The organism is Streptomyces sp. NRRL S-646, assembly GCF_000720765.1.
Taxonomy (GTDB): domain Bacteria; phylum Actinomycetota; class Actinomycetes; order Streptomycetales; family Streptomycetaceae; genus Streptomyces.
In genome coordinates this window covers 112,596-225,976 of the sequence record NZ_JODC01000013.1, presented here as the reverse complement: position 1 = coordinate 225,976, position 113,381 = coordinate 112,596, and the positions used below count along the sequence as shown (strand labels likewise).

Here is a 113,381-nt window from a genome sequence, read left to right as displayed (position 1 = left end):
CGTCCGGCGTCATAGCCTTTCTGCCCAACTCGCTGCCCCCATGCCGTCCGGATTGCTCGCTGTGCCAGAGAGGGGGACGGAATGCTTCTCCTTGATCTTCGAACCCCGCGCGCTGGCCGGGTGGACCCCGAGACATGTCCCGTGTGTTTCTCGCTGCGAACAGACCTGAGCGAGTCAGTTAGTACCGGCAATGCGAAAGCGGCTCGGGCCGTCGTACTCGGCATGCACGCGCACATGATCTACGGCCACCCGGACGACCCTCGCAACAAGACTCCGGCGCGCTGAGGACGGCAATCAAGGCTCAGCGTGTCGGCTGCCCCGTCCGTGCATCGTTCCCCCGTGGCGCATGGGCGGGGCTTTGTCCTGTGCGCCAACTAGCCCTGAACGGTGGGCAGTTGACCCCGTGTTGCGTGTCCTCGCTGAGCCGTTCCCCTGCATGTACGCTTAGACCAGGCACCCGCCCTCGTGGCCGGTGTTCAACGCGGCCAGCAGATGCACCACTTCGGGCCCGCGCACCTCGCCCACCACCAGCCGGTCCGGCCGCATCCGCAGTGCCTGCCGCACCAGGTCCTGGAGCGTGACGAGGCCCGCACCCTCCTGGTTGGCGGGTCTGGTCTCCAGCCGTACGACGTGCGGATGGTCCGGCCGCAGCTCCGCGGAGTCCTCGGCGAGCACGATCCGCTCGCCGCGTCCGACCAGTCCCAGCAGCGCGCTCAGCAGAGTCGTCTTGCCGCTGCCCGTCCCGCCGCTGACGAGGAAGGACAGCCGTGCCTCGAGCAGCGCCCGCAGCACGCGGTCACCGCCCGGCGGCACCGTGCCCGCCGCGACCAGTTCGTCGAGCGTGAACGCCCGGGGCCGTACGACGCGCAGCGACAGACAGGTGCAGCCCACCGCCACCGGTGGCAGCACCGCATGCAGCCGCGTCCCGTCGGGCAACCGGGCATCGGCCCATGGCCGCGCGTCGTCGAGCCGCCGTCCGGCCGCCGCGGCCAGGCGCTGCGCGAGACGTCGTACCGCGGCCGCGTCCGGGAAGGAGACCGAGGTCAGCTCCAGTCCGCCGCCCCGGTCGACCCAGACCCGGTCCGGGGCGGACACCAGCACGTCGGTCACCGCCGGATCGGCGAGCAGCGGTTCGAGCGGCCCGCTGCCGATCAGCTCGGACCGCAACTGCTCGGCCGCGCCGAGGACTTCGGCGTCCCCCAGGACCCGGCCCTGCTCCCGCAGGGCCTGCGCCACGCGCGCGGGTGTCGGCTCGGCCCCGCTCTCGACCAGCCACTGCCGTACGCCGTCCAGCAGCCCGGAGGGCATCTCCGGAGCTACGGCCGCGGAGGCCGAATCGCCGCGCGGCCGCCATGGCCCCGCCGAGCCGGAGCGCGGCACATCACCCGGGCCCGGCACCTCGGCCGGCCGCCCAGCCCTCTCCGAGGACACACGCGACCCGGCACACGACCGCACGCGCGGCCTGTCGCCCGGCCGCCATGGCCCCGCCGAGCCGGAGCGCGGCACATCACCCGGACCCGGCACATCACCCAGCCACTCAGCCGACTCCGAGGACACACCCGGCCCGGCCCACGACGGCACGCGCGGCCCGTCGCCCGGCCGCCGCACCGCTCCGGAGGCTCCCCGCGCCGAAGCGACCACCGAGCCGCCCGTCCCTTCGCCGCCCGCATACCTGCTCATGCGCTCCCCGCCTCCGACAGCGCCCGCTCCCAGAACTCCTTGCAGAAGCGCGCCAGGGGCCCGCGGCCGTCCGCGGCGGGCGGCGTCCGGCCCTCTCCCGGGCGCAGCAGCCCCGACTCGACGGGGACCTCGCCGGCCAGGGGCAGTCCGAGCAGCCGGGCCACCTCGCGGTCGTCCAGTCCGGGCGCGTACGGCCCTCGTACCGCGACCCGCAGATCGCGCAGGACCATGCCGACGGCGGACGCCACCCGCCCGGCCGCGGCGACGGCGCGCAGTTCGCCGGGGGCGACCAGGAGGCCGAGGTCGAGCTGGGCGAGCGCCTCGGCCACCCCGTCGTCGATGCGGCGCGGCAGGTCGACGACGACGGTGCCGCCCCGCCGTCTGGCCGCGGCCAGCACCGCCCGGACGGCCTGGGCCGGGACGGCGATACGGTCGCCGCGGTCCCAGCTGAGCACCCGCAGGGAGTGGAGCTGCGGCAGCGACTCCTCCAGGGCACCGCCGCCGACCCGGCCACGGGAGGCGGCGAAGGCGGGCCAGCGCAGTCCCTCGGCGCTCTCGCCGCCGAGCAGTACGTCGAGTCCGCCGCCCAGTGGATCGGCGTCCACGAGCAGGGTGCGCAGCCCCTCGCGTGCGGAGGTGACGGCGAGGGCGCACGCGAGCGTGGACGCCCCGGCCCCGCCGCGGCCCCCGATGACACCGACCGTCAGGGCGGGCCGGCCCACGCCTTCGGCCACGTCGGCGATGCGGTCGACCAGCCACTGTTCGCCGTCCGGAAGCACCAGGACGTGGTCGGCGCCGATCTCGACGGCCCGGCGCCAGACCCCGGAGTCGTCCTGGTCGCGGCCGACCAGCACCACTCCTCGTCTGCGGGCGGCCCCGCGCAGCCGCCGCGCGGCGTCGTCGCCGACCAGGACGAGCGGTGCTGCTTCCCAGCCGCCCGCCCGCTCCGGCACCGAGTGGTGGACCTCGGGTGTCGCTCCGGCCGCGGCGCACAGGCGCAGCAGGTCGTCGAGCAGTTCGACGTCCTCCGTGACGATCAGTGGTCCGGCCTGCCGCCCCGAGGCGGCGGGCGGCGGTTCATGTGTGACGGCTCCGGCCACGGTCTCCGTCCCCCTTCGCTGCATCTCTCGCGCAGCCCCTGCGGCCCCGCGATTCCCAAACGTGTGAAGAACCGGCAACCGGTCTCCATATGAGCGGCCGATACGAACCGGCCAAACCCGCCCGACAAACCGGAACCGGTCTTGAACTCGGCGCGAGCGGGACGCGTTTGAATCACGGTGCAGCGATCCCGGAAATCCTGCGGATCATGGTCGATAACTGTGGACAAGTCGGTGGTTGTGAATAACCTCGTCACCCATACCGGTGACCCCTGTACCAACCCGTGCACGACTTCCACAGAGCAGCCTGACGGCTACACACTGTGACGGATCATGAGCATGCAGAAGAGGCGGCCGCAGCCGCCTCAGGACGGCCGTACTGCCGCGCCAGGAAGTGAAGGAAGCGGAAAAACCCGTCCGGACATGCGACGACCCCCACCGGGGGGGAGAGTGGGGGTCGTCTCCACGGCCGACTCGGGGGGGGGAGGAGCCGGACCGGGTTAGCACGGTCGCGAACGATCCGTGACTTCCATGGTGTACCCGAGACCCTTCTCAGGCAAACCCACACGCCTCACCTTACGCCGAATGGGCTGCCCCTATGCTCGGGGCGTGGAAAACCACTCCTTGCCCCGCACAGCGGCCTTCTTCGACCTGGACAAGACGGTCATTGCGAAGTCGAGCACACTCACGTTCAGCAAGTCGTTCTACCAAGGCGGGCTGATCAACCGCAGGGCCGCCTTGCGCACCGCATATGCCCAGTTCGTCTTCCTTGTCGGCGGCATGGACCACGCCCAGATGGAGCGGACGCGCGAGTACCTGTCCTCGCTCGTCCGCGGCTGGAACGTCCAGCAGGTCAAGGAGATCGTCGCCGAGACCCTGCACGACCTGATCGACCCGATCATCTACGACGAGGCCGCCTCCCTCATCGAGGAGCATCACGCCGCCGGCCGCGACGTCGTCATCGTCTCGACGTCGGGTGCGGAGGTGGTGGAGCCGATCGGCGAGCTGCTCGGCGCGGACCGCGTGGTGGCGACGCGCATGGTCGTGGGCGAGGACGGCTGCTACACCGGCGAGGTGGAGTACTACGCGTACGGCCCGACGAAGGCCGAGGCGATCAAGGAACTGGCCCAGTCCGAGGGGTACGACCTGGACCGCTGCTACGCCTACAGCGACTCGGCGACGGACCTGCCGATGCTGCGGGAGGTCGGCCTTCCGCACGCCGTGAACCCGGACCGCGCGCTGCGCCGCGAGGCACTCGCGCGCGGGTGGCCGATTCTCGATTTCCACCGGCCGGTCCGGCTCAAGCAGCGGATCCCGGCATTCTCCGTGCCGCCCCGTCCGGCCCTCGTCGCGGCCGCGGCAATAGGCGCCGCAGCCGCCACTGCGGGTCTTGTCTGGTACGCCAGCCGACGCCGGGCCGCGCTCCTGTGACCTGCCGATTCACCGGCACCAAGATCCCCGTTCGACATCCCCGGCGCCCGTTTACAGCCTATTTGAGACTAAAAGTAAAGAAGTACAGCCGGGGGTTCCGCTTGCTTCGGACCTGGAGTACAAAGGGGTTAACGGCCCGCGAGACCAAGGACATCCGAAAGGATCACCTTAATAACGCATTTGGCCCCACGGACCGAAGCATGAACATCGGGCACCCACGCGACGTCGACCCGTCGATTACGGGCCAGCCACACCAGGTGACGGGCAAAGTTCCCGGCCTGATGGGCAACATTTCGAGGACGCTTGGTAACTCGGTGAGCATGCCAGCGGCGGTACGAATCCTCGTACCGCCGCAACCCTTTTCCGGAGTCCGGAGAGCTTCCTACGCCGCCCCGCGCTGCAGTGCCTCGCACACGGCCGTCGACTCGCGCGCACCCAGCTCGACCGCCCTGCCGCAGTGGGCGATCCAGGCGGCCATGCCCTCCGGCGTACCGGAGACGTACCCCTCCAGCGCCGCCAGATAGGCCGCGCGCCCCAGCTCGGCGTGGCCGACCTCGGCCGGGCAGACGGACTTCGGGTCGAGGCCGCTGCCCACCAGGACGATGCGCTCGGCGGTGCGCGCGACCAGGCCGTTGCGGGAAGTGAAGGGGCGCAGCGCGAGGAGTTCGCCGTGGACGACGGCGGCCGTCACCAGAGCGGGCGCGGAGCTGCCGGTGATGATCAGCTCGGCGAGACCCTCCAGCCGCCCGTGCACCTCGTCGGCGCCCGGCAGCGGCAGCTCGATCAGCGGCTCGTCGACCGGCTCGCCCGTCAGCCGCGGCCGTCCGACCTCGTCCCCGTTGGTGGCGGCGGCCACCAGATGCAGCCGGGCGAGCACCCGCAGGGGCGACTGCCGCCAGACGGACAGCAGTTGGCCCGCCTCCGCGGTCAGCCTGAGGGCCGCGCCCATCACGCGCGCGTCGTCGTCACCGCTGAAGTCGGTGCGCCGTCGCACCTCTTCGAGGGCCCAGTCGGCGCCGGACAGCGCCGCGGAACCGCGGGCACCGCGCAGTGCCGCCTCGGAGGTGATCTCGTTGCTGCGGCGCCGCATGACCCGGTGCCCGTAGACCCGGTCCACGGCCTTGCGCACGGATTCCACGGACTCGGCCACCCCGGGCAGCGAGCCCAGGGCCGCGAGCGGATCGGCGTTCGCGCCTGTCGTACTCATGAGTACGACACTAGCCACACCAGGGGCGCACCCCACGATTGAGTGGTCTTCTTCACGCCCGTCTGCCACATACAGCTATCACCCCACTACCCTTCGTGAACATGAAAATTGCTTTCGTCGGGAAGGGCGGCAGCGGCAAGACGACCCTGTCCTCCCTGTTCATCCGTCATCTCGCGGCCAGCGGGGCACCGGTCGTCGCCGTGGACGCGGACATCAACCAGCACCTGGGCGCCGCGCTGGGCCTCGACGAGGCGGAGGCCGCCGCACTGCCCGCGATGGGCGACCGGCTGCCGCTGATCAAGGACCATCTGCGCGGCTCCAACCCGCGCATCACCTCCGCCGAGACGATGATCAAGACCACACCGCCCGGCGAGGGCTCGCGGCTGCTGCGGGTGTGCGAGGACAACCCGGTCTACGAGGCCTGCGCCCGCCCGGTGGAACTCGACGGCGGCACCGTCCGCCTGATGGTCACCGGCCCCTTCACCGACGCCGACCTGGGGGTCGCCTGCTACCACTCCAAGACGGGAGCGGTGGAGCTGTGCCTGAACCACCTGGTGGACGGACGGGGCGAGTACATCGTGGTGGACATGACGGCGGGCTCGGACTCCTTCGCCTCCGGCATGTTCACCCGCTTCGACATGACGTTCCTCGTCGCCGAGCCGACCCGGAGGGGGGTCTCCGTCTATCGCCAGTACAAGGAGTACGCCCGCGACTACGGCGTCGTCCTGAAGGTCGTCGGCAACAAGGTGCAGGGGCAGGACGACCTCGACTTCCTCCGCGCCGAGGTCGGGGACGACCTGCTGATGACCGTCGGGCACTCGGACTGGGTGCGCGCCATGGAGAAGGGCCGACCGCCCCGGTTCGAGCTCCTGGAGGACGCCAACCGCCGCGCCCTGCGCGCCCTCCAGGTCGCCGCGGACGCGACGTACGAGCTGCGCGACTGGGAGCGCTACACGCGGCAGATGGTGCACTTCCACCTGAAGAACGCGGCCACGTGGGGCGATGCCCGCACCGGGGCCGACCTGGCCGCGCAGGTCGACCCAGGGTTCGTGCTCGGTGAGGGTGTCGTCGCCTCCGCCTGACGGCTACTGCTTCGCGGCCGGTGCCCCCGGTACGCCCTTCGGGGCCGGGGCGGGGTGGCCCGACAGGAAGGCCGCCCAGCCCTGCTCGGGGGCCTGGCCGACCTTCAGGGTGCGCAGCTTCGCCAGGGTCTGCGGGTCCTGGGCGTCCAGCCAGTCGGCCAGCTGGTGGAAGGACACACAGCGCACGTCGGGCTTGTTGCAGACGTTCTCGACGACCTCGTCGACGGCCCGCATGTAGGTTCCGCCGTTCCAGGACTCGAAGTGGTTGCCGATGACCAGGGGCGCGCGGTTGCCCTCGTAGGCGCGACGGAAGCCCTTGAGCAGGCCGTCGCGCATCTGGTCGCCCCAGTAGTCGAACTTGTCGGGGTCGCCCTGGGTCTGCGTGCCGGACTGGTTGACCATGAAGTTGTAGTCCATGGTGAGCTGCTCGTAGGAGTGCCCGGGGAAGGGCACGAGCTGCATCGACAGATCCCACAGCCCTTCCCTCTTCTTCGGCCAGACCTGGTCGTTGACCCCGCTGGTGTCGTAGCGGAAGCCCAGCCGGCTCGCGGCCTTCACGAAGTTCTTCTGGCCCTCCAGACAGGGCGTGCGCGCGCCGATGAGCTCCTTGTCGTAGTCGAAGGGAAGCGGGGCCGCCTTCTCCATGCCGGAGTTGGTCTTCCAGCTCTTCACGAACTTCTTGGCCTGGGCGATCTCGCTCATCCACTGCGCGACAGACCACTCGCCGACACCGCCGTTCCTCCCGCAGAAGTGGCCGTTGAAGTGGGTGCCGATCTCGTTGCCCTCCAGCCACGCCAGGCGCAGCTGCTTCACGGTGTCGGCGATGCCCTGCTCGTCGTTGAAGCCGATGTCCGAGCTGCCCGGTGAGTGCTCCGGGGGCTTGTAGAGGTCGCGTTTCTCCTCCGGCAGCATGTACACGCCGCTGAGGAAGTACGTCATGGTCGCGTGGTTGGCCTTGGAGAGCTTGCGGAAGTGGGAGAACAGCTTCTGGCTGTCCTCGCCCGCGCCGTCCCAGGAGAAGACGACGAACTGCGGGGGCTTCTGGCCGGGCCGCAGACGCTCGGGTCTGGGCAGGTGGGGCTGGGCTCCGGTGTAGGCGGTGGAGCCGTCGCCGATCAGGCGGACCGCGCTCCCCTGCGCATGGGCCGGACGGGCCTTCTGCGGACCGAGAGCACCCGCCTTGGAACCGTTGGAGCCGATCGCACAGCCGGCGACCCACGCGGCACAGGACGCGGTGATCACGACGCCCACGGCGATCCTCTGGGTGGCGGTCATGTTCCGCTCACCTTCTTCCTTCTCTCAGGCCAACGCCGATGAGGGCGTTTTCTGGTGGTGTGCCGGGCCAGCCCGACAGCGCCGCCAAGGTCGCACGGGGCCGAGAAGGAATTAGTACGACAAGCCGATGAAATGACCGCTTCACTCATTGGAGTGATTGATTACCCCATTTGCCAGGAAAGTCTATGCCTGGCCTTTACTCTGAATTACGATCCATTTACCGAGCGTTGATTCATCCCGCCGCTGCACGCCGTGACCCACGGCCGCGACCGACCCCCGCCCATCGGCGGGGACGACCTGATCCGCGACCGCGCTGCCCGGAGGAGACGGGAAACATGTCAGCCTGCGCCCCCACCCGCGCCACCGACCCGAGCCGGCCCCAGCCCGACCACCAACCCCACAGCCCACCCCCGAACCCCCGCCGCCGCTTCCCTGTCGCCGGCGCCGACCTGTCGGCCGCAGTCGCGGTCTTCCTGATCGCCCTCCCGCTGTCCCTGGGCATCGCCCTCGCCACCGGCGCCCCGCTCCAGGCCGGCCTGGTGGCGGCCGGGGTCGGCGGGCTCGTCGCCGGCCGGATCGGCGGCTGTCCGCTGCAGGTCAGTGGACCCGCCGCGGGACTCACGGTCGTCACCGCCGACCTCATCCACCGCTACGGCTGGCGTAGCACCTGCGCTGTCACTGTCCTCGCCGGCCTCGCCCAACTGGGCCTCGGCTGCCTGCGCGTGGCGCGCACTGCGCTCGCCGTCAGCCCCGCCATCGTGCACGGCATGCTCGCCGGAATCGGCGTCACCATCGCCGTCGCCCAGCTGCACATCGTCCTCGGCGGCACCCCGCAGAGCTCCGTCCTCGCCAATCTCCGGGCCCTGCCCGCCCAGCTGGCGAACGTGCACCCCGTCGCCGTGACCGTCAGCCTGCTGACCCTGACCCTGCTGCTGCTCTGGCCACGCATCCCAGGCCGGGCGGGACACCTGTTGCGCAGAATCCCGGCCGCGCTCGTCGCCGTGGCCGGCGCCACCGCGGCCGCCTCGCTCTCGGGGTTCGGCGTGCCCAAGGTCGATCTGCCCTCCTGGAGCAGCCACGCCCTCGCCGGACTGCCCGAGGGCCCTGTGCTCGGCCTGACCGCGGCCGTGCTGACCACCACGCTGGTGTGCAGCGTGCAGTCCCTGCTCGGCGCGGTCGCCGTGGACAAGCTGGTGGCCGCGAGACCCGGCCTGACCGCCCGCGTCGGACGCGCCGACCTGGACCGCGAACTGCTGGGGCAGGGCGCCGCCAACATCGTCTCCGGCACGCTCGGCGGACTGCCGGTCGCCGGTGTCGCCGTGAGAAGTTCGGCGAATGTCAACGCGGGCGCGGTGAGCCGGAACTCCACGATGCTGCACGGCGTTCTCGTAGTGATCGCCGCGCTGCTGATGGTCCCGCTCCTGGAGCTCATCCCGCTCGCCTCGCTCGCCGCCCTGGTGATGGCCGTCGGCATCCAGATGGTGTCCCTGCACCACATCCGCACGGTGACCCGCCACCGAGAAGTGCTGGTGTACGCCGTCACCACACTCGGCGTGGTGGTCCTCGGCGTCCTGGAGGGCGTGACCCTCGGGATCGCCGTGGCAGTCGCCGTCGCCATGCACCGCCTCGCCCGCACCCGCATCACCCACGAAGAGAAGGAAGGAGTCCATCACGTACACGTCCGAGGGCAGTTGACGTTCCTCGCGGTGCCGCGGCTCAGCCGTGCCCTGCATCTCGTGCCCCAAGGCGCCCCCGCCGTCGTGGAGTTGGACGGGTCCTTCATGGACCACGCGGCGTACGAGTCACTGCAGGACTGGCAGAACACACACACCGCACAGGGCGGCTCCGCCGAGGTGACCGGCCGCCGGACCGGTGTCCGACCCCTCACCGAACCCACCCCGCTCAACGAGGAGCACGGCGAGTCCTCCGTCGGCTGCCGCTGCCGTCCCTGGACGCCGTGGCGCAACCACCAGTGCGAGCGCCGGCAGTCCGCGCCGGATTCCGATCACGCCGGTGCGCCCGGCGGGCCGGGTGGGCCGGGTGGGCCCCACGGCCCCGGCGATCGGAGCGGGCACCAACTGGCGCGCGGCATCAGCGCGTTCCAGCGCAATACGGCACCGCTCGTGCGCAGTGAGCTGGCCCGGCTTGCCCGGGAGGGGCAGCGGCCGTCCCAGCTCTTCCTCACCTGCGCCGACTCGCGGCTCGTCACGTCCATGATCACCTCCAGTGGTCCCGGAGACCTGTTCGTGGTGCGCAACGTGGGGAACCTGGTGCCGCTGCCCGGCGAGGAGAGCGGCGACGACTCGGTGGCGGCCGCGATCGAGTACGCGGTGGACGTGCTGCAGGTGCGGTCCATCACGGTGTGCGGGCACTCCGGGTGCGGGGCCATGCAGGCCCTGCTCGACGCCGAGCCCGGCGGCGCCCGGACGCCGCTGAAGCGGTGGCTGCGGCACGGGCTGCCGAGCCTGGAGCGCATGGCCGACGAGAGCCGGCCGTGGGCCAGACTCGCCGGCCGGGCACCCGCGGACGCGGTGGAGCAGCTCTGTCTGACCAACGTGGTCCAGCAGTTGGAGCATCTGCGGGCGCACGAGTCGGTGGCCCGGGCGCTGCACAGACAGGAGTTGGAGCTGCACGGGATGTACTTCCACGTGGGCGAGGCGCAGGCGTACCTGCTCACCGAGGCCTCGGACCCGGGGGTGTTCGACCACGTGACGGATCACGTGGTCGACACGGAAGAGCTGCGCAGCCCGGCGTGACCGTCGCAGTCCCACCCCACCATGACGCCCCGCTCAGCGGAGACCGGACGTCTCCGCAGGGTGGGGCGGGGCGGGGATCGGATTGCACGGGGCGACCTCACCGCGGATGAAGGAGAAGCCGGTGACCGGCATGAAACTCCCGTCGGGCTGGCGCTGCCCCATCTTCACAACGGCCAGGGAGTCCCCGCGCCGCAGGTCGAACACCTGGCTGAGGCCCTCACCGGCATCGGGGCGGCCCGGGACCCCCTTCCCCCGGTCCTCGGCACACTCGTAACCGTTCGGCAGCTTGTCCACGACCACGTGGATACCGTTCGCTTCCAGCCGGTCGACGAATTCGTCCGGCAGGGTGCCGCCGAGGCCGATGTCGTTCAGGGTGACCGTCACGGTCCCGTCCGCGTGCGAGACCACCGCGTAGGCCGGGCTCTCGGCCGGGGAGCCCGGCATCAGCACCAAGGCGCCCGCGACGGCGGCGCAGGCCAGGGCGACCAGCCCGAGCCTCGGCGCCGTAAGAGCCCCCCGGGCCCCAAGTCGGCGGCGCCCGGAGGACATCGGCGCCGCCTCCGTCGTACCGTCGTCCGCGCGCAGGTCGATCTCGCGGCGCAGTTCCGCCAGCAGCCGGTCCTCGAATGTCGTCCTGGTGGTCATGCCTCTCCCCCGGTTCCTCCGGTGATGTACGACAGGGATGTGGCGCGCGGCCCGTCGGCGGGCTCGTCCGCCGCCCGGCGCAGCGACTTGCGGGCCCGGTGCAGCCGTACGCGGGCCGTGACCTGCGTGATGCCCAGTGCGGCGGCGGTCTCGGGGACCGTCAGCTGGTCGACCACGATCAGCTCCAGAACGGCTCGCTCCCCCGCGGGGAGCCGTTCCAGCGCGGCGAGGGCGCGGCGGCCAGGGGACTCCGCGTCGAGCTTGTCCTCCAGACGCGTGATGTCGTCCGGCTCCAGCAGCCGCCGCCCGGAGATGCGCCGGTCGCGGGCCGTCTCGCGGGCCACTCGGCGGTGCTCCCCCGCGACGACATTGCGGGCGATGCCGTAGAGCCAGGCCGTCTCGCTGCCCCGGCCCGGGCGGTAGGTGTGGGCGGAGTCCAGGACCGCGAGGAAGATCTCGGCGGTCAGGTCGGCGACCGTGTGCGGGTCGTCGACACGCCGGGCCACGAACGATGTCATCGCATCCACATGGCGTCGGTAGAACTCCTCGAAGAGCTCTGGGTCGCGGACCGCCGCCTGCGGTCCGCCCCGTATGCCTTCCACACGTACCTCCTTCATGTCGGTGGCGCTTCATCAGTACTTGGGCCGGAGTGTGAAAGGCGTTACAGGCACTGAACTCTGCCTGGTCGGCGTCCGTGGGTACGGATGGCGTCGGCCGCCGCGAGAGACGTACGAACAGGTCCCCCACAGGTCTAAACCAATTTTCCGTCGCCCCTTGTCAGCGGGGGCTTCGGTCTGATGAGCTGTGGCCTGGGACACAACGGACACCCTGGGAAAGGGAGATGTCGTGAGCAACGAATCCTTGGCCAACCTGCTCAAGGAAGAGCGCAGGTTCGCGCCGCCCGCGGACCTGGCAGCGAACGCCAACGTCACCGCGGAGGCGTACGAACAGGCCAAGGCTGACAGGCTCGGCTTCTGGGCCGAGCAGGCCCGGCGGCTGACCTGGGCCAAGGAACCGACCGAGACGCTGGACTGGTCGAACCCGCCGTTCGCCAAGTGGTTCAAGGACGGCGAGCTCAACGTCGCGTACAACTGCGTGGACCGGCATGTCGAGGCGGGCAACGGCGACCGTGTCGCCATCCACTTCGAGGGCGAGCCCGGCGACAGCCGTGCCCTCACCTATGCCGAGCTCAAGGACGAGGTGAGCAAGGCCGCCAACGCGCTGCTGGAGCTCGGTGTCCAGGCGGGCGACCGGGTCGCCGTCTACATGCCGATGATCCCGGAGACGGCGATCGCGATGCTGGCCTGCGCCCGGATCGGTGCCGCACACTCCGTCGTCTTCGGCGGTTTCTCCGCCGACGCCCTCGCCACGCGCATCCAGGACGCCGACGCCAAGGTCGTCATCACCTCCGACGGCGGCTACCGGCGCGGCAAGCCCTCCGCGCTCAAGCCGGCCGTCGACGAGGCGATCGGCAAGGTGGACAACGTCGACCACGTGCTGGTGGTCCGCCGTACCGGCCAGGAGGTCGCCTGGACCGAGGGCCGGGACGTGTGGTGGCACGAGATCGTCGAGCGGCAGTCGGCCGAGCACACCCCGGAGCCGTTCGACGCCGAGCACCCGCTGTTCATCCTGTACACGTCCGGTACGACGGGTAAGCCGAAGGGCATCCTGCACACCTCCGGCGGCTACCTCACCCAGACCGCGTACACCCACCACGCCGTCTTCGACCTCAAGCCGGAGACCGACGTCTACTGGTGCACGGCCGACGTCGGCTGGGTCACCGGGCACTCGTACATCGTCTACGGGCCGCTGGCCAACGGCGCGACCCAGGTCATGTACGAGGGCACCCCGGACACCCCGCACCAGGGCAGGTTCTGGGAGATCGTGCAGAAGTACGGCGTGACGATCCTGTACACGGCGCCGACGGCGATCCGTACGTTCATGAAGTGGGGCGACGACATCCCCGCGAAGTTCGACCTCTCCTCCCTCCGCGTCCTCGGCTCGGTCGGTGAGCCGATCAACCCCGAGGCCTGGATCTGGTACCGCAAGCACATCGGCGCCGACCGGACGCCGATCGTGGACACCTGGTGGCAGACCGAGACCGGCGCGATGATGATCTCGCCGCTGCCGGGCGTCACGGCGACCAAGCCGGGCTCCGCGCAGACGCCGCTGCCCGGTATCTCCGCGACCGTCGTCGACGACGAGGCGAACGAGGTGCCCAACGGCGGCGGTGGCTACCTGGTCCTGACCGAGCCGTGGCCGTCCATGCTGCGCACCATCTGGGGCGACGACCAGCGCTTCCTCGACACCTACTGGTCGCGGTTCGAGGGCAAGTACTTCGCCGGTGACGGGGCGAAGAAGGACGACGACGGCGACATCTGGCTGCTGGGCCGCGTGGACGACGTCATGCTCGTCTCCGGGCACAACATCTCCACCACCGAGGTCGAGTCCGCGCTCGTCTCCCACCCGTCGGTCGCCGAGGCGGCCGTCGTCGGCGCGGCGGACGAGACGACGGGTCAGGCGATCGTCGCCTTCGTGATCCTGCGCGGCACGGCGAACGCCGAGGACGAGGGCCTCGTCGCCGATCTCCGCAACCACGTCGGCGCCACCCTCGGCCCGATCGCCAAGCCGAAGCGGATCCTGCCGGTGGCGGAGCTGCCGAAGACCCGCTCCGGCAAGATCATGCGGCGCCTGCTGCGGGACGTCGCGGAGAACCGCCAGCTCGGCGACGTGACGACGCTGACGGACTCGACGGTCATGGACCTCATCCAGGCGAAGCTCCCGGCGGCGCCCAGCGAGGACTGAGGTTTTCCCAGCTCCCAGGGGGCGCCCGGCGCGGAAACGCACCAGGCGCCCCTTTTAGGTAAACTAAGCAAAACTGTGTGACCCTCAAGGTGTGCCGGGAAGTCTGGTCGGCAAGCAGCACTCCCCTGCCCACCGACCGGAGGTCTCCCTCGTGACCGCGCCCCGCACCACCGCCCCCCGCAAGGTTCTCGGCCGTCTGTCCCTGCCCGAGCGCACCTTCGTGGCGGATGCGCTGCGCACCGAGACCGTCGGCGGCGTACTGCTGCTCATGGCCGCGATCACGGCGCTGATCTGGGCGAACATACCCGCGCTGCACGACGGCTACGAGAGCGTCAGCCACTTCCACTTCGGCCCCGAGGCCCTCGGCCTGCATCTGTCGGTCGCGCACTGGGCCGCTGACGGGCTGCTCGCGGTGTTCTTCTTCGTCGCCGGCATCGAGCTCAAGCGTGAGCTGGTCGCCGGTGATCTCCGGGACCCCCGGGCGGCGGCGCTGCCGGTCGTCGCGGCCCTGTGCGGGATGGCCGTACCGGCGCTCGTCTACACCCTCACCAACCTGAGCGGCGGCGGCTCGCTCCAGGGCTGGGCGGTTCCCACCGCCACCGACATCGCGTTCGCGCTGGCGGTGCTCGCCGTCATCGGTACGTCACTGCCGAGCGCCCTGCGGGCCTTCCTGCTCACCCTCGCGGTCGTCGACGACCTCTTCGCGATCCTGATCATCGCGGTCTTCTTCACGAACACCATCAATTTCGCCGCGCTGGGCGGCGCCGTCGTGGGCCTCGCCGTCTTCTGGCTGCTGCTGCGGAAGGGCGTGCGCGGGTGGTACGTGTACGTCCCGCTTGCGCTCGTCATCTGGGCGCTGATGTACAACAGCGGCGTCCACGCGACGATCGCGGGCGTGGCGATGGGCCTGATGCTGCGCTGCCACCGCCACGAGGGCGAGGCGCACTCCCCGGGCGAGCACATCGAGCATCTCGTACGGCCCCTGTCGGCGGGCCTCGCCGTCCCCCTCTTCGCCCTGTTCAGCGCCGGTGTCGCCATCTCGGGCGGCGCGCTCGGGGACGTGTTCACCAAGCCGGAGACACTGGGCGTGGTCCTCGGGCTCGTCGTCGGCAAGGCGCTCGGGATCTTCGGCGGTACGTGGCTGACGGCCCGTTTCACCCGGGCCTCGCTCAGCGACGACCTCGCCTGGGCCGACGTGTTCGCGGTGGCGACGCTGGCCGGTATCGGCTTCACCGTGTCGCTGCTGATCGGCGAACTCGCCTTCGACGGGGACGCCGTACTGACGGACGAGGTCAAGGCCGCCGTGCTGACGGGCTCCCTCATCGCGGCGGCCCTGGCGACGGTGCTGCTGAAGATCCGGAACTCCAAGTACCGCAGGCTGTGCGAGGCCGAGGAGCGCGACGAGGACCTCGACGGCATCCCGGACATCTACGAGGAGGACGACCCGGCGTACCACCTGCGGATGGCCGCGATCTACGAGAACAAGGCCGCCGAGCACCGCCGGACCGCCGAACTGAAGGCCGCCGAACGACGCGCGCTTGCCGAAGTGCAGGGCGGGGCAGGCGACGAGGACGACCGTCCGGCATGATCTGACTTGACGGTACAAAAAGAGAGTGAGGGAGACCGCGATGAGCGCACCCGACGGCAGCCCGGTCGGCGCCGAACGCAGCATCGGCCAGCTGTTCGCCTCCGCGACGACCGAGATGTCGGCGCTGGTGCATGACGAGATCGCGCTGGCCAAGGCGCAGCTCAAGCAGGACGTCAAGCGCGGTGCGACGAGCGGCGGCGCGTTCACCGCGGCCGGCGCGGTCCTGGTGTTCTCCCTGCCGATGCTCAACTTCGCGCTGGCGTACGGCATCCGGACCTGGAGCGACTGGAACCTCGCGATCTGCTTCCTGCTGTCCTTCGCGGCGAACGTGCTGGTCGCGGTCGCCCTCGCGCTGATCGGCACGGTCTTCGCGAAGAAGGCGAAGAAGGGCAAGGGCCCACAGAAGGTCGCGGCGTCGATGAAGGAGACCGCAGGGGTCCTGCAGAAGGCCAAGCCGCACCCGCGGCCGGAGCTTCCGGAAACCCCGGCGCTCGAGGACCGGGCCCCCGCGGCCATCGAGGCTGTGGCACGCTCGTCCTCATGACGGGCTCCTCCACCCCTGCGGGGCAATCACCTTGGGCGCAACCCACCTCGGTCGTACGACCGGACGCCCTGCCCGACGGGACCAAGGTGATCCACCGGGACGTGGCCGCCAACGGCGCCCGTTTCCACATCGCCGAGGCCGGCGACGGGCCGATGGTGCTGCTGCTGCACGGCTTCCCGCAGTTCTGGTGGACGTGGCGGCACCAGCTGACCGCTCTTTCTGAGGCGGGCTTCCGGGCCGTCGCCATGGACCTGCGCGGTGTCGGCGGCAGCGACCGCACTCCACGCGGCTACGACCCCGCGAACCTCGCCCTCGACATCACCGGTGTGATCCGCTCCCTGGGCGAGCCGGACGCCGCGCTGGTCGGCCACGACCTGGGCGGATATCTGGCGTGGACGGCGGCCGTGATGCGCCCCAAGCTGGTCCGGCGGCTCGCGGTCGCCTCGATGCCGCATCCCCGGCGCTGGCGCTCGGCGATGCTCTCGGACGTCAAGCAGACCCGCGCGGGCTCCTACATCTGGGGGTTCCAGCGCCCCTGGATCCCGGAGCGGCAGCTCACCGCGGACGACGGTGCGCTCGTCGGCGAGCTGATGCGGGAGTGGTCCGGGCCGAACCTGCCGGACGACGAGGCGGTTCAGACGTACCGCCGCGCGATGTGCATCCCGTCGACGGCGCACTGCTCGGTCGAGCCGTACCGCTGGATGGTCCGCTCCATGGCCCGCCCGGACGGCATCCAGTTCAACCGCCGTATGAAGCGCCCCCTGAGGGTCCCGACCCTCCATCTGCACGGCTCACTCGACCCGGTGATGCGCACGCGGAGCGCGGCCGGATCCGGCGAGTACGTCGAAGCGCCGTACCGCTGGCGGCTGTTCGACGGGCTGGGGCACTTTCCGCACGAGGAGGATCCGGTCGCCTTCTCAACCGAGTTGGTCAACTGGCTCAAGGATCCCGAACCGGACCGGTGAGACGCGCACTTTCCGTGCAGAACCGGTCAATTGACCGAAAGACCCCGAGCCCGATCGGTGACCGAGCCGATGCGCCCGGTATCCGGATCTGAACATGTGTCCTACGAACAGCCAATTGCCCGGCGCATAGGCCAATTGGGCGCCCAGGGGGCGGTTATCGACCTTGGGGCAGGGGCAGACGTCGGGGTATGGGCTGGACGCACGACTACAGTGACGCAGCACGCAATCGCCGCTCGGCCAGTGGCCTGAGCTCCCACCAGCGAGGCGGTGCACCGCAGATGGCGGGCACGGACCTCAGGGTGGGCATTCCGCGCATTCTGCGCCGCCGGGCCCGCTGGGTCTCGGTACGCCTGCGCCATCCCCGAGGCTGACCCGCCTCTTTTTCCCGGAACGGCGGCTCACAGCGCGCAGCTGTCGCTGTCCACCTGCTGGTTCGCGGTACGCCCCTTGGTGATGTCCTCCTGGATCTCGTCCGCGGTGAGGGCGTACCCCGTCTCGGCGTCGTCGAGGGACTTCGCGAACACCACGCCGTACACATTGCCCTTGGGCGTGAGCAGCGGGCCGCCGGAGTTGCCCTGGCGGACGGTCGTGTACAGCGAGTAGACGTCCCGGCGGACAGTGCCGCGGTGGTAGATGTCCGGGCCGTTGGCCGGGAGGCGGCCACGCACGCGTGCGGCACGGACGTCGTACGACCCGTTCTCCGGGAAGCCCGCGATGATCGCGTCGTCGCCGCTGCGGGCGTCCGTGGTCGTGAACTGCAGGGCGGGCGCCTTGAGATCGGGTACGTCGAGTACGGCGATGTCGCGGTGCCAGTCGTAGAGGACGACCGTCGCGTCGTACTTCCTGCCCTCGCCGCCTATCTGGACGGTGGGTTCGTCGACGCCTCCGACCACGTGCGCGTTGGTCATGACGCGGCGGTCGCCGAAGACGAAGCCGCTGCCTTCCAGGACCTTGCCGCAGCTCTGCGCGGTGCCCATGACCTTGACGATGGAGCGCTTCGCGCGCGTGACCACGGGACTGTTCGCGAGGGCCGGGTCGGGGGGACGGACGTCGTTGATCGGCTCGTTCGAGAACGGGCTGAAGACCTGCGGGAAGCCGTTCTGCGCGAGGACCGAGGAGAAGTCCGCGAACCAGGTGTCGGCCTGGTCGGGCAGGGCCCGGGCGACACCGAGGAGCACCTTGGAGCCGCGGACCTCCTTGCCGAGGGTCGGCAGGGTCGTGCCGGCCAGGGCCGAGCCGATCAGCCAGGCCACGAGGAGCATCGCCACGACGTTGACGAGGGCGCCGCCGGTCGCGTCCAGGGCGCGGGCCGGGGACCAGGTGATGTAGCGGCGCAGCTTGTTGCCGAGATGGGTGGTCAGGGCCTGGCCGACGGAGGCGCAGACGATGACGACGACCACCGCGACGACGGCGGCCGTCGTGCTCACCTCGGCGTTGTCGGTCAGTGCGTCCCAGATGACGGGCAGGACGTAGACGGCGACGAGGCCGCCGCCCAGGAAGCCGATCACCGACAGGATGCCGACGACGAAGCCCTGGCGGTAACCCACGATCGCGAACCACACGGCGGCGACCAGCAACAGGATGTCCAGCACGTTCACCGGTTCGAGCCTCGCCTCATCACTCTGCGGTCACCTCAGGTCGGCCGGGGGCCGGCCCGCCACGCAGCGACGACCGATCACAGTGTCCCCCGGAAAGACACAGCACGGCAGACACCCTGTCATGACCGCCAGTCGAGCGGGACCTGCTTCTCCCGGTCCCAGGGCCGCTCCCAGCCCGCGTAGTGGAACAGACGGTCGATGATTCCGGCCGTGAAGCCCCAGACCAGGGCCGATTCGACCAGAAATGCCGGACCTCGGTGGCCGCTGGGGTGGACGGTGGTGGCCCGGTTGTCCGGATCCGTGAGATCCGCCACGGGGACGGTGAACACCCGGGCCGTCTCGTTCGGATCGACGACCCCGACCGGGCTCGGCTCACGCCACCAGCCCAGCACGGGGGTCACCACGAAGCCGCTGACCGGGATGTAAAGCCGGGGCAGCACGCCGAAGAGCTGCACGCCGGAGGGGTCGAGCCCGGTCTCCTCCTCGGCCTCGCGGAGAGCGGCCCGCAGCGGCCCGTCGGCCTTCGGGTCGCCGTCCTCGGGGTCGAGGGCGCCGCCGGGGAAGGACGGCTGCCCGGCGTGCGACCTGAGCGAACTCGCCCGCTCCATCAGCAGCAGCTCGGGGCCGCGCTCGCCCTCGCCGAACAGGATCAGTACGGCGGACTGCCGCCCCGCCCCGTTCTCCGGTGGCAGGAAGCGGCTCAGCTGCAGCGGCTGCACCGTCTCCACGGCCCGGACCACCGGGTCCAGCCACTCGGGCAGCCCCTCCTTGCTGAGCACCACCGGACCACCCTGCGTATTGCTCGCATTACTCGCGCGCGTCATCGCCACCCCCGTCCTGCCGAGTCCAACGCCCCGAAGGCCCGAGATCGTTCCTGAGCCCGCCCCGTCCGGTCCGGGACTCTGCCGTGCCGCCCGTCATCCGGCCCCCAGCGGCGGCGCCGGCTTGCCGCCCGCGTCCAGGTACGACTGCGGGGGCTTGAGGCGCTGACCGGGGAAGCCGCCCTTCTCGTACTTGAGCAGCTTCTTCGCCTTCTCCGGATCCGTCTCGCCCTCGCCGTACGCCGGGCAGAGCGGAGCGATGGGGCAGGCGCCGCAGGCGGGCTTGCGGGCGTGGCAGATGCGGCGGCCGTGGAAGATCACGTGGTGCGAGAGCATCGTCCAGTCGCTCTTGGGGAAGAGCCCGCCGACGGCGGCCTCGATCTTGTCCGGGTCGGTCTCCTCCGTCCACTGCCAGCGCCGCACCAGTCGCTGGAAGTGCGTGTCCACGGTGATGCCGGGCCGTCCGAAGGCGTTCCCGAGCACGACGAAGGCGGTCTTGCGGCCCACACCGGGCAGCTTGACCAGGTCTTCGAGGCGGCCGGGGACCTCTCCGCCGAACTGCTCCACCAACGCCTTCGACAGCCCCATGACGGACTTGGTCTTGGCCCGGAAGAACCCGGTCGGACGGAGGATCTCCTCGACCTCCTCGGGGTTCGCGGCGGCCAGGTCCTCCGGGGTCGGGTACTTGGCGAACAGACCGGGGGTCGTCTGGTTGACCCTGAGGTCGGTGGTCTGGGCGGACAGGACGGTGGCTACCACGAGCTGGAAGGGGTTCCCGAAGTCCAGCTCCGGGTGGGCGTACGGATACACCTCGGCGAGCTCGCGGTCGATACGGCGGGCACGGCGGACCAGGGCGGTGCGCGACTCGTTCTTCGGCGGCTTGGCGACGGCCTTCGCGGGAGGGGCGCCCTCGACCGCGGCGGACGCCTTCTTGGGCGCGACGGCGGCTTTCTTGACGGCCTCAGTCTTTTTCACAGCGGCCTTTTTCACCGCGGTCTTCTTCGCGGCAGCCTTCTTCGCGGCTGTCTTCTTCACCGGAGCGCTTTTCGTCACTTTTGCCGGTTTCTTTCCTCCGCCGGAGTTCTGTTCGCCCACAGCGGAATCACGACGTACAACCACCCGCCCAGCCCCCTTGGCCTGTGCTCTCACCGGCGATTTGGACACCCGGCCAGCCTAAAGCCCGGCACTGACATCCGCCCCGGCCCCGGGAGATCGGCCCCCAATTGGACCCCTGCCGCTTACCTCGGGACAGGTGTGCGGCATCCTTGTGACAGATCACACTGTTTGGACCGTCCGGCAAAACGGGGAACACGGTCCCCTGGTACCAAGGGGGAGCAAGATCCCCTGAGCAGGTCGACAAGGAGAGAACTCGTGGACGACGTTCTGCGGCGGAACCCGCTCTTCGCGGCGCTCGACGACGAGCAGGCCGCGGAGCTCCGCGCCTCCATGAGCGAGGTGACCCTCGCGCGCGGCGACGCGCTCTTCCACGAGGGCGACCCCGGTGACCGGCTTTACGTCGTCACCGAGGGCAAGGTGAAGCTCCACCGCACCTCCCCCGACGGCCGCGAGAACATGCTCGCCGTCGTCGGCCCCAGCGAGCTGATCGGCGAGCTGTCGCTCTTCGACCCGGGCCCGCGCACCGCCACGGCCACCGCCCTGACCGAGGTCAAGATGCTCGGTCTCGGCCACGGCGATCTGCAGCCCTGGCTGAGCGCCCGCCCCGAGGTGGCCGGCGCCCTGCTGCGCGCCGTCGCCCGTCGGCTGCGCAAGACGAACGACGCGATGTCCGACCTGGTCTTCTCCGACGTTCCCGGCCGCGTCGCCCGGGCGCTGCTGGACCTCTCGCGCCGCTTCGGCGTGCAGTCCGAGGAGGGCATCCACGTCGTCCACGACCTGACGCAGGAGGAGCTGGCCCAGCTGGTCGGCGCCTCGCGCGAGACGGTCAACAAGGCGCTGGCCGACTTCGCACAGCGTGGGTGGCTCCGCCTGGAGGCGCGGGCGGTCATCCTGCTGGACGTGGAGCGGCTCGCAAAGCGCTCGCGGTGACCGTCCCTGGGGGCTGCCGCCCCCAGACCCCCGCTTCGGCCTGAACGGCCTCGTCCGCAAACGCCGGACGGGCTGGTGTAGTGACCCCATGGCCGAAAACGCGACCTCCAGAGGCCTCGACGCCCAGGGCTGCATCGAGCGCGAAGGATCCCTCGCGCGCGTGCCGCACGCCTTCCGGCCCGTCGTGGCCGCCGCGCGCGACCGGCTGCTCGAAGCATTCGGGGCGCGGCTGGACAGCGCGTACCTCTACGGGTCCGTTCCGCGCGGGACCGCGCGCGTGGGGCGCAGTGATCTGGATCTGCTGATCGCGCTGCGGGAGGAACCCACGGACCCGGACCGGGAGGCCACCCGGGCACTCGGTGAGGCCGTCGACAAGGAGTTCCCGCAGATCGACGGGGTCGGCACGCTGCTGTACAGCCGGGCCCGGCTGCTGAGCGAGCCGGAGACGTACGACCTGGGCTGGTTTCTCGCCTGCCTGTGCACGCCGCTGCTCGGTGAGGACCTCGCCGAGTACCTGCCGCGCTACCGCCCCGACTCCCTGCTCGCCCGCGAGACCAACGGGGACCTGGCCCTGCTGCTGCCCCGCTGGCGGCAGCGGATCGCGGCCGCCGAGGACACCGACGAGGCCCGGCGGCCGCTTGTGCGGTTCATGTCGCGTCACCTCGTCCGCACCGGATTCACGCTTGTGATGCCCCGCTGGAACGGCTGGACCAGCGACCTCACGGAGATGGCCGAGGCCTTCGGCACGTACTACCCGGAGCGGGCCGAGCAGCTGCGCGCGGCGGCCGTCCTCGGGTACGAGCCCCATGGCGATCCCGCCGTACTGCACTCGTACGTCGACGACCTCGGGCCCTGGCTCGCCGAGGAGTACGCGCGCGTGCACGGCATCAAGGCGCCGCGCCCGGACTAGATGAGCCCGTGCTCCTCCAGGTAGTCCATCTGTGCCCGCACCGACAGCTCCGCCGCCGGCCACAGGGACCGGTCCACGTCCGCGTACACGTGCGCGACGACCTCGGACGGCGTGCGGTAGCCGTCCTCGACCGCCGTCTCGACCTGGGCGAGGCGGTGGGCGCGGTGGGCCAGGTAGAACTCGACGGCTCCCTGGGCGTCCTCCAGGACGGGGCCATGGCCCGGCAGCACCGTGTGGACGCCGTCGTCGACCGTCAGCGACCGCAGCCGCCGTAGCGAGTCCAGATAGTCGCCCAGGCGGCCATCGGGGTGCGCAACGACCGTCGTGCCGCGGCCCAGGACGGTGTCGCCCGTCAGGACCGCCTGATCGGCCGGGAGATGGAAGCAGAGGGAGTCCGAGGTGTGACCCGGGGTCGGCACGACCCTCAGCTCCAGACCGCCGACCGTGACGACGTCCCCGGCGGCTAGCCCCTCGTCGCCCAGCCGCAGCGCCGGGTCCAGGGCCCGCACCTTCGTGCCGGTCAGCCCGGCGAAGCGGGCGGCGCCCTCCGCGTGGTCCGGGTGGCCGTGGGTCAGCAGGGTGAGCGCGATGCGCTTGCCGGCCTTCTCGGCCGTGTCCACGACGGTGCGCAGGTGGCCTTCGTCCAGGGGGCCGGGGTCGACGACGACGGCCAGGTCGGAGTCGGGCTCGGAGACGATCCAGGTGTTCGTGCCGTCGAGGGTCATCGCCGAGGCGTTGGGCGCCAGGACGTTGACGGCCCGGACGGTGGCGGGGCCGGTGAGAACCCCGCCCCGCGGCTGGCCGGGAAGGGCTGCTGCGTCGGTCATGCGGTGTTCTCTTCCGTCGGCGTCGTCGGGCGGTCGAGTCGTCGGTCGGAGGCCGGCACACGAGAGATCGCGCCCCCGCCGCGCGACCGGCCCGGAAGGGCTGCTGCGTCCGTCATGCGGAGGCTCCACCGGTAGGAAGGTCGGTCGGACTGTCGGTCGGACGATCGGTCGGGATGTGCTTGGTGAACTCGTCGTGGCCGGGCCAGTACAGCTCGATCTCGCCTTCCTTCAGCCGGGCCTGCGCGAGGACGGGCGTGAGGTCTCGGCCAGGGGCCGCGGCGAGCGCGTCGGCGGCCGTGGCACAGGAGACCAGCTGGCGCAGGGTCGCAATGGTGGGCGGCATCATCGTCAGCTCGCCCTTGTCGTACGAGGCTGCCGCGTCCCCGGGGCGGATCCACACCGTGCGGTCGGCCTCCGTGGAGGCGTTGCGGGTGCGCTGGCCGTGCGGGAGGGCGGCCACGAAGAACCAGGTGTCGTAGCGCCGGGATTCGAACTCCGGGGTGATCCAGCGGGTCCAGGCGCCGAGGAGATCCGAGCGCAGGACCAGGCCGCGGCGGTCCAGGAACTCCGCGAAGGAGTACTCACGGGCGGCCACGGCCGCACGGTCGGCCTCCCAGTCCTCGCCCGTGGTGTCACCGACCACGGAGTCCGCGGACGGTCCGGCGAGCAGGACGCCCGCCTCCTCGTACGTCTCGCGCACGGCCGCGCAGACGATCGCCTGGGCCGCACTCTCGTCGACGCCGAACCGCTCCGCCCACCACGCGCGCGTGGGGCCCGCCCAGCGGACGTGGTGCTCGTCGTCGCGGGGGTCGACGCCGCCGCCCGGATATGCGTACGCGCCTCCGGCGAAGGCCATGGAGGCGCGTCTGCGCAGCATGTGCACGGCGGGGCCGCGGTCGGTGTCCTTCAGGAGCATGACGGTGGCCGCGCGCTTCGGAACGACCGGGGTGAGCGTGCCGTCCGCGAGCCCGCGGATGCGTTCCGGCCAGTCCTCGGGAAACCACTGCCCATTCGCCATGGGCGGAGGCTATCCCGTGGTGCGCGAATGTTCGAGAGGTCCCCGAGGTCAGAGCGCCGCTACGGGACGAGCTCGACCTGGATCTCGACCTCGACCGGTGCGTCGAGCGGCAGCACCGCCACGCCGACGGCACTGCGCGCGTGCACGCCCTTGTCGCCGAGCACCTCGCCGAGCAGTTCGCTGGCACCGTTCACCACGCCGGGCTGACCGGTGAAGTCCGAGGCCGAGGCGACGAAGCCCACGACCTTCACCACGCGCGCGATGCGGTCCAGGTCGCCGGTGACGGACTTCACGGCGGCCAGGGCGTTCAGCGCGCAGGTGCGGGCGAGCTCCTTGGCCTCCTCGGGCGTGACCTCCGCGCCGACCTTGCCGGTGACGGGCAGCTTGCCCTCCACCATCGGGAGCTGTCCGGCCGTGTACACGTAGGAGCCGGACTGCACGGCCGGCTGGTACGCGGCCAGCGGCGGCACGACCTCGGGCAGGGTCAGGCCGAGCTCGGCCAGCTTCGCCTCAACGGCGCTCATGCCTTCTCCCGCTTCAGGTAGGCCACCAGCTGCTCGGGGTTGTTCGGCCCGGGCACGACCTGGACGAGCTCCCAGCCGTCCTCGCCCCAGGTGTCCAGAATCTGCTTCGTTGCGTGGACGAGCAGTGGCACAGTCGCGTATTCCCACTTGGTCATGTGGCCGACTTTAGCCGCTGCCCGCCCACCGCCTGCCGTCGCGTTGTCCACAGGCTGTCGCGTGGTTGGCGCACGGACTGGTTAGGCTCGAAGGCGTGAGCAGGCTCCAGGTCGTCAGCGGCAAGGGCGGGACCGGAAAGACGACGGTCGCCGCCGCCCTCGCGCTGGCCCTCGCGACCGAGGGGAAGCGGACGCTTCTCGTCGAGGTCGAGGGGCGCCAGGGCATCGCGCAGCTCTTCGAGACGGAAGCGCTGCCCTACGAGGAGCGGAAGATCGCCGTCGCTCCAGGGGGCGGGGAGGTGTACGCCCTCGCCATCGACCCCGAACTGGCCCTTCTGGACTATCTCCAGATGTTCTACAAGCTGGGGGGCGCAGGCAGAGCCCTGAAGAAGCTCGGCGCGATCGACTTCGCCACCACCATCGCGCCGGGTCTCAGGGACGTGCTCCTGACCGGCAAGGCGTGCGAAGCGGTTCGGCGCAAGGACAAGGCCGGGCGGTTCGCGTACGACTACGTCGTCATGGACGCGCCGCCCACCGGCCGCATCACCCGCTTCCTGAACGTGAACGACGAGGTGGCGGGCCTCGCCAAGATCGGCCCGATACACAATCAGGCGCAGGCCGTGATGCGGGTGCTGAAGTCGCCGGAAACGGCCGTGCACCTGGTGACGCTGCTGGAGGAGATGCCCGTCCAGGAGACCGCGGACGGGATCGCCGAACTGCGCGCCGCGAAGCTGCCGGTGGGCCGGATCATCGTGAACATGGTGCGGCCCGAGGTGTTGGACGCGGAGGATCTGGAACTCGTACGCAGCGTGCCGCGTTCTTCTGTTGCCAGGTCGCTGTCGTCGGCGGGACTCGGCGGTGCGCGCCGCGGTGGGAACGCGGAGAAGCTGGTGGACCCGCTGCTGCAGCAGGCCGACGAGTACGCCGAGCGGTACGCGCTGGAGCACGAACAGCGGGCGGTGCTGGCCGAGCAGGGCCTGCCGCTGCACGAACTGCCGCTGCTCGCCGAGGGCATGGACCTGGCGGGGCTGTACGAACTGGCCACCGAGCTGCGGGAGCAGGGCCTGTCATGAGCCGGGGCACGCGGAGCACGAGCCGTCAGCAGCACAAGCAGCAGAAGCAGGGGATGTCATGAGTCCGGAGCCGGCCCACACACAGGACACCGCCCGCCACCACCTGGCCCCCGCGCGTGTGCTCGACGTCGACCCGCTGCTCGACGACCCCGAGACGCGGATCGTGGTGTGCTGCGGCTCGGGCGGGGTGGGAAAGACCACGACCGCGGCCGCCCTCGGCCTCAGGGCCGCCGAGCGCGGGCGCAAGGTGGTCGTGCTGACCATCGACCCGGCGCGCCGGCTCGCCCAGTCCATGGGCATCGACTCGCTCGACAACACCCCGCGCCGGGTGAAGGGCGTCGACGGGGACGGCGAGCTGCACGCCATGATGCTCGACATGAAGCGCACCTTCGACGAGATCGTCGAGGCGCACGCGGACGGCGAGCGGGCCGCCGCGATCCTGAACAACCCCTTCTACCAGTCGCTCTCTGCGGGCTTCGCGGGCACGCAGGAGTACATGGCGATGGAGAAGCTCGGGCAGCTGCGCGCCAGGGACGAGTGGGACCTGATCGTCGTCGACACCCCGCCGTCCCGCTCGGCGCTCGACTTCCTGGACGCGCCCAAGCGGCTCGGCTCGTTCCTGGACGGCCGGCTGATCCGGCTGCTCACCGCCCCGGCCAAGCTCGGCGGGCGGGCGGGCATGAAGTTCCTGAACGTCGGGATGTCGATGATGACCGGCACCCTCGGCAAGCTGCTGGGCGGTCAACTCCTCAAGGACGTCCAGACGTTCGTGGCCGCGATGGACACGACCTTCGGCGGGTTCCGCACGCGCGCGGATGCGACGTACCGGCTGCTGCAGGCGCCCGGGACGGCGTTCCTCGTGGTGGCGGCGCCGGAGCGGGACGCGCTGCGGGAGGCCGCGTACTTCGTGGAGCGGCTGGCCGCCGAGGACATGCCGCTGGCCGGTCTGGTGCTCAACCGGGTCCACGGCAGCGGCGCCGCCCGGCTGTCGGCCGAGCGGGCGCTCGCCGCCGCGGAAAATCTTGTGGAGCCTCGCATTGTCGATCAGGACGGCGGGAAAGCTGGACTTCGTAACTCTCCCGACACGTACGGCAGTTCAGACTCCCCCGCTTCCGAATCCCCTGCTGACGGGTCCGCAGAGCCTCCCGCGTCCGAGAACCACTCCCCCGGTCCGGATCAGGAGGACGAGGGCGCCCAGGGCGTCGAGCGGCTCACCGCAGGCCTGCTGAGGTTGCACGCCGAACGTATGCAGCTGCTCTCCCGCGAGCAGCGCACGCGTGACCGCTTCACCGCGCTCCACCCCGAGGTGGCGGTGGCCGAAGTGGCCGCGCTGCCCGGCGATGTGCACGACCTCGCAGGGCTCAGGGACATCGGGGACCGGCTCGCGGCCAACCGGCCGGAGCTGCCCGAGGCTGCCGTCGACTGAGCCGAGGGGTGCCCTCAGCTCACCGCCGCGTAGTTCTCGTACATCTCGTCGTCGTCGAGCGGCAGGATCCCCACGCCGCGTTCGTACTCCAGACGAGCCGTCTCAAGAAGCCGGCGCCAGGAGGTGACGGTGGGTCGCCTGCGCAGCAGTGCGCGACGCTCCCGCTCCGTCATGCCTCCCCACACGCCGAACTCGACGCGGTTGTCGAGCGCATCGGCCAGGCATTCCGTGCGTACCGGACATCCGGTGCACACTGCCTTGGCCCTGTTCTGCGCTGCTCCCTGAACGAACAGTTCATCCGGATCGGTAGTGCGACAGGCGGCCTGCGCACTCCAGTCGGTTACCCAGCCCATACCGGCGCCGTCCTCTCCCGAATCGAGGCTCCCCCACGGCGGCAGCGGCATATTCACCGCCGCCAGTTGAGGACGTTACGGAAGGTGGGCACAGCGCAACACCCCCTTCGGGCCCAATCTTGAATGGCCCGAACGGACTATGCGTAAGCGGCAGATCACCCGGGGGAGTGAGCTGGTGACATACGTGACCTTCCCGGCAAAACGGGACGGTTCAGTTGAGTCACAACGGACGCCAAGTGACACACAAGGCGGATTCGGACACGTCCCCATCAAAAAAGTTGGGGAACCTCCGGAACGATTCGGGGTCGCCGGACGTATTGATACGTGGCCCTACTGCTGTGACAGTTGAGAGCAGCTTAGGCCAAGGCATATACGTGTGTCCGGCGAATGAGAACGTAGGCTGCCCTCATGCCAAAGAAGCGCTCGGGCGGTGGCCTGTCCCCCACGCAGCAGGCCGCCAAGTTCCTCGGTGTCAGTGTGCTCGCGGGGGCCGTCCTGGCCGGTATCGCGCTGCCTGCCGTCGGCGCGCTGGGACTTGCCGCCAAGGGTTCGGTGGAGAGTTTCGACGAGCTGCCCGCCAACCTCAAGACGCCACCCCTGAGCCAGCGCACCACGATCCTCGACGCCGACGGCGGCCAGATCGCCACGGTCTACTCGCGCGACCGTACGGTGGTCCCCCTCAAGGACATGTCCCCGTACATGCAGAAGGCGATCGTCGCGATCGAGGACTCGCGCTACTACCAGCACGGCGCGGTCGACCTGAAGGGCATCCTGCGCGCGCTCAACAAGAACGTGCAGAGCAGCGGGGTCGCCCAGGGCGCCTCCACGCTCACGCAGCAGCTCGTGAAGAACGTCGCCATCGAGGAGGCCGGCGACGACCCGACGAAGGTCGCGCAGGCCACACAGCAGACACTCGGCCGCAAGATAAGGGAGCTGAAGTACGCGATCCAGCTCGAGGAAGAGCTCGGCAAGAAGAAGATCCTCGAGAACTACCTGAACATCACGTTCTTCGGCGAGCAGGCCTACGGCGTCGAGGCCGCCTCCCAGCGCTACTTCTCCAAGCACGCCAAGGACCTGAACGTCCAGGAGTCGGCGCTCCTCGCGGGCATCGTCCAGTCACCCAGCCGGTACGACCCGGTCAACGACTCCACGGAGGCCACCAGGCGCCGCAACGTCGTCCTGCAGCGCATGGCCGACATGGGCGACATCTCGCAGGCGGAGGCCGACAAGGCCAAGAAGACGCCGCTGGGCCTCAACCCCAGCCAGCCGAAGAACGGCTGCATCACCGCGGTCAAGGGCGCCGGCTTCTTCTGCGATTACGTGCGCGAGGTGTTTCTCACCAACCCGATGTTCGGCAAGACCAAGGAGGCCCGGGCGAAGGTCTGGAACCAGGGCGGTCTGACGATCCGTACGACGCTCGACCCGCAGTCCCAGTCCTCGGTCCAGGCGTCCATCAAGGAGCACGTCTACAAGACCGACGACGTGGCCACCGCCGCGACGATCGTCGAGCCCGGCACCGGCAAGATCCTCGCGATGGGCCAGTCCCGTCCCTACGGCTTCGGCAAGCACGAGACGCAGATCGACCTGTCGGTGAACTCGGACATGGGCGGCGGTGCGGGCTACCAGCCCGGTTCGACGTTCAAGCCGATCGTGGCCGCGGCCGCCATAGAGGGCGGCACACCGGCGACGCAGACGTACTCCTCGCCGTACGAGATGGACTACCCGGCCCCGGTCCCGGCCTGCGACGGCAAGACCTGGAACGAGAAGGGCGTCAAGCTCACCAACGAGAACATCGAGGAGCACGGCCCGTACTCGATGAAGGAGGCGACCGCCAAGTCGGTCAACACCTACTACGTGCAGCTGATCAGCGACATCGGCATCTGCCCGGTGACGACGATGGCGCAGAAGATGGGCGTCCAGCGGGCCGATGGCAAGAAGATCCAGCAGGCCCCGTCCATCGCCCTCGGCACGCAGGAGATGTCCCCGCTGACGATGGCGAACGCGTACGCCACCTTCGCCTCGCGCGGCATGTACTGCACGCCGGTCGCCATCGAGTCCATCACGCAGACCGTCGGCAGCCAGAAGAAGTCCCTCCAGGTGCCGAAGTCGACCTGCACGCGCGCGATGTCGCAGAAGACCGCCGACACCGTGACCACACTCCTCAAGGGCGTGGTCGAGGACGGTACGGGCCAGGAGGCGGGCCTCGACAACCGCCCGAGCGCCGGCAAGACCGGTACGACGGACAACCGGTACGCGGCCTGGTTCGTGGGCTACACCCCGAACATGGCGGGCGCGGTCTGGGTCGGCGACCCGGCCCACAAGCGCCAGATGAAGGACATCACCATCGGCGGCGTCTGGAACGAGAAGGTGTACGGCGGCAAGGTCCCCGGCCCGATCTGGCGCGACATGATGACCGGCGCCCTGGACGGCAGGGCGGTGGAGGACTTCAACCTCGTCAACATCCCCGACGCCAACAAGGGCAAGGGGAAGGGCCATGACGACGGGAACAACGGTGACAACGGCGGCACCACCGACGGCGGCCTCATCGGCGGCCTGACCGGCGGCGCCACGGACGGGGGCACGAACGGGGGCACCACCTTCCCGACGCCCACCTTCTCCATCCCGGACAACCTGTTCCAGGGCACGAGCAACGGGAACGGGAACGGGGGGCGGCACGGCTGACGCGCAGGCCCGGGCCGGGGCGGCCCGGGCCTGACAGGCGTTTCCCGTCGGCGCGCCCCGCGCCGTTCAGCCCGCGAGCAGCTTCTTCACCGCAGCGGCGACCCTGCCGCCCTCAGCCAGGCCCGCGACCTTCGGGTTCACGATCTTCATGACGGCGCCCATGGCACGCGGGCCCTCGGCGCCGGCGGCCTTGGCCTCCTCGACGGCCGCGGCGACGATCCCGTCCAGCTCCTCGTCGCTGAGCTGCTTGGGCAGGTACTCGGCGAGCACCTCGCCCTCCGCCTTCTCCCGCTCGGCGCTCTCGGCCCGGCCACCCTGCGCGAAGGCATCGGCCGCCTCCCGGCGCTTCTTCGCCTCCTTGGTGATCACCTTCAGCACCTCGTCGTCGGAGAGCTCGCGCTTCTCCTTGCCCGCGACCTCCTCCTTGGTGATCGCGGTGAGCGTCAGCCGGAGCGTCGAGGAGCGGAGCTCGTTGCGCTCCTTGATCGCGGCGTTGAGGTCTTCCTGCAGCTTCGACTTGAGCGTGGTGGTCATGGATTTGATTGTCGCAGGTGTGGAACGTCCGACGCCCGCTCATTTAAAGGGCGGTGAGACCCGGGCCGCCAAGGGGCAGCGCGACTCGAGGGGTCTTCCGGGTCTGACACGATGGATGTATGCGCGCTCGATACGGAGTACCTCTGGGGATCGCGGCGGCCGGTGCCGCCGGTGTTGTGTACGCGGCGGGATTCGAGGCCCGCTCCTTCCGGCTGCGACGGGTGACGGTTCCCGTCCTGCCAGCCGGCATGCGTCCCCTTCGTGTCCTCCAGGTCTCCGACATCCACATGGTCGGCGGCCAGCGCAAGAAGCAGCGCTGGCTGCGCTCCCTGGCCGGCCTGCGCCCCGACCTCGTGATCAACACGGGCGACAACCTGTCCGACCCGGAGGGCGTTCCCGAGGTCCTGGACGCCCTCGGCCCCCTGATGGACTTCCCTGGGGCGTACGTCTTCGGCTCCAACGACTACTACGGCCCGAGGCCCCGCAACCCCGCCCGCTACCTGCTGGAGAAGGTCCAGGGCCGCCACGGCCTGAACGGCAACCCTCCGGTCGTCGGCGCGATCCACAACCCGTGGGAGGACCTGCGGGACGGCTTCGACGCGGCGGGCTGGCTGAATCTCACGAACACCCGCGACACCCTGAAGATCGAGGGCGTCACCCTGGAGCTGACGGGCCTGGACGACCCGCACATCAAGCGCGACCGCTACCCGCAGGTGTCCGGCGGCCCGTCGGCCACGGCGGACTTCTCGATGGGCGTCGTACACGCCCCCTACCTGCGGGTACTGGACTCCTTCACGGCGGACGACTACCCCCTGATCCTGGCCGGCCACACCCACGGCGGTCAGCTCTGCATCCCCTTCTACGGGGCCCTGGTCACCAACTGCGATCTGGACCCGGCGCGGGTGAAGGGCCTGTCCAGGCACACGGCGGAAGGCCGTACGTCATACCTGCACGTCTCGGCGGGCTGCGGCACCAACCGCTACACACCGGTACGGTTCGCGTGCCCGCCGGAGGCGACGCTGCTGACGCTGGTGGCCAGGGCGTAACCCGGTCGCCTCACCCACATCGCCCGACATGCCCCCTTTGCCTAGCTTGGGGGCATGACCGCTCCCATACCCAGGGACATACCGGACCTCCCGGCACTGCCCGGTGGGACCGTACTGGCGCCCTCCTACGTCCCCGCCTCCGCGGTGCTGGCCCCCGTGCACCGCCCCCTCGCCGCCGTATACCGCCTGCTGGTGGCCCTGGCGGCAGCGGCAGGCGTGGCGATCGACCTGTTCCTAGGCAGCCCGGTCCACGTCCTGAGCTACTTCGCGATCCAGAGCAACATCCTGCTGGCCCTGGTCTTCGTGCTCGCAGCGCGCCGCGCCTGGACGGCCCGCCGCCCGCTCCCCTCCGCCCTGACCGGTGCGACGCTGCTGTACATCACCATCACCGGCCTGGTGTACCACCTGCTCCTGAGGGGCGCCTCGCCCCCGTTCTCCATGACGGGCGGCACCACACCACCGGCCGGCTGGCAGTGGATCAGCAACCAGATCCTGCATACGGCGGTCCCCATCGCCGCACTGCTGGACTGGCTCCTCCTGACGGCCCGCGGCCACCTCCACCTCCGCCAGGCGCCGACGTGGCTGCTCTACCCGCTGGCATACCTGGCGTTCTCCCTCGTCCGGGGCGAACTGATCCTCCCCGGCACACCGGGCCGCTACCTCTACCCGTTCCTGGACGCCGGCCTGCACAGCTACAAGAGCGTCCTCGGCAACGCCCTCCTCCTGGGCCTCGCCTTCTACGGCCTCGCCGTCCTCATGGTCGCCCTCGACCACATCCGCCCGAACCCCGTCCGCCGCCGCGCGAAAACCGGATTTCGTCTCCAGCCACCAGTGGGCTAAAGTAAACGACGTCGCCGCGACAAGCAGGACATGCGACGACATCGGGGTGTAGCGCAGCTTGGCAGCGCGCTTCGTTCGGGACGAAGAGGTCGTGGGTTCAAATCCCGCCACCCCGACAGCCAAATAGCAGTTCAGAGGGCCCTTACCGAGTCGGTAAGGGCCCTCTGGCGTTGCTGCGTGTCTATCTGCGTGACTATCGATTCCTGAGTGCCTACGGCGATTCCTGAGTGCCTACGGCTTCCGCGGATCCGCTCCGAAGATGCCGTCCATGACGACGGCGCCGGTCTGGATCACGGGCCGGATCTGCTTGCGGTAGACCTCCTCGGTGACCGCCGTACCAGAGTGCCCGACGAGCCGGGAGATCTCCTCCAGCGGGACGCCACGGTCGGATAGCAGAGACACGAAGCTGTGCCGGAGCTCCCGCGGAGTCCACTCGTCGGCGTTCATCCCGTCGATGCCCTTGAGCGCCTGGCGGAAGGCGCGGCGGACGTTGGCAGCGTTGAGCGGCTTGCCGACGGCGGAGGAGAAGACGAGCCCGTGTTCCTCCCACGCCTCGTCAGCGGCGAGCCGATCCCAGCCCTGATCTTCGAATTGCTGCCAGAGAGCCTCGGCGCAGCGCGCCGGCAGGGCGAGCGTGCGCCGAGACTTCCGAGTCTTGGTGTCCCCGCTGCGTCGAACCGAACGCCACACGGCGATGTGGGGAGGCTGCGGCGGGTCCATTTCGGGACGGCCCTTCAGGAAGACGTGGTCCCAGGTGAGGGCGCGCAGTTCCTCGGTGCGAGCACCTGTCAGCAGCGCGACGACGATGTACGCGTGCATCGAGGTTCCTTCGGCCCCCTTGAGCACCGCCTCAGCCTGGGCGAAGGTGAGCGCCTTGGAGGGACGCCCCGCCTGGCCCTGAGGCACGGAGCACAGTTCGACGACGTTGCGCTTCACCTTGTCCCGCGCCATGGCCCGCTTGACCGCACGGTTCAGGTAGGAGTGGAGGGACTGGAGAGTGCGCGTGCTGAGCGTCCTGGCCTTGATGGCAAGCCAGCGGTCCACGTCCTCCGCACTGAGGTCGCGGAGCTTGCGTGCGCCGAGCGACGGAATGACGTGCTTCTCGCTCAGGAGCGTTGTGGTCTCGACGGTGCTGGGGTCGAGGCCGGCCAGGCCGTAGGCGAGCCAGTCCGTCACCGCGTCCTTGACCGTGTAGTTGGTCGGGGCGATGGCAAGGCCGTCCTCGTGGTCCCGCAACACCTCCTTCAGCTTGTTTTTCGCCTCCGTCTTGGTCTTGCCACTCCCCCGTTTCACGATCCGTTTGCCGCTGGGATCAAAACCGAGATTCGCCGTGGCGATCCAACGCTGTCTCTTCTCGTCCCAGTGCAGGCCGCCGTCACCACGGCTACGACGCTTCGACATCAGGCCGCCTCTCCCATCTGACCCCGGATGAAGGCACGTACGGCGTCATCGGGGATGCGGCGGCAGCCGTCGACCTTGATGGAGACCAGGCGCCGGGTACGGATGAGGTCGTAGACCTTCGTGCGACCGACCTTGAGCCGCGTCATGACCTCCGGAACGGTGAGCAGTTCGGGCGCGGCCGTGGTCATGCGGTGGGCTCTCCTTCTGTTCCGAGGGCGGGTTCGAGGGATGCGGCGAGCCAGGCTTCGGCGGAGGACAGGCCGGTTCCGGCGAAGACCCAGTGCGCGAGGACGTACGTGGTGTCGGTGGCGCGTTCGGGTTGTGCGGCAGCTACTTGGGCGCGGCGCCATTCGGCGCGGGCGTCGCGGAGGGTGCCGAGGGTGGTGGAGTAGCGGCGGGACTTGGTGGAGAAGTGGCCGCGGAAGCCGAGCATGTGGGCCCAGGCGCGCAGGCGGGGGTGTTCGAGGCTCTTGCGTGCTCCGAGGTCCCAGGCGGTTCGGATCAGGCGGCGGGCGTGGTCGCTGATGTCGAGTTGGGCGAGTTCAGCCGCGAACTTCAGGGGGCGGTCGAGAGCTCCCGTGGCTGTCTCGGCGCCCTTGGTGGCGTACTTGGCGATGTACGCCGCTACGGCCCGCTCGGTCAGCTCCTGACCGTCGTTGAAGTCAGCGGAGCGGATGGTACGGACGTCGAGCTGACGGCCGAAGTTGAAGGTGTGGGTGCGGCGGTCGACGGTGGGGCCGTCCACGCGGACTTTGCGTGTGGCGGCGCGGATGGCATCGGTGAGCAGGTTGGCGGTGGCCCAGGGTGGAGGCGGGGTGTCTCCGCCAGTCGGTCCGTCGATGCGGATGACGGCGTGGAAATGGACGGCGCCGCGCTTTTGGTACTCGGCGACCTTGGCGAAGGAGACGCGGGCGTGGTCGCGGAACCGGCGCTGGGACAGGCCCGCGCGCTTGGCGACTTCCCGGCGCAGGTAGGTCGAGAAGCGCCGCCACAGGGCTCCGGCGTGGGCGTTCCAGAGCACGGCCGCTTCATAGTCGTAGGTGTCCGGGTTGAGCGGGGTGCCGAGGGCGTCGTCCTCCTGGTCGTGGTGGACGCCGCACCGGCAGGTACGGCCGCTGGAGGGGCGGTTGTGGACTGGACCGAAGCTCGGAGCGGTGAAGGTGGCGAACACTCGGGGGTGGGCCGCGACGTGTTCTGGGATGCCCTTGCCGCCGCGCAGCCCGGAGGTGATCAGGTGGAAGGTGTCGCGGCGGTAGAGCTCCGCGCACGCCGGACAGCGGGTAGTGCGGCGGTTGTTGCAGCGGACGAGGAGTTGGCCGGCGGGAAGGTCGGTCGAGTCGAGGTGGTGGAGGACGGTGCCGATCTCGCCGGTGGTGGTGTCGACGTCGTACTCGGTGCGGTGGCCGTCGAGGCGGATGGGGTGGGTGCAGCCGCCGAGGGTGGAGAGCTGGCGGAGGATACCCGGGAGCGTGCCCTGTGCGGCCAGGTTCGCGACTTCCGGAAGGGGGGCCGGAGTGGTGCGGGTGAAGATGGCGGTTCTCCTTCTGGCTGGCTCGGTCGGGAGGAACAGGCCCCGGGGCGGCGAGATGCTTGGTCGTGTGCCGCCGCCCCGGCGGCCAGTGGGCGCGGGGTCAGCGCCGGTTGTGGTCGCGGAGCATGGAGCGCAGGACGGCGGCGGCCACTGCGACGGAGATGGCCGTGACGGCGACGGCGGCCAGCAGCGCGGTCAGGACGACTCCGCCGACGAGCACGACCGCGACCGTGTTCTTGTCGATCGAGACCGACGGCAGGGAGCGCTGTACGGACGCCGGTTCGGTCGGGGCGTGGGTATGCACGGGCGGCGGGGTGGAGAGCCAGAAGCCGAAGAGGGCGATCAGGACGACGACCCAGGTGCGGACGCCGAGGAACTTGACCGCTCCCCAGGCGAAGAAGCCGAGGACGAAGACGAGCGGCAGGCTGACGGTCACGGTCTTCCGGGTCCTTTCAGCGGACGGGGCAGCGGTGGGTGCGGGCAGCAAGTTCGGCGGCGGCGCGGCTGTCGTAGTCGGCAGAGAAGCCGCAGCGCGGAGCGGTGCAGGCGGCGGTGTGCTTCTCGCGGCCCCGGCCGTCGTAGGCGGTGGCGACCTGGACGGGGCCGATGCGGGCGACGTCCCGGAAGCGGCGATTGGCGGGCATGGTCAGTCCTCCTGTTCAGGCGAGTTGTGCGGCGATGGCTTCAGCCATGGGGGCCGGGACGCCGAGGCGAGCGCAAAGGGTTGGGGTGTCGATCGGGTTGCCGGTACGGGTGTGGTGCTCGGCGGCGACTTTGCGCGCGTGCTCGACCAAGGCGGCCGGGACCGAGATGGCTGGACGCTCGGGTGCCTCGATGGCGGGGCGGGCGAGTGGTTCGGGGGCGGGTTCTTGGTCCTCGATGACGTCGACGTCAGGCTCGGTGTCGTTGTCCGGTTCCGCTGTTGGGACGGAGTGGGCAAGGAGCGTTCCGCCGAGGAAGGCGACGGCGGGCCAGCCCGCGACGAGGATGCGAAGCCAGGCCGGCACGTGGGTCATGTCGAGCAGTCCGGCGGTGGCGACGTTGGCGCCGAGGGACGCGGTCAGGGCGATGACGAACCAGCACCAGGAGGACGCTTTGCCGCCCCCGGAGCGCAGTCGGCGCCAGGCGGCGACGAGCAGCAGGTCGACGCTGATGGGGTAGGCCCACGCTTTCCATCCGTCCTGTCCGGCCGCCGCAGCGATGTCGTGCAGGTGGGCGAAGGACAGCGCGGCGGCGATGAGCGCCTGGACGAGTACCGCGTCGACGCGGGCCAGCAGGGCGCGCATGATGCGCCTCCTTCCGGGATTCGGGCATGGCGGGGGTAGGGACGTGGCGTGAGGCGGTCACGCTGGCCGGGGTTGGGTGGGAGGTCAGTCGGTCACCGGGCGTGGCTTGACGACCGGGGCCGGGGCCTCGACCGGTCGTACGGGCGCGTCGGGCCGGAAGGGCTTCAGCGCGGGCAGGTCGGGGACCAGGTGCGCGGACTGTCGGCAGATCTCGGCGGCGTCGCCGAGGGAGAGGTAGGGGGTGCGGATGCGGGACCAGCCCCCGGATGTATCGCCAGCCACGGCGAGGCCGGGCCGCTCGGGGGCGATGGCGCAGGCCGCCATGACTGCTTCCGGGGCAATGTCGCCCAGCGCCATCTTGGCGGAGGCTTCGTCGTTGACGCGGTGGCAGACTCGGCCGGTGAGTTGGGCTCGGAGCATGGTGGCGCCCTTGCCGAGTTCGGCGCCGAAGCGCTGCCCGCACACCTCCAGGTAGATGCCGGCGGCGCGGCCGAGCTGGGCGAGGCGGATGAGCTGGGTGACCATCTCGTCCCGTCGTTCCTCGTCCTTCTTCGTGGCGACGAGGAAGAGTTCGGCGACCTCGTCGACGAACAGCACGATCGGAGTGGGGCGTTGGTGCTCGGGCAGGCCCCAGATGTCGGAGGTGATCTCCTCGTCGGGGGTGTCCGGTGCGATGCCCTGCCGGGTCTTGATCAGGTCGTATCGGTCCTCCATTTCCTTGACGAGCACGGGCAGCAGCTCGGCGGCCTGCTCGGGGTCGGTGGCAAGCGCCGAGAGCCGGGCCGCGAACGGCGCCAGCTCCACGCCCCGCTTGCAATCAATGCCGACCAGGGCGACCGACTGCGGAGCCAGACCGGTGATGAGGTGGCGCAGGTACATGGACTTGCCGGACAGCGTGGCGCCGAGGGTGAGTTGGTGCGGAATGGTGCGGTAGTCGCGCACGAACGGCATGGCGTCCTCGGGTGGTGACGTACACGGCGTGAACGCCCCAGGCGTGCCGCAGCCGTTCGGCCGAGGCGGCTACGTCGGCGGGTTCCTGCCCCTGTGCGAGCCGGAGCCGTATCCGCAGCCCGGTCGAGGTGGGCCGGATCAGGCCCCGGCGCGGCGGCACGGGCCGTATCTCACGGTTCGTGGTCGCCTTGACCGCCAGGACCCGCAGCCGGGACGGCGCCACGGTCAGCCCGCAGGCCTCCATGACCGAGCTGTACGAGCCGAGGAGCTTGGCGGTGGATATCGGGAGGCCGACGGTGGACCAGTACACGCCCGGGTGCTTGGCCCGGGTGTAGGCGGCCCCGCCGCCGAGCGCGGCGAGGGGACCACCCACCTCCAGGATTGTCGTCAGGTCGGACATCAGGCGGCTGCCTCCGTCGAAGCCGCCGGGAAGGCGGCCGGGGTGACGGCGGCGGCGCGGAAGGCGATGCCGTGCCGCTGCTGCCCGTTGAAGACGCTTTCCCACGGCCGGGCGACCAGTCCCGGCAGCGAGACCGGCGCACCCAGCGCCAGCCCCTCGGAGACACCGCTCTCCGGAACCGTGACCTTGATCAGCGAGGACTCGCCGTCCTCGATGTGGACGACGCCGATCGTCATCAGCGCCTCACCGCTGACAGCGTCCTTGGCGATCTCGCCGGTCTGCCGGTCGCGGACCTTGGGCTCGGGAGCCTCGGTCAGCAGGATCGTCGCGGCCGAGGTCTCAACGCGGATGGTACGCAAGGAACTTCCCCTATCTACTCGTCTATACATGTAGCGCCCTGCGAACCCGCTCCCGGGAACGCGTGGACCACTATGCCTCACAACTTGCCCACTCGTCTATACGAGTATGCCTGTTGGGGTGTACGAGTTCGGGAAACGCCCCGTGCACCAGGCCGGTGTCAGACCCTTGCGGCATGCTCTGCCCATGCTGATTGCGACCAACAGTCGGGGCCACGTGCTGAAGCGCCCCTCGAAGCCGGCGATAGGCACGATGCTCGCCAACCTGCAAAGCGGCGACCACATGATCCTTGAGCGGCAGGACGAGAACCGCGCGGGCCACTGGTACGTCCAGGTCTGGTTCCGCGACAACAACACGTACCAACTGGAGTACCGCGACGGCGTTCCCGCGGAGCACTACCAGACGCAGACGGTGTCGCAGGACAAGGTCCTGCAAGCACTCCTCGACTGGGTGGCCGACGAGCGCGCCTGGCGGGAGGGCTTCACGTGGACCAGCATCGGCCACTGGTTCACGCCAGAGCCCGAAGTTGAGGACGATCCGACCGCCTAGTACTGCGCCGCCGCCCATGCGATCAGGTCGCCGGGAGCTGGTACGACAGTACGTACGCGTCAGCCGCCATGACCGTGTCGCAGACCTCGACGGCCCGCCCCTCGGCATCGAAGGCGGTCCGGATGAGGTGAATGACCGGCACGCCGGAGGCCAGCCGCAGCGTCTTCACCTCGGCGGGCGAGGGCATTCGGGCCCGGATCTCCTCCTCGAAGTGGTCGAGGCGGTGGCCCAGTTCTTCGAGACGGGCGTAGATGCCGCCGGGCCCGGGGTTGGGTTCGGCGATCTGCGTACCGCGGGCGATGTCGAGCGGCAGGTAGGAGGTGGCGAACTCGACCGGCCGCCCGTCCAGCAGATACCGCCGCCGCCGGGCCAGCACCCGCCGCACGGACCCGAGCCGGGCGGAGACGTCCGGACTGGCCTTCTCCTCCTTGACCTCCAGCGAGTCGACCTGCGGGTGACTGCCGGCGGCGTCGGCCTCGACGATGAAGGCGGACTTGCCCTGCTCCCGGTGCCGCCGTGCGAACCGGTCCGAGGCCAGGCGTCGCACGGGTGGCCGGGGCCGCACGAAGACGCCCTTGCCGTGCTCGGCATGAACGAGCCCTTCCCCCTGAAGGATGGAGAAGGAGTTTCGAACCGTCATACGGGATACCCCGTAATGCTCGACAAGGTCGGCTTCCGAGGGCAGCTTGTCGCCCTCGTGAAATCGCCCGCGGTCGATGGCCTCGCGCAGCTGGTCGGCGATCTGCCGGAAGACCGCACGATCACTCGTGGGGTCGAGGTCGCCGAGGAGGCCGGAAGGAAGAGAAGGGCTCACGCGCGTACTCCTTTAGGTATCTAGACGTGTGGGCGAGTCTTGTTGCTACGGTGGAGAGCCTAGCCAGCCGAGAGGGTCGAGGAACGTGAGCATGGACCGTCCGCACTCCGTGAGCGTCGCCGGAGTGATCGTCGACGCCCACAACCGCGCCCTCCTGATCCAGCGCCGCGACAACGGCAAGTGGGAACCCCCGGGCGGCGTCCTCGAACGCGAGGAAACCATCCCCGAGGCCCTCCAACGCGAAGTCCTCGAAGAAACCGGCATCAAGATCGCCCTCCCGGCGACCCTGACCGGCGTCTACAAGAACATGACGGGCCTGATCGTCTCGCTGGTCTTCCGTTGCCAGGCCGCCGACGGCACGCCGACCACCGGCGACGAGACCCGTGCCCTGCGCTGGGTCACCCGTGAAGAAGTGTCCGACCTTGCCGACGAGGCGTACGCGATCCGCGTCCTGGACGCACTCGACGCGGCGTCTCCGCCGGCCATCCGCGCTCACGATGGCGTGAAACTCGTCTAGTCCGAACCCGCTGCACATGGCGGCCTACCAGCACGAAGGAACTTGTATGCACGAGTATACGTGTACAGCCCGGGTCTGGGGGCTCACTTGCCCAGGATTTCCGGAAGAGGTCAGCCGGGCCCGCCGCTGGACCCGCGACATCCTGCGCGGCTCACCATTGGCGGAGGACGCCGAACTGATCGTGAGCGAGCTGAGCGCGAACCAGCGGCCGGGATTCCGGCAGCTTCCACCTGGCGCTTGCGGTATCCGCCGGGGTCTGGGCATGGTCAGCGCGATCGCTCACCGGGTCGTGGTCCACGAGACCGACGGCGGCCACACCATCACCGCGGAGCTCTTCTCGGACTGCTCCTCAGGAGGTCACCCGTGCTGATGGACAAGCCCCTGCCCGGCTTCTGGTGCGAGTGCTCGACTGAAGACCTCACCGACACCACGGGACAGCCGACCCTCCGAGCCTCCTTCGACGCCTACACCGTCCCCCAGGCAGACAGATGGGTCGCGATAGCACTCCGCACCATCACACCAGCCCTGGACCCGGACGCCTCCGACAAGGCATGGCACTGGCTGTACTTCGGCCGCATCAGGACCAGACGAGCCCTCCTGCGCTTCGAGCCCTGCACCGTGTCAGTGACCCAAGCCGACACCCGCATCACCTGGACAATCAGACCCGTGCTCTTCCTGCCGCTCGCACACCGCCAGAGGGCCGAACTTCCAGCATGCGCATACGACTTCAAGCCCCACACGTCCGACTGAGTTACAACTTTCTCTACGGGTTCAAGACCGGCTGCGCTCCGCTCCGCCGGACGGGCTCCCGGCTCCGCCGCCCTTCGCGCTCATGCCTTCGGCCCGCGCTACGGGCGCTACGCCTACGCCCGCCCATGTGGTCGGCGCCAGGGTGGTGAAGCGGACGATCACGCTGCTCGGCTGGCGGTCAAAGACGGTGCCTCCGGCGGGGGATCGGCCGGCACCGGGAGCCGGGGGAGCGCTGCCGGGTGCGGATCAGGGAGTGGTTGCGGGGAGCTCCCATCCCGTCCACCGTCGACCCAGGCGAAGCCGAGCAGACGTGGCCCCTGGTGTCCAGGTCGTTCGTACAGTGGCGCGCTCCACCTGGACACCAGGGGCCACGCCCGCTCCACATCCGTGTGGGTCGACGGCGGACGGGATGGGAGCTGGGGGGCGTGTCGGTACGGGGCCGTCTGCAATCCATGCGAGGCGAGGCGTGCCAACGCTGACAGATGATGACAACTAGTCACGCGCGAGTTTTCACAGGACGGTGGACAGCGCCGCAGTGATTGCGGCCGCGAGTGTCAGTGTGCTGGCGAAGGCGACGGCGGCTCGGGTCAGAGCAGCGGGGTATGAGGCGCCGTCAAGGCGGGCGAGTTTGCCCGCGCCAGCGGCAGTTAGCAAGGCAAGGATCAGGATCAGCGCGACAGCGATCAGCAGGATGAGAAGGCGGGACATGACAGCAGCTCCAAGAAGGCAGAGGGGCGTTGACGTGTCCGAAGGTCGCGAAAGAGGTGTTCGCCGTGGTTCAGGCGGTGGATGATGAACATCGTTGAACATGCAGGGCGAAAGGGCGGCGCAGGTGAGGGGCCGAAGTCGAGAGCGCGACGAGGCGCTCACTGAGATGCGCAGGCAGCTGGAAGATGGGTTAGCACTCGCTCGCCTGACAAAGACGCAGCTTGGAGCCCGCGCAAGGCTGAGCCGCACTACGGTTCAGCAAGCGTTTAACACGAACGCACCTGTGCCGACAGCTGAAACCATCGCAGCTCTCGCCCGAGCGCTGGATCTGTCAGACGTCGAGCTGTTGCGCCTGCGCCGAACAGCTGCCGGGGAAACGAGCGTGGCTCAAGAGATAGCCGATGTGCTGGGCAAGTCCATTCGAGACTGGAATGCGCATGACCTGGAGGTACATCCGGCAGGGCCTGGAACCGACCGCCACCAAGTACCCGTGCTCTCCAGCTACATCCCTCGGGCCCACGACCGGATGTTAGAAGATACGGTCAGCGCGGCTATGGATGGGCACAGCACGATGCTGGTGCTTGTCGGTGAGTCCTCGACAGGCAAGACGCGAGCATGTTGGGAGGCTGTGCAGCCACTGGCGGCGAAGGAATGGCGGCTGTGGCATCCGTTCGATCCTACGCGGGTGGAAGCTGCGCATGATGCGCTTGCGCAGGTGGGACCGAAGACTGTCGTGTGGCTGAACGAGGCCCAGCACTACCTTGGCGATCCCGCCCTAGGTGAGCAGATCGCCGCCGCTATCCATGCGCTGCTCACTACCCCCGCACGCGGCCCAGTTCTAGTCTTGGGCACACTTTGGCCTGAATACGAGCGCCAGTACACCTCCCTGCCCGCAGCTGGCCAGCGAGACGACGCGCACAGCCGGGTCCGAGAACTCCTGGCTGGACGCACCATAAGCGTCCCAGAATGCTTCAACGCAGAGGAATTGGCCACCGCCGCTCAACTAGCGGGGGCTGGAGACCAGTTGCTGGCAGACGCTCTAACGCGAGTCGACAGTCATGGGCGAGTAACTCAAGATCTGGCAGGTGCTCCTCAGCTGCTTCGATGCTACGAAAGTGGCTCCCCTGCGGCTCGGGCACTGCTGCAGGCCGCGATGGACGCGCGTAGGCTCGGATTCGGCCTCCACCTGCCTCAATCGTTTCTCGTGGACGCCACAAATGACTACCTAAACGATGTTGATCACGGCAACCTCGCCGAGGACTGGGTGGAATCAGCGTTTGCTGAACTGACCAAGCAAGTGCACGGGAAACAGGCTCCACTGCGTCGTGTTATGAGCCGCCTGTCTGGCGCACTGCTCCGCGAGGAAGGGCCGGGTTCCGATCTTGAACCAGTTTTCCGTCTGGCGGATTATCTCGAACAATATGGACGGAAGGCCCGACGTCGTACGTGTCCACCCGCCTCTTTCTGGCAGTCGGCGCACACTAACCTCACGAATCCTGCCGAATTGAAGCGGGTTGCGTATGAGGCCCATCAGCGATACCGCATTCAGTGGGAACATCGCCTAATGCGACGTGCCATCCGCCTCGGCGATCCAACGGATCACCAGAGCCTGGTTGTGTGGCTAGACGGAGCCGGAAGGCATGAGGAGGCTGAGTCAGTCCTAAGGCAAGCGGCTGAAACAGGTGCTCCGCAGGCCCTTACCGATCTGGCTATCCGGCTGATGAATGCTGGTGATCATCAAGAAGGTGAACAGCTGCTGCAGCAGGCGTTCGATGCAGGCAACGTAAATGTGTTCAGCATGCTGGCCGAGCGCCGCAGGGAGGCGGGAGACCAAGACGGGGCTGAATCCCTAGTCCGGCGAGCCGTTGACGCAGGTCACCCTTCTGCCTGGAGGACCCTGGCCGAGTGGTGTAGGGCGGCAGGGGATCATGAGGGGTCCGAAGCCCTTGTCCAGAAATTCGCTGATGCAGGGAAACCTCAGGCTCTAGTGCTTTTGGCTGAGTGGCGTAGGGCAGCAGGTGATTTCGAAGGGGCCGAATCTGCGGCTCAGCAAGCCGCCGATGCTGGCGATATCGAGGGAATTAGGATTCTGGCTGAATGGCGCGAGGAGGTGGGAGACCGTGCTACGGCTGAGGCGCTAGCGCAGCGAGCGGCTGATGCTGGAGACCCACGGGCCCTCCTGATGCTGGCTCGCCGATATGAGGAGGCCGGCCATCCGGAGGAAGCCGAGAAACTAGCCCGGCAAGCTGCTGCGCTTGATTCGACATATCTGGAGGAATTGTCCATTCGGCGAGAGAGGGCGGGAGACTGCGAACGAGCCGAAAACCTGGCTCGGCAAGCTGCCGACGCTGGCAATTGGAATGCCCTGACACTCCTGGCCGTCCGGCGAGAGAAGGCAGGGGATCACGAAGGAGCCGAAACCCTGGCCCGAGAGGCCTCTGCCGGAAATCCAAATGCGCTGACTTGGCTGGGTTTTGAAGCCCTGCAGTGGCGAATTGAGCGGGGACAGAAAAGGGCTGAATCACTATTTCAGCAGGGTGCCGATGCAGGGGACCCGTCCGCCATGAACGTTCTGGGAGGCTGGCGGGAAGAAGCGGGAGACTCTAAGGGGGCCGAAGAGCTGGCATGGCAGGCTGCTGACGCTGGCACCCCCGATGCTGTGGCGCGCCTGGTGTCCATTCGTAAAAGCGCTGGAAACGCTCCAGGAGCGTACGCATTGGCTGGGCAAGTCGCCGACGCTGGACATGCCCACTTGATCAGCAGCCAGCTACTGAAAGCATGGTGGCCCTACGGGATCGACCCCGACGGCACTCCAGCAGCGCCATGGCAGTGATCGCAATTGGAGCAATCAAGTGATGTCAGAGATAATACAAGCCGCCGCCAAGAGTGGGGTGAATTGGAAATTATCACTCATCGTGGCAATAATTCCCGCTGTAGCCTCCATTGTGGCAGCCATAATTGCAGCTCGTGCCGCCAAACTCGCCAAGAGGGCGGAATTGTCCGCTCAACACCTGAGAGACCTTGAAAACAGAATATCGGAAAAGAAGTACGTCGGGCGGACACTTCTGGGTGCCACCACGCCTCCGCCGCCGCGAGTAACTGCAGAGACTGGCGGGCGAGCGTTTCAGCCCTCTCTCGATGCCCAGCCTCCTCCCATCTCAGCGCAAGATCCCACATCGGATAAGACCACCCATCCGCGCCGGCGGTCTGTTGGACAAGCCGTTCAGCGCCATAGCGATCTCCGGTTTGCTCTCGCGCCCACGTCAACCAGGTCACAGCATCTAAATCCCCGGCGTTGGCGGCGGTGCGATACAGTCGCTCAGCTTCACCCCTGTTGCCCGCTTTCTCACGATCCCGTGCCAGATCCCATAGGGCTAGCTGCACTGGTGTTTTGATCGCCTCTTCAGCTTTCTCTCGCTTGTCCTGCAGCGCATGCCTTTCCATCCAGCCTTCTAGCAGGTGCATGAGGCGTTGGGCTCCCTCCCAATCCCCAGTATCTATCCGCTTTATCCCCAGCCGAACCACAGCCCAGTGCTCTCCAGCGTCGGCAGCTAGGGCGATAAGCCGTTCGGCGTCCTCTTGGTTGCCTGCCTCATCCCGCCTGCTCGCCAGCCACTCGAGTCCGTACATCGCCGGACGCGGCTTGAGGGTCGCGGCCTCAAGGGCGAGGCGTTCGGCTTCGTCTGCATCACCTGCCTTGTCGCGCATCAGCGCTAGTTGAGACGTGAGCCATCCGCGGTCGAAATGGACGTTTGCCAAACGGAGAAGCCGTTCGGCGCCCTCCAAATCGCCCTTCTCTTCTCGCATCCACACCAGTCTTCGTAGAGAGTCTGCGTAACTACCGCGGCGAGCAAACCGTTCGGCCTCCCTCCAATAGCCGGCCAGCTCCGCCGTTTCCGAAAGCCACGCCCAAGCGACACGGGAGCCGCCAGCGTTGATGGCAGCACAAAACAGATGCCCTGCATGGCGGAGTCGGTACCGGCGGCGGGCAGCGTTACCTAGGCGACTCAACTCGATCTCGCTCGTGAGGTGCTGGGATGCGGCATCCCAGAAGCTGCTCGGAGGGCAGCAGCGTTGCCGGGTATGGCGGCCATGCTGCTGGAGGTAGTCAGCGAGAGCGACCACATCGGGCAAGGCACCCATACCTGAGGGGCGAGGTACGTCCTGAAGCGGCTGCGTAGTCTTTTTGATGATGGTTCGGGCGTGAGTGAGAGCGCCGTCGAACCAGGTGTCGGGGTCAGCAGAGCCTCGCTCGCTGTCAGTGAGGTAGCCAGGTGCCGCATCGCGAAGAAATGCCAGTGAAAGCGGCGCCGTAACACCGAAACGGTGTGCGTCCATAGCCACGCTGATCAGGGCCTTGCCATATATGCCGTGTTTGCCGTCGGGACGCTCATAGTGGGCCACGAGGTCGGGGCCGGCTGCGAGGGTCTGGGTGATGCGGGTGCCACCAGCCTCAAGGGCGGCGGTCAGCGACGGGTCGTCGGTGGCGACCTGGCGGACGGCGTCCAAGTGCTCAGTGAAAGCGTCCGGGAGATGGATGTAGTGGGCTTGGGCTAACAGCGACCGGGCTTGCTTGTGGGGGTCATTGTTGCTGGAGCTGGACGCAGTGGTGAACTTCTTGTCGTGGTCGGGCCATAGGGTGGCGAGTGCAATGAACGGGCCGTCCGCGTCGAGGCGGCGAAGCAGTCCGGCCGCGGCGGCCTCGCCAACGGGGCCGTCCAGGTAGTGCTGGGCCTCATTCAGCCAAAGCACGGTTCCCGGGCCCAGCGCGTCCGCAGCCAGAATGGCCAGCAGACTGTCGGCGTCTGTGGGGAAGAGCAGTTGGAAATCATTCGGCAATACTGTGAGGGCCTCCACAGCGGTACGAGTCTTGCCTGTACAAGACTGCCCGCGCACCACCACCAGTAGCGACGCGCTGTCGGCCACTGCTTTCTTGAGTCGTGCGCGCAAGCGGTCGTCATGAGGGCGCTTCACGTACGGCGGTAACACGAAGTCGGCGACATCCGGCATGACTAGGTGCCCAGAGATGGCGGGGTGCACTCCAAGCCGCTGCGGGGTCCAGGAGCGTATCGGGCGGGCACGGTCGGCCAGAGCTGCCTGCCGCGCCCGTCGCTCTTCGTCCAGGAGGGCCTGGCGTGCGCGTTGTCGTTCCGCGCTCTGTTGGTTTACCTGCGTGCGGCGCCTCTGTTCGCCCATCCATGTCCGGCGCCAGCGGTCTTCGGCCAGCAACTCGGCGACCGTCTCGCCACACTCGGCATCTGCCGGCGTATCCAGGATGCGAACTGCCTCCGTGCGGATCTCCCGGAGCACGGCCAACAGTGCCTCCAACCGCTGAGGGAAGCGCTCCCCGCGCAGCCACGCGCCGATCGTGTCCCGTGACCCTGGTGATTGCGGAATCTTGGACAGCGCATTGTCCGACGGCCGACCGCCCAGCCGCTCGCGCTTTAGCACACCTATCCGTCGCAAGTCCTCGAATATGTTCGGCGTCTCGCTCATCTATCGCCCCGCACGCGCCGGTGTCCGGTTAGGACATCACAGGACAAGAAGCCCGCAGGCCCGCTGCCAGCATCCCAGCAGCCCACGTGTCCAACTGTGTGTCATGCAGCGGCAGGACACACCTGCGGACAGGCAGTGTCCCTTCCACCTGGTCCACACAACGGACGGGACCACTAGTTCAGGGAGACCGCGATGTCTACGCTCCAGGTCCTGATGCTGCTGCTTGCGCTGTCCGTGGCTCTGCACATCGGCTGCGCTGCCGCCTTCATCGCTTGGCGCTTAGGCAACAACCCCGTGAGCGCTCTACTGATCGGCGGCAGCACCTTTGGTACCGCCTGCGCCTTGTACCTAACAGCTGTCAGTGCCTACCACTGATCGCATCCTAGGACCACGGGCTTCAAACTCTGCGGCGTCGTTCGCATGCGCGCGATTATGCGGCCTGGGCTCCGGCATGGCTGCCGACATGTAGGCCGTGCCCATGGTTGGTTCAGAGAAGTGACCAGACCGAAGCTGATCGCACCTGACCAGATGGTTCGGGGCATGGCACAACCTCCGCGAACACCCCGAGCACGATCAGTGTGGGATCTCAAGTTCGGCTGCACAATCTCACGGCCCGCTTCATATCAACTGCACTTGTGAAGCGGCGGTGAGACACCGCAGGTCAGGGCAGCAGGGACACGGACACCTCGACGCCGCGTGACAGCAAGGGCACGCTGGAGCGCTGACAGCTCAGCCCTGGGGGTGCCGATGGAATGGGTCTCACTGGCAAGCACTGTCGTCGGCGGAGCAATTGCGACAGCATCGGCCGGAATCCTCGATCATCGCCGGTGGAGACGCGAACGAGGCGACCAGCACACCGATAGCCGACGTTCTCTCTACGTCTCATACCTCTCCGCTCTCGCATCGGCTCGACACGCTTGCCGTGTGACCGTTCGTGAGCCAGTGCCCGACCCTCAGCAGCGCAGACGTGCAGTGTGGGAACCATTCGAAGCCTGCACAAGCCTGCGATACGAGCTGTCGATCTGCGCGCCGCGCTACGTGGTCGAGAAGTCTGACGATTCATTCCGCCGGCTACGCGACCTGCGCGACGTGGTCGCTGACGGATTCAGCCGGGACAGCAACGAGTACGTCACCGGGCGACATCGCTACGACCGGGCGTACCAGGCCCTTCGGGATGCCATGCGTAAAGACCTGGGCGCCGATGTCTAACTTCACGGCAGGGCAAACCGCCGAGTCGCTGAGAGTGCCCCTCGCTCCGAGGAAGTGCACTCATCTCTGAGACTGGCCCCGGCCACCACGGCTGCGCTGCGACGACACAGCGGAGGTCAAAGCACGGCCGTGTGCAGCGGACGGCGCGAACCTACAAACAGCTGTTGGGTCTTACGGCTGATGTCGTAATCGCACGAGCCGTGTCGTACCGATGTCGTATACGACAGAGCCGTGAGACTAGCGCGTGGGTGGGTGTTGCTGCCCTGGGTGTGTGGTGCTCGTCGAGCTCCGGTTGGACTCGACGCGTTTCAGTGGTCCATCCGTCTGTGGTGACGGATCTTGTTGCCGTTCCTCTGTGGGCTAATCAGCCCACTCCATGGCTTGGGCGGCACACAGAGCCGGCGAGCACGAGATATACGGAGGTACCAGTGAAGGCAATCGTCGCGACGGATCCGGCCGCGGAAGCAGCCGGGATCACACTCGCGGAGCGGCCTGAGCCGACGCCGGCGATCAACGACGTCGTCGTTGAAGTCCATGCGTCGGGCTTCGTCCCCGCGGAGTGGGAGTGGCCCTCGACGTGGGTCGATCGCGCCGGTCGCGATCGAGCCCAGGCGATCATCGGCCACGAGTTCGCCGGAGTGGTCACCTCCCTCGGCTACGGCACGACGGGGCTCTCGCTGGGACAGCGGGTGTTCGGGATCACGGACTGGCACCGCGATGGAACCCTGGCCGAGTACGCGGCCGTGGAGGCACGCAACCTGGCGCCGCTGCCGGGGAACGTCGACTTCACGGTGGGTGCGAGCCTGCCGATCTCCGGCCTGACCGCGTGGCAAGGTCTGTTCCAGCACGGTCGTCTTCAGGCGGGGCAGAGCGTCCTCGCACACGGCGCCGCCGGCGCAGTCGGGTCCGTGGTTACGCAGCTCGCCCGGGAGTTCGGCGCCTACGTCATCGGTACCGGGCGGGCGTCGGACCGCCAGGCGGCGCTCGACTTCGGCGCGAACGAGTTCCTCGACCTCGCCACCGAGGATCTCGACGACATCGGCGGGGTCGACGTGGTCTTCGATGTCATCGGCGCTGACATCCAAAGGCGCTCGGCGAGAATCATCCGGCCTGGCGGGACGCTGGTGTCGGTGGTCGGGCCTGTTGAGGCTCGCCCTGTCGACGGCTTGGCGGTCGACTTCGTCGTCGAGTCCGTTCCGAGTCAGCTGGTGGAGATCGTTGACCGGGTGCGGGACGGGCGCCTTCGCACGCACATCGGAACCGTCGCGGCCCTCGACGACGCCGTCCCTGCGCTCAACCCGACCGAGCGGCGCAAGGGCAAGACCGTCATTCGCGTGCGCCCCTGAGCGCCCTGGAAGGGGCCAACAGCGGTGGTGGGCTGGACGATCGCTGACCTGCCCGGTGTCGGACGAGGAAATGCCACGGACTTGAGACTGATCATGGTGACACGGCCGTGAGACGACCAAGAAAGCCCAGGTCGCAAAAGATTGACATGTCGGACGCGGCGAGACCCTACAATCAGCCTATGAGCCCCGGGGCGCTGCGGCATCCTGGCGCGGGCCGGTTATCCACAGGCCCGCACGCCTGCTCCGGCCACGTATGCCGGCTGGGATGTCGCCCTGCGTCCCGGGCCGCGGTGGTGGGTGGCCTTCGCCCTTGGCAGCCTGGGCGGCCACCTGTCACGATCAAGCTGTGGTCAACCTTGCAAAGATCGCGGGGCGGATACACGAAACGGTCTGCCGACTCCTCGGCAGACCGTTTCGAAGGACCGCGTTGAACGCTCAGGGTCACACGTTGCCGCCACCCTGAAGGGTGAATATGCCACCTATCCCGTCATCCCGAACGCATTGGACATTTACGCGGTAGATAACCTTGAGCTGCCCCCCTTCAAGGTACCTTTCCTTCGTTTGGTGGTCCACCTTGAATGCACCGATCCCCACAGGGTCCGCCATGATCCACTGCGATCCGTGATCGGTACCCGCAAAGTCTATGTTGATGCCCGTATCGTTCGGTGCACTTAGGGAGTATCTCCCAACTCCATTGAACGCCATAACTTCATCCCTCTCCTGGGGTAAGGCTGCCATCCCCGCTTATTCGCCATCCGAGCACTCCCCTGAGCATCTCATCATGTGAAGACGCGTCAAGGGACTCCGGAACCTCAACTTCGTGAATCCTTTGCCCTTCCAGCGGGGTGATACTCACGGTGAAACCGTCTTCAGTCTGGCCGGTCACCGTTGCACCGATTACCGTCCCGTTGCGATTAGTAATTACAGTCAGGGTCTGGGTTCCCATGTTCGCCAACACCTCTCTGAAGATGAAGATATCGCCAAGCATTTCACTGAGATTGACAGCAGGCGAGAGCCTCGGTGGCGAGGTCGCAAAGAGCAGCGAACCGTCCTCTGCGCTAGCTTTTCTCGCAGCGGAACTGAATTCTGATCTCGCAGAAGAGGGCTAGTTCCAGTTAAACAGTGTTGCGCCCTTGTCGCATCTTGTGTCCAGGCCCCCGAGCAGCGTGACCGTCTGAGCGCGCGGTGGTGGCACTGGTGTACCTGCGCGAACACACCACTCTAGGGGAGATCGTCGGCGGGTTCGGGATCAGCGAGTCCACCGCCCACGCCTACACCAGCGCAGTCATCCACCGCTGCGGGACCGTCTGAGGGCGTTCTTAATGCCGCCGTAATGTCGTCTCGAGATGCATCCATATCGCGTTTGTGGGACTCTGAATGGACTCTCCCGTATGCAAGAGTCCACCCGTAGCGGGCAGGACGGCATCTCAGGGACGTAGGTCAGATTTCCATGCCCCAGTGAGGCGCCTCAAGTTTTTTAGCAGTACGCATTCGGTCAGGCGCTCCCATGCGAAGTCATTACGCAGCCTTTCTCGCTGCAGTGCCGCTCTTCCTTTCGGCAGCTAACGCAACAGCCGCGCCTCCGCGAGAGTTCATATCACCATCGACCTACTTCGTAAACAAGGCGTCCGGTCGACCGGCAACAGTGCTTGGCCACCTGGCTAGCGCTGTCAAGAGGCCTGCGCTGGCTGACACCAGTAGCTGACACCAACAAGTACGAGCAAGGGCGACCAGCATCGAACCCGGGCGGGCAGCTAACCGGGCGCAATATCCACATCAGGCAACAAGGAGAAATAATGGCCAAGAAAAAGATCAACGTCGATGACCTGCTCAGCCGACAAAGCGCACTCCCCCTCCACGCCATCATCAAGCCCGCCGCGGCCGACCGCGTGATAATCACTCCGGTAGTTGCGGGAGGCGGATGCGCATGCGCACACTCAATTGTTGTCGAAAAGGCAGACGTTGAGTTCGTAACCCCAACTGGTGACGTATACAACTGTTGCGGCGAAAAACTGCTTGTGGCGGAAGTTGAGTTCGTAAACGATACAGTCGCGGGAATCTTCCGCCAGTTGAGCGAACGTGCGGGAAGAGCCTCGCAAAGAGAACCCGTTGCACAGTCAGTCTGGCGAGGAAGTTCTGCTCGCGCAAGGCGGCCATCCGCTCCTGCGCAACACGACGTAGAACCCTATACTTTTGACGACTGTATGGCCTGGTTTCACCAGTGCATGCAGGACTGCGAGTTTGCCGGCCCTTATAGTGATTGTGCAAATACGTGCCTAACCAACCTGAGGATCTGTCAGATCCTTGCGGGGTCTGGCTACGGACCTGGGACCTACACTCCCGGGGAATGAGCAACGGTAGCGGGACAGCGGGGAGATGCTCCGGTCGATGTTCCAGCGCTCTTCTTCCCCCACTGGTAGCTGTCCTGGACAACTACCAAGGGTCGTCCTGACGGGTCAGTCCTGGGGAGTGCGCGGGGAGTGGATCAAGGAAGCCGTACGGATCGCCACCCACCGGAACCAACTCGTACCAACGCCCTGACCTGCACAGGAGCCACGCGCTCCTGGTCAGCGATCTTTCCGCACATTATTCGGGACGAAGAGGTCGTGGGTTCAAATCCCGCCACCCCGACGCTGGTCAGAGGGCCGAACGGGGGGGGCCAAACGATGTTGATTCTGCCCGGGATACACACTGAAGACAGGTGAATGACTTGCTGCCCTGTCGCGCCCTGACGAGCTAGATCATCCAGGGGGCACCGGCATCGAGTGGATCGCAAGCGCTCCCTACAAGACGGTCGCTCTCCATACGGTGAGCGTCATGGCTCTATTGCTCGTGCTTGACGTCTTGGCTTACCTGGGTGCCGGATTGGCGCGGAAAGACGGCATTGCGCACGGCGAAGCTCGCCTACGGTTGATCAGACTTCAGGTCAGGTGGGGTGACGAAGGCGATAACAGCCCAGAACAACACGCTGTTTGCAGAGAGTTCACCCGGTAATCAAGTCCCATAGCTGCATGGCCTGGGATCCCCGTGCCACAGGGGAGGTGCGCGTGTGCACCCGCACCTGGTACATCTGCCGGGGTCGTGGGGGTGGGCGACCTCACGCAAACCTTGCCCGACGAGGTCAGGACGATCCCGCGAGGCCCGCCTTCCGTACGCGGAGGGCGGGCCACTTCTTTGGCATCTGAGAGCGCGCTATGAGATTCGGCCCACGGCCTCAGCGGGGGAACGCCCCCGAGGACCGCTCGCTCAACCCGCGCGACGAGCCTTGTCGACGGCCTTCACCGGATGGGGGGTGACAAGGCCGGGGCTGCCGGGGGTGCCTGCTGCTTACGACTGCTGATCGGTGGCCCGGGGGGCGGATGCCGGACGTTCGGCGGGCCGTGGTGCGGTCATGTCGAGTAGGAGCAGAGCGTCGTGGTCGGGGGTGCCGGGTTCGGCGGTGTAGACGCCGATGCGCTGGCCGGGGGTGCCTTCCACGTGCAGGGACTGGGATGTGAGGGTGAGTGTGCCGACCTGCGGGTGCTGGAAGATCTTCTGTGCGGGCTTGCGTCCGGTGACCTCGTATCGTTCCCACAGGCCGGCGAAGTCGGGGCTCTTGAGGAGGAGTTCGCCGACGAGGTTGGTGAGGTCGGGGGCGTCCGGGGCAGTGCCGGCAACGGCGCGCAGGCGGGCGACGCAGGCGGTGATCTGCCGGTCCCAGTCGGGGAAGAGATCGCGGGCTGCGGGGTGCAGGAAGAGGTAGCGGGCGAGATTGCGGTGCTTGACGGGCCAGTCGTCCAGGCCCGCGTACAGGGCGAGGCCACCGGGATTCCAGGCGAGCATGTCCATGCTGCGGCTGATGACGTAGGCCGGGTTCGGACGCAGCGACTCGAGCAGCAGCTTCAGATGCGGGCGCACGGTGCGACTGGGCGCGGGCGGGGGTTCGGACACGTAGCGGGCGGCGCGGGCCGCGAGCTCGCGCAGGTGCTGGTGCTCCTGGTCGTCCATGTTCAGCGCGCGGGCGAGGGAGTCGAGCACGGCCGGACTGGGACGGGTCTCCTTGCCGCGCTCCAGACGGACGTAGTAGTCGATGCTGATGCCGGCAAGGGTGGCCAGCTCCTCGCGGCGCAGGCCGGGAGTGCGGCGTACGCCGGCGCCGACGGTCAGGCCGACGTGCTCAGGGCTGGTCTGGGTCCGACGGCCACGCAGGTAGCGCCCCAGCTCGGCGCCCTCGCAGTGCGCGCTCTGGGATGCCATGGCTCCAGTCTTGTCCGGTTGGTGCCCGCAGTGCAGGCGTGAGGGGGGCCCTGTCATTACCCCCGAAGAGCCCGCCCTGCCACATCTCCGCAATCCGGGCGAAGGTGAATGAGCAACACGCCGGTACCCCGGCCCCTACCCAGTCACCACGGGCGCGACCCACCGGGCCGGGCGGGAGTGGGGGTGCCGGGTACGCCATGGATCGAAAGAGGGCGAGATGCGGTACATCAAGCTGCGTGACCTGGAGGTTTCCCGGATCGGTCTGGGTGCGATGGGTATGTCCCACGGCTACACGGGCTCCGGCACCGACGACGCGGAGTCGATCAGGACCGTGCACCGGGCGCTGGAACTGGGCGTCACGCTCATCGACACGGCCGAGATCTACGGGCCGTACACGAACGAGGAACTGCTCGGACGGGCTCTGAAGGGGCGCCGGGGCCAAGTGGTCCTGGCCACGAAGTTCGGCCTGGTCTCGCACGGCGGCGAGGGCGCCTGGAACCTGGACTCCAGCCCGGCGAACATCCGCACCGCGGTCGAGGGCTCCCTGAAGAGGCTCGGCACCGACCATATCGACCTCTACTACCAGCACCGCGTCGACGCGAACACGCGGATCGAGGAGACCGCCGGCGCCGTCAAGGAGCTGATCGCCGAGGGCAAGGTGCGTGCCTTCGGGCTCTCGGAGGCCGGCCCGGACACGATCCGCCGCGCCCACGCGGTGCAGCCGGTCACCGCGGTCCAGTCCGAGTACTCCCTGTTCACTCGCGGGATCGAGGAGAGGATCCTGCCCGTGCTGCGGGAGCTGAACATCGGGCTGGTGCCGTTCTCCCCGCTGGGCCGCGGCTTCCTGACCGGCACGGTGCGCTCCACCGACGAGTTCGACGAGAACGACTTCCGGCGCGACAACCCGCGCTTCACCGGCGAGAACTTCCAGCACAACCTGGCGCTCGCCGACGAGGTCAAGGCCCTGGCCGACGAGGCCGGTGCCACGCCCGGGCAAGTGGCGCTGGCCTGGCTGCTCGCCCAGGGAGACGACATCGCCCCGATCCCCGGCACCAAGCGCGTCAGCCGGGTCGAGGAGAACATCGCCGCCGACGCCGTCACCCTCACTGCCGAGCAGCTCGACCGGCTCTCCAGCCTGCCGCCCGCCGCCGGCGCCACCCACACCGAGGCCCAGGCCCGGATGCTCGAACGCTGACCCGCGCCCCGCTGCGGCCCCGGCCCACCCCCTGTTTGGAGCAACCTCCCTCATGCGTGCAGCAGTCATGTACGGTGCCCGCGACGTCCGCGTCGAGGACCGGCCCGACCCGAAGATCGTCCAGCCGACCGACGCGGTCGTCCGCGTGGTCACCTCCTGCGTGTGCGGCAGCGACCTGTGGCCCTATGCAGCCATGCCCGCCACCGATACCGGCCGCCCCATGGGCCACGAGTTCCTCGGCGTCGTGGAGGAGACCGGCGCGGACGTGACCGCCCTGAACTCCGGCGACCTGGTCGTCGCCCCCTTCACCTACAGCGACAACACCTGCGACTACTGCGCCAAGGGCCTCCACATCTCGTGCCGCAACGGCGGCCGGTACGGCTTCGACGGCGTCGACGGTGGACAGGGCGAAGCCGTCCGCGTCCCGTACGCGGACGGCACCCTGGTGAAGCTGCCGGTGGCCGCCGACTCCGCGCTGCTGCCCTCCCTGCTGGCACTCTCCGACGTGATGACCACCGGCCACCACGGCGCCGTCACCGCCTGCGTCGGCCGCGGTGACACGGTGCTCGTGGTCGGGGACGGCGCGGTCGGCCTGTGCGCGGTCATCGCCGCGCATCGACTCGGGGCCGAGCGGATCGTGCTCGCAGGACGCCACTCGGCCCGCACCGACCTGGGCCGCAGGTTCGGCGCCACCGAAGTCGTCGCCGAGCGCGGTGAAGAGGGCGTCGCCCGCATCCGCGAACTGACCGGGGGCGTGGACAAGGTCATCGAGGCCGTCGGCACCCGCCCGGCCCTGGACACCGCGCTCGGCGCGGTCCTGGACGGCGGCACCATCAGCCGACTGGGCGTCCCGCAGTACGAGCAGGGACCGATCGGCCAGGCCGAGTTCATGCGCAACATCACCCTGACCGGCGGCGCCGGCCCCGCCCGCGCCTACATCGAGCAGCTGCTGCCCGACGTCCTGGACGGCACCATCACCCCCGGCCGCGTCTTCGACCAGGAATTCACCCTCGACCGGGCACCGGACGCCTACCGGGCCATGGCCGACCGCCAGGTCCTCAAGGCCCTCATCCGCCCCTGACCACCTGCTCCCACCCGCACAACGAAGGACACCCACTCATGCAGACCGTCACCCTCAACAACGGCGTCGAGATGCCGCTCCTCGGCTTCGGCATCTACCAGATCCCCACCGAGGACACCGAGCGCGCCGTCTCCGACGCCCTCGCCGCCGGCTACCGGCTGCTGGACACCGCCGCCGCCTACGGCAACGAGGAAGCCGTGGGCCGCGCGATCAAGTCCAGCGGCATCCCCCGCGAGGACCTGTTCGTCACCACCAAGCTCTGGGTGCAGGACGCCCCCGCCCAGGACAACACCCGCCGCGCGTTCGAGACATCCCTGAACAAGCTGGGCCTGGACCACCTCGACCTGTATCTGATCCACCAGCCCTTCGGCGACGTCTACGGCCAGTGGCACGCCATGGAAGCCCTCAACCGCGAGGGCACGGCCAAGGCGATCGGTGTCGCCAACTTCTACCCCGACCGGCTGGTCGACCTCATCGTCAACAACGAGATCACCCCGGCCGTCAACCAGATCGAGACCCACCCTTTCTTCCAGCGCGCCGACTACCAGGCACTGATGCGCGAACACGGCGTGCAGATCCAGTCCTGGGGCGGCTTCGCCGAAGGCAAGAACGACCTGTTCACCAACCCGCTGCTCGCCGGCATCGGCAAGGAGTACGGCAAGTCGGTCGCCCAGGTCGTCCTGCGCTGGCTCACCCAGCGCGGTGTCATCGCCATCCCCAAGTCCGTACGCGCCGAGCGCATGGCCGAGAACATCGACGTCTTCGACTTCCGGCTCACCGACGAGCAGATGGCCCGGATCGCCGGCCTCGACACCGGCAGCTCCCTGTTCTTCGACCACCACGACCCCGAGATCGTCACCTGGCTCGCGGGGCGCCGCCTGGACGCCTGACGCATGCTCGCCCGGGGATCGATCGGCGGCCGGTCAGGACCCGTCTGCCGGCGAGCACACAGCAGCGTGTGCGGTCAGAGCCAGTCCCAGTGCCTGAAAGCGGAGTACAGCGTCAGAGAGACAACGACGATGACGGCGCTGGAAACGATGAAACCCGACTGTTGTCCGAAGCCGGGGTAGGGAAGGTTCTGTCCGTAGAAGCCAGTGATCGCCGTGGGCACGGCGATGATGGCGGCCCAGCTCGTCACCTTCTTCATGATCAGGTTCATCCGGTTCGCCTGCACCGACAAGTTGGTCTCCATCACCGAGGCCACCAGGTCGCGCAGCGACTCCGTCCACTCGCCGGCACGCAGCACGTGGTCGTACACATCGCGGTAGTACGGCAGCAGGGGGCCGTCGACGATGTCGAGGTCGGGGCGCATGAGGGCGTTGACGACCTCCCGCATGGGCAGGACCACGCGACGGAGCCGAACCAGTGATTTCCGCAGGGCGTAGGACTGGCGCTGTACGGTCTGGATCTGCCGGCCGCCTTCGGCGAAGAGCAGATCGTCAAGTTCCTCGATACGTTCGTCGAGTTGCCGTACCGCGGCGAAGTGCCCGTCGACGACGTAGTCGAGCAGGCCGTGGAGCAGAAAGGCGACCCCGTGTGCTGCCAGAGCCGGCGTACGGTCCCAGCGGGCAACCAGCTCGTCGAGGTCGAACGCGGGGTCCTTACGGACGGTGATCAGCGCCTGCGGCGTGAGGATGACCGCGAGCTCGCTCATCGTCAGTCCTGCGCCGTCCGCGGCGACGGCGACCGCGTAGACACTGAGGAAGTGATGGGTGCGGTAGCTGTCGAGTTTCGCCCGTTGTCCCTCGTGCAGCGCGTCCTCGAGAGCCAGCTCATGGAGACCGAGTTCCTCGCCGACCGCTGTGAACTCGGCGCGGTTCGGGCGGTACAGGTCCAACCACACGATCGAAGACGGATCCGCCAGATGCCGGGAGATGTCGCGGACCGGGAAGTCCTCCTCGACCAGGGAGCCGTCGCGGTACAGCCGAGTACGGGCCATGTCGCGCACCCTAACGGCACCAGCGGAGCATCAGCGGACACCACTACCGGACATCCACCCCGACGGGTGGGGCAGTGACTGACACGAAGAGATGGTGTGATCCACCCGGCCGACCTCCGCGAGTGCCACGACTGGAACACCGTTGCCTGAAGGGCGGGGAGACGCACCGTCTACGTGGACGGCGGACAGCGGCCGGCCCGCCGCTGATACCGGGAGGCTGACGTCCTGCTGTCCGGTAGGGCGGTCCGACCGGCCACCCGACCTGCCCTTCTGTGCGGGGTACCCCACCGCCTTCTGGCGCGATGCCCGACATCGCTCACAAGCCGCATGCCTGAGCGAGGTCGGGCACTCGCCGTTAGCGTGAAAGGAAGGGGCACGACAGGCCGCCTGTTGCGTCGGAAAGTGGTGACCGAAAATGACGGATACCGGACTGCCGAACCGGCCCGAGACTCCTCGCGCGGGGTCATTGGGCGAGCGCGGCGGGAAGAGTGCGGGGGTGCCGCACGGAAGCGATCCGGGGTCGCGTGGCCGTACGACTATCGCCGACGGTGTGGTGGCGAAGATCGCCGGCATGGCGGCCCGGGATGTGCCGGGCGTCCATTCGATGGGCGGTGGGTTCGCCCGTGGCATGGGGGCCATGCGTGAACGGATGCCCGGTGCGGGCGGGAAGTCCGTCACCAGCGGAGTGAAGGTCGAGGTCGGCGATGTGCAGACCGCGGTCGACCTGGAGATCGTCGTCGAGTACGGCGTCTCCATCATCGAGGTCGCGGGCGACGTCAGAGAGAACGTGATCGCTGCCATCGAGCGGATGACCGGTCTGGAAGTTGTCGAGGTCAATATCGCCGTCGGCGATGTGCATCTGTTCGACGAGGACGAGGGACAACAAGAGCGGCGGCTCGAGTAATCGCTTGCCGGAGCCACGGCGAGCAAGGAGCGCGCGATGGGCATGGCCGCGGTTGGCCTGATCACCGGGATCGCGCCGGGTTCCGCCGGACACTTCGCCGGCTTCGGCGCGTTCTTGCTGGTGGAAGCACTGGGTGTCATCGAGTTCGTCGCCGGACGGTTCGCCGATGGTGACGGGGAACTCGGTGACCTCTTCCACGGCCGCGAGCACGGTAATCGGCGGCGGTGAGACCAGCCGCTCCTCGGAGGGCGACCGCCGACGGAAGTGAGCCGACGTCCAGGAGCGGTCCGTTCGGCCTCTTCGGGGAGTAGCGTGAATTCATCGGGAGCACTTCGCACACCGGCTCCGATGCCGGTTTCGTTCCCGGTGAGCAACGACACCGGACGGCTGCCCTCGCGCAGGTCCGGAGACAGGTTCGCGCGATGTCCGCGACCACCTCTCATCCCTCGCTGCGGGCCGTTCCCTTCAGGGCCCCGACCGCGCGACTCGCCCTGAAAGCCGTGAGTCCTTCACCAGGGCACGTCGAGTTGGACGGTGCCTGGTGGCCTCGGTCACGTGACCTGACACAGGAACTCTCCGCTCTGGCGGACGTGCTGGATCCGCTGTGGGGACGGATCACCCATATCGCCGTCAACCCCCGCCACTGGCCGATCCTCCCGCGCAAGATCTTCGTCAACGGCCATGTGGTGAAGGCCGGTTGGTTCACGTCGGAGCAGGATCCGCACAAGATCCTGCTGCTGTCCTATACGGCAGGCCGCTGGGACCTCTTGGTGATACCCCCGGAGACCAGCGCTCCCTCGGCCGCCCGGCTGATGGCCGCCGCGAGCGCGAACACCGGCCCGCCGATGACCGCGACCGCCCTCATGACGGCGGAACAGGCCGGCGAGACCTCCTCCTCGTACGAGGCCACCAGCGGCCGGCCCGGCCGAGTGGTGGTGGGTGTGTGACGGTCGTCGTCGCCGCTCTGGCCGTCGGTGCCTGATGATTCGCCGGGCAGTCCGTGGTGGGCCGGATCACACATGACCACCTGCCGCGGCCGCCATGAGCGGTTCCGCTGCCTCCTCGGTCGCATCCGGAGGCACGACCAGCAGGTCCCAGCGCCCCCGGCCGGGGGCGAGCAGGACGATCGTGTGCGGGGCGGATGCCGCCACGCTCCTGCGCAGGCGTACGACCTGGTTGAAAACGAGCATCCGGCCGGGCACCGCGGGCCACGTCGCCCCGTTGACGGTGACGCTGGTGATGTGACCCCATGCGCGCGGCAACCCGGCAAGCAGCCGGGGGAGTTCGGAGAGCAGGTCGTACGAACGGGGCCACCACGCTCCGTCGATGGGTCGGGGCATGCCGCTGCCGGATGCGAGACGCATCCGCAGGACGGGGTGGGAGGGAAGCGGGGACTGCAGTGCGGTGGTCATGAAGGCTCCTGCCAACTGCCGTAAGTAGTTGAGTGGTTGACGTCAGGCGCGACGGGCCGCGACCCGCTCCGCCGTCGGCCAGCGCACGTCGTGCACCCAGCCGAGGCGTTCGAGGAGACGGATCACGGCGGCGGAGGGGTCGAGCTGGCCGCGGTCGACGCCGTGCCGGGCGCTGGTGGGGTCGGCGTGGTGGAGGTTGTGCCAGCTCTCGCCGAACGAGAGCAGGGCCAGCGGCCACAGATTGGTGGCCCGGTCGTGGCGCCGGGTGCGGAACGGGCGCTCACCGATCATGTGGCAGAGGGAGTTCACGCTCCAGGTGACGTGGTGGAGCAGCGCGATACGCACAAGTCCCGCCCACAGCAGGGCGGTCACGCCGTACAGCCACGTACCGCCGATGGCCCAGCCCACAGCGAACGGCAGGGCGAGCGTGAGGACGCACAGCGCCGGGAAGGCGCGGGCGACGGCACGGATGTCGCGGTCGGCCAGGAGATCGGGGGCGTAACGCTCCGGCGGCGTAGGGTCGTTGCGGAAGAGCCAGCCGACGTGCGCGTGCAGCAGACCGCGCAACTGGCCTCGCAGATGTGTGCCGTAGCGGTACGGGGAGTGCGGGTCACCCGGCCGGTCGGTGAAGGCGTGATGGCGGCGATGCGTGGCGACCCAGCCGATGACGTCGCCCTGGAAACTCATCGAACCGGCCACCGCGAGCGCGATCCGCACGGGACGGACGGCCCGGTAACCGCCGTGGGTGAGGCCGCGGTGGAAGCCGACCGTGACGCCGAGACCCGTGATCGTGTAGAGGACGAGCGCGAGCACGATGTCGGCGGGATGGATGAGACTCCCCCACAGCAGCCAGCCGGCCAGACCGATTGCCACGAACGGCAGGGCGACGATCAGCGCCGTCACCGCAACGTACAGACGCTCACCGCCGCTGTGCGCGGGCACCGGACCGTCCGGCGGGAAGGGGGACGCCCCGTCGTAGCCTTGGGGCGCCGGGGCAGGGTCCGACGGTGTGACCGTCGTGGGCGTGGTCGGACTGAGTGGCATGCGTGGCTCCTCGGCCTGGCTGCGGATGGCACGGCCGGGGTCACGGGCTGCCCATGGGAGGGGAGTCGCGAGGACGGGCCGGTTCGGACACCGGCAGACGAAGAGCCCTCGCTTCCTCCACCGTACTCCCGCACGCTCCGGGACGAGGCAGGCCGGATCGCGTGGCCATCGCGTTGACACGGACCATTGCCGGACGTTGACTGGCAGCACGGTGCAGGGCCATGCCACCCCCGAACACACGGCGAGGCATTCCGCCTTCCCGCCTCGCCCGGACCCCGCAGGAACTCACCTACCGGACAACAGCGAGGCCGGCCATGACCGTTTCACGGACCATCAGGAACAAGGCTCAGACGATGAAGGGCAGGATCACGGAAGAGCTCGGTCGGGTCACCCACGACAGGCGACTGCAACGCAAGGGCAGGAACGACCGGGTCTCCGGAAGCCTGAAACAGGCCGTCGAGAAGACCAAGGACGCCTTCCGGCGGAACGGGAGCGGCCCCCGATGATGTACGACCAGACGCGTGCCCAGCAGTCCGCGCGAGCGCCTACGACGAAACCACCGCCCAGCTCGTGAACGCCCTCGCGGAACGGCGGCGTCTCCTGCGGGCCGACTGGCAGGACCAGGACTCCGAGACGCAGTCCGACGAACTCCGGCACGCGCTGAGGCAGTACCGGGAGATCACCCGACGACTGCTCCAGCTCTAGGCGGCCACTACTCCGCGCTGCCTCGAAGCGCGGAGTAGTGTGGACAGTACCGAGAGCATTTCGCACACCGGCTTCCACGCCGGGTCGTTCTCGGCGAACCATGAAACCCGGGCCGCAGCAGAAGCGGCCCGGAGACGGGTCCGCATCATGTCGGCGACCTTGCTTCCACCCCTGCCGCATCCCGAGCCCGTCGCAGCCCCGGCCGCGCGTCTCACCCTCAAGACCGACGGCACCTCCCGCGGACTCCTGGACGGTGCCTGGTGGCCCCGCTCCCGGGATCTGCTGAGCGAACTGCCCGCACTGACCGACGTATTGGACCCCCTGTGGGGCCGCATCACCCGCATCGCCGTCAACCCGAAGCACTGGCCGGTCATCCCGCCCAAGGTTCCCGTGCACGGCCACATCGTCAAGGTCGGCTGGTTCACCCCGGAAATCGACCCGCACAAGCTGCTGCTGCTCTCCTACGGCACCGGCCGCTGGGACCTGCTGATCATCCCGCCCGAAACCGGGGCGGAGTCGGCGGCCCGGCTGATGGCTGCCGCGTCCGACTACGACGGCCCGCCACTGACCGCGAGCGCGCTCATCGCCGCGGACGAGGCCCGGCACGGCGTCTTGGCGACCGACGAGCCACTGGACCCGGACGAGGCATGGGAGTACGAGGGCGGCGCCTCCGCGGTGTCAGTGTCGGCGGCCGTTCCGCAACAGGCCGGTCCCCCCGGCCGGGCCAGCCGCCTGATCATCGGTATGTGAGGTGGCCGCCATGAACGCCTTCCTGACAGCCGCCGCCTTCGCGGTCCTCATCGCAGCGGCGGCGTACATGATCCACCGGCTCAACATCCAGCACGCCGACAGAATCGCCGTGCACCAGTACAGCGCCCGCCTGCCCGGCCGCCGCGGCCGCGGCACGCCGCAGCCCCCGGTGGCACCGGACCGGTCCGAGTCGCCGACCGCCGGCGAACGGCGGGACCACCGCGACGGGGGCCGCGGCCGCTTCCCGCCGCGCCGCCGTCGCAGCCCTACCACCCACCACAGGTGACCAGCCGGTCTCCCCCCACCGGCCGCGCGTACGGACCGTCGACTCGACCCGTGGCGACGCGTGTGCCCGAGCGCGTGCACCCGGGCCCTGGACCGCGCGAGGAGCAGCCGGGACCCATGAACCGAGGCATCCGAACCGAGGCATCCGAACCGAGGCGTCATGACTCTTCCGCAGCTGAACGTCTACCGGCACGACCGGGGCAGTCGGGCGCTGATCACCCTGGCCGGTGAGATCGACCCGGCCACCGCGCCCCAGGTGCGCGCCGCTCTGGAGCGGTGCCTGCATGACGGCATCACCACCATCGACGTGGATCTGACCACCGTCGGCCGCTGCGACAACAGCGGTCTGCGCGTCTTCCTCGACGCGTCGCGGCACGCCGCCGGGAGCCACGCGTCCCTGCGGCTGCACCACCCGTCCCCGCAGACCGCGCGGCTCCTCACGGACACCGGCTCCGATCTTCTGCTCCTGTGACGGCTCCGGGAGAGACCTGGTGCACAGCGGTACGGAGAGCCACCTTTTCTGATCATGTGTGACATGCCGTTCTCTGGAGTAATGGGCTGTTCGGGGTGACCGGCCGCGTCACTCTGTGCGGGTTGATCACGGTCGTGTCAGTAGCCCGTGTGTCGGTGCGGGCCCAGGACTCGCGGCACGAGGTGGGCATGGACACGGTCGTCGATGCTTTGACGACGCCGGTGCGGGGGTGCGGTTGTGACGGAAGGCGAGCGCCGACCTGACAAGGTCATGCTGGACCGGTCGGAAGGGTTCGGTGAGCGGCTGCTGGGGGTGCTGCTGGACCGGGCACACGAGATGCCGCCGCAGCTGATCGCCCCGCTGATCGCGGAAGAGGTGGCCAGGGTCGGTGGCCGCGACGTCTCGATCCTGCTGCAGGACTACGGCCAGCTGGTGTTGGTGCCGCTGTCAGGTCGGCGGCTGATGGTCGGCGAGCCCGAGCCGATCGACGGCTCTCCCGCCGGTACGGCCTTTCTGCAGGCGACCACTGTCGAGGTGCCGGGGGCCGACGGCGTCCGGATGTATCTGCCGTTGCTGGACGGCAGCGACCAGGTGGGCGTGATGGCCCTCACCCTGGACACCGTCGATGACAACGACCGGCGGCTGCTGCGCAGACTCGCCGGCCTGGTCGCCGACATGCTGGTCACCAAGCACAGCTACACCGATCAGTTCTTCCGCGCCCGGCGCCGTGAACCGATGAGCGTGGCCGCGGAGATCCAGTGGTCCCTGCTGCCGCCGCTGGCGATGTCGGTCCCGCAGGTCGCGGTGGCCGGAATCCTGGAGCCCGCCTACGACGTCGCGGGCGACAGCTTCGACTACGCCCTCAACGAGGACATCCTGCACGTGGCCATGGTCGATGCGATGGGCCATGGCCTGGACGCCGCCACGATGGCGACCGTCGCCGTCGGGGCCTACCGGCACGCCAGACGTGCCGACATCGGTCTGTCCGAGATCTACGCGTTCATGGACCGGGCCATCGCCGAGCAGTTCGGGCCCGACCACTTCGTCACCGCCCAGATGATGCGTCTGAACATCGCGACGGGCCACCTGCAGTGGGTCAACGCGGGCCACCCCGCACCGCTGCTGATCCGCGACCACCGGGTCGTCCGGCAACTGGCAGGCCCTACCACCCTGCCCGTCGGCTTCGGCGGTGAAGAGCCTCGGATCAGCGGGCAGATGCTCCAACGCGGCGACCGGGTGCTGTGCTTCACCGACGGCCTGATCGAGGAGCACGAAGCCGGCGAAGAACAGTTCGGCGAAGAACAACTCATCCACTGGGTCAACCGCATCGAACACACGACGAAGGGGGTACGAGCGGTGGTGCGCTCACTCTCCCACACCCTGAAGCAGCAACGGGGCGGCCGCACCACCGACGACGCGACCCTCTTCCTGATCGAATGGCGCGGGGGCGCCGCCGACCACCTCGTGCTCCTGGAGTGAGCCGACAACCGCCCGGCGAAGACAGGGCCGACGCCACAGGGACCCGCTGCCTGACTGCGGCGATCCCGGGGATCTTCTCCGCCGCCCCGCCTGCGACGATCGTTTCGCCACGGGGTTCCGACTCGGTCGGCAGCATCGTGCCCAGGCGAGTGCGGGACTCATCCGGACCGGTACGGCGGCACGGACCGCCCCACTCGGCCGGCTTGGGCGTTTCGCCTGCGAATACCGTGCGGTGCCTCGGACATGCGTGAGCCACCGCGTTTTTTGCAGCGTACGACACCCTGTACGCCGCAAAAGCCCAGCCGCCGGGAGCCGTTTGGGAGCCGACCCGTTCCCCGAGCCCTCCCGACACCACCCGAGACCCGCCAAATCCGACGCCCTGACCTGCGAAAATGCGAAATTGGCAGGTGTCGATCACGCCCGGTCCTCATTCGGGACGAAGAGATCGTGGGTTCAAATCCCGCCACCCCGACGCTGGTCAGAGGGCCAAACAGGGGGCCAAAGGAAGCTGATCTAGCCCATCGCGCAACCTGGGCCAGCTTTACTGCTGCTGTGGATCAGGGCATAGCAGGTCTAGCGGGGGCAGCAGTCGGGGGACTGATCGGCGTAGTCGGCACTCTCGGAGCCGCCCGACTAACCGGGAAAGATCAGAGAAGGACCCAACACGAGCACTGGCGTCGCCAGCAACGGCGAGACGCCTACAGCCAGCTGGTCAGCCAAACCTCTGATGCGCTCAGGCTGGGCACATCAGCCCAAGACGCATACCAAGACGGCGAGTCAACTGCTGCGAGCCTTGCCGATGAGTTCGGCGAGATGGTGCGTCGGCTGGACACCACGATGAGTCTCGTGATCTTGGAAGGGCCTGAAGAGGCAGCCTCAGCGGCGATGGAACTCGTCGGAGGCTTGCACACATGGACAAACACTCTGTCACTCGCCGTCGCGATAGAGACCGGAACCTTTGTGCCCACTCCTGACGTGCCCAGAGTGACCATGGAGGACCTGTTTGCGCACCAGGAGTCGAGCTACCAAGCGTCTGATGCGTTCATCCTCCTCTGCCGACATCTGCTGGATACCTGACCTCCGGCCTAAGGCAGCCTGCGGGCAGTCCGTGACCCATCCATGCCAGACCCCACCCCCGCAGGATGGGGTCTGGCATGCACAGACGAGCAGACTCACGCACTCCGAGTAATGCGTCGCCCTCATCGGCGAAGATGTCGTCCATCGCTTCGGCGCCCTGCGTGATCACGGGCCGGAGCTGCTTGCGGTAAACCCTGTGGTCGCCTGGCTGCTGTGACCGACCAAGAGAGCGATCCGCTCCAAGCGGGATGCCGTGGTCGGAGAGCAGGTATATGAAGCTGTGCCGGAGCTCCCGCGATGTCCACTCAGGCTTCAGGCCGGCCTTCTTCACGATGGCCTTGAAGTCGCGCCGGACGTTGGCCGCGTCAAGCGGCTCGCCGCTCCGAGTCGTGAAGACACGGCCAGTCGGGCTCCACTCCACCCCCCTCGATGCCCGCTCCTGCTTCTGCCACCCCATGTGCTCTTCCAGGACGTCGACCACCTGCTTCGGCAGAGCGATGGTCCGGCGGCTTTTCCTGGTCTTGGTCTCACCGTGCTTGCGCACCGAACGCCACACCGCGACGTGAGGGGGGATGCCGTCCGTCGTCTCCAGGAAGACGTGATCCCAGGTGAGGGGCCGCGCTTCTTCTGTGCGCACACCGCTGAGGAGCGAGAGCACGAGGTAGGCGTACAACCGTGACGGAAGCGCGGCGGTGAGCACGGCTTTCGCCTGCTCCAGGTTCAGCGCCTTGCTCGGTCGACCGGGACGCCCCTCCGGTGCGGTGACGAGTAGGGCGACGTTCCGCGCGGCCTTGTCCCTGCGCTGAGCGTGCGCAATGGAGCGGCGGAGGATGGCGAGCAGGTCACGCAGGCTTCGCGTCGCGAGGAATTCGGCCCTGTCGTCCAACCAGTCGTCGACATTATCCGCGCCGAGTTCCTTGAGCTTGGCCTTGCCGATGAACGGGATCAGGTGCTTGTTCGCCATCGAACGGCTCTTGCCCATAGCTTCCCAAGCAGAGGTCCCGCCGCTGTCGTGGCCCGTCACCTGCCGGGATCCAGCCGGTGGGCGAGGTCGTGGGCGGTGGCGCTGGTGAGGTCTCCGACGTAGGCGCCGACGATCTCGAAACGGCCGCCGGTGATCGAGGAGGTCACGGACGGCCTGCCCCAGAGCTTGCCGTCGATGACGATGGCGAATTCGTTGCGCGGGACCGGGGTCCCCGCGATGGAGCCGGTGAGGGCGGCGAAGCGGGTCCGGTCGGCGGGGCTGAGGGTCACCTCGACCTGCCAGGTACCGTCGATGGTGCTTTTCTCCGCCTTCGCGGAGGTGACACGAACGTCGGTCATGCCCCTGGCCCGGTCGGCGCGGACGCACAACGCCGGTTGGGTCGCGGTGGCGTGCACGGTGTAGCCGCCGCTGCCATGGGTGCAGGCCTGCTCCGTGGCCGAGGTGACCGGCAGGAGGGAGACCGGGGCCGCCTTCCCGGTGTTCCCGGTACCGCCCTCTACCGCGGGCTGAACCACGTGCGCGCGGGGGGTCACGCCGTCCGCGACGGCCACCCATGCGGTGGCGACCACGGCGACGGCGGCGACGCCGACCCCGGTGCGGGCCAGCCGCTGCCGCCGCCGGGCGACCCGCAACGCGCCGTCGGCCAGCCCGACCAGATGGGCGCCGGCGGCGTCACCGCCGCTCTCCCGGACATGCGCGTGCAGGGCATCGTGCAGCAGCGTTTCGTGCAGAGGGTGTTCGGTCATGCCGTTCATGCGATGACGCCCCTTCCGGAGGCAGTGGAAGGGGAGGCCGACGGCCCTGCCTCGGCCAGGGTGGTGCGGAGAGAGGCGAGGGCCTTGTGGGTCTGGCTGCGGACCGTCCCCTGAGCAACGCCCAGAATCGCGGCGATCTCATTGTCCGGCCGGTCCTCGAAGTAACGCAGCACGATCACCGCACGCTGGCGCTTGGGCAGCCGACGCAGCGCGGCCATGATGTCCTGCCGCTGGACCACGGTCTCGGCCCAGTCGGCGACCTGCCCGGACGGCTGGTCCGGCAGGGTGTCCGTGACCGTCTCCCGCCCCCAGCTGAGGAGTCGGAAGCGATCCACCTGGGCGTGGTAGAGCGCCCGGCGCACATAGATCTCCGGCTGCTCCCGGTCGCGCAGCTTCGACCAACGCCGAGCGGTGGAGGCAAGCGCGGTCTGGAGCAGGTCCCGGCCCTGCTCCCAATCCCCGGTCAGCAGGTATGCCGTGTGCAGCAGCGATCTCGACCGCGCCGCCACGAACTCACGGAACTGGCGTTCCTCGTCGGCGTTCAATGCACCCTCCCTCGTTCCCCTTTAAAGACGGGCACGGAAGGAGGTTCGACTGCCCTGCCTGTCGGACTTTCTCGACCACGACGCCGCCAACCTCCTCGTGGGTAGCGTCGGAGGGCATGCGGCGACCCAGCACCCGCCCGTGCGACTGCAGAGCGCGTCACGCGCAAGGTGAGTCACGCGACCAGGTGTTGGGGAGAACAGCAGCCCGGCTTCTCAGGCTAACGAGAACGCGGCGGCCGTTGGGTGTCGTACCGCGGCGAAGTACAGCAACAGCCGCAGTGTGGACGTCCACTACGTCTTCCAGCTCAAGTCCGAGGCACAGACGAGGGCCCGCACCGACTCCCGCATCGAGCAGGTGAACGCACGCTGGTCCGCGTGCATGGCCAAGTCCGGCTATCAGGCCCAGGAACCGATGAAGGCGGCCGAGGAACTCGGCCTCACCGACGCGCAGCTCGGCGGATCCGAGGCGATCACAGCGGCCACGCTGGACGTAGCCTGCAAGAAGAAGACCAACCTGGTCGGAACGTACTACGCGGTCCAGTCCGCATACCAGCGACGGCTCGTCGAGGACCACGCCGAGACCCTGAACTGGCTCGGCAGCAACTGCGCGACAGGCTGCGGCTCGCCGCGTCCCTGACGTCCTCCTAGCCAGGGATCGCCGCTCAAATCCATGACCGGGCTACGTCCGTGTCCTGCCGCGCCGGTGCCGGGCGACGGCGAACCCCGCGAGTGCCAGTACGGCGGCGCCGCCGCCGGTGGCCGCCACAGTGGTGGTGTTCATCGCGGAGGATCCCGATGCCTGGGGGCAGTACGAGCCGCCTCCCGCGACGGTGATGGTCGTATGCGTCTGCTGGGCGGTGAGTCCGGATCCTTTGTGGTGGGCGGCGATGACAACGGGGTAGCTGCCCGGTGCGATGCCGCAGCGGATGGTCCCCTTGCCCTGGCCGTAGCTGTTCTTCTGCATGGTCACCTTGACCGGGTGTCCGAAGGCCGGGGAGGTCACCGTGAAGCTGCCGTTCTCGTCGGCGGCCAGGGAGGTCAGGTCGACTCCTGAGGTGACCTCGACGGGCGCGCCCGGCCGGATCGGCCCGTCGGGGGTGCTGTCGCCGGCCGTGGGGGCGAGGCTGACGGCGAGGCCCGGGTCATCGGCTGCGTGAGCGCCCGGGGCGACTGCGAGTCCGAGGGCGGCTGCGGTGCAGAGGATGCCGGCCACGCGCAGGTACATCCGTGGCACCTCGCCTTCCTGAAAGGTGATCAGCTCGCCTTGGGCGGGACGAGCATGTGTTCTCGGCCGAGGGTCGTCGTGGTGTCGGTGTAGAGCGTGGTCTCGCCGTCGGACCAGCGCACGAGGAGGTCGTCGGGGCCGCCGGGTGTGTAGGCGCCGGCGGTCATGACGGCCGCGTGGGTCCACAGCTTGTTAGAGGACCTCAGCCTGGTCTCCGTTCCCACACCGGAGGCGGAGGAGTCGCGGTAGAGGGTCAGTCCGCCGTCGGACCAGCGCACGACGAGGTCCCAGTCGGCCCCTCCGGTGAAGTTTCCGGCGGCGAGGAGGGTGGCGTGGCGCCAGGTGTCGTTGGGCGGCTGCAGCCTGTGCTGGTGCAGGAATCCGCGACCGTCGACGTCGGTGAAGAGAGTGACCCTGCCGTCGGCCCAGCGGACCATGAGGTCGTCGGTCGACTGGTTGGCGCTGTAACGCCCGGCAGTGATCTGGACGGCGGCCTTCCAGGTGCTGCCGGGCTTGGCCATCTGTGTTTCCCCGGCGAAGCCACCGTTGCCGTCTCCGGTGTACAGGGTGACTTCGCCGTCCGACCAGACCACCATGAGGTCGGAGGTGTTGTCGCTGTTGAAGTCCCCGGCGGCGATGGTCCTGGCGTGCGTCCAGGTCGAGGACTTCGCGATCCGGTGTTCGCCGGAGAAGCCGCCGCTGCCGTCTCCGATGTAGAGGGTGACTTCGCCGTCCGACCAGACGACGATCATGTCGGTCCTGCCGTCGCCGGTGTAGTCGCCGGAGGCGGTCTTCATGGCGCTCTGCCACAGGCCCCCGCCGGTGGGGTACATGCTGTAGCCGCGCGGGTACTGGGGCGGAGTGGTGTTGTTCTGCGCGGCACCGTAGATCTCGAGGGCCCGCTGGTCGAAGGTGGTGGAGAACGAGATGCGGTCGCTGTTGTTCTCCAGGCCGCCGCCGTAGTAGCCGCCGAGGTTGCCGATGACGGTTCCGCTGCCGGTCCTCTTGTTCAGGCCGGTGATCCAGGGGCTTCCGGAGGTGCCCCCGTAGAAGCCGCCGCAGTCCATGCGCATCTGGTGGTAGCCGGGCAGCCGGCGGGTGTTGACGCCGGAACAGATGAAGGGCCGGTTCTTCGGGTTGTGGCTGCCGGGGTAGCCGATGACGGTGACGTTCTGCTTGTACCGGCCGTTCACCTGGCCGAGTTTGAGCGCCGCGCCGACGGCCTTCTGCACGCTCTGCCCCCGCCCATTGGCGGCGACCCTGGCGAAGGCGTAGTCGAAGTCGGAGTAGGCGTCGCGGGTGGGGTGGCCTCCGGCCTGGTACCAGCGTGCGTCACGGATCCACTGCTGCACCGCGAACCGGCCGTAGGGGGTGGGGTTGTTCGCGCTGCCGTCGTAGCGGGGCACGAACATGCCCTTGGAGCCGCCGGAGCAGTGCGCGGCGGTCAGGACGACGTTGCCCTGCGGGCTGTCGACGACGCTCGCGGAGCAGAAACGTCCCATCAGCTGGTCGGTGGCCGGGTCTCGCACGTAGTGGAAGAACGTTCCCACCGTGGGGACACCGCCGAAGTAGGCGCCGTTCTTCGGTGCGGCCACCCCCTTCACGATGGACTGGGCCTTCCCGTCGACCGGGGCCTCGCCACGAGGGCTGTCAGGGGTGGCAAGGGCCATCCGCTCGGGGGTCCAGAACTTCTCGGCCTCCGCACTCGTCCATGCTCTTCCCCGGCCCGCCTCGTGCGCGGCCGACACGGTCGGCACAGTCCTGGTGGCGGCGTCGGGGCGCGCGGAGGCAGGAGCGGCCGCCGCGAGGACGAGCGCGGAGGCCGCTATCGCGGCACAGGTTCCGAACGCGTCACGAAGGGTGGGTATTCGCACGGTTTCCTTGTCTGTCAGCACACGTGTGGCGAGACGCGCCGGGTCTCAGCTCGTGAAGATGAAGTACTTCCACGTCCCGTAGGTCGTCGAGTTCACGTTGTCGCCCGACGTCGTGTCGATGTAGGACGAGCGGATGCGGAAGCGGACGCCCGTCGGCGGGGTGCCGGTGAGTTCGAGCGTGTCCTGGCCGCCCGAGCCGAGCACGAGGTACTCGCTGTGCGTGCCGCGCCAGGCGCCGTCGTGGTAACCCTGGACCTCGACCCTGTACTTGCGGTTCGGGTAGGGCGTCATCGTCGTGTCGAAGACGGGGTCCTTGGACTTGTGGAAGTAGCGGTACGTCTGGTTCCACGCCGTCCGGGTCGTGTAGTAGCCGCTGAGTGCGGTCGAGACCCTGACCCGTGCGCCCACCGTGCTCGTGACCGCCGCGGGCGCGTAGCGGGTGTCGCCCGTGAACCTGGCCGTGAGCTTGGTGTCGCGGGTCAGGTAGACGCTCGCGGACAGGTTTCCGGAGGCATCGACCGTGCCGGACTTGATCAGCTTGTTGGGCTTGTCGCCGCCGTACGGGTCGGCGTAGATCTCGACGGTCCGGTTCTTGTACGTCGTGCCCAGGTGCGCCGTGAACTTCACCTGGGTGTTGTACGCGTACACCTTGCCGTTGTTGTCCAGGGTGAGGGCGGTCGTCGTCTTCGTGACGTTCGCCGTGCCGGTGGCGGTGGCGCTCGCGTGGTACTCGTCGCCCGCGTAGCCGACCGTGTACACGACCTGGCCGCCGGCCGGCGGGGTGTCGGCGAAGGAGTACGAGCCGTCGGCGCCGACCGTCGCCGTGCCGAGCAGCTTGCCGGACGGGGACTCGGCGTCCGTGCGGCGGACGGAGACCGTGGTGCCGGACGGGAAGGCCGCGTTCGAGGTCAGCTTGCCCGTGACGGAGAGGGCCTTGGCGCGCGGCGCGGTGGCCGGGGCGCTCGCCGTGAGGGTGGTGTCCGCCTTGGCCGGGTTGTCGAGGACGCGCAGCGAGTAGATGTCCGAGGCGTTGTACGACACCGCGAACAGTTTGCTCGCGTCCGGCGCCCAGGCCAGGCCCGAGGCCGCGAGGGTGTCGCCGCCGCTGCCGCCGCCGGTGTTCGGGAAGTCGTACTGCCGCACCGGCGCGGAGATGCCCGGCCGGAAGATGTGGACGTCCGGGTCGTACGAGGAGTCGGTGCCCGCGGCGACCGCGCCGTCCGGGGCGATGTCGACCGCGTTCGGGTAGGCGTTGCTGGTGTAGCTGCCGTCGTCGGAGAGGTCCGAGAGCTTGAAGACCTGCTGCTTGTACGGGGCGCCGCTGGCCGTGACGACGTCCTTGCCGTCGGGGGTGACGGCGAGGTCGCTGAGGTCACTGCTGCTGCCCGGGTCCCAGGCGTACGCGGTGCGGGTCGCCGAGCCCGAGGACACGTCGAACACGGCGAGCTCGTTCGGGCTCTGCCCGGAGGTGCCCGCGACTACGGTGTCCGGGGCGCCCGTCGAGGAGCCGAGGATCGGGGCGTCGTTCCAGGTCTTGTCGGTGTCCTGGTGGAGCGTGACCACCGGGTCGCTGCCGCTGAGGTCGAGCGAGCCGATGTTTCCGCTGCCGCCGCCCCGATAGCCGAACCAGAGCTTGCCGCCGGCGAGCGCCGGGTATTCGGGCTGGGTGCCGGCGCCCGTCGGGTAGCGGTGGGCCTCGGTGGCGGTCGCGGTGTCGACGGCGACGATCGCGTCGGCGTCCTCGACGGCCGCGTACAGGGTGCCGGAGTCGGCGGAGAGCTCCAGGCCGCGGACGCCGGGAAGCGATTCGACCGTGCCGACGACGGTGCCGCTGTAGTCGGTCGCGACGACCTTCCCGCTCTTCGGGTCGCTGATGAAGACCCGCTGGTGGACGCCGTCCACGACGACGTCACCGGTCGAGGTGACCGGCAGGACGGTGCTGGAGTCGGCCAGTGCGGGCGCGGCCGACGTGACCGCGAGCGCCGTCGAGCCGAAGAGGACCGCGAGTGCGGTCGCAGCCGTGAGAGTGCGTGTGCGCACGGTGGTTTCGAACCCCCCGGAACGAAAAAGAGCCCCTGCTGAACCGGGGACGTCAGCGGAGCGTAGGTCACGCCGGTGACAGCAGATGCAAAGGAGGGTCAACGATGATCAAAAAAGTCCCCCGCGGGATCAACCCCGCAGCGACTCGACCTCACAGTGATCAAAAGCACTCCGCGCCGTTCGGCTCCGGTCCCTCCCCTCGTGGGGACCGGTGTCGAACGGCGCGGATCTCGGAGGCTCAGGCGATGGGCCCGGCGCCGCCGTCCCATGGCTCCCGCGGAAGTCGGCTGAGAAGGTTCGGCGCAGTGGACTGTCTTCCTGAGCGCTGAGCTGATGGCCAGCGCGGACGGTGCCCGACGGGCTCGCCCTTGCATCGTGATCCTGCCAGCTGTGGCTTCCGGTGAGGAGATTCCGGTGCCGGTCCGGAGGCTTTCGCCGCAGGTCAGCCGTATAAAGTGAGTTTTCCGGTCCGGATGTCCAAGCGCGGGGGGAGTAAGGGGTGGAGGCCTTGGGATCCGACTCAGGGGCACGTACTGCCTTCGCGGAGCGGCTCGCTCTGCTGTACAAGGAGGCGGGCAACCCTCCTCTCGCCCGGGTGGCCGAGGCGGTCGTACAGCTTCAGCGGGTGGACGAGCGCGGGCGGCCCGTACGGGTCTCCGCCCAGCGCATCAGCGACTGGCGACGGGCCAAGAACGTGCCGGCCCAGTTCGCCGCACTCGCCGCGGTGCTGCACGTCCTGGTACCTCAGGCCCGGCGCGCCCGGCCCACGCCGGTCTCCGCCGGGCTGTACGACATGGGTCAGTGGCAGCGGCTGTGGGAGCGTGCGCTGGCCGACCCGGCCGGTGACCGTCCCGCGGCGGCCGCCGAAGCGGACGAGCGGCCTCCGGTCGAGGATCCGGCCGTCCCCAGTGTGTGTCCGTACCGGGGGCTGGCCTCCTACCGGCAGCAGGACGCCCGGTGGTTCTTCGGCCGGGAGCGCAGCACCAACGCCCTCGTCGACCAGCTGCACGCGGCGGAGAAGACCGGTGGTCTCGTCATGCTCGTCGGTGCTTCCGGGGCGGGGAAGTCGTCCCTGCTCAACGCCGGGCTGGTGCCCGCCGCGCAGAACGGCGCACTCGGCGACGACGACAACCGGCCGAGGACGGTCGTCCAGCTCGTGCCGGGTGCCGATCCCGTCGGCGAGCTGACCCGGTGCATCCCCGAGCTCGTACCCGTCATGTCCAAGGCGGACGGCTCCGCGGCAACGGAACCCGGCACTCCCGCGTTCGCGCACGCCGTCCGGGGTGCCGTCGCCGAGTGGGCCCGGCGCGAGGCGCCCTCCGGCGAGCGTCCGGTCCTCATCGTGGACCAGTTCGAGGAGGCCTTCACCCTCTGCGCCGACGAAGCGAGCAGGCACGCGTTCGTCCAGGTCCTGCACGCCGCGTGCTCGGCTGCCGGACCGGACGACCCGGCCGCCCTGCTCGTGGTCCTCGGTATCCGCGCCGACTTCTACGAGCAGTGCCTGCGCCATCCCGAACTCGCCGACGCGCTGCAGCACCGGCACATGGTGCTCGGGCCGCTGAGCACGGCCGAGCTGCGCGAGGCGGTGACCGGTCCGGCCAAGGCCGTGGGCCTCGAACTCGAACCGGGTCTCGCGGAGCTGATCGTCCGGGAGGTGAGCGCCGACGGGCCCCGCGGGGCGCACGACGCCGGGGTGCTGCCGCTGCTCTCGCACGCGCTGCTCGCCACCTGGCAGCGACGTAAGGCGGGGCGGCTGACGCTGGCCGGTTACCGGGCCGCGGGCGGGATCCAGGGCGCGGTGGCCGCGACCGCCGAACGCGCCTGGTCGAGCCTCGACCCGCCGGCGCGTACGGCCGCGCGGCTGCTGCTGCTGCGGCTGGTCCGGCTGAACGAGGACACCCAGGCCACCCGCCGTCGCGGGACCCGGCGTCAGCTGGCGCAGGAGTCGACGGATCCAGGCAAGACCGAGGAGTCGCTGGAGGCGCTGGTCCGCGCCCGGCTGGTGACGCTCGACGCGGAGACCGTGGAGATCACCCACGAGGCGCTGCTGACCGCATGGCCGCGGCTGCGCGACTGGATCGACGAGGGCCGCAACGACCATCTGCTGCGCCAGCAGCTGGAGGAGGACGGCCGGGCCTGGGAGGGCTCGGACCGCGACTCCTCGCTGCTGTACCGGGGTTCGCGGCTGGCCCAGGCCCGCACCTGGGCGAAGTCCGCCGGCGACACCTTCCTGACCCGCAGCGCGGTGGAGTTCCTGGCCGCTTCGGTACGGCTGCGCAAGCGCACCCTCGTGATGCGGCGCGGGGCGGTGTCCGCGCTGGTCGTCCTGTCCGTCCTGGCCGTCGGCGCGGCGGTCCTCGCCTGGCAGCAGCGCAACGACGCGGTGTTCGAGCAGGTGGTCGCCGAGGCCGACCGCGTCCAGTACACCGACCCCTCGCTCTCCGCCCAGCTGGACCTGGTCGCCCATGATCTGCGGCCGGACGACGCGGGCACCAACAACCGGCTGGTCTCGATCGTGAACGCGCCGCTGGCCACGCCGCTGCTCGGCCACACCGGTGCCGTCTACCTCACCTCGTTCAGCCCGGACGGCAAGCTCCTGGCCACCGCCAGCTACGACCGCACGGTCCGGCTGTGGGACGTCAGCGACCGCTCGCACCCGAAACCGTTGGGCAAGCCGCTCACCGGCCACACCAGCTGGGTGAGCACCGCGCTCTTCAGCCCGGACGGCCACACCCTCGCCAGCGCGGGCGACGACGGCACCGTCCGGCTGTGGGACGTACGGGATCCCGCCCACCCCAGGCCGCTCGGCACGCCCCTGACCGGCCACACCGGCACGATCTATCTGCTCGCCTTCAGCCCGGACGGCCGCACGCTCGCCGCTGCCGGCGAGGACCACACCGTACGGCTGTGGGACATGACCGACCCGGGCCGTCCGAAGCCGCTCGGTGCCCTGACCGGCCACTCCGCGGCCGTGCGGTCCGTGGCCTTCAGCCCCGACGGACACCTGCTGGCAGCCGGAGGCGACGACAACACGATCAAGCTGTGGGACATGGCCGATCCGCGCCGTCCGAAGCCGATCGACACCGTGCTGAAGGGCCACGCGGACACGGTGCACTCGGTGGCCTTCAGCCCCGACGGCCACACCCTCGCCAGCGGCAGCGCTGACGACACCATCCGGCTGTGGGACGTCACCGACCCGCGCCACGCCACCGAGCTCGGCTCGCCGCTCACCGGCCACACCGGTCCCGTGTGGTCCGTGGCCTTCAGCCCGAAGGGCGGCATGCTCGCGGCCGGCAGCGCGGACAGCACGGCGAGTCTGTGGAACGTCAGCGACCCGGCTTCCCCCTCCCAGGTCGGCGAGCCGCTCGCGGGCAGCAGCGGGGAGATGTACGCCGTGGGCTTCAGCCCCGACGGCCGCACCCTCGCCACCGGCAGCGGCGACAGCAAGGTCCGCCTGTGGTCGGTGCCGACCTCGGACATGGTCGGCGCCTTCGGGGCCTTCCGCCCGGACGGGCAGGTGCTCGCCATGGCCGCGCGCGACGGGCGGATCCGGCTGTGGAACGTGAAGGTTCCCGGCCGGCCCGTGGCCATGGGCAAACCGTTCATGCCCGCGGACGGCGGCCAGCGCCAGCTGGTCTTCTCCCCCGACGGCCACACGCTCGCCGTGATGAACGGACGCGGGAAGCTGTACCTGTGGAACGTCACCGACCCGACCCGGCCGGTCTCCCACAGGACTCCCCTCACCATACGGACCCGCTTCACGGGCACCGACGCGCTGGCCTTCAGCCCGGACGGACGCATCCTGGCGAGCCCCTACGACGACCGCACCATCCAGCTGTGGAACGTCGCCGACCCGTCCCGCGCCGTCAGGTTCGGCGCACCGCTCACCGGTCACAAGGGCTACATCAACAGCCTCGTCTTCAGTCCGGACGGCCATACCCTCGCCAGCGGCAGCGCGGACGCCACCATCCGGTTCTGGAACGTCACCGACCCCCGCCGTGTCTCCCCCCTCGGCACACCGCTCACCGGGCACGGCGGACCGGTCAACGTCCTCGTCTACAGTCCCGACGGCCGCACGCTGGCCAGCGGCAGCGACGACGACACGGTCCGGCTGTGGAACGTCACCGACCCCCGCGAGGCGACCGAGGCCGGCAGCCCCCTGACCGGTCACACCGAAGCGGTCGTGTCGCTCACCCTCAGCCAGGACGGCCGCACCCTGGCCAGCGGCGGCAACGACAACACCGTCCGCCTCTGGAACGTGGCCGACCCCTCCGGGGCCGCCCCCATCGGGCAGTCCATGAGCCCCAACGCCAAGACCGGCAACTTCCTGGCGTTCAGCCCCAGGAGCCATCTGCTGGGGGTGTCGAGCGGCGCCGACACCGTACGGCTGTGGAACCTGGACACGGACGACGCGATCCGGCACATCTGCTCGACCACACAGGGCGTTCTGACACCGGAGAAATGGCACGAATATCTGCCACGGCTCTCGTACAAACCTCCGTGCGGTCAATAGTCCGAGCTGGTGGAAGCCCTGGTGACAGCCCCTGGTCAACGGGGCCTACCCAGTGATCCCGGCCACATCCCCGCGACGCGGCGGAACAGCCGACTCCCGTCGGGCCCGCGGCCTTGTTACGCTTGGCCACAGCCCGATCGCTGGTGCATCCCCCGTCGCCAGCGGTCGGGCATTCTCATGCCCTTCCGGCGGTCAGCCACTGGGCGACCTTGCGCACCGTGGTCTCGTCGAGTTGCTCGACGAGGGCCTGTACGGCTGCGTGGTCGTCCGGGGCGAGGTCGTAGAGCCCTGCCTTGCTCAGCCCGGCCAGGAGCACCTGCTGCCGCCGGCCGCTCATCCGCTCCGTCAGCGTGCTCGGCTCCTCGGGGCCGGCGGACGGCGGCTCGGGCGTCGCGGCGTTCGCGGTCGACACGTCGAAGCGCTGCCAGGCACCGTCCTTCGGACCCCACAGGCTGACCACGAGGTCGCTGCCGCGTGCCCGCACCGTGTGGGCCATCTCGCCGAGCGCGTACTCCACCGGAGCACGGTGCGGGGACTCCGCACACACCTCCCAGGAGGCCGAGGAGGGCCGGTGGAACTGCGCGACCCAGCGGGGAGCCCCGGTCGGCTGCGGACTGGCGGGACGGGTCGTCGTCTCCACTGCGCTCACCCCTTCGTTCACCCGTTTCCCTCACCTGCGTTCAGGCCGTACAGCAGGGGACGTTAACTGACTGACCATCAGATATCCAGGGTCAGTTGTTCCAGGACTCGTCGTACGGGTCCTTCGGCGTCGGCACCGGCGTCGCCGCGGTGACGCGGAGGTACGGGATCGGGCCGTTGTTGACGGGGTCCTTAGTCTGCTTGGCGGTGTAAGTACCGGTCACCTGCAGCCACTTGTCCGGTTGCAGGACCGGCGGGATCGTGCCGGTCAGGGCGATCTTCACCGGCTGGGCGTCCGCGGCACAGCAGTTGAGGGCCATCCGGACCAGGTACGGGCTGCCGCTACGGTCCAGCGCGACGAATCCGGTGACCTTGATCTGGCGGCCGTCGATGGAACGGCCGTGGTCGTAGACCGCGCGGCTCGCGTAGTCGACCACGGTGAGGTCGAGCGGGCCGCTCGCGGGCAGCCGGTTGTAGCCGTACGGCTGCTGCAGGGCCGTACCGGTGCGCATGGCGCTGTAGGAGCCGAGGGCCGGCGGGGCGACCAGGATGAGCGCGAGGAGAGGGAGGACGAGGAGCCAGGAGACGCGGGGTTCGCGGTGGACATGACCGTCGCCGTGATCGTGGCCGTGTCCCTCGCCCCGGTTTTCCTTCCGCCCCCGCCACTCGTACCAGACCGTCGCCAGCGCCGCCGCGATCAGAACCCCGCCGGACAGCAGCAACAGCGGCTGCAGCCCCGCCTTGACGTACCGCAGGTACAGGTTGGTGAAGCCCGCGTGCAGCAGGGCCGCACCCGTGAGGAACAGGACCGCCGCCTGTGCCTGCCGGTTCACAGCAGCACCGCCCCGGTCAGGACCGCGCCCGCGATCGCGAGGGCGAAGGTGGCAGGGGCGAAGCGCAGGGCGAAGCCCCGGCCGAAGGTGCCCGCCTGCATCGCGAACAGCTTGAGGTCGATCATGGGGCCCACGACCAGGAACGCCAGCTTGGCCGTGAGCGAGAACTGGGTCAGCGACGCCGCCACGAACGCGTCCGCCTCCGAGCAGATGGACAGCAGGACGGCGAGGATCGCCAGGGCCAGGATCGCGACCAGCGGGTTGGCCGCCGCCGTGCGCAGCCAGCTCGCGGGGGCGACCGCCTTGAGCGTCGCGGCCGCCATCGCTCCGATGACCAGGAAGCCGCCCGCGTGCATCACGTCGTGGCGGACCGAGCCCCAGAAGGCGGCCCCCTTGCTCTGGCCCTCGTAGTGCGGGCGCTCCGGCGGGCGCAGCCAGTCGGTGCGGCCGAGGCGTTGCCACAGCCAGCCCATCACGCACGCCACCAGCAGGCTGCCGACGAAACGGGCGAGGACCATTTCCGGGTTGCGGGGGAAGGCGACCGCGGTCGCCGTCAGCACGATCGGGTTGATCGCCGGGGCGGAGAGGAGGAAGGCGAGGGCCGCGGCGGGGGTGACGCCCCGGCGCACCAGCGCGCCTGCCACCGGCACCGACGCGCACTCGCAGCCCGGCAGCACCGCGCCCGCCAGCCCGGCGACCGGGACCGCCAGCACGGGCCGCTTCGGCAGCGCCCGGGCGAAGAACGACGCCGGTACGAACACCGCGATCGCCGCCGACAGCAGCACCCCTAGGACGAGGAAGGGCAGCGCCTGCACGAGCACGGCCACGAACACCGTCATCCAGCTCTGCATGACGGGTGCGGAGAGCGCCCCGCGGATGGGGCCCTGCAGCAGCACCAGCAGAAGCAGGAGCATGGTCAGGACGAGGGGGGACTTCGACTCGGACGGTTTCGGGTCGGAAGGATTCGGGTCGGGTGATCTCGTGGCGGGAAGGCCGTCCACCGGCTCATGGCTGTCCGCCCCCGTAGGGGCTGCTTTGGTGATGGCCACGGGTGTGGTACCTCCGGTGGTGGGGAAGGGCGCTGGTTTCCCTCCCCTTCCATACGGTGGAGAAGGTGCGCCCGTTCAGTGACTTGATGGCTCATGCCTGTTGCTTCTGGAACCACCTCTCCCGGTGAGGCAGTCTTCTCACTCGTGGGGAGCGTTCCGAATCAAGGTGTGGCAAGTGGTGAGGTGTCGGCGCACATGGTGGTGTGCGGCGACGACGGACTGGCGCATCGGCTGGCCGCCGAACTGCGGGGGGTGTACGGCGAACAGGTCACGCTCGTGGTGCCGCCCGCCGACCGCGGGGTGCGACCGCCGGTGGTCGGGCGCGCGCGGGCGACGACAGCGGCACTCTTCGACCGCATGGTGAACGCGGCCGTCAACCGGGCGAACGGCGGCGCCGCCGAACCCGTCGGAAACGCCCAGGTCGTGGAGGCCGCCGAGGCGACCGAGGAGGTGCTCGGCGCGGCGGGCGTGGAGCGGGCCGCCGCGCTGGCGCTCGTGTACGACGACGACGAGACCAACATCCGCGCCGCCCTCACCGCCCGCCGGCTCAACCCCCGGCTGCGGCTCGTCCTCAGGCTCTACAACCGTCGGCTCGGCCAGCACATCGAGGAACTCCTCGACCAGGCCGCCGCGTTGGCGACCGGCGACGGCGCCTCCGCCGGCAGCGACACCTCCACCACCGTGCTCTCCGACGCCGATACGGCCGCGCCCGCGCTGGCCGCCACCGCCGTCGCCGGCACCAGCAAGGTCGTACAGACCGACGGGCTGCTGCTGCGGGCGGTGGAACGGACGCCGCTCGTCGGTCAGTTGGCCCGGCCGGGGCTGGCCACGCTGGCGCTGCTGTCCGCGGACGGCGCCGACAGCGGCGGCGAGCAGGGGCCGGAGCTGCTGCCCGACGCGGCGGCGGTCCGCGCCGCGACCGGCCGCGGCACCGTCGTACTGGAGCAGGTGTCCTACGCCGGGCCCCAACTGCCCCCGGCCCGCGGGGCCGTGGCGTTCTCCTCGCTGTTCTCGCGGCGGCTTCGGTGGTCGCTGGCGGGCATGGTCGGGTGCGTGGTCGCGCTCGCGGTGGCGTTGTGGCTGGTGACGGGGATGCATCCGCTGAGCGCGTTCTATCTGACGCTGCTCGATCTCTTCGCCATCGACAACCCGGCCATCGGGGCGTCCATCGGGCGGCAGATCCTCCAACTCCTGTCCGGGCTGACGGGGTTGCTGCTGCTGCCGGTTCTGCTGGCCGCGGTGCTGGAGGCGCTGGGCACCTTCCGGACCGCTTCCGCGCTGCGGAAGCCGCCGCGGGGGCTGGGCGGGCATGTGGTCCTCCTCGGTCTCGGCAAGATCGGTACACGGGTGCTGACCAGGCTGCGGGAACTGCACATCCCCGTGGTGTGCGTCGAGTCCGATCCCGATGCCCGGGGGCTGGCCACGGCGCGGCGGTTGCGGGTTCCTGTGGTGCTCGGGGACGTCACCCAGGAAGGCGTTCTGGAGGCCGCCAAGATCCACCGTGCCCATGCGCTGCTGGCGGTGACCAGCGCGGACACCACGAATCTCGAGGCCGCGCTGTACGCGCGGTCCGTGCGGCCCGATCTGCGGGTCGTGCTGCGGCTGTACGACGACGACTTCGCGACCGCCGTGTACCGGACACTGCGGGCTGCTCATCCGCGTGCGTCCACGCGGAGCCGGAGTGTTTCTCATCTGGCGGCGCCCGCATTTGCCGGGGCGATGATGGGGCGGCAGATTCTGGGGGCGATTCCGGTGGAGCGGCGGGTGTTGCTGTTCGCCGCGATGAATGTGGCCGGGCATCCGCAGCTGGAGGGAAAGACCGTTGCGGAGGCGTTTCGGGCGGGGGCTTGGCGGGTGTTGGCGCTGGATACGGGGGCTGCGGGTGGCCGCCGGGAGGAGCCGGCGGCGGAGGAGGCGTACGAGGACGTACGGGGGCCGGGGCTGGTGTGGGATCTGCCGGAGGACCGGGTGCTGAAGGGCTCTGACCGGGTTGTGCTGGCGGCTACTCGGCGGGGGTTGGCGGAGCTGCTGGGGCGGCGGCCGCCCGAGCGGGCGTTGCTGGGGGCTGCCGCCCCCAGACCTCCGCTTCGGCCCTGAACGGGCCTCGTCCTCAAACTCCCCCACTCTCGGCTTCGCTCGAGCGGGGGGACCCCCACGACGGGCTGAAAATGCCTGCCCGGCGCCGAGGAGCCACCGTCAGGCCAGGTACCGCTCCGCGAACTCCAGTTCCAGCCGGACCTGCTTGATTCTCTCGTCCACCACCAACGAACCGTGCCCCGCGTCATAGCGGTACACCTCGTGGGTGGCGCCGCGGGCTTCGAGGCGTTTGACGTAGTTCTCGATCTGGCGGATGGGGCAGCGGGGGTCGTTGACACCGGCCGAGATGTAGACCGGGGATCTGACCTGGTCGACGTAGGTGAGGGGGGACGAGGCCTCGAAGCGTTCGGGGACCTCCTCGGGGGTGCCGCCGAGGAGGGTGCGGTCCATGGCCTTCAGGGCCTCCATCTCGTCGTGGTACGCCGTGACGTAGTCGGCGACCGGGACCGCCGCGATGCCGAGCGTCCAGGCGCCCGGCTGGGTGCCGAGGCCGAGGAGGGTGAGGTAGCCGCCCCAGGAGCCGCCGGTGAGGACGAGGCGGTCGGGGTCCGCGAGGCCGGAGTTCACCGCCCAGGCGCGGACCGCCTCGATGTCCTCCAGTTCGATGAGGCCGACGCGGTGTTTGAGGGCGTCGGTCCAGGCGCGTCCGTAGCCGGTGGAGCCGCGGTAGTTGACGCGGATCACCGCGTACCCGTGGTCGACCCAGGCCGCCGGGCCGGCCGCGAAGGCGTCGCTGTCGTGCCAGGTGGGGCCGCCGTGGATGTCGAACACGGTGGGCAGGGGGCCGGTGGCGCCCGCCGGCTTCTGGACCAGGGCGTGGATACGGCCGCCGGGGCCGTCCACCCACACGTCCTCCACCGGCACCGAGCCCGGGGACTTCATGCCGGGCGGGTCGAGGACCACCCCGCCCGTGGTCGAGCGGACCGCCGACGGCTCGGCGGCCGAGGACCAGAGGTACTCCACGCTGCCGTCGGGGCGGGCCGTCGCGCCGGAGACCGTGCCGGGCGGGGTGGGGATCTCCGTCAGGGCGCGGCTCGCCAGGTCGTACCGGAACAGCTCGCTGCGGGCCTCGAAGCTGTGCACGATGAGCAGGCCGGTGCCGTCCGGATACCACTCGGCGCTCACGTCGCCGGGCAGCTCCAGGGCCAGGTCGGTCTCCTCGCCGGTCGCCACGTCCCAGACCAGGGGCTCCCAGCGACCGCGGCGCTGGTGGCCGATGAGCAGCCGGGTGTCGCCCTCGACGGGGGCGAAGCCCAGAACCTCCAGGCCCAGCTCGTCCGTGCCTCCCTTGGTGTCGTCCAGTTCGGCGACCGCCGTGCCGTCGGGGCGCAGGACGCGCAGCGCGGAGTGCATGGCGTCGCCGTGCTCCGTGTGCTCGATGGCGATCAGCGAACCGTCGTGGGAGAGATCGCCGACGCCCGCCGACTCGCGGTGGCGGTAGATCTCCACCGGGTCCTCGCCCACGCGCGCGAGATGGATCGTCGTACCGTCCTCGTCCGTGGAGCGGCCGACGATCGCCGTGCGGCCGTCCCGGGCGAGGGCCAGGCCCGCCGGGTAGGAGGCCTCCAGGCCGGGTGCCGCGAGCTCGTCCTCGCCGCCGTCGAAGGGCTGTCTGCGCCAGACGCCGAACTCGTCGCCGTCCTTGTCGTCGAACCACCAGACCCATGCGCCGTCGGGGGTGAGAAGGCCGTCCGTCGTGCCGTTCGGCCGGTCCGTGACCTGGCGTTGTCCGCCCGTGGCCCGGTCCCAGGCGTACAGCTCGTACGTCCCCGTCGCGTTCGACACGAACAGGGAGCGGTCCGGTGCGTCCTCCGCCCAGTCGGGCAGTGACACCCGCGGCGCCCTGAAGCGCTTCTCCCAGTCCGGCATGTCCTCGTTCCGCTCCGGCGCGGCCGACCCGTTGCTCTCAGTCATGGCCCCATAGTGCCTGCCCCCACAGACAATTCGCTGGCGGGGGCCCCAGCCTGTGGATAACTTCTACCGGGCATTTACCGAACGCACGTCCAAGCAGGTCAGGAAGCTCGACTCATGTCCTCTCCCAGCCATTCCCGCTCCCCCGCCGACTGGCGCGAGTCCAACCGCGCCAACTGGGACGAGAGGGTCCCGCTGCACACCGCCGGCGACTACTACGACCTCGACGGCTTCCGGGCCGGCAAGGACCCCCTGCGCCCCTTCGAGCTGGCCGAGGTCGGCGACGTGACCGGCAAGTCGCTGCTGCACCTGCAGTGCCACATCGGCACCGACACCCTGTCCTGGGCCCGGCACGGCGCCACCCGCGTCGTCGGCCTGGACTTCTCCGAACCGGCCGTCGCGGTCGCCCGCGATCTCGCCGCCGGCCTCGGCCTCGGACCCGAGCGGGCGGAGTTCGTCACGTCCGACGTGTACGACGCGGCCTCGGCGCTGCCGGAGCCCTCGTACGACATCGTCTACACCGGCACCGGCGCGCTGTGCTGGCTGCCCGACATCCGGCGCTGGGCCGAGACGGCCGCCGGACTCGTGGCGCCGGGCGGGTTCCTCTATCTCGCCGAGTTCCATCCGCTGACCGACGTCCTCGACGACGAGACCGGCTCGCGGGTCGTGCGGGACTACTTCGACCGCGAGCCGCAGGTCTACGACCTCCCCGGCACGTACGCGGCGGAGAGCACCGCCACCGTCCACAACCGGACCGTGCAGTGGACGCACCCGCTCGGCGAGGTCGTCTCCGCGCTCGCCGCGGCGGGGCTGCGCATCGAGTTCCTGCACGAGCACGACGTCTCGCTGTTCCGGCGGTTCGAGGCCTTCGAGCAGCGGGACGGCTACTTCCGTCTTCCGGCGGACCGGCCGCGGATTCCGCTGATGTACTCGCTGAGGGCCGCCAAGGCCTGATGGTCCGAACCCCCGCGGCCGAGCCCTGCGCGGCCGCCCCGTACCGTTGAAGGCGTGTACCGGTTTCTGCTGACGCCCCGTTGGTGGGGGATCAACGTCTTCGTGCTGCTCGCCATCCCCTTCTGCATCTTCATGGGATCGTGGCAGCTGAGCCGGTTCGAGGACCGGGTGCAGGCCCACCGGGACGCGACCGAGCAGGTCACGACGGACCGGCACGAGGCGGCCCGGCCGCTGCGGGAGCTGCTGCCTGTGGACAAGGCGACCTCCGGCAGACAGGCCACCGCGACCGGGCGGTACGGCAAGCAGCTGCTCGTCCCGGACCGGCAGCTCGACGGCAAGCGCGGTTTCTACGTCCTGACGCTGCTGCGTACCGAGGGCGGCAAGGCGCTGCCCGTGGTGCGGGGCTGGCTGCCGGGTGCCGCGGACCCGGCGAAGGTGCCCGCGGCGCCGACCGGCGTGGTCACCGTCACCGGTGCGCTGCAGGCGTCCGAGACGCCGGGGGACAACGGGGTGAGCGCCCAGGGCGGCCTGCCGTCCGGGCAGACCGCGGCGATCAGCTCGGCGTCGCTGGTGAATCTGGTGCCGTACGACGTGTATGACGCGTGGGTCACGCTGGACAAGGCCGATGCCGGGATGACTGCCGTGCCGGCTACGGCGCCCGCGGACTCCGGACTGGATCTGAAGGCGTTCCAGAACCTCGGCTACACCGGGGAGTGGTTCGTCTTCGCCGGGTTTGTGGTCTTCATGTGGTTCCGGTTGCTGCGGCGCGAGGCGGAGTTCGCGCGGGATGCGGCGATGGGGTTGGTGCTGGTGGGGCCCCCCCCCCCCCCCCGCTCGAGCGAAGCCGAGAGTGGGGGAGCGACCAGCCACGATGGCGTCGCAGTCGATCGACGGCACAGCGCGGCACTACCAGCGGAGCGCCTACGCCCCGGCCAGCACCCCGGTGTAAATGACCTGCCCCGCGCACGCGTTGGACACCGTCGCCGACACGGTGGGCGATCCTGCCTCCGTCGTGTGGGACACGATCACGCTGCCGTCCGCCGTGCCGTCCGCCGTCATCATCTGGGTGGTGACACCGCTGTCCGTGCCGGTGGAGGTGGTGCCGGACGAGCTGCCGGCGTCGGGGGTCGGGGTCGGGCTGGGGGTGGAGCCGCCGTCGGTGGTGCCGCCGGGGGTGCCGCCCGTGGTGGGGCAGGTCTCCGAGGGGATCCAGGCGAACTTCACCTCGTAGGCCGCGCCCGGCTGCAGCTGCAGCCCGGTGATCTCGGTCGACGGGGCGGGCAGGCCGGCCGCCGCGTCCCCGGACACATGGCGTGCCGTGGAGATCTTGGTGGCGTCCGCGGCGCCCTGCGCGAGCGTGCTCACGGTGCCCACGCCGCCCACGGTGCAGGCGGAGGTCGAGATGTTGACGACGCGGAAGGTGCCGTAGACCGCGCCCCCGGCGTCGGGGGCGGCGACGGAGTCTGTGGGCGAACCGAGCTGGTCGGCCGTGCACACGGGGGCACCGGCGGCGCTGGTGGCCGAGGGGTCGATGCCGGCGCTGCTGCCCGTGCCGGTAGCGGTGCCCTTGCCCTTGCCGTCGCCCTTCGAGTCGCCCTTGCCCTTGCCCGGGGACTTGCCCGGGTTGCCGCCGGCCGTGCTCTCACTGCCGTCCGCGTTTTTTCCCTGGCTCGCCCCGCCCTGGGCCTGCGAGGCCTGGCCGGCCACGGACGGGTTGACGTCGGAGCCGGTGGAGTTGGAGACGTGCACGAGGGCCGGGACGGCGGTGCCGATGAACAGCGCGGCGGCCGCCATGCCTACGACGGCCTGCCGCTTGCGGGCCCGCCGTGCGGGTACGGCCCGCCGCAGGTGGTCCAGCGTGCCGTCGCGCGCTTCGACCGCCTGCACCGCCTGGTGCAGCATCCTGCGCAGAGCCAGCTCGTCCGAGTCGAGCCCGTCCACGGGGCTCTGGTCGTCGGGGCCGTGGTTCACAGTTCCGTTCCCAGCGTGCGATTGCCTGTGCTCTTGCTCTTGTGTTGCCGTCGGCTCGTGCCATGCGAAGGGCTCATGGCGGTCATGGGAATCACGTCCCTCGCCGTCCTTGTTCATGCCGGTGCCTCCATCGCGACACGGAGGGCCGCGATACCGCGGGAGCCGTACGCCTTCACCGAGCCCAGGGATATCCCGAGCGTCTCGGCGACCTGCGCCTCGGTCATGTCCGCGAAGTAGCGCAGCACCAGGACCTCGCGCTGGCGGCGCTGCAGGCCCTTCATCGCCTTGATCAGGGAGTCGCGCTCCAGCTGGTCGTACGCGCCCTCCTCGGCGCTCGCCATGTCGGGCATCGGCTTGGACAGGAGCTTGAGGCCCAGGATGCGGCGGCGCAGGGCGGAGCGGGAGAGATTGACGACCGTCTGGCGCAGGTAGGCGAGCGTCTTCTCGGGGTCGCGGACCCGTTTGCGTGCCGAGTGCACGCGGATGAACGCCTCCTGGACGACGTCCTCGCAGGAGGCGGTGTCGTCGAGCAGGAGGGCGGCGAGACCCAGCAGCGAGCGGTAGTGCGCGCGGTAGGTCTCGGTGAGGTGGTCGACGGTCGTACCGGCCGCCGCTGTGTCCTCGGCGTAGTCGGCGCCGTCACGCTGATTCGGTATGCGGGCGGGCCGCGCTGCGGGCATGGGCGCGATCACCGGCATGCCGCCGGGCGCGCCGGGCATGCGGGGTCGGAGCGACGGACGGGGCGGCCGTAGAGCCGTACCGCGGGTCGCCGCTTGGAAGTCGAGAACCTCTGCCACGCCAGTTGGACACGTTCCCCCCCGTCAGGGTTGTACGTGCCGGGCGTCACTTTTGCGTCATGTGCCGCAGCCGGCCGTCTGGTGTCAGGCAGCACAACTGACCGTGCGTCAAACGCCCTCATGCCTACCCGCTCTTCCCCTATGTCACGAATGTCCGAGGCGTCCCCACGCCTCACCACGCATCCCCGCAGCCTCGAAGGGCGTTCGCAAAGACGCTCCCCGCCCTTCGCGCGGTTGCGGAGAGCGGGGAGGGAAATCTTCGGATGCCCAACGGGTCCGGGGCAAGTGGTACGGACCTTCGCCCGGCCACGTGCCGCCCACAGATCCTACAAACCAAACAGGCCACAGCCAGGGCTTTTCCGGCGGTAACCCCTTTCTTCGGGATGTGTTGCACGCAACACGGCACGTCATGGGAGCGCGACCATCGTCACGCCCCGTCACACGGACTACCGGAACTCGGTCGCCACCAGCTCCGCGATCTGTGCGGTGTTGAGGGCCGCGCCCTTGCGGAGATTGTCACCGCAAACGAAGAGTTCGAGCGCCGTGGGGTCGTCGAGCGCGCGCCGTACCCGGCCCACCCAGGTCGGGTCGGTGCCCACGACGTCGGCGGGCGTGGGGAACTCGCCGGCGGCCGGGTCGTCGAAGAGGACGACCCCGGGGGCGGTGGCGAGGATCTCCCGGGCCCCGTCGACGGTGACCTCGCCCTGGAAGCGGGCGTGGACGGTGAGGGAGTGCGTGGTGACCACCGGTACCCGTACGCAGGTCACGGCGACCGGCAGCCGGGGCAGGCCGAGGATCTTGCGGGACTCGTCCCGCACCTTCATCTCCTCCGAGGACCAGCCGTCCTCGCGCAGGGACCCGGCCCACGGTACGACGTTCAGCGCGACCGGCTCCGGGAACGGCCCGGTGTTGTCGCCGACGGCCCGCCGCACATCACCGGGGCTGGTCCCCAGCTCCGTACCGGCGACGAGGGACAGCTGCTGCCGCAGGGTCTCCACCCCGGCACGCCCCGCCCCGCTGACCGCCTGGTACGAGGAGACCACCAGCTCGCGCAGCCCGAACTCGGCGTGCAGCGCGCCCAGGGCCACGATCATGGAGAGGGTCGTGCAGTTGGGGTTGGCGATGATCCCGCGGGGCCGGCGGCGGGCGCAGTGCGGATTGACCTCCGGGACCACCAGCGGCACCTCCGGGTCCATCCGGAAGGCGCCCGAGTTGTCCACCACCACCGCGCCCTTGGCGGCGGCGATCGGCGCCCAGTGCGCGGACACCTCGTCGGGTACGTCGAACATGGCGACGTCGACCCCGTCGAAGGCCTCCTCGGTCAGGGCCACCACCTCGACCTCCTGACCGCGCACGGCCAGCTTGCGGCCGGCCGAGCGCGGTGAGGCGATCAGACGGATCTCGCCCCAGATGTCCGCGTGCTGGGACAGGATCTGGAGCATGACCGTGCCGACGGCTCCGGTCGCACCCACGACCGCGAGCGTCGGTCGTACGGTCATCGCCCGGTGCCCCCGTAGACGACCGCCTCGGCGGTGTCGGAGTCGAGGCCGAAGGCGGAGTGGACGGCGCGCACGGCCTCCGGCACGTCGTCGGCGCGGGTGACGACCGAGATACGGATCTCGGAGGTCGAGATCAGCTCGATGTTCACGCCGGCGTCGGACAGCGCCTCGAAGAAGGACGCCGTGACACCCGGGTTGGTCTTCATGCCGGCGCCGACGAGGGAGATCTTGCCGATCTGGTCGTCGTAGCGCAGCGAGTCGAACCCGATGGCCGTCTTCGCCCGCTCCAGGGCGTCGATGGCCTTGCGGCCCTCGGTCTTGGGGAGCGTGAAGGAGATGTCCGTCAGCCCGGTGGAGGCGGCGGACACGTTCTGTACGACCATGTCGATGTTGATCTCGGCGTCGGCGATGGCGCGGAAGATCGAGGCGGCCTCGCCGGGCTTGTCCGGGACGCCGACGACCGTGACCTTGGCCTCCGAGGTGTCGTGCGCGACACCGGAGATGATGGCCTGCTCCACCTTCTTGTCCCCTTGCTCGATCGGCTCACTGCTGACCCATGTGCCCTGCAGCCCGCTGAAGCTGGACCGGACGTGGATCGGGATGTTGTAGCGGCGGGCGTACTCCACACAGCGGTGGAGCAGCACCTTGGAGCCGGAGGCTGCGAGCTCCAGCATGTCCTCGAAGGCGATCCAGTCGATCTTCTTCGCCTTCTTCACCACGCGCGGGTCGGCGGTGAACACGCCGTCGACGTCGGTGTAGATCTCGCACACCTCGGCGTCGAGTGCGGCGGCCAGCGCGACGGCCGTCGTGTCGGAACCACCGCGGCCGAGCGTGGTGATGTCCTTCTTGTCCTGGCTGACGCCCTGGAATCCGGCGACGATGGCGATGTTGCCCTCGTTCACCGAGTCCCGGATACGGCCGGGCGTGACGTCGATGATCCGGGCTTTGTTGTGAACGGAGTCGGTGATGACGCCTGCCTGGCTGCCGGTGAAGCTCTGGGCCTCGTGACCCAGGTTTTTGATCGCCATGGCCAGCAGTGCCATGGAGATCCGCTCTCCGGCGGTCAGCAGCATGTCGAACTCACGCCCGGCCGGCATCGGAGATACCTGCTCGGCGAGATCGATCAGCTCGTCCGTCGTGTCGCCCATCGCGGAAACGACGACGACCACCTGGTGGCCGTTCTTCTTCGCTTCCACGATTCGCTTGGCGACGCGCTTGATGCCCTCGGCATCGGCTACGGAGGAGCCTCCGTACTTCTGCACGACAAGGCCCACGTGCGCTCCTCGCTCGTCCCGTATGTGTCGGCTCATTTTACCGAGCGCCCGAATCCGACCTGGGGGAAACCACATGGTGAGACCCGGCGCTCCAGCCCAGCCCCTGCCCACCTGGCACATGAACAGTCCGCAAAGTGGGCCAGGTCACCCGTTGACGCTCTGAGTAGCCGACCGATAACTTCGCGTCGTCGTCGCCACACCAGGAGCACACGGCTCCATCGGGACTAGCGACGCGAAGGATCCTCCTTCCTTGACGACTGCGACCGTTTCCGAGATCCAGCACGTCACACCGGCCGACCTCTTCCTGGTCCGCCCCTTCACCCCGCACTGCGAGGTCATCCGCACCGCCGCCGACCACGCCGTCATCGGCGTCTCCCCCGGCAACAGCTACTTCTCCGCACAGCGCATACACGACCTGGCCCGCTGGGGCCTCGCCCTCTTCGAGCGCGTGGACTTCGTCTACACCGACCTGCATGTGGCCGAGATGTACGAGGCCTCCGGCTATACGGCCGACGACGCGCGCCGCAAGGCGGTGAAGAACCTGCGGGGCGTGCGCGCCAAGGTCCTCGCGGCCGTCGAGGCCGCCGACCCCGAGGGCAACCGCCTCAGGGCCCACGCCATGTCCGCGCTGCGCGACAACCCGGCGTACCGGCAGATCCACGAGGACCTGCGCGCCCGGCTCTCCCGCGACGACGAGTTCCGCACGACCTGCGAGAAACTCGTCGACTCCTTCCTGTCGACCAAGGCACAGGAGGTCACCGCACGCCAGCGGGCCGTGTGCATGGAGTACGTCACCGCGGAGGCGCCCCTCTTCCTCGACACCCCCGCGATCCTGGGCGTGCCCTCCTCCCTCAACTGCTACCACCAGCTCCTGCCGATGGCCGAGCTGCTCTACTCGCCCGGCGCGGGGCTGCGTGCCTCCCGCAACCAGGGCCACGCCATCGTCACGCCGGCCGAGGGGGACCACACCGATGTCCGCTGACCTGCTCATCGATTTCCCGTTCTCCTGGCGTGGCGACCAACTCCCTTCGGAAGTCGAGGAGTTGAGGTCCTCGACCCCGGTACGGCGGGTACGCACCATCGCCGGCGACGAGGCCTGGCTGGTGTCGTCGTACGAGCTGTGCAAGCAGGTGCTCGAAGACCCCCGGTTCAGCCTGAAGGACACCTCGGCACCCGGGGTTCCCCGCCAGTACGCGCTGACGATCCCGCCCGAGGTCGTCAACAACATGGGGAACATCACGGGCGCCGGCCTGCGCAAGGCCGTACTCAAGGCGCTCAATCCGAAGAGCCCCGGGCTGGTGGAGTGGCTTCGGTCGTACGCCGACGAGCTGGTCGAGGGCCTGGTGCGCGAGGGCGCTCCCGTGGACCTGCGGGCCGGTTTCGCCGACCCGTACTCGGCGGGCATGCACTGCCGCATCCTCGGCATCCCGCAGGCGGACGCGCCCGGGCTGATGCGGAGCCTGGACATCGCGTTCATGAACTCGGCCTGTCCCGTCACCGGAGCCCGGCTCAACTGGGACCGCGACATCGCGTACATGACCCAGCGGCTGGACGACCCGGCGACCACGGGTCTGATGGCCGAGCTCGCCGCCCTGCGCGCCGACCCCGACTATGCCCACCTCACCGACGAGATGCTCGCCACGGTCGGCGTGACGATGTTCGGCGCGGGCGTCATCTCGACCTCCGGCTTCCTGACCATGGCCCTGGTGTCGCTGATCCAGCACCCCGGGCTTCAGGAGGAGCTGGTCGCGGACCCCGGGAAGATCCCCGCGGCCGTCGACGAGCTGCTGCGCATCAACCTCTCCATCGGCGACGGGCTGCCGCGGCTGGCGACCGAGGACGTGCTCCTCGGGGACGTGCAGGTGGCGGCGGGCGAGCTGGTCCTCGTCCTCGTCGAGGGCGCGAACTTCGACCCGTCCGCCTTCCCCGACCCGCACACCGTCGACCTGACCCGCGCCAACTCCACGGCCCACCTCTCCTTCGGCGGCGGCAGCCACTACTGCCCCGCCACCGCCCTCGGCCGCAAGCACGCCGAGATCGCACTGGAGCGGCTGCTGGAGCGGATGCCGCGGCTGCGCCTCGCGGTGCCGATCGAGCAGCTGGTGTGGCGGACCGGGTTCATGAAGCGGATTCCGGAGCGGCTGCCTGCCATGTGGTGATCCACCCGCGCTCGGCGGCCGGTCATGAGCCGGTCGCCGGGTCCGCCACCCCCCCTGCACCTTCGGATCGAACAAGATCGAAAAAGGCTGAATCTTGGCCGGAAACAAACCCGTACTGGTGATCGAAACTTTGTATCGTGCGTTGTCAGACCACCACTGAACGGGGGAGTTCCCATGATTCGTCGTTTCTCGCTGGCCGTCGCCGCGTCTGCGGCCGTCGGTTTCTCGCTTCTCTCGGTTCCGGCTCACGCAGCCGGCACCCAGGCGCCCAACCCGGTGGCGCAGAGGTCGGGGGACCACGTCAAGTGCACCTCGCTGGACAACGGGCAGCTCTGCATCGTCATGGACAACCGGCCGCAGTCCATCACCGTCATCTACACCAAGAAGGACGGCGACTCCATCAAGGCGCACCTGGGTTACAAGATGCGCGGTACGTCCACGTACGACAAGCTGGAGAAGATCGACAAGAACGACCGCGCCACCAGCACCTGGACGATGAGCTGGCCCTGCAACTCGGCCGTCGGCCTGCTCAAGCTCGAGAACGGCAAGGTCTACGAAACCCCGTCGGCGACCTTCCCGGGCTGCTGACGAGGTAACACGATCTGAGGGGCCCGCCGGGTGCGGGCCCCTTTCGTGTGCCCGCGGCTCCGCGACCGTCGTCTTTAAGTTTCAACCACTAGGGTTCGGCTGTGCGCGTACTGCTGGTGGAAGACGACGAACCGGTCGCCGAGTCGCTCCGGCGAGGACTGCTGCGTTACGGCTTCGAGGTGGCGTGGGTCACCACGGGCGGCGCGGCGCTGAGTCACGAGGACCCCTACGACGTCGTACTCCTCGACCTCGGGCTGCCCGACACCGACGGCCTGGACGTCTGCAAGGCGCTGCGCGAGCGCGGCGACGTACCGATCATCGTGATCAGCGCGCGCAGCGACGAGACGGACCGGGTGGTCGGGCTGGAGCTGGGCGCCGACGACTACGTCTCCAAGCCGTTCGGGGTCCGGGAGGTCATCGCGCGGATAAGGGCGGTCATGCGACGGGTGCAGGCCCGTACGCCGGAGGTGGCCGCGGGCGGTCCGGACCGGTACGGGTCCCGGCTGACGATCGACCGCAAGGCGGCCCGGGTGCATGTGGACGGCGAGGAGGTCGCCCTCGCGCCCAAGGAGTACGACCTGCTGGCCTTCCTCACCGAGGAGCCGGGCGCGCTGATGTCGCGTGAGCAGATCATGGAAGCGGTCTGGGACGCGAACTGGTTCGGGCCGACCAAGACGCTCGATGTCCATGTGGCGGCGCTGCGGCGGAAGTTCACCGGGGTCATCACCATCGAGGCGGTGCGCGGGGTGGGCTTCCGGCTGGAGATCGTCAAGGACGCCGGGGCGTCATGAACCGCCGGCTCATCCGCAGTTACATCCTGCTCGTGGCCGTCGCCATCCTGCTGTTCACCGTGCCGGTGGCCTTCACGCTCACCAAGCAGCTGCGGGACGACACCGAGGCGTCCGTCAAGCGCGAGGCGACCACCATGGCGCTGCTGCTGCGCAACGGCGATGCGGCGTCGTGCCGGGCGCTGACGACGATGGCCTCGGCGTACACCGAGGAGAACAAGAAGGACCAGGTCCAGGTCACGCCCACCGACCGGTGCGCGCCGGACGTGGCCCGCCCCACGGGGGACGCGGCCCTGACCAGGGCCCTGGAGAAGGGCGAGTCGACCACCGACTGGGGTTCGGACTTCATCTGGGGCCGCAACCTGCTGATCACGGTCCCCGCGAAGAAGGACGGCGGGACCGTCGGCGCCGTACGGATCGTGTACTCGACCTCCCACCTCACCCACAGGCTGTGGACGATCTGGGGCTTCCGGGCGGGTCTCGCGGTGGCGGTGCTCGGGGTGGCGGCGCTGATCGGCTCGGTCGCGGCCCGCCGGATCACCGCCCCGCTGCGCGAACTCAACGACATGGCCAGCAAGTTCAGCGACGGCGACCTGACCGCCCGCTCCCCGGTGACGGGCCCGCCGGAGACCCAGACCCTGGCCCGCACCCTGAACCAGGGCGCCGAGCGCCTGGATACGCTGGTCGCCTCGCAGCGGATCTTCGTGGCGGACGCATCGCATCAACTCCGTACGCCCCTCACGGCCTTGCGTCTGTCGCTGGACAACATCGCGGACGGCGTGGACGACGAGTTCGTACGGGAGGACGTGGAGCAGGCGACCGCCGAGGTGGTCCGGATGAGCCGGCTGGTCAACGGCCTGCTGGTGCTGGCGAGGGCAGAGGCGAAGGTGACCGCGGCCGAACCCCTGCCCCTGACGGACATCGTGGAGGAACGGTTGTCGGTGTGGAGACCGGCCGCCGACGAGCGCGGAGTCACCATCGCGCTCAGGGGGAGTGGTGTCGACGGCCGGCCGTCTGTGCTGGCCAGTCCCGGTCATCTGGACCAGGTGCTGGACAACGTGCTCTCGAATGCGCTGGAGGTCTCGCCGGACGGTTCCGCGATCACCGTCCAGGTCGAACCGAAGGGCGAGGAAGTGCTGCTCTCCGTCCTCGACCAGGGCCCCGGCATGACCGACGCGGAGAAGTCGCGCGCCTTCGACCGCTTCTGGCGCGGCCAGGGCCTGACCGGGCGCTCCGGTTCCGGCCTCGGCCTCGCCGTCGTCAAGCAGCTGGTGACCGACGACGGCGGGACCGTGGTCCTGCGGGACGCGCCCGGCGGCGGGCTGGAGGTCAGGATCAGCCTTCGGGCATCGCCGAGGAGTGGTGGTTGACGATCTTCCACTTGCCGGCGATCTTCTCGTACGCGTAGGTGTAGCGGGCCTCGACGACCCTCTTCTTGCCGGTCGCCTTGTCGGTGAGCGTGAACTCGTAGATGCCGGTGTCGATCGCGGAGTCCTTGTCGAGGACGTCGACGATCGTCTTGACCTTCTTGCCGACCGGCTTGCTCTGCAGGAACTTGTCGAAGTAGTCGACAATCTCGGCATGGTTGGTGCGGACCTTGTTGGAGACGGTGGGCAGGAGCACCGCGTCCTTCGCGTACAGGTTCGCGACCTTCTCCGAGTCACCGGTCTTGAGCGCCTTGTTCCAGGTGTCGAACAGGCCGGCTATCTGTGCCCTGGTCGGCTCGGCGTGCTTGACGGCGGGCTTGGGCCCGGCGGTGGCGGCGACGGTACCGATCGTGCCGAGGGCGACGACGGCCGTGGCGGTGACGATGGCTGCGCGCTTGGTGAGGGAACGACGGGTCATCGCTGTCTCCAGTTTCGGTGCGGTTCCGGGTCTTTCACCTCCCTGCTGGGGAAGTGACTCCAGACTCGCTTTTCGCTGGTTAGGGCCCATGCAGCCGTCGTACAGCGCAGATCCAAGACCCATCCAACTCACCAGGAGTGACGACTTGACCACGACGGACATACTCCTGGCGGGCATCGTGCTGCTCGGCTCCTGCGTGCAGTGGCTGACCGGTATGGGGTTCGCGCTGGTTGCCGTGCCCGCGCTCGTGCTGTTGCTCGGGCCTGCCGAGGGTGTCGTGCTCGCCAACTGCGCGGCGGGGGCCATCAGCGTCGTGGGGCTGGCCGGCGGCTGGCGGCGGGTGCGGCCGGGCGCGATGGTGCCGCTGTGCGCGGCGGCCGCGTGCACGGTGCCGGCGGGCGCCTGGCTGACCCGTCAACTCCCCGAGCCCGCACTCCTGTTGGTGATGGGCGGGCTGGTGACGGTCGCCGTACTTCTGGTCATGCGCGGCGCCCGGGTGCCTGCCCTGCGCGGCACGAAGGGGGCCGTCGCGGCGGGCGCGGTGGGCGGTTTCATGAACTCGGCCGCGGGCGTGGGCGGCCCGCCCATCTCCCTCTACGCCGTCAACGCGGGCTGGACGGTGCGGGAGTTCGTGCCGAACGCGCAGTTCTACGGGGTGATCGTGAACGCGTTCTCGGTGGCGGCGAACGGGGTGCCGGAGCTGAGCGGGAGGCGGTGGGGGTGGGTCGTCGCCGCGATGATGGTGGGGGCGGTGATCGGCAGGGGGCTCGCCGAGCGGACACCGGAGAAGCGGGCCCGCCTGCTGGTGCTGTCACTGGCCCTGACGGGCGGTGTCACGGCGGTGGGGAAGGGGGTGTGGGGGCTGTAAAAGAATCGCTGAACAACCCCGGGTCGGTCAGTCCACGAGCCCCTTCAATGGCTCGGTGTCGAAGGTGATGCTCACCGGGTCCGGAAGCTTGACAGTCGCTCCGAAGGGGAGCTTCTCCTCACGGCGGTAACGGCCATCCTCCGGCTGACTGAACACGATGACAGAGCAATCGTCGCGGTCGATCAGGAGGTAGACCGGGATTCCAGCAGACGCATAGCCCTCAGGCTTCTCCACCCGGTCGCGCTGGTGAGTGTCGGAATCGTGCGATGTCACTTCCACCGCCATGAGCACGCCTCCCGCCTCGGACCAGTCCCCATGGCCGGCCGGGAACCCGAATGGCGCCAGAACGCCGTCTGGGCGAGCCCGCCCCTTGCGGTAGCGCTCGACCTTCACCCCACGGTCACCGTACAGCCACAGTTCGGGGCGATGCTGCATGCACAGCCTCTGCAACCAGGCGATGATCTGGTCATGGTTGCCATCGGTCACGCGCTTGACCTGGACCTTTCCCCTGATGAACTCCAGCCGCACGTTCTCCGGGGCATGGCGTTCCAGCTCCTCGAACTCCTCGACGGTCATCTGCGGCCGGTGCTCGGTCCTGGGGGTCATGGCGTCGCCTCCTCGACTCCATGGTGCCCTGACCGGCACGTCCTGCACGCTCACAACAGCCCCGCCGCACGGCGGAGGGCGTCAACGCGGTCGGTGACGTCGATTACCTCGTCGGCGCCTGGCAGGCCTCCGCGGCCGTCACGCGGCCCGGGGAGAAACGTCTCCGGGACGGCCCCGTACCCATGCACGGGCCCTTCCGCTTCGATCTCGGCCAGGCACTCCTCGCACAACCCGCTCACGATCTTCGTCGTCCGCTCATCGGCGTCGCACAGGCCGCAAGCCATGATCACGCGGCTGACGTGGGCCCGGCGGGCCGCCTTCTGCCGGATCTTCGCCTTCTTCGGGGGCATCTTCTTCTCCAAACGGTTGCGGGCGAGTCCGCCCGGGTTGGTGACGGCGGGCGGGAGCCCGTCGGTCAGGGCCTTGGTGATGTCGTGAGGCGTCGCGCCGAGCGACAGCCACTCGGCGGCGAGGGTTTCAAGGGCACGGCAGTCGCTGTCGGACAGCGCCATACGGGGGTCGACGGCACGTACCTCGGCGAGGGCCTGGTATGCGGTGCTGGGCTGCTCGGCCGCGGGTTCGTTCGACTCGGGCTCCTCGGCCTCCGGGGCCGGTTCCTCGATCTCCTCGTCCTCGATGCGCGCCAGCCCCGGCATGTGATCCTCGGTCACGTCCTTGCCGTGCCGTTCCCGCGCGAAGTCCTCCCACCACTCGGCCGACCTGTGGGTACGCGACCAGTACGTGCGCGTCACCCAGCGCATCGAGTTGTCCTCGACGGTGATGTGCTCCTTGATCCAGCGCAGATGGCCGGCGAGGGTGATGCGGCCCAGTGAGCTGCGCACGGCCTGCTGGCCGTAGCGGGGGTGCGCGGCGGCGATGACCTTGTAGCCCATCGCGTGGCCCTCTACGAGATGGTCGACGAAGACGGCGATCTCGCGGTCACGGGGGCTCAGATGTGCGAAGTCCGGGTCTGCGTACGGGTCTTCGTCACCGGCAGGGCGTTTGCCGTAACCCGTTTTGGCCATGGGATGAGACGGGGACGGCAGGGCAGCGATAGGCTGGGCGTAAGCCACGGTCGAAGTTCCTCGATCGTTAGGTCAGGCCCCGGAGCCGGTGTTGGCGCACCGACCGGGGCCGAACTATTTGCTTGTTTGCCGCGAACCTAGAGTGACTACACGTTCCGAAGCAAGCCGATCACAGAACGTCACCCATTCGAGGTAAGACGCCTCAACTCACGTACAGACATGGTGGGTTGGGTTGGATTTTCAACCAGCCCAGAAGCCTAAAAACCCATGGGAAGAGCTCGAAGCCCGGGGCTCAAGCTCCGGGCCGAACTGCGGAAACGAACGCCTTCCAGGCGGGCGCGGCGACCTGGAGCTCGCGGGGAGCTTGGAGTCACGAACGTAGATGGCGGCGGCGAACGCAACTTCGACGCAGTTGCCGCCCTCGTCGTCGCTGTACTTCGACTTGAACCACTTCAGCTGGCCGTTCACGACTGATCCACCATCCGCTCGATGAAACGGGCCGACTCGTCAGGGTCGAGGGCCTGCGTGCGGATCATGCTAAGTCGCTCGGTCACGCGACTGACAACCCCCGGATCGGCCGACAATTCGCTGGCGAACTGACCCTCGGGGGAACCGCTCCCGGTTCAGGAACTCCTTCGCGCCGCTCAACATCCCCTTCGCGTCGCAGAGTTCGTCCGCTACGTCCAGCACGCGGGACGTCGGCCTGCGTACCCCGCGTTCCATCGACGTGATGGTGTCCGGGGAGTAGTTGGCGGCGGAGGCCAGTTGCTCGCGGCTGACATCCGCCTCCATGCGCCATCGCTTCAGCTGGTCACCGGCGTATCGCCAGGCAACGGGCGGCTGGGAGTTGGAGTTGTGGGACTGGCTCGACACGGCACGCACCTCCGGCCGGGGCAACCCGGCGTGGATCACCTCAGTCGCCACCGAGCGTAGCTCTACAGACATCCCACCGTGACCGTATTCACGGCCTTCAGCGCTTGCCTCGTAGCGCCCGGACCACTTCGGCCGCGGCTGCCAGAATGCGCGGCCTGTCCTTCGAGTCGGTCTCGTCGAGGGCGAGTCGGGCGATCAGCACGGCGGCAGAGGCGACGATGAGCAGGGACAGAACGCCGCACAGGGCGACAGCAAGAACCGGATCCATCGGGGCTCCTTCGGGACGTCGGACGATGACGTCGACGACAGTGCCCGGGGCGGTATGGCCGCCGCGCTGTCCCGTCTCCGCGATCGGCGGTGGTCCCGCAGGTCAGAGCAGTAACTTGAGACTTTACGAGTCGGCCGAGTCAGCCCGACTCGGGACACAGGACCGAGGTCGTACGGGTACGGGGAGCCATGGCGGAGAAGTACTGGACAGCACTGAGCACTCTGCTGGAGCAGGCCGGACATCCCGAAGCGGCCGCAGTCCGCGCGGAGTGGAGAAAAGACCTGCCACTCGGCCAAGAGCCGCCAGCAGACAGCACCATCTCGGAATGGCTGGCGGGGAGGATTCCCCGACAGGACATAATCCTGGACCCGTTCCTGTCCGCGCTGTACGGCATCGCGCGCAGACGTTCACAGTCGGTTCGACGACGTCCGAACCGGGAGTGGCACGACATGGCGACGCAGGCCCGAAAAGCCCGGCGCAGCGGCGACGACGGACCGGACGCCGGCCTCGCTGACTCCAGTCCGCCCCGCCCTGCCCACCCCCGCCTGGAATGGCGGAAGGAGGTCGCGAAGTCCTTGGCGTGGCAGTGCCTCAGCTCCGATGAGGAGGGCCACGGCTCGGACCTTCGGGAACAGGCGGAAGAGGTCACCGACCGGCTGGCGGAGTTGTACGGCGAAGTACGGCACACCCTCGCCGACGACCCCTGGCACGACGTCCCACGTCGGCCCGACGGATCTCCGGCAGCGGACAGCGCCGGACGAGGACCGTCGGATGTACGAGGTACTGCTGCGGGGGCACGAACGGCTGGTCAGGCGAGCCGAGTTGGGCGGCCTGAAGGACCGCCGGGACGGACGGCCGGAGATCGGATGGTGGCTGTTCCACCAATGGGTGGACCAGCAACCGGGAGGGCTCGCGGAACTCCTTTCGGCCGCGGACACACCTGGTGTCGGACTCGGCGACCTCGCGCTCCTCATCGAGCCGGAAGCGGATGACCCCGCCGACCGGAACGGGGCTTCCCACCGCTTCGCCCAGTACGGCCTGACCACTCGGCTCGAAACGCCCCCTGACGAACTGGACAAGTTCGACATCCGTCTTGTCGACGAGGGCTATCTGAGGCTGGCTGACGAAATCCCTGGGCCAGTGCCACTCCACCGGTTGGTGTCAGCCGCATGGGAGCTCTCCGCCGACCTGGGCGAGCTTGCGCAGCAAGTGACGGCGCTCGGCTTCCAGATCCGTGGCGATCTTGTGAGGCGCATGGACGACATTGACCACCGCCTGTGCAAGTTGCGCGGCAGGCCCACCTCGACGCTCGGCAGCCCTCTTTCCCTGACTCAGCCCATCGCGGACTTCCTGCGCATCGCCGTGTCCGGAGTGCCTGCCGACGACCTCCCGCGAAGACTGGAACGCCTCGGCGTAGACCTGGACCGCGTCCGCAAAGCCGTCCTGGCCGCCCTCCCCAAGGTGCCCGGACTCGTCATGAAGCCCAAGCCCGGTCCCAAGTCCGGGTCCGCGGCGAGCGAGCCGGAGGCTACTCTGCCGACCGCATCCCCAGCGGCTCCCCGATCTCCTCGGCCATGACCCTGCCCGCCTCGAACTCCAGCGTCTCGTCGCCCATCGGGGTCTGGTCCGTGTCCAGGCCGTCCAGTTCTTCCAGGGGCTGGTTCAGGCGGACGTGGGCCACCACCGACTGGAGGGCGCGCAGGGTCGCCGAGGCCGTTGAGCCCCAGTTGGAGAAGTAGGAGAACTGCCACCACCACAGGGCCTCCGTGGTGCGGCCCGCGCGGTAGTGGGCCATGCCGTGGCGGAGATCGGTGATGACGTCGGTCAGGTCGTCGGAGATACGGGCCGGGACCGGGGCCTTGCGCGGCTCGTAGGGGTCGAAGACCTCGGAGTACACGTCGATCGGGTCCAGGAGGCGCGCGAGGTTCTCGCGGAGTTCGTCCACGTCGGCGTCCGGGCCCGTGTCGGGCTCGTAGCGCTCGTCGGGGACGATGTCCTCGTGCGCGCCGAGGCGGCCGCCGGCCAGGAGGATCTGGGAGACCTCCAGGAGGAGGAAGGGGACGGCCGAGTCGGGTTCGTCGCCCTTCGCCACCTCCGTGACGGCGACCAGGAAGCTCTCCACCTGGTCCGCGATCTGGACCACGAAGTCGTCCGGGTCCTGCGTCGCGTCATGCAGCGTGGCGTCAGACATCTAGGAGTCGTCTCCCCTCGAAGGCGCGGCCGAGGGTCACCTCGTCCGCGTATTCCAGGTCTCCGCCCACCGGGAGGCCGCTGGCCAGGCGGGTGACCTTGAGGCCCATGGGCTTGATCATGCGGGCGAGGTAGGTGGCTGTCGCCTCGCCCTCCAGGTTCGGGTCGGTGGCCAGGATCAGCTCCGTAACCGTCCCGTCGGCCAACCTCGCGAGAAGTTCCCGTATACGCAGGTCGTCGGGACCCACACCCTCGATGGGGCTGATCGCTCCGCCCAGGACGTGGTAACGGCCGCGGAACTCGCGGGTCCGCTCGATCGCGACCACGTCCTTCGGCTCCTCCACCACACAGATGACGGAGAGGTCGCGGCGGCTGTCGCGGCAGATGTTGCACAGCTCTTCCTGTGCGACATTGCCGCAGGTCGCGCAGAAGCGGACCTTCGCCTTGACCTCCATCAGGGCCTGCGCGAGCCGCCGTACGTCCGTCGGTTCCGCCTGCAGGATGTGGAAGGCGATCCGCTGGGCGCTCTTGGGACCGACGCCGGGCAGCCGCCCCAGCTCGTCGATGAGGTCCTGCACCACGCCTTCGTACACGGACTGCCGTCCTTCCCGGGGTTCCTTACAAGTACGTACGGTAGTTGGCGGACGCCTCTCTTAGAAAGGCAGGCCAGGTCTCAGAACGGCAGGCCCGGGATGCCGCTGCCGCCGCCGAGGCCCTGGGCCAGCGGGCCCAGCTTCTGCTGCTGGAGGTTCTGGGCGTTCTCGTTGGCCGCCTGGACCGCCGCGACGATCAGGTCCGCGAGGGTTTCCGTGTCCTCGGGGTCGACCGCCTTCGGGTCGATCTTCAGCGCGCGCAGCTCGCCGGAGCCGGTGACGGTGGCCTTCACCAGGCCTCCGCCCGCCTGCCCGTCGACCTCCGTCTGTGCCAGCTCCTCCTGCGCCCGCTGCAGGTCCTGCTGCATCTTCTGGGCCTGCTGGAGCAGCTGCTGCATATTGGGCTGGCCACCACCGGGAATCACGATCAGCTCCTGGTTTCGTACGGCTGTATGGGCGAGGTTTTCCCGCCTGGCACGAGCCTACGTGGTCCAGGCAGCCATCGCCCCAGCACTCTTTCGAGTGAGGTGTTGCCGAGTCCTATACCTGATCAAGACCCCCTTCCGGGCGGAATAGAGGTGAATTCAGGGGCTGAGCCACCCATTGGGCGGTAGGAAGGGTCGGGCACATCAGGATCGGGTGTCACGCAACGTGTTCGGTCGTGGTCAGCCTCGTGATCAGTCTCGTGATCAGCGTCGTGATCAGTAGGGAGTGCCGTGTGGGTCAGCCGGAGATGCAGCCCGAGGGGCCGGCTCAGGACGGGCGGGGCGAGGGTGCGGCCGGGCTGCGGCCGGGCGATCTGATCGGGCGGTCGTTCCCGCTCGGGGACTGGGGCGAGCCGGCCGAGCGGCTGCACGAGCTGTACCTGTGGGTGGAGCGCGGGGCGCTGCAGACGGCGGCCTGGTATCTCGCGGACCGGGTGTGGAAGCGGCGGGGTGCGCGGGCGCTGCGCGCGGGGGCCGCGCTGGGGGCCGTGGCCGGGGCCGCGCTGCCGCTGCTGGATCTGACCGGGGTGATCGCGGGGATGGCCGCCTGGGGGTATCTGGCACTGCTGTTCGCGGTGGCGTGCGTGGCCGTGGACCGGTTCTTCGGTGTGACGTCGGGCTGGATAAGGGACGTGGCGACCGCGCAGGCCGTGCAGCGGCGGCTGCAGGTGCTGCAGTTCGACTGGGCCTCGGAGAGTGTGCGGGAGGTGCTGGGCCCCGCGGAGGGGACGGCGAGCGAGGCCACCGAGCGGTGTCTGGCGGTGCTGCGGCGGTTCTCGGAGGACGTGACGGAGCTGGTGCGCACGGAGACGGCCGACTGGATGGTGGAGTTCCGGACCGGTTCCGCGCCGATGGGGATCCAGTCCGCCTCGGCCGGGTCCGGGCGGCAGGAGATGAGCAGTGCGCAGGGGCGCTTCCCGCTGCCGCCGGCGGCGGGCTCACGGCCCAACATGCCGCGTCAGCGGCCGCCCGAGCCGCGGTGAAAGGCGCTCCGCCGGTCTCCCTGCGCGCAGTGACCGCACGGGAGTGAGCCGGGCGGCTAGGACTGCGGGGCGGGGAACGCCACCGGGCTCCTGTTGCCCGCCCGGTTCACCGCCCGCACTCCGAAGAACACGTTGTCCTTCGACAGGTCCACCTCGTAGGCCGTGACGTCCCCGGCGGGGATCACATGCGTCCACTCCGGTGCCGTCGTCTCGCGCCACACGATCTCGTAGCCCGCCAGGTCGGGTTCCGTGCCCCGCGTCCACACCAGCCGGGTGGAGTTGGTCAGGGAAGAGGTCACGATCTTCGCTCCGCGGGGTGTGCCCGGGGCCTGGGCGAGGGTCCACAGGGCGGCCGCATTGACCCGCGCGACCCGCTCGACGAAGTCGAAGTCGCAGAAATCCGGCAGGTCGCCGTACTGCTTGCCGGTCTCGTCGACGCGGACGTCCTGGTGCTGGTGGGCGAAGTCCTCGGCCGGTTCGGTGAAGCGGGCGGCCGGGTAGGCGCGTTCGAGGAAGGGGATGTGGTCGCCGCCGCGGAGGTAGCGGTCGCGGCGGTACACGACACGGACGTGCATGCCGGTCGCGTCGTTGTCGGCGACGTCCCGCACGAAACGGGCGAGCTGGCGGGACGGGGAGTCGTTCTCGCCGCCCACCGACCTGCGGACCGCGGCCTGTTCCGGGGTCTCCGAGCTCGGGACGCCCTCCGCGAACAGCCGGATGGTGTACGGGTCCTTCGTGCCGTCGTCCGCCGTCGAGCTGCCGACGATGTCGTTGGTGAACATCCCCTGCACGTCCGTGCCGGCCGCCTTCAACTGCTGGGCCAGATACGTCGATCCGTACAGGCCCTGCTCCTCCCCCGCCACCGCCGCGAACACGATCGTCGAGGCGGGCCGCCTCTTCGCCATCACCCGCGCCAGCTCCAGTACGACGGCCACCCCGGACGCGTCGTCGTCCGCGCCGGGCGCGTCGGAGGTGGCGTTCATGACGTCCGTGACCCGGGAGTCGTAGTGCCCGGAGACGACGTACACGCGCTCGGGCGTGACCGAGCCGCGCAGGGTCGCCAGCACGTTGGTGATCTTCGTGGCGGTGGGGATGCGGGACGCCGGTTCCTGGACGTACGACTGGAGTTCGGCCGTCATCCGGCCGCCGGAGGCGGCGGCGCAGGAGCGCAGCTCGGCGAGGAGCCAGTCGCGGGCGGCGCCGATGCCGCGGTCCGGGTCGTCCTGGACGGAGAGGGTGTGGCGGGTACCGAAGGAGACCAACTTGCGGATGGTTGCTTCGATGCGGTCGGCGTCCAACTCGCGCAGCAGCGAGTGGAGTTCACGGTTCGGGGGCTGTGCGGTGACGGGCGGGCGGTGGCCCTGTGCGGCCGCTTCGGCCGGGCCCGCCGCCGCCCCGAGCGCTGCCGCGCCCGCCGCCGTCGCGGTCAGTACCGTTCTCCTGGTGGGGCTGGGACGCATGTGCCCTCCCGGGGCTGCCGATGCCGACACTCCACTCATCGTCATGGACACGCCACTACGGCACAAGGGTGCCCGTCAGCCCCTGACGCGCGTCACTGCCTGGTGTACTCCAGCTTCTCGCCGTTGCTGGTGTTCTCGCGCTGCAGGCTGCCGTCCGGCAGCAAGCTGATCTCGGTGGCGTCGCCCGGCTTGCAGTAGCCGGAGTCGCCGGACGTCACGGTGGACGGGCCGATCTCCAGGGGGCCGTCGCTGCCCGGTGCCGCGGTCAGATCGGCCTGGAACACGCAGTGATAGGTGCCGCTGCTGGTGGGGCCGTCGGCGACGAGGGAGAGGACCGCGTCGCCCACCTTGCCCTGCTGGATGGTGAGTTCGCGGGTGTTCTCGCCGTCGGCGTTGGTGATGGTGGCCGTCCAGGTGCCCAGATAGCCGGTGGGGACCGCACCGTCCGAGGGTGCGGAGGTGGTGGGCTGCGCGGTCGTCGGGGTCGTCCCGCTCGGCTCGGGCTGCGAGGGTGCACCGGTGGTCGGGGCCAGGCTCGGCTTGTTGTCCGCCTTGTCGCCGCCGCCGTTCATGAGGGCGTAGACCGAGCCGCCGGCGCCGAGCGCGACGATCAGGGCGACGGCGATCAGCGCCGCGGTGGAACGGCCGCTCCGGCGGGGCGGTTCCTGCGGGGCGTGCGGGACCGGGCCGGTGTAGGACGGGCCGTAGGGCGGGGTGGAGCCGAGGCCGCCGTAGCCGCCGGGTTGTTGGGGGTAGCCGTAGGCGCCGGGCTGCTGCGGCGGGTAGCCGTAGGCGGGCTGCTGGGGGTGCTGCTGCGGATAGCCGTAGGCCGGGGGTGTCTGCTCGGGGGCGGGCGGCGGTGTCGGTGCCCCCTGGCCCGAGACCATCGTGGGCAGGTGGTTCAGCGGGGCGCCGCTGCCCGGCTGCCCGGGCGGGGGCGGTCCGGCGGGTGTGCCGGATTCCGGTGCGGAGTCGTCGGCGGCGGAGGCGTGCTCGGGCGGGGCCTCGGGTGCCGCCTTCTGCAGCGAAGGTCCGCCGGGCACCGCCGCACCCTCCTCGGGGTCTTCCGCGTCCAGCAACTGCACGGCGTGACGACCGAGTTGGGCGACGAGTGCGCTCGGGAGCCAGGGGTCGCGCGAGCGTCCGCCGAGCACGGTGTCCTCGGCCCCCGTGCGCTCCAGCACCGCCTCCAGCGTCGGCCGCGCGCCCGGGTCCTTCTTCAGGCAGTCCCGTACGAGGTCGGCGATGCCCTCGGGCACCCCCTCCAGGTCGGGCTCCTCCTGGGCGATGCGGAACATCAGGGCGTGCACACCGCTGTTGGCGCTGCCGAAGGGGAGGTGGCCGGTGGCGGCGTAGGCCAGCACGGAGCCCAGGCAGAAGACGTCGCACGCGGGCGTGATCCGGTCGCCGCGCACCTGCTCCGGGGCCATGAAGCCGGGCGACCCGACGAGCGCGCCGGTCCGCGTCAGCCCGCCGTCCGTGACGGTCTCCAGCGCCCGCGCGATCCCGAAGTCGATGACCCGCGGCCCATCGATGGTGACGAGCACATTGGACGGCTTCAGATCGCGGTGGATGATCCCGGCGGCATGGATGTCCTGCAGCGCGTGCGCGAGCCCGGCCGCGAGGATGCCCACCGAGCGCTCGGGCAGCGCCCCGTGGTCACGCCCCACGACCTGCTGCAGGCTGGGCCCGGCGACGTACCCGGTGGCCACCCACGGCACCGCGGCCTCCGTGTCGGCGTCCAGCACGGGCGCCGTCCAGTGCCCGCCGACCTGCCGCGCGGACTGCACCTCCTGCCGGAACCGCGCCCGGAACTCCTCCTGCGCGGCCAGCTCCTCCCGCACCAGCTTCACGGCGACGGTACGGCCCCGGTCCGAACGGGCGAGATACACATGCCCCATGCCCCCGGCGCCGAGCCGGGCCAGCAGCCGGTACGCCCCGATGCGCTGCGGGTCCCCCGCTGCGAGCTTCTCCATGGCTGCGCCGCCTTCCCCCCGTAGGTGCAACAGACCGAGAATAGTGCGGTCGCGGGGGTAGTCGCCGGGAGCGGTGTCTACGGTTCCGTAACGCCGCGGCCGACACCCCCGCCGAGCCGCGGGCCCGACAACCTGTCGCGGAAACCCCCACATGCCAGACAGGAAGCCGATACCGAGCAGGCACCGCGGGCTCCTACGCTCGCCGTCATGACCCCTCAGCCAAACCCCGAGGCCGGCGCCGCAGTGAAGGCCGCGGACCGTGCTCATGTGTTCCACTCCTGGTCCGCGCAGGAGCTCATCGACCCGCTCGCCGTCGCCGGTGCGGAGGGGTCGTACTTCTGGGACTACGACGGCAAGCGGTACCTGGACTTCACCAGCGGGCTCGTCTACACCAACATCGGCTACCAGCACCCGAAGGTCGTCGCCGCGATACAGGAGCAGGCCGCACACCTGACGACGTTCGCGCCCGCCTTCGCGATCGAGGCCCGTTCGGAGGCGGCCCGGCTGATCGCCGAGCGGACCCCGGGCGACCTGGACAAGATCTTCTTCACCAACGGCGGCGCGGACGCCGTGGAACACGCCGTACGGATGGCGCGGCTGCACACCGGGCGGCCGAAGGTCCTGTCCGCCTACCGCTCCTACCACGGCGGCACCCAGCAGGCGATCAACCTCACCGGCGACCCGCGCCGTTGGGCCTCCGACGGTGCGGCCGCCGGGGTCGTGCACTTCTGGGCGCCGTACCTCTACCGCTCGCGCTTCTACGCCGAGACCGAGGAGCAGGAGTGCGCGCGGGCGCTGGAGCACCTGGAGACCACGATCGCCTTCGAGGGGCCGGCCACGGTCGCCGCGATCATCCTGGAGACGATTCCGGGCACCGCCGGGATCATGGTGCCGCCGCCCGGCTACCTCGCCGGTGTGCGGGAGATCTGCGACAAGTACGGCATCGTCTTCGTCCTGGACGAGGTCATGGCCGGGTTCGGGCGGACCGGCGAGTGGTTCGCGGCCGACCTGTTCGGTGTCGTACCCGACCTCATGACCTTCGCCAAGGGCGTGAACAGCGGCTATGTGCCCCTCGGCGGGGTCGCCATCTCCGGCGCGATCGCCGAGACCTTCGGCAAGCGCGCCTACCCGGGCGGTCTGACGTACTCCGGGCACCCGCTGGCCTGCGCCGCCGCCGTCGCGACGATCAACGTCATGGCGGAGGAGGGTGTGGTCGAGAACGCCGGGCACCTGGGCGTGACCGTCCTCGGTCCGGCGCTGCGCGAGCTCGCCGAGCGGCACCCGAGTGTCGGCGAGGTGCGGGGTGTCGGCATGTTCTGGGCGCTGGACCTGGTGAAGAACAAGGAGACGCGCGAGCCGCTGGTGCCGTACAACGCGGCCGGTGAGGCGAACGCGGCGATGGCCGCCTTCGGCGCCGCCGCGAAGAAGCACGGCATCTGGCCCTTCATCAACATGAACCGCACCCACGTCGTGCCGCCCTGCAACGTGAGCGAGGCCGAGCTGAAGGAGGGCCTCGCGGCGCTGGACGCGGCGCTGTCGGTGGCCGACGAGTACACGGCGTAGCCGCCTGCGGCCGCTCAGGTGCCGCACCGGACGACCACAGCTACGCGGGTAAACAGCGGGAGGTCGAACGCGTAAGGTGGCGTGCTCGTAGATATGTACGTGTACGCCACCCGACCGCGACGAGGAGACGCCCGACACATGCCCGGCAGCAGCGGCAACGGCTCCGTGACCCGCAGCACCCTGCGGCAGCAGATCGCCGACGCGCTTCGCGACGAGGTTCTCGCGGGGCGGCTCCAGCCGGGTCAGGAGTTCACGGTGAAGGAGATCGCCGAGCAGTACGGGGTCTCCGCGACGCCCGTGCGCGAGGCGCTCGTCGACCTGTCCGCGCAGGGACTCCTCGACGCCGACCAGCACCGCGGCTTCCACGTCCACGAGTACTCGGTCGCCGACTACCGCGGCATCGTCGAGGCCCGCAGCCTGGTCACCGACGGCATGTTCATCGCCCTGGACAAGGACCAGGACCGATTCCCGCCGCACGACGAGACCCGTGCCGTCGCCGCCCTCGCCGGGGTCCGGCGCCGCGGCGAGGAGGCGCAGCGGGCCTCGCTGGCCGGCGACCTCACCGTGCTGATCGGCTACGACCTGCGCTTCTGGCACGAGCTCGGCACCCTCTTCGGCAACCCCTATCTGGCCGACTTCCTGCACCGGCTGCGCGTCCAGTCCTGGGTGTGCGCGGCGCAGCATCTGCGCCGGCTGTCCGATCTGCGCGGGGCCCTGTGGTCCGGCCACACCGACCTGGTCGACGCCCTGGCCAAACGCGACACCAGGACGGCGCGGGCGATCGTCACCTCGTACAACCAACACTCGCTGGCCCTCATCGAGCGGCTGGCGGACGGATGAGCAAGCCGGCCGGGAGCACACCTGCCTGGGCCGTGGACCTCACCGTCGTCATCCCCGCCTTCAACGAGGAACAGCGCCTCGGCGCGACCCTCGACGCCGTCATCCGCTATCTGCGCGAGAACGAGGGCCGGTGGGGCGAGTGGGAGGTCGTCGTCGCCGACGACGGGTCGACGGACACCACGCGGGACGTCGTCACGGGACTGAAGGAGCCCCGCGTCCAGCTCGTCACCAGCGCTCGTCACCACGGCAAGGGCAACGCCCTGCGCCTGGGCGTCGCCGCCTCCCGCGGACGGCGCGTACTGGTCACGGACGCCGATCTCGCGGCCCCGGTCGAGGAGCTTGAGCAGCTCGACAAGGCGCTCGGCGAGGGGAACGCGGCGGCGATCGGCTCCCGCTCCGTGCCCGGCGCGACGATCGGGAACCGTCAGCACCCACTGCGCGAACTGCTGGGCCGCGCAGGGAACTTACTCATACGCCGCACCACCGTGCCCGGCATACGGGACACCCAGTGCGGCTTCAAGCTCTTCGACGGCGAGAAGGCCCGCGAGGCCTTCGCCGCCTCCCGGGTCAACGGCTGGGGCATAGACGTCGAGGTCCTGCGGCACTTCCACCGCGCCGACTGGCAGGTCGCCGAGGTCCCCGTCCGCTGGTCCCACCAGCCCGGCTCGAAACTGCGCCACCTCGACTACGCCCGGGTCCTCGCCGAACTGACCCGGCTACGCGCCCGGTCCCTGCGCCCCGCGGACGTCTTCGCCGTCACCCTCTTCCTCCTCATGTCGATGGCCCTGTACTCGGGCCGTCTGTTCGACCCGGACCACCGCTACCTCCCCGACTCCCTCCAGGACCAGAACCAGTGGGAGTGGTTCTTCGACGTCACCGCCCACAACCTCGCCCACCTGCACAACCCCCTCTTCTCCGACCTGCAGGGCTTCCCCGACGGCGTGAACCTCATGGCCAACACGGTCATGCTCGGCCTCACCGTGCCGTTCGCCCCGCTCACCCTCCTGGCGGGCCCGGCGGTCTCCCTCAGCGTCGTGATGACGCTGGGCCTCGCGGCGACGGGCTCCGCCTGGTACTGGCTGATCGTGAAACGCGTCGTACGGCGGCGGGCCGCGGCCTTCGTCGGTGCGGCGTTGGCGGCGTTTGCGCCGCCGATGGTCAGTCACGCGAACGCGCACCCCAACTTCGTGGTGCTGTTCATGATCCCGCTGATCATTGATCGGGCGCTTCGCTTCGCGGATGGCGCCGGGATGGGTCGTCGGTCGTCTGCAGGCCGGTCGTGGCTGGTCGCGCAGTTCCCCGCGCCCCTGAAGGGCGCGGTCGTGCGGCACGGGATCGTGCTCGGCCTGATGGTGGCGTACCAGGTCTTTCTCGGGGAGGAGCCCCTGCTGCTCGCAGCTATCGGCATGGGCCTCTTCGCGGCCGCCTACGGCCTGGTCCGCAGGGATGTGGCCCGCGTTGTCTGGAGGCCCCTCCTCAAAGGGCTCGCGATCGCCGCCGCCGTCTGTCTTCCGATCGTCGCGTATCCGCTGGTCTGGCAGTTCGCCGGGCCGCAGAGCTACGCACACATGCCGCACAGCAACAACTCGGGCAACAGCCCCCTCGCGTTGCTCTCCTTCGCCGAACGCTCCCTGGTCGCGGGCAGCGCCCAGCGGGCGAACGCCCTCTCTCCCAACCCCACCGAGCAGAACGCCTTCTACGGCTGGCCGCTGGTCCTCCTCGCCTTCGCGATCGTCGTACGGCTATGGGAACAGGCCCTGGTGAAGGCGCTGGCGGTGACGGCGGTCGGGGCAGCGCTGCTCTCGCTCGGCCCCGAGTTCCGCATCCCGATGACGGACAAGGTCTACCCGGGGCCGTGGGCGCTGCTCGCCAAGCTGCCGCTGTTCGAGTCGGTCATCGAGGGCCGGGTCGCGATGATCTGCGCCCCGGCGCTCGGCATGCTGCTCGCCGTGGCGCTGGACCGGCTGACGGCGACCCGCGCCCTGGGCACCCAGTACCTCGGCCTGCTCGGCGTCTGCCTGGCCCTGCTCCCGCTGGTCCCGGCCCCGCTGAAGACGGCCGAACGCCCCGCGACGCCCGCCTTCTTCACCGACGGGGCATGGCAGTCGTACGTCCGAGGGCGCGAGTCCCTCGTCACGGTGCCGCTGCCCGACGCCGGCGACGCGGAGGCGCTGCACTGGCAGCAGCAGGCCGGCCTCGGCTTCAGGCTCCCCGGCGGCTACTTCAACGGCCCCTACGGCAACGACCGCATCGGCATCTACGGCGCCTCCCCCCGCTACACCTCCGACCTGCTGCGTGACGTCGGCGACACGGGCGTGGTCCCGAAGCTCGATGCGACCTGGCGGGCACAGGCCCGGCGCGACTTCGCCTACTGGAGGGCAGGAGCCCTGGTCGTGGCGCCCGGGCCGCACGACGAGGCACTGCGCAGGGCCGTTTCCGAACTTGTCGGCTGGGACGGGAAGTGGGTGGCCGGGGTCTGGGTATGGGA

The 113,381-nt window shown here is 69.3% G+C and carries 103 protein-coding genes, 1 tRNA gene and 6 pseudogenes (1 of these 110 only partly in view); 54 read left to right on the top strand and 56 right to left on the bottom strand.

From position 1 onward, the window contains the following. Window positions 1-453 precede the first annotated feature (453 nt). Window positions 454-1,308, bottom strand: a pseudogene (locus tag IH68_RS0133300) (TadA family conjugal transfer-associated ATPase); the annotation flags it as partial. A 368-nt stretch (window positions 1,309-1,676) separates the two neighbouring features. Continuing rightward, on the bottom strand, window positions 1,677-2,780 hold the full coding sequence (gene ssd, locus IH68_RS0133295; RefSeq protein ID WP_030942417.1) for a septum site-determining protein Ssd: 1,104 nt from the start codon (window positions 2,778-2,780) through the stop codon (window positions 1,677-1,679). A 582-nt stretch (window positions 2,781-3,362) separates the two neighbouring features. Here ssd and IH68_RS0133290 point away from each other — a divergent pair. Beyond that, on the top strand, window positions 3,363-4,208 hold the full coding sequence (locus IH68_RS0133290) for an HAD family hydrolase (RefSeq protein WP_030942414.1): 846 nt from the start codon (window positions 3,363-3,365) through the stop codon (window positions 4,206-4,208). 382 nt (window positions 4,209-4,590) lie between these two features. Here IH68_RS0133290 and IH68_RS0133285 read toward each other — a convergent pair whose 3' ends face one another. After that, window positions 4,591-5,415 carry a hypothetical protein gene (locus IH68_RS0133285; protein ID WP_030942411.1) on the bottom strand — a complete coding sequence of 275 codons (825 nt, stop codon included), beginning with the start codon at window positions 5,413-5,415 and terminating at the stop codon, window positions 4,591-4,593. A 101-nt stretch (window positions 5,416-5,516) separates the two neighbouring features. On the opposite strand from IH68_RS0133285, the gene IH68_RS0133280 reads away from it, so the two are divergent. Next, a complete protein-coding gene (locus tag IH68_RS0133280) occupies window positions 5,517-6,497 on the top strand; it encodes an ATP-binding protein (protein ID WP_030942409.1) in 981 nt (326 codons plus the stop codon). Between the two features lie 3 nt (window positions 6,498-6,500). On the opposite strand, the gene IH68_RS0133275 is transcribed toward IH68_RS0133280, so the two are convergent. Continuing rightward, entirely contained in the window at window positions 6,501-7,772 is a 1,272-nt protein-coding gene (locus IH68_RS0133275; protein WP_030942407.1) for a hypothetical protein, read from the bottom strand. Window positions 7,773-8,107: 335 nt separating this feature from the next. Between IH68_RS0133275 and IH68_RS0133270 the strand changes: the two genes are divergently transcribed. Beyond that, complete coding sequence (locus tag IH68_RS0133270) at window positions 8,108-10,528, top strand: bifunctional SulP family inorganic anion transporter/carbonic anhydrase (RefSeq protein ID WP_030942404.1); 2,421 nt, start codon at window positions 8,108-8,110, stop codon at window positions 10,526-10,528. A 33-nt stretch (window positions 10,529-10,561) separates the two neighbouring features. Here the strand turns inward: IH68_RS0133270 and IH68_RS0133265 are convergent, their stop codons facing one another. Then, on the bottom strand, window positions 10,562-11,173 hold the full coding sequence (locus tag IH68_RS0133265; protein ID WP_030942402.1) for a hypothetical protein: 612 nt from the start codon (window positions 11,171-11,173) through the stop codon (window positions 10,562-10,564). Continuing rightward, window positions 11,170-11,790: an RNA polymerase sigma factor gene (locus tag IH68_RS0133260; RefSeq protein ID WP_030942400.1), complete on the bottom strand. Its 621-nt coding sequence runs from the start codon at window positions 11,788-11,790 to the stop codon at window positions 11,170-11,172. The genes IH68_RS0133265 and IH68_RS0133260 overlap by 4 nt, the downstream gene beginning before the upstream one ends. Window positions 11,791-11,977: 187 nt before the next feature. On the opposite strand from IH68_RS0133260, the gene acs reads away from it, so the two are divergent. From acs to IH68_RS58430, 5 genes are all read left to right on the top strand, one after another. Then, entirely contained in the window at window positions 11,978-13,978 is a 2,001-nt protein-coding gene (acs, locus tag IH68_RS0133255; protein WP_199931958.1) for an acetate--CoA ligase, read from the top strand. A 151-nt stretch (window positions 13,979-14,129) separates the two neighbouring features. Next, on the top strand, window positions 14,130-15,566 hold the full coding sequence (gene nhaA / locus IH68_RS0133250) for a Na+/H+ antiporter NhaA (protein WP_030942397.1): 1,437 nt from the start codon (window positions 14,130-14,132) through the stop codon (window positions 15,564-15,566). 40 nt (window positions 15,567-15,606) lie between these two features. Continuing rightward, on the top strand, window positions 15,607-16,110 hold the full coding sequence (locus IH68_RS0133245; RefSeq protein ID WP_030942396.1) for a phage holin family protein: 504 nt from the start codon (window positions 15,607-15,609) through the stop codon (window positions 16,108-16,110). Then, a complete protein-coding gene (locus IH68_RS0133240; RefSeq protein ID WP_030942394.1) occupies window positions 16,107-17,075 on the top strand; it encodes an alpha/beta fold hydrolase in 969 nt (322 codons plus the stop codon). Before IH68_RS0133245 ends, IH68_RS0133240 begins: the two co-directional genes overlap by 4 nt. Window positions 17,076-17,263: 188 nt before the next feature. Next, complete coding sequence (locus IH68_RS58430; protein ID WP_078912721.1) at window positions 17,264-17,446, top strand: hypothetical protein; 183 nt, start codon at window positions 17,264-17,266, stop codon at window positions 17,444-17,446. Window positions 17,447-17,473: 27 nt separating this feature from the next. Here IH68_RS58430 and IH68_RS0133235 read toward each other — a convergent pair whose 3' ends face one another. The 3 genes from IH68_RS0133235 to nth form a co-directional block, all read right to left on the bottom strand. Then, the gene (locus IH68_RS0133235) at window positions 17,474-18,673 is read right to left on the bottom strand and encodes a MarP family serine protease (RefSeq protein WP_030942392.1); all 1,200 of its coding nucleotides are present in this window, start codon (window positions 18,671-18,673) and stop codon (window positions 17,474-17,476) included. Between the two features lie 119 nt (window positions 18,674-18,792). Further along, window positions 18,793-19,497 (bottom strand): NUDIX hydrolase, encoded by a 705-nt coding sequence (locus tag IH68_RS0133230; protein ID WP_030942390.1) that lies wholly within the window; start codon window positions 19,495-19,497, stop codon window positions 18,793-18,795. 93 nt (window positions 19,498-19,590) lie between these two features. Then, on the bottom strand, window positions 19,591-20,547 hold the full coding sequence (gene nth, locus IH68_RS0133225; protein ID WP_051833855.1) for an endonuclease III: 957 nt from the start codon (window positions 20,545-20,547) through the stop codon (window positions 19,591-19,593). Window positions 20,548-20,865: 318 nt separating this feature from the next. Here nth and IH68_RS0133220 point away from each other — a divergent pair, with 318 nt between their 5' ends. Then, window positions 20,866-21,540, top strand: coding sequence for a Crp/Fnr family transcriptional regulator (locus IH68_RS0133220; RefSeq protein ID WP_030942386.1), 675 nt, complete (start codon window positions 20,866-20,868; stop codon window positions 21,538-21,540). A gap of 88 nt (window positions 21,541-21,628) precedes the next feature. Further along, window positions 21,629-22,450: a nucleotidyltransferase domain-containing protein gene (locus IH68_RS0133215; protein ID WP_030942385.1), complete on the top strand. Its 822-nt coding sequence runs from the start codon at window positions 21,629-21,631 to the stop codon at window positions 22,448-22,450. On the opposite strand, the gene IH68_RS0133210 is transcribed toward IH68_RS0133215, so the two are convergent. The 4 genes from IH68_RS0133210 to IH68_RS55580 form a co-directional block, all read right to left on the bottom strand. Then, window positions 22,447-23,277, bottom strand: a complete 831-nt coding sequence (locus IH68_RS0133210; RefSeq protein ID WP_030942382.1) for an MBL fold metallo-hydrolase — start codon at window positions 23,275-23,277, stop codon at window positions 22,447-22,449. The two genes, IH68_RS0133215 and IH68_RS0133210, sit on opposite strands and share 4 nt — an antisense overlap. Window positions 23,278-23,389: 112 nt before the next feature. Next, complete coding sequence (locus tag IH68_RS0133205; protein ID WP_030942380.1) at window positions 23,390-24,295, bottom strand: NUDIX hydrolase; 906 nt, start codon at window positions 24,293-24,295, stop codon at window positions 23,390-23,392. A gap of 59 nt (window positions 24,296-24,354) precedes the next feature. After that, window positions 24,355-24,819, bottom strand: a complete 465-nt coding sequence (locus tag IH68_RS0133200; RefSeq protein WP_030942378.1) for a RidA family protein — start codon at window positions 24,817-24,819, stop codon at window positions 24,355-24,357. Next, window positions 24,816-24,974, bottom strand: a complete 159-nt coding sequence (locus IH68_RS55580; RefSeq protein WP_003967454.1) for a DUF4177 domain-containing protein — start codon at window positions 24,972-24,974, stop codon at window positions 24,816-24,818. The genes IH68_RS0133200 and IH68_RS55580 overlap by 4 nt, the downstream gene beginning before the upstream one ends. A 77-nt stretch (window positions 24,975-25,051) precedes the next feature. On the opposite strand from IH68_RS55580, the gene IH68_RS0133190 reads away from it, so the two are divergent. After that, the gene (locus IH68_RS0133190) at window positions 25,052-26,047 is read left to right on the top strand and encodes an ArsA family ATPase (RefSeq protein WP_234341696.1); all 996 of its coding nucleotides are present in this window, start codon (window positions 25,052-25,054) and stop codon (window positions 26,045-26,047) included. Between the two features lie 58 nt (window positions 26,048-26,105). Beyond that, window positions 26,106-27,473: an ArsA family ATPase gene (locus IH68_RS0133185; RefSeq protein WP_030942374.1), complete on the top strand. Its 1,368-nt coding sequence runs from the start codon at window positions 26,106-26,108 to the stop codon at window positions 27,471-27,473. Window positions 27,474-27,487: 14 nt separating this feature from the next. Here the strand turns inward: IH68_RS0133185 and wblA are convergent, their stop codons facing one another. Beyond that, the gene (wblA, locus tag IH68_RS0133180; protein ID WP_030942372.1) at window positions 27,488-27,826 is read right to left on the bottom strand and encodes a transcriptional regulator WblA; all 339 of its coding nucleotides are present in this window, start codon (window positions 27,824-27,826) and stop codon (window positions 27,488-27,490) included. A gap of 408 nt (window positions 27,827-28,234) precedes the next feature. Here wblA and IH68_RS0133175 point away from each other — a divergent pair, with 408 nt between their 5' ends. Further along, window positions 28,235-30,508 (top strand): transglycosylase domain-containing protein, encoded by a 2,274-nt coding sequence (locus IH68_RS0133175; protein ID WP_030942371.1) that lies wholly within the window; start codon window positions 28,235-28,237, stop codon window positions 30,506-30,508. Window positions 30,509-30,574: 66 nt separating this feature from the next. Here IH68_RS0133175 and IH68_RS0133170 read toward each other — a convergent pair whose 3' ends face one another. After that, entirely contained in the window at window positions 30,575-31,042 is a 468-nt protein-coding gene (locus IH68_RS0133170) for a GatB/YqeY domain-containing protein (RefSeq protein WP_030942369.1), read from the bottom strand. A gap of 119 nt (window positions 31,043-31,161) precedes the next feature. On the opposite strand from IH68_RS0133170, the gene IH68_RS0133165 reads away from it, so the two are divergent. The 3 genes from IH68_RS0133165 (at window position 31,162) to IH68_RS0133155 (ending at window position 33,044) form a co-directional block, all read left to right on the top strand. Beyond that, on the top strand, window positions 31,162-32,088 hold the full coding sequence (locus IH68_RS0133165; protein WP_030942368.1) for a metallophosphoesterase: 927 nt from the start codon (window positions 31,162-31,164) through the stop codon (window positions 32,086-32,088). Between the two features lie 54 nt (window positions 32,089-32,142). Beyond that, window positions 32,143-32,928, top strand: coding sequence for a Pr6Pr family membrane protein (locus IH68_RS0133160; protein WP_030942367.1), 786 nt, complete (start codon window positions 32,143-32,145; stop codon window positions 32,926-32,928). Window positions 32,929-32,970: 42 nt separating this feature from the next. After that, window positions 32,971-33,044: transfer RNA gene (locus IH68_RS0133155), tRNA-Pro, on the top strand. 115 nt (window positions 33,045-33,159) lie between these two features. Here the strand turns inward: IH68_RS0133155 and IH68_RS0133150 are convergent. The 8 genes and pseudogenes from IH68_RS0133150 to IH68_RS0133110 form a co-directional block, all read right to left on the bottom strand. After that, window positions 33,160-34,329 (bottom strand): site-specific integrase, encoded by a 1,170-nt coding sequence (locus tag IH68_RS0133150; RefSeq protein ID WP_030942366.1) that lies wholly within the window; start codon window positions 34,327-34,329, stop codon window positions 33,160-33,162. Beyond that, window positions 34,329-34,517, bottom strand: a complete 189-nt coding sequence (locus IH68_RS0133145) for a helix-turn-helix domain-containing protein (RefSeq protein WP_030942365.1) — start codon at window positions 34,515-34,517, stop codon at window positions 34,329-34,331. The genes IH68_RS0133150 and IH68_RS0133145 overlap by 1 nt, the downstream gene beginning before the upstream one ends. Beyond that, window positions 34,514-35,815: a replication initiator gene (locus tag IH68_RS0133140; RefSeq protein ID WP_030942364.1), complete on the bottom strand. Its 1,302-nt coding sequence runs from the start codon at window positions 35,813-35,815 to the stop codon at window positions 34,514-34,516. The genes IH68_RS0133145 and IH68_RS0133140 overlap by 4 nt, the downstream gene beginning before the upstream one ends. A 145-nt stretch (window positions 35,816-35,960) precedes the next feature. After that, window positions 35,961-36,203 carry a SpdD protein gene (locus IH68_RS0133135; RefSeq protein ID WP_234341695.1) on the bottom strand — a complete coding sequence of 81 codons (243 nt, stop codon included), beginning with the start codon at window positions 36,201-36,203 and terminating at the stop codon, window positions 35,961-35,963. Between the two features lie 109 nt (window positions 36,204-36,312). Next, window positions 36,313-36,504, bottom strand: coding sequence for a mobile element transfer protein (locus IH68_RS0133125; RefSeq protein WP_030942362.1), 192 nt, complete (start codon window positions 36,502-36,504; stop codon window positions 36,313-36,315). A 15-nt stretch (window positions 36,505-36,519) separates the two neighbouring features. Beyond that, a complete protein-coding gene (locus IH68_RS0133120; protein ID WP_030942361.1) occupies window positions 36,520-37,146 on the bottom strand; it encodes a DUF2637 domain-containing protein in 627 nt (208 codons plus the stop codon). 84 nt (window positions 37,147-37,230) lie between these two features. After that, window positions 37,231-38,497 (bottom strand): annotated as a pseudogene (locus IH68_RS50405) (FtsK/SpoIIIE domain-containing protein). After that, window positions 38,497-38,856: a hypothetical protein gene (locus tag IH68_RS0133110; protein WP_030942359.1), complete on the bottom strand. Its 360-nt coding sequence runs from the start codon at window positions 38,854-38,856 to the stop codon at window positions 38,497-38,499. The pseudogene IH68_RS50405 and the gene IH68_RS0133110 overlap by 1 nt, the downstream one beginning before the upstream one ends. Window positions 38,857-39,040: 184 nt before the next feature. Between IH68_RS0133110 and IH68_RS0133105 the strand changes: the two genes are divergently transcribed. Then, window positions 39,041-39,403 (top strand): hypothetical protein, encoded by a 363-nt coding sequence (locus IH68_RS0133105; RefSeq protein ID WP_234341688.1) that lies wholly within the window; start codon window positions 39,041-39,043, stop codon window positions 39,401-39,403. A 22-nt stretch (window positions 39,404-39,425) separates the two neighbouring features. On the opposite strand, the gene IH68_RS0133100 is transcribed toward IH68_RS0133105, so the two are convergent. After that, window positions 39,426-40,217, bottom strand: a complete 792-nt coding sequence (locus IH68_RS0133100; protein WP_030942356.1) for a GntR family transcriptional regulator — start codon at window positions 40,215-40,217, stop codon at window positions 39,426-39,428. 109 nt (window positions 40,218-40,326) lie between these two features. Between IH68_RS0133100 and IH68_RS0133095 the strand changes: the two genes are divergently transcribed. From IH68_RS0133095 to IH68_RS0133085, 3 genes and pseudogenes are all read left to right on the top strand, one after another. After that, a complete protein-coding gene (locus IH68_RS0133095) occupies window positions 40,327-40,734 on the top strand; it encodes an NUDIX hydrolase (protein ID WP_037885683.1) in 408 nt (135 codons plus the stop codon). Window positions 40,735-40,780: 46 nt separating this feature from the next. After that, window positions 40,781-41,104 (top strand): annotated as a pseudogene (locus IH68_RS50400) (ATP-binding protein). After that, complete coding sequence (locus IH68_RS0133085; protein ID WP_030942353.1) at window positions 41,104-41,484, top strand: hypothetical protein; 381 nt, start codon at window positions 41,104-41,106, stop codon at window positions 41,482-41,484. The pseudogene IH68_RS50400 and the gene IH68_RS0133085 overlap by 1 nt, the downstream one beginning before the upstream one ends. A gap of 510 nt (window positions 41,485-41,994) precedes the next feature. Here IH68_RS0133085 and IH68_RS0133080 read toward each other — a convergent pair. Continuing rightward, complete coding sequence (locus IH68_RS0133080; protein ID WP_030942351.1) at window positions 41,995-42,192, bottom strand: hypothetical protein; 198 nt, start codon at window positions 42,190-42,192, stop codon at window positions 41,995-41,997. Between the two features lie 100 nt (window positions 42,193-42,292). Here IH68_RS0133080 and IH68_RS53825 point away from each other — a divergent pair, with 100 nt between their 5' ends. Then, a complete protein-coding gene (locus IH68_RS53825) occupies window positions 42,293-45,025 on the top strand; it encodes an XRE family transcriptional regulator (protein ID WP_234341694.1) in 2,733 nt (910 codons plus the stop codon). Between the two features lie 77 nt (window positions 45,026-45,102). On the opposite strand, the gene IH68_RS56590 is transcribed toward IH68_RS53825, so the two are convergent. Continuing rightward, window positions 45,103-47,688 carry a tetratricopeptide repeat protein gene (locus IH68_RS56590; protein WP_159403758.1) on the bottom strand — a complete coding sequence of 862 codons (2,586 nt, stop codon included), beginning with the start codon at window positions 47,686-47,688 and terminating at the stop codon, window positions 45,103-45,105. Between the two features lie 192 nt (window positions 47,689-47,880). Here IH68_RS56590 and IH68_RS0133065 point away from each other — a divergent pair, with 192 nt between their 5' ends. From IH68_RS0133065 to IH68_RS0133055, 3 genes are all read left to right on the top strand, one after another. Then, the gene (locus IH68_RS0133065; protein WP_030942347.1) at window positions 47,881-48,063 is read left to right on the top strand and encodes a hypothetical protein; all 183 of its coding nucleotides are present in this window, start codon (window positions 47,881-47,883) and stop codon (window positions 48,061-48,063) included. Between the two features lie 549 nt (window positions 48,064-48,612). Then, window positions 48,613-48,897, top strand: coding sequence for a hypothetical protein (locus IH68_RS0133060; protein WP_159403757.1), 285 nt, complete (start codon window positions 48,613-48,615; stop codon window positions 48,895-48,897). Window positions 48,898-49,325: 428 nt separating this feature from the next. Continuing rightward, window positions 49,326-50,243, top strand: coding sequence for an NADP-dependent oxidoreductase (locus tag IH68_RS0133055; RefSeq protein WP_030942342.1), 918 nt, complete (start codon window positions 49,326-49,328; stop codon window positions 50,241-50,243). A gap of 709 nt (window positions 50,244-50,952) precedes the next feature. Here IH68_RS0133055 and IH68_RS56585 read toward each other — a convergent pair. Continuing rightward, window positions 50,953-51,231 carry a hypothetical protein gene (locus tag IH68_RS56585; RefSeq protein ID WP_159403756.1) on the bottom strand — a complete coding sequence of 93 codons (279 nt, stop codon included), beginning with the start codon at window positions 51,229-51,231 and terminating at the stop codon, window positions 50,953-50,955. A gap of 182 nt (window positions 51,232-51,413) precedes the next feature. Here IH68_RS56585 and IH68_RS53820 point away from each other — a divergent pair. After that, a pseudogene (locus tag IH68_RS53820) lies at window positions 51,414-51,533 on the top strand (transposase family protein); the annotation flags it as partial. Between the two features lie 2,037 nt (window positions 51,534-53,570). Here the strand turns inward: IH68_RS53820 and IH68_RS0133045 are convergent. Then, window positions 53,571-54,479 (bottom strand): helix-turn-helix transcriptional regulator, encoded by a 909-nt coding sequence (locus tag IH68_RS0133045; RefSeq protein WP_030942340.1) that lies wholly within the window; start codon window positions 54,477-54,479, stop codon window positions 53,571-53,573. Window positions 54,480-54,696: 217 nt separating this feature from the next. Here IH68_RS0133045 and IH68_RS0133040 point away from each other — a divergent pair, with 217 nt between their 5' ends. Genes IH68_RS0133040 through IH68_RS0133030 form a run of 3 tightly spaced genes read left to right on the top strand, consistent with a single transcriptional unit; the run spans window position 54,697 to window position 57,645 of the window. Beyond that, on the top strand, window positions 54,697-55,674 hold the full coding sequence (locus tag IH68_RS0133040; protein ID WP_030942338.1) for an aldo/keto reductase: 978 nt from the start codon (window positions 54,697-54,699) through the stop codon (window positions 55,672-55,674). Window positions 55,675-55,726: 52 nt separating this feature from the next. Further along, entirely contained in the window at window positions 55,727-56,755 is a 1,029-nt protein-coding gene (locus IH68_RS0133035) for a zinc-binding dehydrogenase (RefSeq protein ID WP_030942337.1), read from the top strand. 38 nt (window positions 56,756-56,793) lie between these two features. Next, window positions 56,794-57,645 carry an aldo/keto reductase gene (locus IH68_RS0133030; protein WP_030942335.1) on the top strand — a complete coding sequence of 284 codons (852 nt, stop codon included), beginning with the start codon at window positions 56,794-56,796 and terminating at the stop codon, window positions 57,643-57,645. A gap of 74 nt (window positions 57,646-57,719) precedes the next feature. Here the strand turns inward: IH68_RS0133030 and IH68_RS0133025 are convergent, their stop codons facing one another. Beyond that, window positions 57,720-58,694 (bottom strand): magnesium transporter CorA family protein, encoded by a 975-nt coding sequence (locus IH68_RS0133025; RefSeq protein ID WP_030942333.1) that lies wholly within the window; start codon window positions 58,692-58,694, stop codon window positions 57,720-57,722. Between the two features lie 415 nt (window positions 58,695-59,109). Between IH68_RS0133025 and IH68_RS0133020 the strand changes: the two genes are divergently transcribed. The 3 genes from IH68_RS0133020 to IH68_RS53815 all read left to right on the top strand — a co-directional run bounded on the left by IH68_RS0133020 (window position 59,110) and on the right by IH68_RS53815 (window position 60,545). Further along, window positions 59,110-59,598 (top strand): Asp23/Gls24 family envelope stress response protein, encoded by a 489-nt coding sequence (locus IH68_RS0133020; protein WP_030942331.1) that lies wholly within the window; start codon window positions 59,110-59,112, stop codon window positions 59,596-59,598. A gap of 36 nt (window positions 59,599-59,634) precedes the next feature. Continuing rightward, window positions 59,635-59,826, top strand: coding sequence for a hypothetical protein (locus IH68_RS0133015; protein ID WP_030942329.1), 192 nt, complete (start codon window positions 59,635-59,637; stop codon window positions 59,824-59,826). A 194-nt stretch (window positions 59,827-60,020) separates the two neighbouring features. Next, entirely contained in the window at window positions 60,021-60,545 is a 525-nt protein-coding gene (locus tag IH68_RS53815) for a DUF5994 family protein (RefSeq protein ID WP_234341687.1), read from the top strand. A 66-nt stretch (window positions 60,546-60,611) separates the two neighbouring features. Here IH68_RS53815 and IH68_RS0133005 read toward each other — a convergent pair whose 3' ends face one another. Next, on the bottom strand, window positions 60,612-61,010 hold the full coding sequence (locus IH68_RS0133005; RefSeq protein WP_030942325.1) for a DUF5994 family protein: 399 nt from the start codon (window positions 61,008-61,010) through the stop codon (window positions 60,612-60,614). A 42-nt stretch (window positions 61,011-61,052) separates the two neighbouring features. After that, window positions 61,053-62,054: an acyl-CoA desaturase gene (locus IH68_RS0133000; protein ID WP_030942324.1), complete on the bottom strand. Its 1,002-nt coding sequence runs from the start codon at window positions 62,052-62,054 to the stop codon at window positions 61,053-61,055. A gap of 314 nt (window positions 62,055-62,368) precedes the next feature. Here IH68_RS0133000 and IH68_RS0132995 point away from each other — a divergent pair, with 314 nt between their 5' ends. From IH68_RS0132995 to IH68_RS56580, 7 genes are all read left to right on the top strand, one after another. Continuing rightward, a complete protein-coding gene (locus IH68_RS0132995) occupies window positions 62,369-62,560 on the top strand; it encodes a CsbD family protein (protein ID WP_030942322.1) in 192 nt (63 codons plus the stop codon). A gap of 64 nt (window positions 62,561-62,624) precedes the next feature. Further along, window positions 62,625-62,759: a hypothetical protein gene (locus tag IH68_RS59230; RefSeq protein ID WP_267883753.1), complete on the top strand. Its 135-nt coding sequence runs from the start codon at window positions 62,625-62,627 to the stop codon at window positions 62,757-62,759. 39 nt (window positions 62,760-62,798) lie between these two features. Then, complete coding sequence (locus IH68_RS0132985; RefSeq protein ID WP_030942320.1) at window positions 62,799-63,509, top strand: DUF5994 family protein; 711 nt, start codon at window positions 62,799-62,801, stop codon at window positions 63,507-63,509. A 10-nt stretch (window positions 63,510-63,519) separates the two neighbouring features. Then, on the top strand, window positions 63,520-63,795 hold the full coding sequence (locus IH68_RS0132980; RefSeq protein ID WP_030942317.1) for a hypothetical protein: 276 nt from the start codon (window positions 63,520-63,522) through the stop codon (window positions 63,793-63,795). A gap of 159 nt (window positions 63,796-63,954) precedes the next feature. After that, a complete protein-coding gene (locus IH68_RS0132975) occupies window positions 63,955-64,266 on the top strand; it encodes an STAS domain-containing protein (protein WP_030942316.1) in 312 nt (103 codons plus the stop codon). 237 nt (window positions 64,267-64,503) lie between these two features. Beyond that, complete coding sequence (locus IH68_RS0132970) at window positions 64,504-65,745, top strand: PP2C family protein-serine/threonine phosphatase (protein WP_199931957.1); 1,242 nt, start codon at window positions 64,504-64,506, stop codon at window positions 65,743-65,745. A gap of 552 nt (window positions 65,746-66,297) precedes the next feature. Then, the gene (locus tag IH68_RS56580) at window positions 66,298-66,822 is read left to right on the top strand and encodes a hypothetical protein (protein ID WP_159403755.1); all 525 of its coding nucleotides are present in this window, start codon (window positions 66,298-66,300) and stop codon (window positions 66,820-66,822) included. Here IH68_RS56580 and IH68_RS0132965 read toward each other — a convergent pair. Genes IH68_RS0132965 through IH68_RS0132955 form a run of 3 tightly spaced genes read right to left on the bottom strand, consistent with a single transcriptional unit; the run spans window position 66,788 to window position 69,107 of the window. Next, on the bottom strand, window positions 66,788-67,786 hold the full coding sequence (locus IH68_RS0132965) for a site-specific integrase (protein WP_234341686.1): 999 nt from the start codon (window positions 67,784-67,786) through the stop codon (window positions 66,788-66,790). The two genes, IH68_RS56580 and IH68_RS0132965, sit on opposite strands and share 35 nt — an antisense overlap. Before the next feature lie 56 nt (window positions 67,787-67,842). Then, on the bottom strand, window positions 67,843-68,553 hold the full coding sequence (locus tag IH68_RS0132960) for a SecDF P1 head subdomain-containing protein (RefSeq protein WP_159403754.1): 711 nt from the start codon (window positions 68,551-68,553) through the stop codon (window positions 67,843-67,845). A gap of 5 nt (window positions 68,554-68,558) precedes the next feature. Continuing rightward, the gene (locus IH68_RS0132955) at window positions 68,559-69,107 is read right to left on the bottom strand and encodes a SigE family RNA polymerase sigma factor (protein WP_030942308.1); all 549 of its coding nucleotides are present in this window, start codon (window positions 69,105-69,107) and stop codon (window positions 68,559-68,561) included. A 280-nt stretch (window positions 69,108-69,387) separates the two neighbouring features. Here IH68_RS0132955 and IH68_RS0132950 point away from each other — a divergent pair, with 280 nt between their 5' ends. After that, window positions 69,388-69,744 carry a hypothetical protein gene (locus IH68_RS0132950; RefSeq protein ID WP_030942306.1) on the top strand — a complete coding sequence of 119 codons (357 nt, stop codon included), beginning with the start codon at window positions 69,388-69,390 and terminating at the stop codon, window positions 69,742-69,744. A gap of 42 nt (window positions 69,745-69,786) precedes the next feature. Here IH68_RS0132950 and IH68_RS0132945 read toward each other — a convergent pair whose 3' ends face one another. Genes IH68_RS0132945 through IH68_RS0132935 form a run of 3 tightly spaced genes read right to left on the bottom strand, consistent with a single transcriptional unit; the run spans window position 69,787 to window position 74,246 of the window. After that, complete coding sequence (locus tag IH68_RS0132945) at window positions 69,787-70,341, bottom strand: hypothetical protein (RefSeq protein ID WP_159403753.1); 555 nt, start codon at window positions 70,339-70,341, stop codon at window positions 69,787-69,789. 20 nt (window positions 70,342-70,361) lie between these two features. After that, window positions 70,362-72,206, bottom strand: a complete 1,845-nt coding sequence (locus tag IH68_RS0132940; RefSeq protein WP_159403752.1) for a trypsin-like serine peptidase — start codon at window positions 72,204-72,206, stop codon at window positions 70,362-70,364. A gap of 45 nt (window positions 72,207-72,251) precedes the next feature. Then, a complete protein-coding gene (locus IH68_RS0132935) occupies window positions 72,252-74,246 on the bottom strand; it encodes a YncE family protein (protein ID WP_030942299.1) in 1,995 nt (664 codons plus the stop codon). A 499-nt stretch (window positions 74,247-74,745) separates the two neighbouring features. On the opposite strand from IH68_RS0132935, the gene IH68_RS0132930 reads away from it, so the two are divergent. Next, a complete protein-coding gene (locus tag IH68_RS0132930; protein ID WP_030942297.1) occupies window positions 74,746-78,759 on the top strand; it encodes a WD40 repeat domain-containing protein in 4,014 nt (1,337 codons plus the stop codon). Between the two features lie 175 nt (window positions 78,760-78,934). Here the strand turns inward: IH68_RS0132930 and IH68_RS0132925 are convergent, their stop codons facing one another. The 3 genes from IH68_RS0132925 to IH68_RS0132915 all read right to left on the bottom strand — a co-directional run bounded on the left by IH68_RS0132925 (window position 78,935) and on the right by IH68_RS0132915 (window position 81,280). Then, window positions 78,935-79,399 (bottom strand): hypothetical protein, encoded by a 465-nt coding sequence (locus IH68_RS0132925; protein WP_037885630.1) that lies wholly within the window; start codon window positions 79,397-79,399, stop codon window positions 78,935-78,937. A 91-nt stretch (window positions 79,400-79,490) separates the two neighbouring features. Continuing rightward, on the bottom strand, window positions 79,491-80,231 hold the full coding sequence (locus IH68_RS0132920; protein WP_030942293.1) for a TIGR03943 family putative permease subunit: 741 nt from the start codon (window positions 80,229-80,231) through the stop codon (window positions 79,491-79,493). Further along, complete coding sequence (locus IH68_RS0132915; RefSeq protein ID WP_030942291.1) at window positions 80,228-81,280, bottom strand: permease; 1,053 nt, start codon at window positions 81,278-81,280, stop codon at window positions 80,228-80,230. The genes IH68_RS0132920 and IH68_RS0132915 overlap by 4 nt, the downstream gene beginning before the upstream one ends. Before the next feature lie 195 nt (window positions 81,281-81,475). On the opposite strand from IH68_RS0132915, the gene IH68_RS0132910 reads away from it, so the two are divergent. Further along, the gene (locus tag IH68_RS0132910) at window positions 81,476-83,377 is read left to right on the top strand and encodes an NAD-binding protein (RefSeq protein ID WP_030942289.1); all 1,902 of its coding nucleotides are present in this window, start codon (window positions 81,476-81,478) and stop codon (window positions 83,375-83,377) included. A 99-nt stretch (window positions 83,378-83,476) separates the two neighbouring features. On the opposite strand, the gene IH68_RS0132905 is transcribed toward IH68_RS0132910, so the two are convergent. Continuing rightward, on the bottom strand, window positions 83,477-85,291 hold the full coding sequence (locus IH68_RS0132905) for a prolyl oligopeptidase family serine peptidase (protein ID WP_030942287.1): 1,815 nt from the start codon (window positions 85,289-85,291) through the stop codon (window positions 83,477-83,479). Window positions 85,292-85,405: 114 nt separating this feature from the next. On the opposite strand from IH68_RS0132905, the gene IH68_RS0132900 reads away from it, so the two are divergent. Together IH68_RS0132900 and IH68_RS53810 are read left to right on the top strand one after the other, a co-directional pair. Then, on the top strand, window positions 85,406-86,242 hold the full coding sequence (locus tag IH68_RS0132900) for a class I SAM-dependent methyltransferase (RefSeq protein WP_030942285.1): 837 nt from the start codon (window positions 85,406-85,408) through the stop codon (window positions 86,240-86,242). Between the two features lie 54 nt (window positions 86,243-86,296). Beyond that, a pseudogene (locus tag IH68_RS53810) lies at window positions 86,297-87,049 on the top strand (SURF1 family protein); the annotation flags it as partial. Window positions 87,050-87,163: 114 nt separating this feature from the next. On the opposite strand, the gene IH68_RS0132890 reads toward IH68_RS53810, so the two are convergent. From IH68_RS0132890 to IH68_RS0132875, 4 genes are all read right to left on the bottom strand, one after another. After that, window positions 87,164-88,213, bottom strand: coding sequence for a hypothetical protein (locus IH68_RS0132890; RefSeq protein WP_030942282.1), 1,050 nt, complete (start codon window positions 88,211-88,213; stop codon window positions 87,164-87,166). A 113-nt stretch (window positions 88,214-88,326) separates the two neighbouring features. Next, window positions 88,327-88,932 (bottom strand): SigE family RNA polymerase sigma factor, encoded by a 606-nt coding sequence (locus IH68_RS0132885; protein WP_107057559.1) that lies wholly within the window; start codon window positions 88,930-88,932, stop codon window positions 88,327-88,329. A gap of 524 nt (window positions 88,933-89,456) precedes the next feature. After that, window positions 89,457-90,509: an aspartate-semialdehyde dehydrogenase gene (locus tag IH68_RS0132880; RefSeq protein WP_030942280.1), complete on the bottom strand. Its 1,053-nt coding sequence runs from the start codon at window positions 90,507-90,509 to the stop codon at window positions 89,457-89,459. Then, window positions 90,506-91,783 (bottom strand): aspartate kinase, encoded by a 1,278-nt coding sequence (locus IH68_RS0132875; RefSeq protein ID WP_030942279.1) that lies wholly within the window; start codon window positions 91,781-91,783, stop codon window positions 90,506-90,508. Before IH68_RS0132875 ends, IH68_RS0132880 begins: the two co-directional genes overlap by 4 nt. Window positions 91,784-92,033: 250 nt before the next feature. Here IH68_RS0132875 and IH68_RS0132870 point away from each other — a divergent pair, with 250 nt between their 5' ends. The 5 genes from IH68_RS0132870 to IH68_RS0132850 all read left to right on the top strand — a co-directional run bounded on the left by IH68_RS0132870 (window position 92,034) and on the right by IH68_RS0132850 (window position 96,688). Continuing rightward, the gene (locus tag IH68_RS0132870) at window positions 92,034-92,765 is read left to right on the top strand and encodes a tRNA-dependent cyclodipeptide synthase (RefSeq protein ID WP_199931956.1); all 732 of its coding nucleotides are present in this window, start codon (window positions 92,034-92,036) and stop codon (window positions 92,763-92,765) included. Then, window positions 92,755-93,942, top strand: coding sequence for a cytochrome P450 (locus IH68_RS0132865; protein ID WP_030942274.1), 1,188 nt, complete (start codon window positions 92,755-92,757; stop codon window positions 93,940-93,942). Before IH68_RS0132870 ends, IH68_RS0132865 begins: the two co-directional genes overlap by 11 nt. Before the next feature lie 174 nt (window positions 93,943-94,116). After that, window positions 94,117-94,530 (top strand): hypothetical protein, encoded by a 414-nt coding sequence (locus tag IH68_RS58425; RefSeq protein WP_037885628.1) that lies wholly within the window; start codon window positions 94,117-94,119, stop codon window positions 94,528-94,530. A 101-nt stretch (window positions 94,531-94,631) separates the two neighbouring features. Further along, a complete protein-coding gene (locus IH68_RS0132855; RefSeq protein ID WP_030942270.1) occupies window positions 94,632-95,321 on the top strand; it encodes a response regulator transcription factor in 690 nt (229 codons plus the stop codon). Further along, window positions 95,318-96,688, top strand: a complete 1,371-nt coding sequence (locus IH68_RS0132850; RefSeq protein ID WP_030942268.1) for a sensor histidine kinase — start codon at window positions 95,318-95,320, stop codon at window positions 96,686-96,688. Before IH68_RS0132855 ends, IH68_RS0132850 begins: the two co-directional genes overlap by 4 nt. Here IH68_RS0132850 and IH68_RS0132845 read toward each other — a convergent pair. Then, window positions 96,654-97,163 (bottom strand): SgcJ/EcaC family oxidoreductase, encoded by a 510-nt coding sequence (locus tag IH68_RS0132845; protein ID WP_030942266.1) that lies wholly within the window; start codon window positions 97,161-97,163, stop codon window positions 96,654-96,656. The genes IH68_RS0132850 and IH68_RS0132845 overlap by 35 nt on opposite strands. Window positions 97,164-97,308: 145 nt before the next feature. Between IH68_RS0132845 and IH68_RS0132840 the strand changes: the two genes are divergently transcribed. Next, complete coding sequence (locus IH68_RS0132840) at window positions 97,309-98,031, top strand: sulfite exporter TauE/SafE family protein (RefSeq protein ID WP_030942264.1); 723 nt, start codon at window positions 97,309-97,311, stop codon at window positions 98,029-98,031. Window positions 98,032-98,058: 27 nt separating this feature from the next. Here the strand turns inward: IH68_RS0132840 and IH68_RS0132835 are convergent, their stop codons facing one another. The 5 genes from IH68_RS0132835 to IH68_RS56575 form a co-directional block, all read right to left on the bottom strand. After that, window positions 98,059-98,637, bottom strand: a complete 579-nt coding sequence (locus IH68_RS0132835) for a Uma2 family endonuclease (protein WP_030942261.1) — start codon at window positions 98,635-98,637, stop codon at window positions 98,059-98,061. Window positions 98,638-98,687: 50 nt separating this feature from the next. Continuing rightward, on the bottom strand, window positions 98,688-99,662 hold the full coding sequence (locus IH68_RS0132830) for a hypothetical protein (protein WP_037885626.1): 975 nt from the start codon (window positions 99,660-99,662) through the stop codon (window positions 98,688-98,690). A gap of 240 nt (window positions 99,663-99,902) precedes the next feature. After that, complete coding sequence (locus tag IH68_RS53805; RefSeq protein ID WP_107057558.1) at window positions 99,903-100,130, bottom strand: DUF397 domain-containing protein; 228 nt, start codon at window positions 100,128-100,130, stop codon at window positions 99,903-99,905. 69 nt (window positions 100,131-100,199) lie between these two features. Beyond that, window positions 100,200-100,454, bottom strand: a complete 255-nt coding sequence (locus tag IH68_RS58420) for a helix-turn-helix domain-containing protein (protein WP_234341692.1) — start codon at window positions 100,452-100,454, stop codon at window positions 100,200-100,202. A gap of 178 nt (window positions 100,455-100,632) precedes the next feature. Further along, window positions 100,633-100,803, bottom strand: coding sequence for a hypothetical protein (locus tag IH68_RS56575; protein ID WP_159403751.1), 171 nt, complete (start codon window positions 100,801-100,803; stop codon window positions 100,633-100,635). A gap of 188 nt (window positions 100,804-100,991) precedes the next feature. On the opposite strand from IH68_RS56575, the pseudogene IH68_RS59895 reads away from it, so the two are divergent. Then, window positions 100,992-102,381, top strand: a pseudogene (locus IH68_RS59895) (hypothetical protein). Here the strand turns inward: IH68_RS59895 and IH68_RS0132805 are convergent. From IH68_RS0132805 to IH68_RS0132795, 3 genes are all read right to left on the bottom strand, one after another. Then, window positions 102,332-102,994, bottom strand: a complete 663-nt coding sequence (locus IH68_RS0132805) for a DUF5063 domain-containing protein (RefSeq protein WP_030942253.1) — start codon at window positions 102,992-102,994, stop codon at window positions 102,332-102,334. The pseudogene IH68_RS59895 and the gene IH68_RS0132805 overlap by 50 nt on opposite strands. Further along, window positions 102,987-103,586, bottom strand: a complete 600-nt coding sequence (gene recR, locus IH68_RS0132800) for a recombination mediator RecR (protein WP_030942251.1) — start codon at window positions 103,584-103,586, stop codon at window positions 102,987-102,989. Before recR ends, IH68_RS0132805 begins: the two co-directional genes overlap by 8 nt. A gap of 80 nt (window positions 103,587-103,666) precedes the next feature. Beyond that, window positions 103,667-104,011, bottom strand: a complete 345-nt coding sequence (locus IH68_RS0132795) for a YbaB/EbfC family nucleoid-associated protein (RefSeq protein WP_030942250.1) — start codon at window positions 104,009-104,011, stop codon at window positions 103,667-103,669. Window positions 104,012-104,304: 293 nt separating this feature from the next. On the opposite strand from IH68_RS0132795, the gene IH68_RS0132790 reads away from it, so the two are divergent. Beyond that, window positions 104,305-105,054 (top strand): SLATT domain-containing protein, encoded by a 750-nt coding sequence (locus tag IH68_RS0132790; protein WP_030942248.1) that lies wholly within the window; start codon window positions 104,305-104,307, stop codon window positions 105,052-105,054. 56 nt (window positions 105,055-105,110) lie between these two features. Here IH68_RS0132790 and IH68_RS0132785 read toward each other — a convergent pair whose 3' ends face one another. Together IH68_RS0132785 and IH68_RS0132780 are read right to left on the bottom strand one after the other, a co-directional pair. Next, complete coding sequence (locus tag IH68_RS0132785) at window positions 105,111-106,514, bottom strand: M20/M25/M40 family metallo-hydrolase (RefSeq protein ID WP_030942247.1); 1,404 nt, start codon at window positions 106,512-106,514, stop codon at window positions 105,111-105,113. Window positions 106,515-106,606: 92 nt separating this feature from the next. Continuing rightward, entirely contained in the window at window positions 106,607-108,490 is a 1,884-nt protein-coding gene (locus IH68_RS0132780; protein WP_030942245.1) for a protein kinase domain-containing protein, read from the bottom strand. A gap of 207 nt (window positions 108,491-108,697) precedes the next feature. Here IH68_RS0132780 and IH68_RS0132775 point away from each other — a divergent pair, with 207 nt between their 5' ends. From IH68_RS0132775 to IH68_RS0132765, 3 genes are all read left to right on the top strand, one after another. Next, window positions 108,698-110,053, top strand: coding sequence for an aspartate aminotransferase family protein (locus IH68_RS0132775; protein ID WP_030942243.1), 1,356 nt, complete (start codon window positions 108,698-108,700; stop codon window positions 110,051-110,053). Between the two features lie 138 nt (window positions 110,054-110,191). Continuing rightward, complete coding sequence (locus IH68_RS0132770; protein ID WP_030942241.1) at window positions 110,192-110,893, top strand: GntR family transcriptional regulator; 702 nt, start codon at window positions 110,192-110,194, stop codon at window positions 110,891-110,893. Further along, window positions 110,890-113,381 carry the 5' portion of a dolichyl-phosphate beta-glucosyltransferase gene (locus IH68_RS0132765; RefSeq protein WP_030942239.1) on the top strand. 19 nt of this gene lie beyond the right edge of the window, so 2,492 of the gene's 2,511 nt are visible here — the first part of the coding sequence; it begins with the start codon at window positions 110,890-110,892; its stop codon lies beyond the right edge, outside the window. The genes IH68_RS0132770 and IH68_RS0132765 overlap by 4 nt, the downstream gene beginning before the upstream one ends.

What these genes read in the sequence shown, in the direction of transcription:
- IH68_RS58420 (WP_234341692.1), bottom strand. Translation starts at nt 100,454, where the DNA reads ATGGAGGCGGATGTCAGCCGCGAGCAACTGGCCTCCGCCGCCAACTAC.
- IH68_RS0132785 (WP_030942247.1), bottom strand. Translation starts at nt 106,514, where the DNA reads ATGCGTCCCAGCCCCACCAGGAGAACGGTACTGACCGCGACGGCGGCG.
- IH68_RS0133035 (WP_030942337.1), top strand. Translation starts at nt 55,727, where the DNA reads ATGCGTGCAGCAGTCATGTACGGTGCCCGCGACGTCCGCGTCGAGGAC.
- IH68_RS0133210 (WP_030942382.1), bottom strand. Translation starts at nt 23,277, where the DNA reads ATGACCGACGCAGCAGCCCTTCCCGGCCAGCCGCGGGGCGGGGTTCTC.
- IH68_RS0132910 (WP_030942289.1), top strand. Translation starts at nt 81,476, where the DNA reads ATGGTGGTGTGCGGCGACGACGGACTGGCGCATCGGCTGGCCGCCGAA.
- IH68_RS0133065 (WP_030942347.1), top strand. Translation starts at nt 47,881, where the DNA reads ATGTCTACGCTCCAGGTCCTGATGCTGCTGCTTGCGCTGTCCGTGGCT.
- IH68_RS0132880 (WP_030942280.1), bottom strand. Translation starts at nt 90,509, where the DNA reads ATGACCGTACGACCGACGCTCGCGGTCGTGGGTGCGACCGGAGCCGTC.
- IH68_RS0132965 (WP_234341686.1), bottom strand. Translation starts at nt 67,786, where the DNA reads ATGGCGAACAAGCACCTGATCCCGTTCATCGGCAAGGCCAAGCTCAAG.
- IH68_RS0133185 (WP_030942374.1), top strand. Translation starts at nt 26,106, where the DNA reads ATGAGTCCGGAGCCGGCCCACACACAGGACACCGCCCGCCACCACCTG.
- IH68_RS0132770 (WP_030942241.1), top strand. Translation starts at nt 110,192, where the DNA reads ATGCCCGGCAGCAGCGGCAACGGCTCCGTGACCCGCAGCACCCTGCGG.
- IH68_RS0132830 (WP_037885626.1), bottom strand. Translation starts at nt 99,662, where the DNA reads ATGGCCAAAACGGGTTACGGCAAACGCCCTGCCGGTGACGAAGACCCG.
- IH68_RS0133125 (WP_030942362.1), bottom strand. Translation starts at nt 36,504, where the DNA reads ATGCCCGCCAATCGCCGCTTCCGGGACGTCGCCCGCATCGGCCCCGTC.
- IH68_RS0133275 (WP_030942407.1), bottom strand. Translation starts at nt 7,772, where the DNA reads ATGACCGCCACCCAGAGGATCGCCGTGGGCGTCGTGATCACCGCGTCC.
- wblA (WP_030942372.1), bottom strand. Translation starts at nt 27,826, where the DNA reads ATGGGCTGGGTAACCGACTGGAGTGCGCAGGCCGCCTGTCGCACTACC.
- IH68_RS0133030 (WP_030942335.1), top strand. Translation starts at nt 56,794, where the DNA reads ATGCAGACCGTCACCCTCAACAACGGCGTCGAGATGCCGCTCCTCGGC.
- IH68_RS0132805 (WP_030942253.1), bottom strand. Translation starts at nt 102,994, where the DNA reads ATGTCTGACGCCACGCTGCATGACGCGACGCAGGACCCGGACGACTTC.
- IH68_RS0133045 (WP_030942340.1), bottom strand. Translation starts at nt 54,479, where the DNA reads ATGGCATCCCAGAGCGCGCACTGCGAGGGCGCCGAGCTGGGGCGCTAC.
- IH68_RS0133280 (WP_030942409.1), top strand. Translation starts at nt 5,517, where the DNA reads ATGAAAATTGCTTTCGTCGGGAAGGGCGGCAGCGGCAAGACGACCCTG.
- IH68_RS0133015 (WP_030942329.1), top strand. Translation starts at nt 59,635, where the DNA reads ATGGGCATGGCCGCGGTTGGCCTGATCACCGGGATCGCGCCGGGTTCC.
- IH68_RS0132975 (WP_030942316.1), top strand. Translation starts at nt 63,955, where the DNA reads ATGACTCTTCCGCAGCTGAACGTCTACCGGCACGACCGGGGCAGTCGG.
- IH68_RS56585 (WP_159403756.1), bottom strand. Translation starts at nt 51,231, where the DNA reads ATGCTTGGCGATATCTTCATCTTCAGAGAGGTGTTGGCGAACATGGGA.
- IH68_RS0133175 (WP_030942371.1), top strand. Translation starts at nt 28,235, where the DNA reads ATGCCAAAGAAGCGCTCGGGCGGTGGCCTGTCCCCCACGCAGCAGGCC.
- IH68_RS0133165 (WP_030942368.1), top strand. Translation starts at nt 31,162, where the DNA reads ATGCGCGCTCGATACGGAGTACCTCTGGGGATCGCGGCGGCCGGTGCC.
- IH68_RS0133215 (WP_030942385.1), top strand. Translation starts at nt 21,629, where the DNA reads ATGGCCGAAAACGCGACCTCCAGAGGCCTCGACGCCCAGGGCTGCATC.
- IH68_RS0133145 (WP_030942365.1), bottom strand. Translation starts at nt 34,517, where the DNA reads ATGACCACGGCCGCGCCCGAACTGCTCACCGTTCCGGAGGTCATGACG.
- IH68_RS0132900 (WP_030942285.1), top strand. Translation starts at nt 85,406, where the DNA reads ATGTCCTCTCCCAGCCATTCCCGCTCCCCCGCCGACTGGCGCGAGTCC.
- IH68_RS0133200 (WP_030942378.1), bottom strand. Translation starts at nt 24,819, where the DNA reads ATGAGCGCCGTTGAGGCGAAGCTGGCCGAGCTCGGCCTGACCCTGCCC.
- IH68_RS0132995 (WP_030942322.1), top strand. Translation starts at nt 62,369, where the DNA reads ATGACCGTTTCACGGACCATCAGGAACAAGGCTCAGACGATGAAGGGC.
- IH68_RS0133160 (WP_030942367.1), top strand. Translation starts at nt 32,143, where the DNA reads ATGACCGCTCCCATACCCAGGGACATACCGGACCTCCCGGCACTGCCC.
- IH68_RS0133285 (WP_030942411.1), bottom strand. Translation starts at nt 5,415, where the DNA reads ATGAGTACGACAGGCGCGAACGCCGATCCGCTCGCGGCCCTGGGCTCG.
- IH68_RS0133170 (WP_030942369.1), bottom strand. Translation starts at nt 31,042, where the DNA reads ATGACCACCACGCTCAAGTCGAAGCTGCAGGAAGACCTCAACGCCGCG.
- IH68_RS53815 (WP_234341687.1), top strand. Translation starts at nt 60,021, where the DNA reads ATGTCCGCGACCACCTCTCATCCCTCGCTGCGGGCCGTTCCCTTCAGG.
- IH68_RS0133245 (WP_030942396.1), top strand. Translation starts at nt 15,607, where the DNA reads ATGAGCGCACCCGACGGCAGCCCGGTCGGCGCCGAACGCAGCATCGGC.
- IH68_RS0133080 (WP_030942351.1), bottom strand. Translation starts at nt 42,192, where the DNA reads ATGTCCCGCCTTCTCATCCTGCTGATCGCTGTCGCGCTGATCCTGATC.
- IH68_RS0132850 (WP_030942268.1), top strand. Translation starts at nt 95,318, where the DNA reads ATGAACCGCCGGCTCATCCGCAGTTACATCCTGCTCGTGGCCGTCGCC.
- IH68_RS0133265 (WP_030942402.1), bottom strand. Translation starts at nt 11,173, where the DNA reads ATGACCACCAGGACGACATTCGAGGACCGGCTGCTGGCGGAACTGCGC.
- IH68_RS0133230 (WP_030942390.1), bottom strand. Translation starts at nt 19,497, where the DNA reads ATGACGCGCGCGAGTAATGCGAGCAATACGCAGGGTGGTCCGGTGGTG.
- IH68_RS0133085 (WP_030942353.1), top strand. Translation starts at nt 41,104, where the DNA reads ATGGACAAGCCCCTGCCCGGCTTCTGGTGCGAGTGCTCGACTGAAGAC.
- IH68_RS0133150 (WP_030942366.1), bottom strand. Translation starts at nt 34,329, where the DNA reads ATGTCGAAGCGTCGTAGCCGTGGTGACGGCGGCCTGCACTGGGACGAG.
- IH68_RS0133290 (WP_030942414.1), top strand. Translation starts at nt 3,363, where the DNA reads ATGGGCTGCCCCTATGCTCGGGGCGTGGAAAACCACTCCTTGCCCCGC.
- IH68_RS53825 (WP_234341694.1), top strand. Translation starts at nt 42,293, where the DNA reads ATGCAGGGCGAAAGGGCGGCGCAGGTGAGGGGCCGAAGTCGAGAGCGC.
- IH68_RS0133000 (WP_030942324.1), bottom strand. Translation starts at nt 62,054, where the DNA reads ATGCCACTCAGTCCGACCACGCCCACGACGGTCACACCGTCGGACCCT.
- IH68_RS56575 (WP_159403751.1), bottom strand. Translation starts at nt 100,803, where the DNA reads ATGGATCCGGTTCTTGCTGTCGCCCTGTGCGGCGTTCTGTCCCTGCTC.
- IH68_RS56590 (WP_159403758.1), bottom strand. Translation starts at nt 47,688, where the DNA reads ATGAGCGAGACGCCGAACATATTCGAGGACTTGCGACGGATAGGTGTG.
- IH68_RS0133120 (WP_030942361.1), bottom strand. Translation starts at nt 37,146, where the DNA reads ATGCGCGCCCTGCTGGCCCGCGTCGACGCGGTACTCGTCCAGGCGCTC.
- IH68_RS0132980 (WP_030942317.1), top strand. Translation starts at nt 63,520, where the DNA reads ATGAACGCCTTCCTGACAGCCGCCGCCTTCGCGGTCCTCATCGCAGCG.
- IH68_RS0132780 (WP_030942245.1), bottom strand. Translation starts at nt 108,490, where the DNA reads ATGGAGAAGCTCGCAGCGGGGGACCCGCAGCGCATCGGGGCGTACCGG.
- IH68_RS58430 (WP_078912721.1), top strand. Translation starts at nt 17,264, where the DNA reads ATGGGCTGGACGCACGACTACAGTGACGCAGCACGCAATCGCCGCTCG.
- IH68_RS55580 (WP_003967454.1), bottom strand. Translation starts at nt 24,974, where the DNA reads ATGACCAAGTGGGAATACGCGACTGTGCCACTGCTCGTCCACGCAACG.
- IH68_RS0132835 (WP_030942261.1), bottom strand. Translation starts at nt 98,637, where the DNA reads ATGACCCCCAGGACCGAGCACCGGCCGCAGATGACCGTCGAGGAGTTC.
- IH68_RS0133025 (WP_030942333.1), bottom strand. Translation starts at nt 58,694, where the DNA reads ATGGCCCGTACTCGGCTGTACCGCGACGGCTCCCTGGTCGAGGAGGAC.
- IH68_RS0132845 (WP_030942266.1), bottom strand. Translation starts at nt 97,163, where the DNA reads ATGACCCGTCGTTCCCTCACCAAGCGCGCAGCCATCGTCACCGCCACG.
- IH68_RS0133005 (WP_030942325.1), bottom strand. Translation starts at nt 61,010, where the DNA reads ATGACCACCGCACTGCAGTCCCCGCTTCCCTCCCACCCCGTCCTGCGG.
- IH68_RS0133270 (WP_030942404.1), top strand. Translation starts at nt 8,108, where the DNA reads ATGTCAGCCTGCGCCCCCACCCGCGCCACCGACCCGAGCCGGCCCCAG.
- IH68_RS0133260 (WP_030942400.1), bottom strand. Translation starts at nt 11,790, where the DNA reads ATGAAGGAGGTACGTGTGGAAGGCATACGGGGCGGACCGCAGGCGGCG.
- IH68_RS0133240 (WP_030942394.1), top strand. Translation starts at nt 16,107, where the DNA reads ATGACGGGCTCCTCCACCCCTGCGGGGCAATCACCTTGGGCGCAACCC.
- IH68_RS0132885 (WP_107057559.1), bottom strand. Translation starts at nt 88,932, where the DNA reads ATGCCCGGCGCGCCCGGCGGCATGCCGGTGATCGCGCCCATGCCCGCA.
- IH68_RS0132960 (WP_159403754.1), bottom strand. Translation starts at nt 68,553, where the DNA reads ATGACCGAACACCCTCTGCACGAAACGCTGCTGCACGATGCCCTGCAC.
- IH68_RS0132775 (WP_030942243.1), top strand. Translation starts at nt 108,698, where the DNA reads ATGACCCCTCAGCCAAACCCCGAGGCCGGCGCCGCAGTGAAGGCCGCG.
- IH68_RS0133205 (WP_030942380.1), bottom strand. Translation starts at nt 24,295, where the DNA reads ATGGCGAATGGGCAGTGGTTTCCCGAGGACTGGCCGGAACGCATCCGC.
- IH68_RS58425 (WP_037885628.1), top strand. Translation starts at nt 94,117, where the DNA reads ATGATTCGTCGTTTCTCGCTGGCCGTCGCCGCGTCTGCGGCCGTCGGT.
- IH68_RS0132905 (WP_030942287.1), bottom strand. Translation starts at nt 85,291, where the DNA reads ATGACTGAGAGCAACGGGTCGGCCGCGCCGGAGCGGAACGAGGACATG.
- IH68_RS0133020 (WP_030942331.1), top strand. Translation starts at nt 59,110, where the DNA reads ATGACGGATACCGGACTGCCGAACCGGCCCGAGACTCCTCGCGCGGGG.
- IH68_RS0133040 (WP_030942338.1), top strand. Translation starts at nt 54,697, where the DNA reads ATGCGGTACATCAAGCTGCGTGACCTGGAGGTTTCCCGGATCGGTCTG.
- IH68_RS0132865 (WP_030942274.1), top strand. Translation starts at nt 92,755, where the DNA reads ATGTCCGCTGACCTGCTCATCGATTTCCCGTTCTCCTGGCGTGGCGAC.
- IH68_RS0133105 (WP_234341688.1), top strand. Translation starts at nt 39,041, where the DNA reads ATGCTGATTGCGACCAACAGTCGGGGCCACGTGCTGAAGCGCCCCTCG.